This window comes from Robbsia andropogonis (assembly GCF_034047095.1).
Taxonomy (GTDB): Bacteria; Pseudomonadota; Gammaproteobacteria; order Burkholderiales; family Burkholderiaceae; genus Robbsia; species Robbsia andropogonis.
In genome coordinates this window covers 173,014-288,356 of the sequence record NZ_CP139166.1, presented here as the reverse complement: position 1 = coordinate 288,356, position 115,343 = coordinate 173,014, and the positions used below count along the sequence as shown (strand labels likewise).

Genomic DNA, 115,343 nt, shown 5'->3' with positions numbered 1-115,343 from the left:
CCGTCCCACCCGCCGCCCAGTGCTTTCTGCAAGCCGATATAGGCGAGCGTCACTGCCACCCGACTGTCGGCCAGCCGAGTACGCGATGCAGCGTGGTCACGTTTGGCAATCAACGTCGCGTCCTGCAAATCCGCCCCTGCCTCGAAACGTGACGTGGCGAGACGCGCAGCCTCCGCATAACGGCCTTCCGCGGCCTCGGCGGCGTCCGCTTCGGCAATCGCGCCGGATAATCCGACCACGGCGTCCTCTACGTCCCGCAACGCCGTCAACACCGCCGACTCATAGGTCAGGAACGCCTGCTGACGCACACTCATCGCCATGTCCACCGCCGCGCGCAAACGCCCGCCGGTAAATAGCGGCAACGAAATCTGCGGGCCGATCCCCCAGCCAATGGACGAGCGACGGGCAAGATCACCGGGACGCAAACCGATGGAATAGAGCGAGCCGACCAGAGAGACCTTTGGCATCCGCTCCGCTTGCGCCACGCCGACTCTCGCCGTCGCCGCCGCGTACTGCCGTTCCGCCACCTGAAGGTCCGGACGCATCAACAGCACGGAAGACGGCACGGCAACCGCGATGGGAAAGGACGGCAATGGCAATGGAGGTGGCGGCAAGACACCTGCGTGCGCCGCCGTCTGTGTCGACATCGAGGCGTGGGACGAAACGTCCGCCAGATCATCCGGTCCCTGTAATGCGGGCAACCAGGTGCCAGGCGCTTCGCCGGTGAGCATCGATAACGCGTGCTCGGCCTGTCGGTATTGCACGGCCCGCGCGATGATGCGGGCCTGCGTGGTTCGCAGGTCCGCATCGAAGCGCAGGCTTTCCAGACGCGACGCCGTGCCCGCCTCGCAACGCGCACGCGTCAGCTTCAGGAGATGCGTGAGCGTGCGGGCGTTATCGCGCTCGATCGCATGTTGCTGCTGGGCAAGGCGCGCTTGCGTGTAGTAACGGACCACATCCCCCACCAATGCCAGCATTGCCGCCCGGTGCTGCCAATGCGCGGCGTCCAGACCATAGCGTGCGGCTTCCGCGGCACGTCGATTGCCGCCAAAGAGATCTACCTCCCAACTCGCTGACAATCCGGCCTGGAGAAACGATATCGGTCCACCCGAGAGCGACGACTGCCCGCCGGAGCCAGCGCCGCTCCCCGCACCGGGGCCCGCGAACGCCATTACCATCGACGGTTGATCCTGGCGTGTGCCACTCGCCGTCGCGGACAACGAGGGCCAGGGTTGCGCCGACGCCTGTCCGTACGCCGCGCGCGCCTCACGTACTTTTTCCAGTGCGATGGCGAGATCGCGGTTACGCGCCAGTGCCGCGCCAACCAGGTCATCGAGCACCGGATCGTTCAACCTCTGCCACCACGGTGCCAGGGACCACGCGTGCATGACATGTTCGTCGTCCACCGCCTGGCGCAGGGCGCGCTGTCCATCATCCAGCCCGGATCGGACGTCCGCCGCGCCCATGCTACGCCACTGCGCCGGCACCGCGACGTCCGGGCGGCGGTAATCCGGCCCAAGCGTGCAGGCACTCGAAGCGACCAAACCAGCAATGGCACTCAATCGGCAACCCACACCAATCGCCCGGCCGCCGCGCGACGGCGCCGTTGCCCGCAGCCGCGGTGCAACGCATTGCGCGGATGACACGACCACGCCCGCCTTTTTCTCATTCCCGCGTCCGCTCATGATGCCCTCCGCCGGCAACACGACCGAATGGCGACATAGCAGACCGGCACAAAGAAAATCCCCAGCGCCGTCACCGCGATCATCCCGCCCATGACCCCGATGCCCACGGCATTCTGCGCGCCGGACCCCGCCCCGCGCGAAATCGCCAAGGGCAGCACGCCAACGATAAACGCAATCGATGTCATCAGAATCGGACGTAGGCGCATCGTGGCGGCATCGATCGTCGCCCGCAGCAACGCATGTCCGGCCGCCTGGCGTTGCAACGCGAATTCGATGATGAGAATGGCATTTTTCGCTGATAGTCCGATGATCGTCAGGAGACCGACCTTGAAATACACATCATTACTCTGGCCAAATGCCATCGCCGCAAGAACGGACCCGGCAACGCCAAGCGGCACGCTGAGCAGCACGGCAAACGGTATTGAGCAGCTCTCGTACATTGCGGCAAGACATAGAAAAACCACCAGGATGGAAATCGCATAAAGGCCGATTGCCTGGTTCCCCGATAAGCGCTCCTCGAACGACAGCCCCGTCCATTCGTGCCCAAACCTTGCAGGCAACGTGGCAATCAGGTGGTCCATTGCAGCCATGGCTTGCCCGGAACTGTATCCCGGTTTCGCGCTACCCTCGATCTGCACCGCGCTATTGCCGTTGTAACGCGCAAGACCCGCGGGTCCGGTAGTCCAACGCCCCTTGGCAAACGACGAAAACGGCACCATCTGGCCCTGCACATTTCGGACATGCCACTGATCGAGTTGCTGCGGCTGCATGCGGAATGGCGCGTCGGCCTGGATAAACACACGCTTGACCCGCCCTCTGTCAATGAAGTCATTGATATAGCGACCACCCCACGCCGACGACAGCGTGTGATGAATCTGCTCGATCGGCACACCGAGCGCCTGCGCTTTTGCGTAATCGATATCCACGGTGAATTGCGGCGCATCGTCCATTCCCGTGAAACGCACATGGCTCAATACGTCCGATTGCGCCGCGGCAAGCAGCAACGTCTTGCGCGCCTCGTCGAGCGACGCGCCACCTTCACTATTCCGGTCCATCAGATACATGTCGAAGCCATTCGACGTCCCCATTCCCGGAATACCCGAAGGCGACAGCGCGAACACCTGTGCATCGCGCCATGTTGCAAATACGGCATTGGCGCGCGCTACCACCGCAGCGGCAGAGCGCGTGGCCGCGCCGCCGCGTTCACCGAAATCGCGTAGCTTGACCCAGACAGCCCCCATGTTCTGGCCACTCCCGGCGAAACTCCACCCCTCCACTGTCAGCACGCCTTCGACGTTTTCCGATTCATTCTCCCGATAATGATCGGTGATGCGCTCCAATACAGCGCGCGTGCGGTCCGTGACAGCGCCCGGCGGAAGTTGCACCACGGTAAAAAGCGAGCCTTGATCCTCCTCCGGTACAAAACCCGACGGCAAGCGAGCAAACAACCATCCCACGCAGACGACGATGACGACAAACACGACCAGCACGCGGCCAGTGTGTCGAATACCCCGCACCACGCCCTGGCGATAGGTTGTTGTCGCACGATCGAATGCCGCGTTAAACCATCGGAAAAAACGCCCCTTTTCGCTTGATTGATGCCCCGGCTTCAGCAACACCCCGCAGAGCGCCGGCGTCAACGTCAACGCCACCGCCAAGGACAACAACATTGCCGCAACGATCGTGACGGAAAACTGCCGATAAATCGCACCGGTCGAACCGGCCATGAATGCCATCGGCACGAAAACCACGCACACGATCGCCGTGATGCCCACCAAGGCGCCGCCGATCTGACGCATCGACCGCTCGGTGGCCTCCCGTGCCGGCAGCCCGGTCTCCGCCATCACCCGTTCGACATTTTCAACAACCACGATGGCGTCGTCCACCAGCAGGCCGATCGCCAGTACCAGCGCGAACATGGTCAACGTGTTGATCCCATAGCCGAATACCGACAACACGGCCATCGTGCCAAGCAGCACCACCGGAATAGCCAGCGTTGGGATCAACGTGGCGCGCAGGTTCTGCAAGAACAGCCACATCACGAGAAATACCAACACTGCCGCTTCGACAAGTGTCTGCACTACTTTCACGATGGACAGTTTGACGAAGGGTGTCGTGTCATATTGGTAGACAACCTCGACGCCTGGCGGCATGGCGTCTCGCAAACGATCGAGCGTCTCATACACGGCACTGGCCGTCGACACCGCATTCGCGCCGGTCGCAAGGCTGATACCTATCCCGGATGTCGGCTTGCCGTTATAACGCACACCGAATGCATAGGTTTCGGCACCGATTGCCACCCGGGCAACATCCTTCAACTGCACGATCGCACCGTCATCAGCCCGCTTTACGATCACGGCGCCGAATGCCTCCGGCGTACGCAACTGCCCCCGCGCGGTCACCGTTACATTCAATTGCTGACCCGGTACGGCAGGATGCGCACCCAGTTCACCAGCGGCAATTTGCACGTTTTGCGCCAACAAGGCCTGTTCGACATCGTCGGTATTCAACGCGTAGCGTGCCATGCGATGCGGATCCAACCAGATGCGCATCGCATAACTCCCACCGAATTGGCGGATATTGCCCACGCCCGGCACGCGGCGTATCACGTCGCTCATCGCGCTGCCGACGTAATCATCGAGATCCGTTGCATCGCGTTTTCCGTCGGTCGATACGAAAGCCACCACCATCAGGAAATCGGAGGACGCCTTGGTCACCTGCAAGCCGGTACGCTGCACGATCGCAGGCAACTGCGCCGTGACCAGTTGCAGCTTGTTCTGGACCTGCATCTGCGCCACGTCCGCGTTTGTGCCCTGCGCAAAGGTCAACGTAATGTCGCTTCCGCCCTGGCCACTGGAACGCGATGACATGTACATCAAGCCATCAAGCCCGTTCATCCCCTGTTCAATGACACGCGTCACCGCATTCTCGAGCGTCTGCGGATCGGCGCCGGGATACGACGCGGAGATCGCGATGGTCGCGGGGGCAATTTCAGGATATTGCGCAATGGGAAGCACGCGCATCGCCAACAGTCCCACCAGTGAAACGATCAACGCCAGTACGCACGCCAGCACCGGGCGGCGAATAAAAACACCCACCATCAGGATTGCCCCTCAATCCCTGCCGGCAACGCCAGGAGCCCGCTTCCGGGATCAATCCGCACTTCTTCCACGGCGACGGTCGCGCCTTCACGGACATGCATCTCCCCCTCGACGATCAATAGCGTGCCAGGGGTGATCCCGCCGTTCACCAGCCAATCGTTGCCATAGGGTTGTGCCTGTGGCAGCGTGCGTTGCTCGGCTTTGCCATGCACGACGACCCAGATCGACGGTTCGCCGCGCGCGTTTCGACTGACCGCCCGTTGCGGCAGGAGATAGCCATCTCGCAGTGTCCCCGCCGTCACATTTGCGCGAACATACATGCCAGGCAATAACGTGCGCTCCGGATTGTCGAACACGGCCCGCAGCGCGACGGTGTCCGTATCGAGCGCCACGCGCGATTCCGTCAAATCCAGACGCCCGGTCTGGGGATACGGCTCGCCGTCGGACAACGTCAACGTCACCTTCGACGCCTTGCCGGTCAGGGCACCGGACTGTTCAAGCGTGCGGCGCATGCTCCGCAACTGCTCAGACGATTGACGTAAATCGACGTAGACCCGGTCGATCCGATGAATGCGCGTCAGCGGCTCAACCTGTTCCGCCACCACCAGCGCGCCGGCACTGACGTTGGATCGATCGATATAACCGCCAATTGGCGCACGCACGACCGCGAAGTCGCGATCCAGTCGCGCTCGGCGTTGTGCCGCTTGCGCCGACGCCAGTGCAGCCTCTGCCTGTGCCAGCGTCGCCACCGCCTGATCGTGCACTTGTCGGCTTGTCGCACCGGATGCGAGCAAGCCACGCTCCCGTGCGAGTGTCGACCGCGCCAACGGTACCGCTGCGCGGGCACCGGCCAGGGCTGCCGTCGCCTGTTCATACGCCAGTTCGTAGCGTGCGGGTTCGATTTGGTAAAGTGGCTGTCCGGCCTTCACCAATGCCCCTTCCACGAAACAACGACGCTGAACGATACCACTCACCTGGGGACGTACATCGGACGTTTCATAGGCCAGTACGCGGCCAGGCAGGACCATGGAGATCGGCAGTACCCGCGGCTGCAAACGGAGCACGCTTACCGTTTTCCCAGCGCCATCATGCTTGCTGGGCGTCGCGCGTGCCGACACCGCTGGCGCTTTTGTCGAAGACGCTGGAGAAGACGATGAGGCCACCTCGGATATCGCGGCCTTGGCAGGATCGGAAGCCGATTCCAATGGTGTGGTAGTCGCGCGCTCCGATCGACATCCGGATAAGAATGAAAGGATAACCGCCGCGATGAATGCAGTCAGTTTTAATGCAACAGCGTGTTTCATGCCCTATCCAAAAAGACGTCGCGCCATCCATTGATTTATCGGAAGCAATGGATATGACAGGACAACGATGAGCTAACGATTTTTTCCTTCGTACCCGCCTGTCGCAGCAGACTGCGACAGGCGGGTAGTAGCGTATTGTTAGGCGCCACATCATCACGCATTACTGACTATGCATCTGATCGCAACTTCGTTTTGAAAACGTCATCTTCGCCTGTTTGCGACCGATGGCACAATCAGCCATATCCGAAACGGGGTGAAGCAAAACGAAAGCGACGTGGGACTGGACTGGATAGCAAGAGCGAGCGGCGAGTTCGACGCTTAAAGCGCGATGCGCGTGCATCTATAGAGACATCACGCTGGATTAGTATATTTGCACGCCCTTACATCCTCGAACAAGGGGATACGCGTGAATATCGATAAGGTCATCGTGATGGATTGGGATAACTGTATTTACGATGCATATGGGACGCATCACGCCCAGCTACATCACGCCATAAGCAAGGTAGCAAGAGATAAGTCAGAGGAAATCCCACCTCTTCTGAGCGCAAGTCTCGCGCTGGAACAGGGTTGCGTCTCTTATTCAACGCACGATGAACATGCCCCACTTCTCGCGATGAACCACGACGCATTCCGCCATTATTGCAGCACACATGCGAGCGCATCGAAAAAATCTGTTGTCGAGGACTTTCTCAGTTGCACGTTGCCCAAAACGACGTTGCATGAAAAAGCCAATCTGACAAAAGCAATTCTTAATCAGCGCGATGACGATGCGCGCGCATGGTTGAAGCAACCCTGCAATCAACTGCTTGAATCAACGCCTTCCACTACAGCACACGCGATGCTTTGCGGCGGCGCCCTCACTTTTCTCGAAAAACAGCGAACCCCTTGCAACCGTATTATTCTGATAAGCAATACGGAACAAGAACAGCTCGACGATGAAGTGCGTCAGATGGGCGTGACAGGATTTTTTGATGTCGTGTCCGAGTTGCAGTGCGCTCCCGGGAGACGCTCCGAGAGCGATGCGAAACCAGATCCCACGCGACTGCTCGACAGTCTAAGCCGCTTATCAATTTCAAGCGCTGTACCCATAACGGCGTATGGCGACAAAGAACATGACATCTTGCAATGCGCCGTGCTCGCAGAGCGCGGACGGCATGTCGAGGGAGTGCTTATCGCGCCAGCGGATCCTCGATTGGGGACGACGATCAGGCTGGCAGGCATCCCCACGCGAGTGGTGGCGGACATCGACGGCCAGTAGAAGGACGCCGGGGGGCATATCCATTCTTGGGTATGCCGGACGTCCTGCACCGGCTGACACCGCGACTCGGGTCAGCCTTCGACGTCAGCCAGGCTGAACACTTCGGTCTGGTCGTTATACGAGAAGATTTCCGCGTAGCGACTCCAGTCGATCACCGTGTCGAGCGTTTCTTCCGCGGCGCTGTCGGACAACACGTCCTCCAACTCCTGGGCGAAACGCAGACGCGGCGCACGATGGCCCGGCCGCTCGTCGAGCACACCCCGGATGCGGGTCGCCAGCGGCACATGACGCAGCAAGTGCTCCGCGAAAAGCTGCTTGCGTGCCTGCGTATCGCCATCGACAAACGCACGGCCCGATGCCGTCAGGATGATATCGCCTTCACGCACATCGGCAAACGCCAGAATCTGCAGCAGCTCCGCAACCGGGAACAGCTCATCGACTTCGAGCTGCAATGAGCGCGCAATTTCCGGCATATCGGCGCGACCGTTGTACGGCGCGGCCGCCAAGGTCTCGATCAACCCCGCCATCAAGTTTGTCGATACCGTGGGCAAACGGCTGCCCAACGTCAACTCCTTCTTGCCGCCCGCATCGCCGGCCCGGCTGGTCATGCGCGCGTAGATATCGTCGACCAGACGACGGAACACCGGGTCCAGGCGATTACGCGGATGCATGAACGGCACTTTGATTTCGGCGATCACGCGACCCGGATTCGATGACAGCACCAGAATGCGGTCGCACATGAACACCGCCTCCTCAATATTATGCGTCACGATCAGCACGGATTTGATCGGTAGCTTGCGCTGCGACCAGAGATCCAGCAAGTCCGTCCGCAGCGTCTCCGCGGTCAGCACATCCAGTGCCGAAAATGGTTCATCCATCAACAAGATCGTCGGGTCGATGACCAACGCGCGTGCGAACCCGACGCGTTGCCGCATACCGCCGGACAATTCGCGCGGATAGGCATTCTCGAAGCCATCGAGGCCGATCAAGTCGATCGCGGCCAACGCACGGCGCCGACGCTCACGGGCATCGACGCCTTTTGCCTCGAGCCCCGCCTCGACGTTTTGCAGCACGGTCAGCCAGGGAAACAGCGCGAAGGTCTGGAAGACCATCGCCACGCCCTCCGCGGGGCCCTTCAACGGCTTGCCCTTGTATGTCACGTCGCCGCTGGTGGGCGCGATCAGGCCCGAGATGATGCGCAACAACGTCGACTTGCCCGAGCCCGAACGACCCAGCAATCCAACGACCTCGCCTTCATGCAGTGCCAGGTTGACCCCGTCCAGCACCAGGCGGTCGCCTTGACCGGCCTTCACGTCGCCGAATCCACGCGTGACGTCCTTGACTTCGAGAACTGGCGGATCGAGCAACATCGACGCTGCGGCGGTACGGTTTTGATGTGGTGTATTCATTTTTCTATCTCCTTCAATCCAGCCGCAGGCGTGACGCCGCGTACACATAAAGCGGACGCCAAAGCACCCGGTTGAACACCACGACGAAGATCGACATCATCGCAATCCCGAGAATGATCTTCGGGAAATCGCCGGCGGCCGTGGTTTCCGCGATATACGCACCCAGACCATGGGCGGAGAGACGCGTGCTACCCCACTCGACATATTCCGATACGATGCTCGCGTTCCATGCACCACCCGAGGCCGTGATCGCGCCCGTGATGTAATACGGCAGGATGGCCGGAAGCATGGCCTGACGCCACCATTGCCAGCCGCGGATGCCCAGGTTGGCGGTGACCTCGCGAAAATCGTTCGGGTAGGCGGTCGCTCCGGCAATGACGTTGAACAGGATGTACCACTGCGTGCCGAGCACGATCAACGGCGATAACCAGACATCGACGTTCAAGTGGAAGCGCACGATCACGACGACGAAGATCGGGAACAGCACGTTCGCCGGAAACGCCGCCAGAAACTGGGCCAGCGGCTGGATCTTTTCCGCCCAGGCGGGCCGCAGTCCGATCCATACGCCCACCGGCACCCAGATCAGCGACGACAAGGCGATCAGGACAATCACCCGCACCATCGTGATCAGCGCCAACCCGAAGACATGAAACACCTCGTCAAGGGTGACGCCGGTCCGGACAAACAGCACCACCCGCGCCATGACATAGAGGGTCAGCACGACAAGCGCGCAGGCCCAGACAATATCGCCCGGCTTGCCGATCGCCCAACGGCGGAGCACATCGATGGTCTTCGACCCAGCGGCTTCCCGCGACGCGGCGCGCACCACGTCGCGCGCCGCGTCGAGGTGCGCATTGCCACGCACCGGACGCCAGGCCATCGGCCAACGGGCGATGGCGCCAAGCATCAAGGCCATCGGGAACAACGCTTGCCGGATCAGCCGTGTGCGGCGAATCAAGTCGAGCACCCAGGAACGGGGTGCCGTACCGGAACTGGTGTTCTCCATCCGGAACTTGTCGGCCCAGGCCACCAGCGGGCGAAACAGTAACTGATCGTAGGCCAGGATCACGACGATCATCGTGGCGACCACCCAGCCAACCGCGGCCAGGTTACGGTGTGCAATCGCCAAGGACAGGAACGAACCCACGCCGGGCAACGTAATCGTATGATCGCCCACCGTAATCGCTTCCGCCGCGACGATGAAAAACCACCCGCCGGACATCGACATCATCATGTTCCAGATCAGACCCGGCGTTGCATAAGGGGCCTCAAGCTTCCAGAAACGCTGCCAACCACTCATTTGCAGATTGCGGGTGACCTCGTCCAGATCGTTCGGCACCGAACGCAAGGACTGGTAGACGCTGAATGCCATGTTCCACGCCTGACTGGTCCAGATCGCAAAGATGGCCGCCAGCTCGGCCCCCATCACGCGCGTGGGAAACAGTCCGATGAAAAAGGTCACCGTCAACGATACGAAACCGAGAATGGGAACCGATTGCAGGATATCGAGCGCCGGCACCAGCAGTTTCTCGGCACGGCGGCTCTTGGCCGCCATCGCGCCGTAGACCAAGGCGAAGACGACCGACGCCACCATCGCCGCCAGCATTCGGAGCGTGGTGCGCAACGCGTATTCGGGCAGGTTCCACGGATCGAGCGAGACGGCCTGGGTCTGCAAATTAGACACCGGCGCCATGGTTTCGTGGAATCCGACGGCAAACATCGCAATCAGGCATAGCATCAGCGGAAAGGCGCAGGCATCCCACCGATTGGGCAGCAAGCCACGCAGCGTACCGCTCACGCGTGATACGTGCGGCACCGGGGGTATATGGAAACGGAACGACATCAACGAACTCCCACAGCGTCTTGGGCGGGATTGCCGGAAGCGCGAACGGCAATGCGGAGGCGCAGCTTGGTGTCGTCCAATGCACGGCGCGCGGGAGAGGCCGCGTGCGCGAGCGTGGCGGCACGTGCCGGAAAGTCGGCGGCGGCACCGGCCGGGGTGAGGGCCGATGCGTAAAACGAAGCAGACACGGAGGTATGTGAAACCAACAGGCCGAAGAACATCATGGTGCTCCTAGCGTCATGCAAGACGCCTATCGCCGGAAAGCCTGTAGTCCGGCGACGTCGCTGCAGACGTAGGTCCAGGAGACTCCCGGTACCAGACGGCATGTCGACGCGGACTAGCGGCTTTCCTCAATCATTGAGAAAAAGGGCAGAACGTTCGGTATGGGACTACTGTCACCGTCGGTCATGGCCGCTCCTGGTAGGTTGATGAAACTTCACAAAAACAAAAGGAAACGATGAACGCTGCGCATCGACGATCTTGCATGGCGAGGTCCGTGAAGACGACGATGCACGACGACCAGGGTGCACGACACAACGCTCGATTCATCTGGACGGTATCCAGGAAACGAGACAGGTATCGATAAAGCGCGAAGAGAGAATCCGGGAATCGGCAAGGACCCAGGTTTAGACCAGGAATGCCATCGGAACTACGGCGCGCACCGTCCACCAGATTTGGCGGGACAGTGGCGTAAGGAAAAAGCAAGGGAGCCAGGTGTCCTGCCAATCAGGCAGCACTACAGATCGAAGATCGACAACTGCAACTGTCCAAGGCATCCGCCCCTTTCGTGAAGATGGCGCGATTGTACTGATGGTTTGGGAGACTGGTCAACAGGCGAATGCAGAACATTTAACGCATGTGCGCCGTACACGACGCTGTCACGGCAATGATGTAATGGCGACGAAAAACGACGCCATGCGCTCGCCTCGCTACAGGGCCGCCTTCTCTCCACCGCCCAGGTACGCATCGCGGATGCGCTGGTCGTTCAACAGATCCCGTGCCTTGCCTTCGAGCGCAACCTTGCCGGTCTGCAGCACATAGCCGTAGTGCGCGATTTCCAACGCCAGGCTTGCGTTCTGTTCCACCATCAGGAACGTCACGCCCTGCCGGTTGATCGTATGGATCATCTCCAGCACCTTGTCGACGAACAGCGGCGACAACCCCATTGTCGGTTCGTCCATGCAGATCATCTTTGGCCGGCTCATCAGCGCGCGTGCCATCGCCAGCATCTGTTGCTCGCCGCCGGACAAGGTGCCCGCCTTCTGCGTCAACCGTTCTTTCACGCGCGGAAAGAGATCCAGCATCCGGGCATAGTCTTCGTCGATTTCGGCGCGGTCGCGACGCGTGAACGCGCCCATCAGCAGATTCTCACGCACCGTCATCTCACCGAACAAGCGACGTGACTCGGGCACCGACCCCATGCCCCGCCGGATGATTTGCGGCGTGGTCAGGTCATTGATTGACTGGCCATCGAACGTGATCGTGCCCTTGCGTGGCTTGTGCAGCCCGAGCGCGATCTTCATCGTCGTCGACTTGCCGCTGGCATTCCCACCCAGCAAGCTGACAATCTGGCCTTTGCGCACCTCCAGATTCACATCGAAGTGCACCTGCACCGGGCCATAGAAGGTATCGATATGTTCGAGTTTCAACATCACGTCGCTCATACGGCGTCCTCCCCGGTCCGTGCCTTTGTGAAACGCGCGTCATCGAATACGGCGTCGACGCCGGTGTCGCGCGACCCGCCTTGCCGATCGACCCCTGCCTGCCCCGCTTGCGCCCCCCCCACATGCCGATGCCCGAGGTAAGCCTCGATGACGCGTGGATCGTTTCGTACTTCATTCGGGCGTCCTTCGGCGATCTTGCGACCGTTGTCCAAAACGATTACCCGATCCGATAACTGCATGACCATATCGAGCTTGTGTTCGATCAACAGGATGGTGATGCCGCGCTCGCGAAGCTTTTGAATCAGCACAAGCACTTCTGCGGTTTCGCTTTCGTTCATCCCCGCGGTAGGCTCATCCAGCAGCAATACCTTCGGGTGCGATGCCAGGGCCCTTGCAATCTCCACACGCCGCCGGTTCGCATACGAGAGGCTATGCGCCGCCTGTTCGATCCGCGGTGTCAAGCGCTCGCCAAAAAAAGTAAGGATCTCCTTCACCTCCTCACGCAAGGCCGCTTCCTCTCGCCGTTGCGCCGCGGACGACACCAGCGCGCGAAGCAGTTCAGCAATCGCGCCAAGCAACGGCCAGCCCTTGCGCGCCGCCCGTAGACGGGAATGCGCGCCGATCAAGACATTGTCGAATACTGTCAGATTGCCGAACACCCGCCCATGCTGAAATGTCCGGGCCAATCCGAGCGACACCAACGCTTCCGGCTTCAACCGGCCGATGTCCTCCCCAACGAAATGCACACTGCCTTCGTCGAGCGAATCCAGATTGGTGATCAGATTGAATAGCGTCGACTTACCGGCGCCGTTCGGTCCGATCACGCTAACCAGTTCGCCTTCATGCAGCGTCAGACTGACGCCGTCAACCGCGGTCACCCCGCCGAAGCGGCGGCGCACGTCTTTTACCTCAAGCATTACCTTTGACATCGTGGCCATCCTTTCCCTCAGCGCGCGCCAAACAGGCCCTGCGGCCGGAACCGAACCAGCAACAACAGGACAAGGCCATAGATCAGCATCCGGTAGTCTGCTGCCCAGCGGAACGCTTCCGGCAACGCCACCAAAACCACTGCACCGAACACCGCGCCAAACACATTCCCCAAGCCACCCAGAATCACCATCGTCAATGCGAGGATGGACACCTGCGAATCGAACGTCTGGTAATTGATATAACTGTACAAGTGTGCGGAAATGCCGCCGCTGATACCGGCCAGCACGCCCCCGAAACCGAATGCGATCGCCTTATACCGATTCGGGCTGATGCCATAAGACCGCGCCGCCACTTCATCCTCGCGCACCGCGCGCAAGGTCCGGCCGAGATGAGAGCGGAGCAGATGAACCTGGATCAACCCGAGGACAACCAGCACGCCCAACGTGAACCAGTAGGTCGCGCGCGGACTGTCCAGCGCCACGCCGAAAACCGACAACGGTGCGATGCCCGTCACACCGAGTGGACCACGTGTCAGGCCATCCCAATTCAAGATGACCAGACCCACCACCTCTCCTACGCCGAGCGTTGCAATCGACACATAGTGACCGCGCAGGCGGAACGCCGGATAAACGAGCAACGTGCCCAATACCGCGGTGATCAAGCCCGCAAGCGGAATCGTCAGGCCCGGTGACCAGTTCAGGTTACTTGACAACAACGCCGATGCATACGCGCCGATCAACAGCAACGCCGCGTGCCCCAATGAAATCTGTCCCACAGTTCCAGCGATCAATGTCAGGCTCAGCGCAAGCACCGCATACAACCAGGCGTTGCTCAATGTTTGCAGGATGTAATCAATACTCCCGCCCACCGGCGCCCAGGGCACGAACGCCGCGATGAGCACCAGCATCAGCATTACGGGCCATCGTAACGTGACGGCTTTCCCTGCTGGGAAAAACGTTCCGGTCAGCGGTTCCGGCGGCAAACCGCGGCCCCGGCTGAACAAGCCATTCGGGCGCCAGATCAAGAAAACCAATAGCAAGCCAAACGCGAACAAATCACGATAGCTCGTGCCGAACAGCGCCACGCCATAACTTTCCACGAGGCCCAGGATCAAACTCCCCGCGATGGCGCCCGGCACGTTACCCAGGCCACCGATCAGCAGCGCAACGACCCCTTTCAACGTGGCCTGAAAGCCCATCGCCGGATCGATCGTGTTGTAGTACATGCCGACCAATAAACCACTGACACCGCCGAGCGCGCACGCGATGGCGAACACCGCCTGGTTCACGGCATTGACGTTGACACCCATCTGCTTGGCCGCGTCGCGATCCTGCGCGGCGGCCCGCACCGCCCAGCCGAGACGGGTAAAACGCAAGAACCAGAACAATACCGCGGCGGTCACCAGACCGATCGCCGCGATCAGGATGTCCAGCGAACCCAACGTCGCGCCAGCAATATGCAGATGCCAGTTCGGCAATGGACTGTCGACCGGGCGCGGGTCCGGCCCGAAAATCAACTGCCCGCACTGGTCAAGCACGAAGCTGATGCCGATGGTGGCAAGCAAAGGCGCAATGCGTGCCGCGCCCTGCAAGGGCCGCAACCCCACGCGCTCGATCAGCATGCCCAATAAACCGCAGGCGATGATGGTCCCGAGCAATGCGACCGGCAGCGGCAAGTGCAGCTTGACCAGGCAGAGCCAGCCGACGAAGGCGCCGACCATATAGACCGAGCCATGCGCGAAGTTGATCAGGTGCGACACGCCGAAGATCAGCGCAAGCCCCACCGCCAGCAGCGCGTAGATGTTACCCACGATCAAACCGTTGATCGTGTAGTCGAGCCATGCAGTCATTGTTTCCGTATCCGTCAGCTTTCAGATAATGCGGCATGAAGCGCGCGTGCCCGCGACGTCGCGGGCAGGTGACGATGCGCATGCGCCATTGGTGCTCAAGGCTGCGGATGCGCCGGCTGCTTGTCCCACAGCGCGAACTTGCCGTCCTTCACCTGTAACGAGATCGTGTTCGCACCCGCCACCCGACGGGTGGCCGGATCGAACGTAATCTGGTTGTAGATCACACTCGGGACATTCCGAATGACGGCCAGCTCGTCATGTACGCCTTGCCGTGTTGGCGCCTTTGCTTCGCGCAATGTGTAGGCCGCCACCATCACCGCGTCGTACGCCCGGGCAGCGAAAAAGCCCGGCTCCGTGTTGTACTTTGCCTTGTAACGCTTCACGAACTCCTGGACGTTCGGCCGCGGATCCTGCGGGAAGAAGTTCGACTGCGTATAAACACCATTGGCGGCTTCGCCCGCCAATTCGAGGAACTTCGGCGAATAAATCGACCCCACCGCCGCGATCGGTTGCTTCAACCCGGCACCGCGCGCCTGGCGTACGATCTGCGCGCCGTCGGCGTAATACGAGATCAATACGACCGCGTCCGGATTGGCGGCATTGATCCGCACCAGCGTCGCGCGGAAGTCCTTGTCCGTGGGCTGATAGCCCTCAGCCGCCACGACCTTCGCCCCATCGGCCTCGATCGTCTTCGTCAAGATCGCCTTGCTGGTCTGGCCCCAGTCCGTGTTCAGGTACAACACCGCAATGCGCTTGAAACCAAGATCCTTGACCGCGTAGTGCGCAAGCAGCGGCTGCTCTTCCGCCTGCGTCACCGCCGTGCTCCACATGTAGTCGCCGCCCTTGGTGAAATCAGGGTGCGAGTTGGTGAACCCGAACTGAACCAGCTTGCCGCGCTGGTAGATTGGCGAAGCCGCCATCGACGCCGCGCTGGAAAAATCACCCAGCTCCATCAGGATGTCCCGATTGCCGACGAACTTCTGCGCAATGGCAATCGACTGACGCGGGTCGCTGCGGCTGTCCTCGAAGTCATAAGCCAATGGACGCCCCTTGATGCCGCCGTTGCTGTTCACGTCTTCCAACGCCAGATCAAAACCGCGCTTCCATTGTTCGCCGTATTGGGCATCCTGGCCTGTCAACGGTCCGCTGACGCCCAACAAATAGGGCGTGCCGCTCACCTTCGCCGGCGTCTGCGCGAACGCGGCCGGCACCGCGACCAGCACGCTCGCGCCGACAACCGCCGCCAACAAAGTCCTCACCAGCCGGCGTTGCGTCCCGTGGGAATGGCCGCGGGACTCGGCACCGGTGCGTGACGCCAAGCGAATATTCTTCAGGATAGCCATCAATGTCTGGTCCTCGTTAGTCAGTGCTCGTCTGTCCGTCCGGTCGCGTCATTACGGCCTGGCGCCGCACACCGGTGGACATCGGTCAGGGGAAAATCTCTCGCTGGCGATGAAATCACAGCCCGTTTCTCGACAACAACGAAGCAATCGGCATATGCATATTGCTTTTTGGCATGACGCGTCATCGCGCGCCTCGAAAACTACTGCCACGGCGCGACACGGTTTGCCCGCCTTCACATGCGCCCGCTGCGGGCCGTATTTGCGCTCCCGTCTCAAAAAATATGCAAATCATTGAATTAAAAAACTATTCGACACGGTTACCCGTTGCTCGTCCACGCGTCATGACCATGTTGGTCCGGCATCAGGGCGCCAAATCGATGCCGCGCTCCCGCAACGGCAAGCGACGTTTTCTGCCGAAAGTGATCTAAGGATATCGCAAATAAATATATGTTTTTTGCATTCTTGCAGCGCTAGAATTCGTAAATCGCATGATGCACGCCGTCACGCCCATGCCGTATGCGCACGTCACGAACCGGTCTTTCGATAGACGGCACGTGTAGGGACGGGCGTCGAACATCGGCAAGCACGGCGACCCTCTTGTCACGCTTCACCCGTTTTGCTCACGATCTCTACTTCATGGAACTGCATCAACTGGAAGCGTTCTCCGCCGTGATGTCGGTCGGCAGCATTACCGGCGCCGGCAAGCTGCTCGCGCGGTCGCAACCAGCGGTGACACGACAAATCCAGGAACTGGAAGCGGATCTTGGCTATGCCCTGTTCGCCCGAAATGGTCCGCGCGTCACGCCGACGCATGAAGCATTCCTGTTGTACGAGGAAGTCGAGCGTTCCCTGGTCGGTCTGGAAGCGATCACGCAACGTGCGCGGGCGATCGGCAATGGCACCGAACGGCCAATCGCCTTGGCGGCGACGTCGGCATTGGGCACCTCGATCGTTCCTGAAGCATTGCGTCGGGTACTCGAAGACGAGGCCCGCGGCAGCGACGGCGGAGCGGCATGCGGACGCGTGACGCCTGCGAACGCGATTGCGATGCCTCGCTGGCAGGTCAGGACGCAATCGGCGGAGCATATTGTCCATGCCGTACTGACGGATCACGCCGATATCGGGTTGACGACATTACCGGTCGCCCATGACGGGCTTGACGTCCATTGGATAGCGGAAGCGCCATGCGTATTGGCGCTTCCGCCCGGTCACCCGCTGGCGGTTGTGGCAGATCCCGAGCGTGAAGAGAATGGGCTATGGGATCTGCCACCGGTGCCTTTACGCGCACTGCATGGTGTGGGGCTTGCGACCGTGGCCAACCGGCATCGTTTGCGTCACCGGATTGACGCTGCGTTCGCCCGTGCACACGTGACCCCAGCCATCTGGCTCGAATCGAACAGCGGCGCGAACGCACTGATGGCTGCCCGCACGGGCGCCATGGCCGCTGTTGTCGATCCTGCCACCGCAATCGGCCATCAGGGCAATGGCGTGCACATTCGGGCGCTGGCGGAAAGCATTCCCTTCCTATTTGCCGTGGTCACACGTGCCGGCCGGACCCAGTCGCCTAGCGTACAGCGCCTGCTGCAGGCACTGCACGACAGTGCGCGTGGACTGCTGCGGCACGTCACCTTTCACGCAGCGGATGCACATGACGCATTGCTGCAGCAGGATCGATCTGTATCGACGCGGGGCAAAGCGCCCATTCGCACAACCCTGCGCCGTGGCGCCGACACACGGCAACAGATCAGCAACGACGGCGTGTCGATCGCGCGCCGCGCGGCGAAATCGACTGGCAGGCAATGAAGGACTTATTAGCAGGACGCATGATGACATCATCCACACCCACCGCCCATGAAGCCCCCTCGACGCTGCCCCGGTCCGTCGTCGCCAACGCAGAGGCGTCTCTCGACGCGCCGCCTCCAGCCGGTCTTGAGGCGCTGGAGGCGCGCCTCGCGCAAGATTTGAAATGGCTCGCATTACCGGCGGCGTCCTGGATTCCGCCTCGCTTCGTAGATGGCGCGCGCGTGCGCGACGTCGTGATCATCGGCGGCGGCATGGCGGGCCTCGCGCTTTCCGCGGAGCTGCACTTTCTCGGCGTCGACAATCGCCAAGCCTATGACCGCGCGGCGAAGGGTCGCGAAGGCCCGTGGGTCGACTTCGCCCGCATGCGCACGCTCCGCTCGCCAAAGGTGCTGACCGGTCCGGCACTGCGCGTGCCGACGCTGACCTTCCGCGCCTGGTTCGAAGCACAGTTCGGTGTGGCCGCATGGGAAGCGTTGGACAAGATTCCGCGCGAACAATGGATGACATACTTGCGGTGGTATCGCGATGTGCTCCAATTGCCGATCGACAATGGCGTGGCGTTGCGCCGAATACAACCGCGTGGCGATGGCGTGGTCGCGCTAACATTTGAAAGAATCCTTCCAACAACGGAGACACACGACCGGACGCCGCCATCGGCGACAGACCCGCGTGGCGCCTGCACCGCCGACGACCCGGTGCCGCATGCGAACGCCGAAGACGCCACGGTTGGTCGTATGTGGACGGTCCTTGCCCGTCACGTCGTGTTGGCAACCGGGCGCGACGGCATAGGGGGGCCCGCCGTGCCGCCGCTCGCGAATACATTGCCACGCCATCGTTGGGCACACTCGGCCGATGCGATCGACTTCGGGGCACTCGTGGGCAAGCGGGTCGCGGTAATCGGCGCCGGGGCGTCCGCCTTCGACAACGCCGCGACGGCGCTCGAAGCCGGCGCCGCCAGCGTCGACATGGTGATCCGGCGCCCAGACATTCCGCGCGTCAACGCCCTCACGGGCATCAGTAGCCCCGGCTTGGCATACGGGTTCGAGGCACTGGAATCCGAGTGGAAGTGGCGCATCTTGCACTACGCAGGCAAGGTGCAAACACCTCCGCCACGAGACAGCGTACTGCGCGTCTCACGCTTTCGGAATGCACGATTCCATGTGGGAAGCGCGATTGCGTCGATGCAAGAAACGGATACCGGTGTGCGGATCGACACGGCCCGTGGTCCGATCGAAGTCGATTTCGTTATTTTCGGGACGGGCTTTCACTCACGCTTGTCGGCGCGCCCGGAACTCGCGGATATCGCACCGCATATCCGATTGTGGCAGGACCGTTTCACCCCCACGGAAGACGAGCAGGACCAGGAACTGGCGGAATCGCCGGATCTCGCGGAGGACTTTTCGTTCCAGGAAAAAGTGCCTGGCGCTTGTCCAGGCCTGTCCCGCATCCATTGCTTTAATTTTGCCGCCAGCCTGAGCGCCGGAAAGGTCTCGGGCGACATCCCGGCGATCAGCATTGGGGCGCAACGACTGGCACAACATGTGGTGTCGCGGCTGTTTCAGGACGATCAACAAGCGCACTACGCGGCGCTGCAAGCGTACGCGACGCCGGAATTGCAGGGCGACGAATGGCAACCGTATGTCGCGGACGACGGCCCGCGTTAAATCCGCGCAGAATAAAGTGACCGACCCTGCCTCGCTGGAGGCGCGATTTTTCAGCTATTGGAATTGGCCATGACCCCCTCGAATATTGCGCAAGACACAACCGCGAACAATCAGCAGGCCACGCTTGCGTCGGACAGTCTTTACGACCCGTCGCGGGACACCATCGATCTGGTGACGGCGCTGACGCCCGATGACGCCCGATACCAGATGCGTCACGCTCGTGAAAAAATCGCACGCCATACACAACTGAGCGAACTGGCGCTGTTCGACCCGGCGATCGACGATATCAGCGTCGGTGAGCGCCTCTTCGCCGCCTGGTATGCCGCTTCATTGAGCGGCGTGCCAGCGGTTGCCGGCCTTTACCGCCGTCGCATTGACGTCATGGACGGCAACGAACCGGCTCAGGCCGCAATGGCGACCCTCGATGCGCTGGCACCGGAAGAATCCGCACCGTCCAGCGCGTCGGTACGCGCCGACGGTGCCAACGACGTGGCCCGCATCGCGGGAAAACGCTTCGGCGCGATTGCCACCCATACCATTTTGCTTGCCGATGCGCCGGTACTTGCCGAGCCACACCATATCCAGCATCTGCAGCAGGCCGGGTTCACCACCCGGGCCATCGTCGTGCTGTCGCAGTTGATTGCCTTCGTGGCATACCAGACGCGCGTCGTCGCAATGGTCAATGCGATGGGCGACAATGCGAACGGCAGCTATCGCCCCACTCCCGCCCCATTGGACCTGATCGAAAGCCGCACCTATACGTTCGACACGCTGGGCTGGAAGGCATGGGCCGATACGGTCCCGCTGGACCGCGCCTCGCCAGACCAGATCAAGGTGCTGGAGGAAAGTCATCCGAAGGCCAAGACGTCCGACTATTACCTGCTTCTGGTCCATGCACCTGAAATCCTGCGCCAACGCTCGCTGGTGTTCAACGCCATCATGTACGGCAACGGCGGCCTGTCGCGCGCGGAACGCGAGCTGGGCGCCACCGTCGTGTCACGCATCAACGGCTGCGTCTATTGCGCCTCGGTGCATGCGCAGCGGTTCGGGCAGTTGGCCAAGCGTGTGGACAGCATCGAGCAGGTGTATGCCGATCCAGAAAGCGCAGGCACCTCGCCGCGTGAACAAGCCATCGTGCAATTCGCCATTGCACTGACCCGTGCGCCTGCCGCGCTCGACACACAGGCGATCACGACGCTGCGCGAGGCGGGGTTGCAGGCCGAGGAAATTCTCGATCTGACGCACTCGATCGCCATCTTCGCCTGGGCGAACCGTTTAATGCTGACCTTGGGAGAACCCACCCACCCGAACGGTCCCGCGGTCATCTAGGCCGCTACCACGGTGCCGTGGGGCATGCCGTCGCCAAACCTGCTCGGCCCTGTCCGAGGCGAGCCGGTCAGGGCAATGCCCGGTGCCCGAAGCACGCCGATATCAGTGGTGTCAACTGCCCTTCCAGCCTCGCTGGAAACGTTCGGAATAACTGAACCGGCTGGCCGGATGAATGCTGATGGCCAGTTCGACGACCTCGGCGCGTCGATTGAAGTATCGCCGCTGCACCCATAACGCCGGATCACGGGATTTCGCGTTGAGCTGCCGCGCGGTACCGGTGGGCAGCGCCACGGCCCGTATTTCCTGTTCCACCTCCACGATCTGTTCGTTGAATTGGCCTTCGATCATCGAAAAAATCGGGGTCTGAAGCGCCTCCTCCAATCCGATTAGCGTGCGATACGCCGGGTGGATGTATACCTCCGTATGACAGATCGGGTCCGGGTGCTGCGTCGAGCGCCGTAACCCGTCCAGCCTTAGCCATCTGTCACCCGGCGTGGCCTGTAATTGCTCGCACAGTATTGGATCGGTGATTTCGGCCATCCGTTTCTGCTTCAATTGCAATACGGTATCCGCACTGTAACGCTGCAGATCGCTCAACTGCTGCATGACCTGCTTGTATCTGCCCGCCGCGTCCACCGCCGTCACCGTGGTGCCCACGCCAGCCTGGCGCTTTACCATACCTAACTGCACCAGTTGCTTGACGGCCTCCCGCACGGTCGATCGACTCGCGCCGTACTGGTCGCAAAGCGCAAACTCTGTCGGTATTGTCGTTCCCACCGGGAAACGCCCGCTCTGTATCTCGTTGATCAACGTTTGCGCCAGTTGCATATAACGCGGTTGCTGCGTTGCCACGATGCCCATCCTTCCCACGTCCAAGAAATGTTGCGTTTCTTATTACACTACAGCCTGCGGGCGTAGCAGTTGCTATCGTCGCGTCGTTCCACTCGCAACCCCAGGCCCCTCCGATCAATGCGCGTGCGGCCCGCGGCGCTACTGCCAGCCTTCCAGGCGCAACGTCGCGCGCACGAGCCGTTGCTCATCCTCTTCGATTTCCTTCAAGCTGGCGCAGACACTGGCGATATGATCGGCCGCCGCCTGGCCGGCCTGTTCCGGTTGCTTGTCGATCACCGCACGATATAACGCCATATGTTGTGCGTCGATCGCTCGTTTGTACGGATCGCGGTGATAGAGATTATTAACGCAGGCAAAGACCGAGCACAGCATCAGGTCTGTCAGCGCGCTCAGCGTATGCACCAGCACGGGATTATGGGATGCCTCGCAAATCGCGAGATGAAAAGCGTGATCCCGCCGCGCATGTTCCGACGATGTGACATCACTGTCATGGGCGGCCAGCATCTCCTGATAACGCCGCGTTATCATCACATGGTCGGCCGGCGTGCCACGGAGCGCGGCCAATCGCGCCGCCTCGGTCTCGAGGAGGCTTCGCACCTCGAACAGGTCGTACAATGTACGCGGTTGTGCGCCGAGCAGATACATCAACGGCGATGCTTCCGCACGACCGCTCAGGTTCGCGACGAATGAGCCCTTGCCATGGTTGGTCTGGATAATGCCTCGTGCGCGCAGCACGCTCAGTCCTTCGCGCAACGCGGTGCGGGAGACGCGTAGTTTTTCGACAAGCCGTCTTTCTGACGGTAGCGGCTGCCCGGTCTTGAGCACACCATCGACGATCAGGCGCTCGATCCGCGTGGCCACCGAGGTGGCCACCTGGGTGGTCTCGTCGCCGTCTGCACCACGCAGGCTATCCTGTGCCGGGCGCGTCTTTGTGGCAGGTAGAATCATCATCGTTTGTCCATTCCCGGGCCGCGGTCAGTCGCGGGCGCGGCGTTACACTGGTAAGACCACCCTGCCCATGATAGCGCTTGATAGCCTGATCTACATCGAAAAAACTGGTCGGACCAGTACCACGTCCCATCGACAATCGCGGCGCACGCCGCCAGAATCATCGTCACCGCCGCGACACGCGAGCCTCACGCTCGTCACCCGTCCGCTCACCTGACCCGCCCGCATGGAGTACGCCATGGCCTCTTTTTCCCTTCGTGACGGCCTGCACGTCGCAGACGTCCTCGCCCAGTTCGTAGAAACCGAAGCCCTGCCCGGCAGCGGCATCGCCCCGGAGATTTTCTGGCGGGGCGTGACCGCGATCGTGCGCGACCTGCAACCGAAGAACCGCGCCTTGCTTGCAGAACGCGATCGCCTGCAAACGGCACTGGACGAATGGCATCGGGCGCATCCGGGCCCGATTGGCGCCGGCGCGTCGATGGCCGCGTATCACGCCTTCCTGGAGCAGATTGGCTACATCGTCCCGCCGCCGGCAAGTGTGCAAGCCGTCACAACCGATGTCGACACGGAAATCGCGGAACAGGCCGGCCCGCAGCTGGTCGTCCCGCTGTCTAATCCGCGCTATGCGTTGAACGCGGCAAACGCACGCTGGGGTAGTCTCTATGACGCGCTGTACGGCACCGATGCACTCCCGGAGACGCAAGGCGCCGAACGCGGCACCGCCTTCAATCCAGCGCGCGGCGCACAGGTTGTCGCCTACGGCCGGCGCTTTCTCGACGATACGGTGCCGCTCGCCAAGGGCTCGCATGCCGACGTGACACGTTACCGCATCGTCGACGGCGCCTTGATGGCGGATCTGGCGACAGGCGCGGCGCCACTGGCATCGCCGGCGCATTTCATTGGATATCAAGGTACGGCCGATACACCCTCGGCGATATTGCTGAAACAGCATGGCCTGCATATCGAAATCCAGATCGATGCAACGGATCGCATCGGAAGCACTGATCGGGCACAGGTAAAGGATATCGTCGTCGAAGCAGCGCTGACGACGATCATCGACTGCGAGGATTCGGTGGCGGCCGTCGATGCGGAAGACAAGACGCAACTCTATCGCAACTGGCTGGGTCTGATGCGCGGCACATTGCAGGAACAGGTACACAAAGGCGGCAAGACCTTTACTCGCGCACTCAATCCGGACCGCCATTACATCGGCGCCAATGGGACGCCGTTGACGCTGCACGGGCGATCCCTGCTGTTCGTGCGTAACGTCGGGCATCTGATGACGAACCCGGCAATACGCGATGCCGACGGCAACGAGATTCCGGAAGGCATCCTCGATGCCATCATGACGACACTGTGCGCGCTGCCCGATTATCGACGCGCGCGCGATGCGTCCCACAGCGCGTCACCACGCGACGCTGCCGATGTACCGCGCAATTCGCGGACCGGATCAATCTATATCGTCAAGCCGAAAATGCACGGGCCGGCGGAAGTCGCCTTCGCGCGCGAACTGTTCGAACGGGTGGAAGATCTTCTTTTGCTGCCGCGTAACACAATCAAGATGGGCATCATGGACGAGGAACGCCGCACCAGCGTCAACCTGGCTGCATGCATTGCCGAAGCTGCCACACGCGTGGCCTTCATCAACACAGGCTTCCTCGATCGTACCGGCGACGAAATGCACACGGCGATGGAAGCGGGACCGATGATGCGCAAGGGCGATATCAAGGGCAGCAAATGGATCGCGGCCTACGAGCGCAATAACGTTGCCGTCGGACTGGCGTGCGGCTTGCGGGGCCGTGCCCAGATCGGCAAGGGCATGTGGGCAATGCCTGACTTGATGCACGCGATGCTCGAACAAAAGATCGCGCAACCGAAAGCTGGCGCGAACACCGCATGGGTGCCCTCGCCCACGGCCGCGACATTGCACGCACTGCACTACCACATGGTCGACGTACAGGCGGTGCAGGCCGCACTCGAAGGCCAATCGCTGGCCGCCTCACGCGCGGCGCTGCTGGAGGACTTGCTGACGATTCCGGTGGTGGCGTCGGCGAATTGGCATGCCTCGGAAATCGACAGCGAACTCGAGAACAATGCGCAGGGCATTCTGGGATACGTCGTACGATGGGTCGACCAGGGCGTTGGCTGCTCGAAAGTACCGGACATTCATGATGTCGGCCTGATGGAAGATCGCGCCACATTGAGAATCTCCAGCCAGCATATCGCCAACTGGCTGCGACACGGGGTGGTGACGGCGGCCCAGGTGGATGCCGTGCTGGCGCGAATGGCCGCGGTGGTCGATCAGCAAAATGCCGGCGATCCGCATTATCAGCCGATGGCGCCGGATCTCGATGCGTCGCTCGCGTTTGCCGCAGCGCGTGCATTGGTTCACGAAGGGCGCGCGCAACCCAGCGGCTATACCGAGCCATTGCTCCATGCGTTCAGATTGCGGGTGAAGGCGCACTGATACCCGGAAATAGCATTGGCGTTCAGTTTCCCAACGAGCCCATGTCCTGCGACGCCAACAGGGTCGGCGGCGGCGAGCATTGGCATTGGCACAAGTCGTTTTCCAATGCCACTTGCTTGCCCATCATCGTCATCGTGTGCGGCGCGCCGTCGCTGATGATGACGCCCTGGGTCTTGCAGGCGGGACACGACACCGGTGCACCAATATAGGCAAGCGGTCGGCCTGCAAAAGACGACTCACCCACACCGTCCAGCACAACGCCATCGGCATTTGTCCTGTCGTCTTTCCGAATAAATTTACGCCCCATCGATCCTCTTCGCTACCGGTGATATCAGGCAGGAAGGGGCGAAGCGACGCCAGACGATCGATAGCACGTCCGCGCCACGGGCATCCACTGCGTCCCTTCCACTGAAACAGAAACCGATATTATCACCGCAAGACAGATCGGTCATGAGCAAATAGCAATGGTGGATCGTGGATTGGGGGATGTCGGACGAATCTCATGACCCTTGAATCCAGGCGCATGCCGCCGAAAACGGCTGTACCGATAATCGAAGAATGCGGGAGCATGCGCGCGCGAATCGTGCAATCTCGCGGCAGAACGACATGGCTGAATCCGGCATGCTGCAACCAGGACGTAGCAATGCGCGGGTGGATCCAGATGCGCCTTCCGCCTATCAGCTTCAGGCTGCCGTTGACAGGGGCGGTCACCGTAACAGGTGGGTGCCGTTACGTAGCACCCTTGTTCACATCACAGCGCCGGAGGCGGGCCGATGGGCGCCGCGAAACCTTGAAAGCCCCATCCAGCAAGGCTATGCCTGACTCCGAGCGACGCAGGCACGCTCTATGCGTTATCCGAACCATTCGACGCTCCGGATCAACGAACGTCCCGGTTGCACCGGGGACGGACGCGCCCAAGAACGGTTCAAGGATAAACGGATACCACGATGGCTACCGCCCTGGCAATTGCCGCCGCAGACCTGCATGCCCCCGTTTCCGCGCCGATCGTGGACGCCGACTATTGGCATCGTCATCCGCTACAGATCGCCATGTGTCTGCGCAATCTGATGTCCCATCACGATCGCATGACGGTGACATTCGACGGCGGCGGTCAATATACGCTGCGGGTACTGGACGTCGATTCGCGAGAAGGCCGGTTCACGTTTGATGCAAGCAACGTGGACGCTGATAATATCGCCTTGCTGGCGTCGGACGCGCTGTCATTCTCCAGCTTGCCGGGCACCATAGAAACGAGATTCACGACCAATGGCGCGATCAAGGTGCACTTCGATGAGCGGCCTGCGTTTGAGGTGTCGTTCCCATCAGCGCTGTTTTTCGCACAGCGACGAGAGCATTTCAGAGTACAGGTTCCCGCGACCGAGCCATTCAACGTGGTCGGCGTTGCGCCGGATGGCGTATGCTTCCAGCTCGAACTCTACGATATCTCACTAGGCGGTATCGCCTTGAAAACCCCGGAACGGCTCCATGGCAAATTCGTGCTGGGGAGCATGCTCCATGATGTGACACTGGAACTCGGGCATTTCGGTTCCGTGGCGGTGAACCTGGAAGTCATGTCGCCGCGCTGCATGACAACCGCCAAAGGCGAGGCGCTTTACATTGCAGGTTGCCGCTTTGTCGACAAACCTGGTTCAGCGGAACGGCTCCTGCAACGCGTTGTCATGCACCTGGAAACCCATCGTCAATCGATGGCACGACGGTTGTGAAGTGCCACGACCAAGTACCACGACCCCATATCATGGCCAAATCGATCGATACCATGACGGAAGGACGGCTTACGCACAGCACCGCACCGCACCGCATGGCGTCATAGCTTGAATGCAGCCCGATCCTTGCCGGCGATCCACCGGGGCGGCTTGCCGCGGCCGGACCACGTCGCGCCGGTGTCGGGATCGCGGTATTGCGGCGCGACGGGCGGACGGGTCGATGTCTTGGCTTCCGTGACTGATTTGAGATTGAAGCCGACCTCCACGGGCATCAACTCGTATTTCGCAATCAATTCCCTGGCCTCGGCCAATGCCGCCCGGCGCGTTTCGGTCCGAAGCCGTTCGATCTCTCGATCAAGCGCTTTGCGCTCGTCGATCAATTTTTCGAGTGAATCAGTCATCTATGTGATCTCTTAAAAATTTTGCGAATGCAGGACAACGTTTAGCCATCCGTACAGCACATCACCTTTTCCGTAAGCCGCTTGCGGGATATGCTGGGGATAGGGCGATCATCGTCACTTCGAAGAGGCGTGTTCATCGCCCGCACGCCGCAACACATCTCGATAATACGTCTGCTTGATCTTGTATCGGGCCGCATAAGCCACAAACAGCATTGCCCATATCGGTAACGCATTTGCAAGGAAATGCAGGTATGCCCGATTGCCGATCAAGGCCACCCAACCAATCAGCGCGAGCACGAAGAATGACGATGTCAGTGCCCACCCGCGTCGGAAGACCCACCAATAATACGGCAATCCCATTCGTTGCTAAACCTCTGCCGCTTTGGCGGCGATCTCACGGATCGCACGTTCAAACGCGTCAACCGGTTGGCCGCCGGTGACAAGATAGCGTTGATCGAAAATCAGCGACGGCACCGATGAAATTCCGAGCTGGGACGATTGCCGCTCCGCTGCGCGTACGTCATCGGCGTAGGCGCCGCTGTCGAGTACCGATCGGGCTTGCAGGGCGTCCAGCCCCACTGCCACCGCTGCGGCCACCAGCACTTCCGGGTCGTTCGTCGGTTTGCCGTCCGTATGGTACGCCTGCAGCAACGCGCGCTTCAACGGCAATTGCTTGTTCTCGATACCCGCCCAATGCAAAAGACGGTGTGCATCGAAGGTGTTATAGACGTATTCACGCGGCCCGAACGTGAAACCAACCTCCGCACCACGCGCCCGGATCATTGCATGCATTTCCGCGATCTGCGCGGGGGTCCTTCCATATTTCCGCCCGAGATAGTCCACGATCATTTCACCTTCCGCTTGCATGTCCGGATTGAGCTCGAACGGATGCAGCACGATCCGCGCATCCACCTCGGAACCGATACGTTCCGGCGCCAGCAATAGGGACGACAAGCCGATCGCGCACCACGGGCAGGCGATATCAGAGAAGAAATCGATTCTAAGCGGTCGGCTCATGACGCGGGATCCTCGCAACGTGGCGGCAAACGGGCAAAACCGCATTGTATCGAGGTTCCGTCACGCACGGGTCGGCCACGCGCGTGACGGCCCGGTTTTCATCGACGGCCCCTGGAAAAAGCACGACACCAGCGCTAGACACCGTCAAGCGGGACATCCTGGATCAAGGCGGCGTCGAGCGCCCGGATACGACGGTCGACGAAATACCCCCCGCCTTCCGTGTACCGCAGGAACACCGAGGCGCAGACCCGGCAGCGCCACACCCCCGAGCGGTTATACGGGAAATGGCGCGGCGCGATGGGCGCATCGTCGGCCCAATACGTCGTGCTGCCCGGCAAGTACTCTTCGTAGCTCGGCTCATCCACGCCGGGCGGCATCAATGTACCGATTTCCTCGAGTGTCGATTCATCGAAGGAAAGGGGTTGCGATTGCCAACCGGCCAGCGACGATTTCGCGCAGCCGCACGAAATGGAGACGGGGTGTGCAGATGAGAGCGGTACGGCGCGCGCAATCTCGAGCAAGGCAGGCGCATCCAGGAAGGGCATCATGAAAAGGCGAGTGCGGGGTTACGTTACGGTGCGCCGAGGAATTCCCGCACCGACTCGACGAACCGTTCCGGCTCGTCGTGGAACAGCATGTGACTGCTGTTTTCAAAGTATACCGTTCGTGCGCCCGGTATATGCTTCCCGACCCATGCCACACCCTCCGCCGGAAAAACGGGGTCCTTGCAGGCAGCCAGTACCAACGTGGGCAGCGATATCGTCGGGATGAAATCGCGCCAGTCATGCTGGCCATGATCGGTCATCAAGGCGACGCGCGCGTGTATCGGACACCGCGACGTTTGGGCGATCCAGGCCGCACGTTCATCCGCCGTGGCTGCGCGATGCACGCAATCCGCGATATTTTGCCTGTCGAATGCCGACACGTCAGCCTGCATCATCGTCATGGTGACCGCGAGGTTCACTGGATCGAAGCACTGCGCATGCGCCCATTTCCAATCCCGCGCGGCGAACTGCCGCGGCGTCTGCTGTGCCAACACGAGCTTGGCGATACGCTCGTCACCGAACAATTCAAGATAGCTCCAGATAACCGCACCCCCGACGGACCACCCCAGCAGCGTCGCCTCTCGCAGATCCAGCGTAGTGATCAACTCGCGCAGATCCGCCGCCAGGCGTGATACACGATAGCCGTGGTGCGGTTTATCCGATTCCCCATGTCCACGCAGATCCACCGATATCACGCGCGCATTCTCCGTCAGCGCGGGAATGACCGGATCGAATACGCTGCCGCTGAAGGACCAGCCATGAAGGAGTACGAGAGGCTTACCGGTTCCTCGGTCGGTGTAGTGCAAGCGGATACCGTCACGTGTCTTCAGCCAGGCCATCGTATTTTCCTCCCCCGTGGTGTAATCGATCGATTCACACGCCAACGCCTTCCAGAGCGTCGCCATACCGCTTGCAGCGGACACGCGCAATCGGCATGCCCGAAGAAAGCCGGCGGACGAAAAACCCCCGATGCTCCGGCGCTGCCAAATAGGATGCCCGGTGCATCGGGGGTTTTATCGCCCCGTCGCGTGGATCAGTTTTCGGGGTCGCGACGCGTGGTGCGAATGCCACCGCTCTCACGATCGATCTCGGTGACCTGCATGCCATCGCTCGCTTGTCGAATCGGACGCGGGGACGGTTCGTTCAGCACCGCCCAGAACATCCCGATATCGTTCACGGCATTCATGAACTCGTGAAACTGCACCGGCTTGACGACGTATGCGTTGACGCCAAGCTCATAGCTGTCGAGCAGGTCCTGCTCCTCGCGCGAAGAGGTCAACATGACGATCGGCGTATGACGCAGATTCTTGTCGCCGCGAATCGCCGCCATCACCTCATGCCCGTCCATGCGCGGCAGTTTCTTGTCGAGCAACACGACGGCCGGATCCTCATCGTCCCGTTCCGCCCAGGCACCTTCCCGGCGCAGGTATTCCAACGCCTCCACGCCGTCACGAACGGTGATCACGGGATTCGCCAAGCGGCTTTTCTCCAGCGCAATCAAGATCAATTCAAGATCGTTCGCACTGTCTTCGACGATCAGGATCGGCTTCAACATCTGGTCACCTCGCGATTCCCGGTTTAATTATTGGTTTGATGCATCTTTCTTGTCACTTTTGCGTACACCGCCGGTAGGGGATAATTCTCCCGTCGCCGCCAGTCGCGCAACCGCCGCCGCCGGCGTCTCCCGCACACCGCTCTGCGCACGATAGTGGTGCGGCAAGGAAAGGAAGAACGTGGCCCCCTTCCCCGGCGCCGCCTCCGCCCAGACGCTGCCGCCGTGCCGCTCCATGATGCGCCTTACATGTGCCAGCCCGATCCCGGTGCCGGCGAACTCGTCGTCCGTATGCAAGCGCTGGAAGACACCGAACAACTTCCCCGCATACTTCATGTCAAAACCCGCGCCGTTGTCCTTGACGTACACCACATGCTGTCCCGCGTGGTCGGGCGGCACGTCCGTCGGTGACAACGCCCCAATCTCGATCCGAGGCTGCGCCACCTTTTGCGAAAACTTCACCGCGTTGGAGACCAGGTTCTGCAATGCCAGGCGCAGGAAGGTGGCATCGCCTTCCACCGTCGGCAAATCCCCGACTTCCCAATGGATCTCTCGCGGCCGATCAGCGTTCCGCTGGCCTTCCGCCGCCAATCGCGCCTCGCCCGCCACCACGTCGTCAACGATCGCGCGTAACGGACACTCATGCACATCGAGCGACGCGCGGCCCATCTGCGCGAACGCCAGCAGATCATCCACCAACCGGCCACCGAATTCCGAAGACGTCAGGATGCGCTTGACGAAATTATGGCCGCGTTGACTCAGGTTGCCGCCGTCGACCTCGTTCAGCAGCGCCGCGAAACTGTGGATATGCCGCAGCGGCGCACGCAGATCGTGCGATACGGTGTATGAGAAATCCTCGAGCTCACGATTCGCCTGGCCCAGTTCCATGGCCAATTGCGCCAGTTCCTCGGCACGGGTCAACACGATCCCGAGCATCGCGGTACGAAATTCAAACGCCATCTCCCGCTCCGCGGGCAACCATGGCGTCGATTGATTGCGTACGATATCGGTCCACGTCTCGAAGCTTTCGCGGGGCGACAGCGTGTTCGATAACGCGGCCAGTTTCGTCCTTGGATCGCCGGCCCATTCCACGGTCTGGATCACCTCGGGGCGGAACCATATCACATAATTCCGGAACACTTTCGATAGCGACACCGCCAGCACACCGGCAATCGGGCTGTTTTGCATCCAGTCGCATGCCTGCCGCACGCAATCGGTATGCACGATGTCGTCCGGTTGCTCAACCAACCAGTCGACCAGTCTCTCTATATCCCGCTCTTCCGGCGTTTGTCCCAGGCGCGTGATTTTGCCTTCGAAAACAATTGCCGCGCCCGAGGCGGCGGTAAATGCGAGCAAATCGGCCGCATCCGCCACGAGCGCATCGACAAAACTATCGGTTTTGGCCATCTGAGCCAACAGCGCCGACAGGATTTTTCGCAACGCCAGGCGATGGGCCGCCTCGAACTGCAGCTCGCGCGCCTCGATCTGTAACGACAGAATCTGCGCGATGTGCGCGCACGCGGTACGCGCCTCGAAAGGCGGAATGCGCGGCGTATCGTGGTGGCAAGAAATCAGACCCCATAGGTTTCCACCCACGACGATGGACATCGACATCGACGCGGCGGTGCCCATGTTCCGCATATAGCGCAGGTGCACCGGCGAGACGCTACGTAGCGACGCGAGCGTCAAATCGGTATTCGCGCCGCTCTCCGGATGCCGCGCGGGAACCAGCGGCACCGGCACGTAATCGGCATCTGGAATCAGGCGGATACGATTGCGTTGATACAGCATGCGCGCCTGCGTCGGAATGTCGGACGCCGGAAACCGTTGGCCCAGATAGGACGGCAGATCGCCTGGAAGTGCTTCCGCGATAACGTGACCGTGGCCGTCATGGTCGAAACGATAGACCATCGTGCGGCCAAAACCGGTAATTTTCGATATTTGATCAACCGTCAATTCAGCGAGTTCACGAATTTCCGTGGCACGCTGCAAACCGGACAGAAAATCCTGTACCAGCGGATACATCGCGTTATACAGATCACCCTGGTGTTGGGCTTTCTCCAGCTCGACAATACGGACGCCATTGCACTGATGCAATACGACGAACCAGCCCCCCGCGGCGCCCGGCGAGCCTTGCGGCGCAAAGGCCCGCACGCCGGCATCGACATCGGCAAACGCGGGCGCGTCAACCACACCCAGTACCATCGTCGCCCCTTCGTCCAGGCGGGGCAAGGCATCGGTAATCATCGCCGCAGGGCGCTCGCCGAGCGCCTCGGCGAGCGCCCTGCCCGTCAATTCCGCCGCCGCCTTTCCCGACCACTGCCTAATATTGTCGCTAACTTGCGCCACGCAGCCTTTCGCGTCCAGCGTGACCAGATAGCCATGCGGCTGGATGGCACCCGGGACGTGAATGGGCTCTTTCGCGCACTCGACATCCATCGGGTGGCGTGACTGCGGCGCGGATAAGGACATGAGCGATAGGGTCGACGGTCAAAGATTTGATTGTCGCATGCGGCGCCCGCCCATATTGGTCAATGTCCCTTAAATCACCTTGGTGATAGACGGGACCTACCGTGCGGTTTTTTCAATAGCGCATGAATAAGGCGGTATGTCCGTTTTATCATGGAACGCGCAATGCGCTTCGCCTGGATTTCCTCGAAAACGATAAAGGGAGTGATTCATGCCTCGTCTGACCGCGAAAGACTTTCATCCTGCACTATTGGCGCTTTATGACCATTACGCGCACGGCCAGATTACTCGGCGGATGTTCCTGGACCGCGCCGCGAAATACACCGTGGGAGGCATGACCGCCGCCACGGTCCTGTCACTGATGACCCCTGACTACGCGCTCGCCAATCAGGTTTCAGCGGACGATCCGGATATCGTGGCGCAATACATCACCTATCCCTCGCCCAACGGCAACGGGACCGTGCGCGCCTATCTGGTGCGGCCGAAGTCCCAATCGGCGATGGGCACGGGGGCCGGGGCGATCCCTGGCGTCGTGGTCGTCCATGAAAACCGCGGCTTGAACCCGTATATCCAGGATGTGGCGCGGCGCGTGGCCAAGGCCGGCTATCTGGCCTTGGCGCCGGACGGCCTGTCTTCCCTGGGCGGCTGGCCAGGCAACGACGAACGGGGCGTGGCCATGCAAAGCCAGGTCGATCCAACCAAGTTGATGAACGATTTTTTCGCCGGCGTCGAATTCATGCTGCAGCCAAGCATGACGAACGGCAAAGTCGGGATCGTCGGATTCTGCTATGGCGGCGGCGTCGCAAACGCTGTTGCGGTCGCCTATCCCGAGCTGAAAGCCGCTGTGCCGTTCTACGGCATGCAGCCCAAGGCTGAGGATGTGCCGCGCATCAAGGCGCCGTTGCTGCTTCATTACGCAGGACTCGACCAGCGCATCGACGCCGGCTGGCCGGCTTACGAGGCAGCCCTGAAGGCAAACGACAAAGTGTACGAAGCGTACATCTATCCTGGTGTCAACCACGGTTTTCACAACGACACCACGCCACGATACGACGAAAAAGCGGCAACGCTGGCCTGGGACAGAACCATCGCATGGTTCCATAAGTACCTGGCATAGAAGCCAATTTTCTTTTTTGGCACTGATTGACCACGCATTGATAGCCGGCGTTGCGCAAGAAGCGACGGCGGCAACGTGATCCGCGTGTAAACTACCGGCTTTTCGTTTGTAGCCGGTACCGTGCACGTCCCTCCCCGCGCAGCACCGGGCGGCCCGCCGCTGGCCCGCTTATTGGCGGACCTGCAAGCTCGCCCGGTGCATGCCCCCCTTTCCGCATCCGCCCAGACGCTGTCGGACCAATTGAGCCAATGGCTCGATTGGACGGACGCGATCGGCCTGTCGTCGGCGCTTTCATCGCCGATGGGTGCACCCGCACGCGCGGATGCCGCCGCACGGCCGGGAGGTGCACATCCCGATATTGCCATGGCGGCCCAGGTACGCCGTGCACTGATCGACACCATCACCGGGGACAGCGCGTTTGCACCGCGCCGGACGGCCGCCGCGACGGCCTCCGACAGGCGCACGGCACCCGGTGGCGGCCATCAAATCGGCGCTGGAAACGCCATCCACGCGCGTGTTGGCGCGTCGCCCGGCGCAATGCCGCCGAGCTCATCCGCCTTCATTTCCGACGTCGCGCTGGAGGAAACGTTCTTCCGGCAACGCTGCCTGGCTTTACAGCAATCGATGGAAACGCGCATCACCCACTTGCGGGCACATCTGCGGCAAGCGCTTGCCGCGGGTTCCGTCGATGGCGCACGCCTGGCCGCGGTCGATGCCGTCCTCGAACATGCGCTGTCCCGGAAAGAACGCGCTTTGCTGGCCAGCGTCCCGGATATACTCGGCCGCTACTTTAGTCGACTGCATGCCAATGCCCATGACGGCGCGGACGGCATGCCCGACGACGCTACACCTGAACACCACAACCCACAGCGCGCGCCACGGACCTGGGTCGATGTTTTTCGCGACACGATGCGCGGCGTCATGCTCGCCGAACTCGCCTTGCGTTTCGAGCCGATCGACGGCCTCACTGCAGCGCTGCACGCACACACTTTTTTAGCTGAATAGGACGCCATGTCCCGATATCGTCTCCATTACGTCATTTTCCTCGTTGGCCTGGCCGTGTTGTGCTGGGTGGGTGTCGGCTATTTGCGCCAGGGAGGTGCAAGTCCCCTCGCCTTCCTGATGACCCTCGTGATCACCGCCTGCTATGCCGGCGGCGCGTTCGAGCTCGACCGTTATCGCCGCGACAGCGCCACGCTGGCACAGCGTGTCTCGGTGCTGCAGGCCGCCCCCGCTGGATTGGACGAGTGGCTGGCACCGTTGCCCGCGTCGCTGCGCCACGCGGTTCGACTGCGCGTGGAAGGGGAGCGCGGTTCATTGCCAGGGCCGGTGCTGACCCCTTATCTGGTCGGGCTCCTGGTATTGCTTGGCATGCTCGGCACGTTGCTGGGCATGGTGGTCACGTTGCGCGGTACAGGCGCGGCAATGGCGAATGCCACCGATATCGATGCGATCCGCGCCTCGCTCGGCGCACCGATCAGGGGCCTGGGTTTTGCGTTTGGCACATCGATCGCGGGGGTGGCCGCCTCCGCGATGCTCGGCTTGCTTGCCGCGCTATGCCGCCGCGAACGTCTGCAGATCATGCACGTGCTCGACGGCCGGATCGCCACAACATTGCGGGTTTTCTCGCAACGCCACCAACGCGACGCATCCCTGCAATTGCTACAACGCCAAGCCGATGTGATGCCCGCGCTCGTCGCGCGTCTTGAAGCGACAATGGCGGCGCTCGAACAGCAGCAGCTTGAAGCGCAGAAACGGCAGGCCGCGCAGCAGCAGACGTTTCACGCGCATACGGAGCGTGTGTATCTCGAATTGGCCCGCTCCGTTGGTGAGTCAATTCGCCGGAGCGTGGCCGACGGTGCGCAAGCGGCCAGCGCGGCGTTGCAACCGGTGGCGCAAGCCACGTTCGACAGCATCGGCAGCGAGATGCGCGCCTTGCAACGCACGGTGGGTGATGCAGTACAACACCAGCTCGCTGGTCTGACGGACGGTTTCACGCGCTCGACAACCGAGGTTGCCAAGCTGTGGCAAGACGCATTGCAGGCGCACACGCACGCCGGAGCGGAACAGGCGGCGCAACTGAAGGATGCCCTGATCCACTTCACGCACGACTTCGAGACCCGCACCCGCGAGATGCTCGATACGCTGTCCGCGCAATACGGTACGAGCGTGAGCGATGCGGCGCAAGCCTGGCGCGACACGGTAGCAGAACAAGCGCGGGTTGGCGAACAATTGGCCGCCCGGCATGCCCAATCGCTGACCGATGCAGGCGCGGCATTCACCGCCGGCGCGCAGTCGCTGCTCGATGGCCTGGATACGTCGCACACCACGTTGCGCAGGCAACTTGGTGATCAGGAAACCGCGCGCTTGGAAACGTGGCGCGCCGGATTGGAATCGGTCACGGATACACTGCGTGTGCAATGGGCACAGACCGCGGCCGAGACGGCACAGCGTCAGCAAGCGATCTGCGATGCCTTGTCGACAACAGCCAAGACGATCTCCGAGCAAAGTGCGGAGCAGGCACGCGGCGTCATCGCAGAAATGGCGAAACTGGCGGCTACCGCGTCGGAAGCGCCGAAAGCGGCCGCCGACGTGATCGGCGAGATGCGCGAGCAACTGTCCCAGAGCGTCGCGCGTGACACCGCCACCCTCGACGAACGCGCACGCTTGCTCGATACGCTACAAACGCTACTGAAAGGCGTCAATCTCGCGGCGACCGAACAACGCACGGCCATCGACACCCTGGTTGGGCGTTCGTCGGATCTGCTGTCACGCATTGCCACGGACTTTGCGCAACGCGTGGCGGACGAGACCGGCAAGCTCGACAGCATCGCCGCGAACATCAACAAGGGCGCGTCCGAAGTCGCCAGCCTGGGCGAAACAATGGAGCGTGCCGTCTCGCAATTCGACGCAGCAAACAGCACCCTGGTCACACATCTCGAGCGTGTGGAAGGCGCGTTGGAAAAATCGATGTCGCGAGGCGACGAGCAACTGCGTTACTACGTCGCGCAAGCACGCGAGGTTATCGACCTCAGCATGTTGTCTCAAAAGCAAATCATCGAGAACCTGCAACATCTCGCGGCCCAGCGCGGCCATGACGCACACGTGGCGGAAACCGGAGCGGCCGCGACATGAACGACGACATAGAAGAGGGACTCGGCGGAGGCACGCCTGTATGGGCCGCTTTTGGCGACCTGATGTCGGTGATGCTAGGTGCCTTCGTGTTGATCCTCGTCGGCGTGGTCGGCGTTCAAATGCAGTTGTCGGCCAAGCTGACGCAGGAAACGCAGCATCGGCAACAGGAAGCCGCACGTCGCAAGACCCTGGAGCAGGCGCTTGCCGTGCCGCTGGCGGCCGGGCGGGTCACGCTAATTAACGGACGGATCGGCATAAACGGCAGTGTCTTATTCGAAGTGAACTCAGACCAGTTGCAACCGGAAGGACGCGCGTTGCTGAAGTCACTGGTCCCGCCGCTATCCGCGTATCTGCAATCGCATGATGAGATTCTGATGATCAGTGGCTTCGCGGACGATCGCCAAGTTCGCCGCGCGGGCAATGCACGTTTCGTCGATAATTGGGAACTGTCCGCGCAACGGGCGCTGACGGTCACACGCGCATTTATTGATTCCGGTATCCCCGCGGCATCGGTCTTTGCGGCCGCATTCGGCTCGGAGCAACCCGTCAGCCCGAATGACGACAATGCAGGCCGTGCAAAAAATCGTCGCGTGGAAATTGCCGCCGTGCCTCGGCCGGCGTCCAACGCGAACGCGCCGGAGAACGCACGTGAGTGAGCACCGTGACGACGATGCGCCACAGACGGCAGCCTCGACAAACGTAGCGGCGCAACCCGCAGCGCTTGACGCGCTGCGGGCATTGACCCAGCACCTCGACAATCGGACCTCGCCGCTCGTGCTCGCGATGCAGGTGACGCGGGAAGCGACACACGATGCAGCGTCGCTACAATATCCGGAGATGCCGGTACTGCCCTATTTCCGGCAAGTGTGGGCAGTGCTGCGGTTGGACAGACAGGTTCGGCGGTCGTTGCGATATGTACCAGAAAACGCAGGGCCGCTGAACTCCCGCAGCCTCGTCCATCGGGCGTTGTCGCTGATGCAAGATACCGCACCAGGGTATCTACAGCACTTACTGGCCTATATGGATCAGTTGGCGGATCTGGGCGCGGTCACCGTTAGCACGCCGCTTACGTTGCCGACGGCCCACGTGCCGTCCGCCGGGCCGGCCCGGAAACTCCCGAAACGTCGGACCAGACCGTCGTCGAAATTGGTAAAGAAGGGGGTGGAGACGCCTCCACCGAGCAACGACGATTGACCGTATATCGACAACCACCCATTCGTTGTCTTGAACAATTTTCCTCATGCCTTGTCACGGGAGCAAGCGCCCTGCATTCGTTTCAGCCGATGCGTCGCTCGATGCGCGCTTCGGCGCATGATGACGCATATGAAGCGGTCGACACCGGCTTAAGCCATTAGGGCAAAGTCTGGCCGCCCGTTACACCCATCACTTCGCCAGTGATGAAGCTCGACTCTTGCGAGGCAAGCAGGACGTACATCGGCGCAATCTCGGCCGGCTGACCCGGGCGCTTGAACGGCACCTGACCGCCAAAATCCGGGATCGCCTCCGGCGGCTGACCGCCCGACGGCTCCAACGCGGTCCAGAACGGACCCGGTGCGACAGCGTTCACACGGATGCCTTTGCCGATGACTTGTTTCGACAGCGCCTTGGTAAAAGCGACAATAGCCGCTTTCATCGGCGCGTAATCGAGCAAGTTCGGCGACGGCTGATACGCCTGGATCGAAGCGGTGTTGATGATCGTCGCCCCTTCCGGCAGATGCGGCAGCGCGGCCTTGCTGATCCAGAAGGTTGCAAACACATTCGTGCGGAAGGTCGCTTCGAATTGCTCGGTTGTCAAATCGGCGATAGATGCTTTCGCGGTCTGACGGCCGGCATTGTTCACAACGATATCAAGTCCGCCAAGCGCTTCCACCGCGTGACGAACCACGTTTTTACACACCTCTTCCTTAGACAGATCGGCGCTGATGGCAAGCGCCTTGCGGCCAGCTTTTTCAACCAAGGCGACCACCTGCCTTGCTTCTTCAGCTTCTTCAGGTAAATGGGTGAAGACGATATCGGCGCCTTCACGAGCGTACGCGATGGCGGTCGCGCGGCCGATACCGGAATCCGCACCCGTGATCAGCGCCTTGCGGCCGGCCAGCCGGCCAAACCCTTGATAGCTGTTTTCACCGTGGTCCGGCTGGGGCTGCATCTTCGCGGCCAGGCCAGGTGGCTTTTGCACCTGATGATTAAAGGGTGGCTGCGGATATTGCGTCAGCGGGTTGCGCATCTCGAATTGATTACGGACGGTGTTGTCACTCATCTTTGGCCTCCAAAAAGCGCGTTTGAGAAAAACTCCCTTGCGCTGACGCAAACGCTGTTCCTACTAAACGGCCACGTATGCCGCGTCAGCCGTATACGCCCTGCTTCCGTGCATCTTGCGCTGCCTCATGCGACGCTTTTCAACACCGCTGAGGCTGATGAACGCGCACACGCGCAATACGAATTCACCCGGAGTGCGACAATCTGCCACTCCGACCCGCGACCACGCCGCCGTTATAGCGGTCGTCCCTGCGGCATCGCACATTTGCCATGCCGCCTTCCGACCCATTTAACGAGAGTGTCATGAGTCTTTCGATCAAGGCCCGCGTGGGCCTCACTTCCGGTCTGCTGGCCATCATGCTTGTCGCCATTGGCGGCCTGGGCATCTATGGTTTGAATCAGTCCAATGCCGCGCTGAAAAACACCTTCAAGAATCAGATGCCGGCGGTCCGTTATACCGGTGATTCCGTGCTGAATGCGACCCAGGAACGCACGACCGCACGCCGCGCGATGGCCAGCATGGGTAACCCGAAGATGGAAGAGTCCATCTCGGCAGGCCTGGCATTGCGCGCCGACTCCGACAAGGCTTGGAGCCAATTCATGGCAATCAAGAAATCGCCGGAATCGCTGGCTTTGGCCACCGCCATGCAGGAAAAACGAATTGCGCTACAGAAGGCATATGACGCTGTCTATGCTTCCTTGCGCAACAATGATGCGGCGCGCGCCTCCGATGAGATGGTCAACGTTGCCACCAACTATGCCGCATTATTGAAATCCCGGGAAGATTTGAATACGTTCCTTTCGACGAAAGCCGAGAATGGCTATAACGCCGCGACGTCGACGATGGATATGGTAATGAACTTCACCATTGCCGCAATGATCGTCGGGGTCCTGCTGGCAATCTGGTCCTGGTGGTCATTGGGTCGCGCAATCGGCGTGCCACTGCGCTCGGCGCTGGGACACTTCGATGCGATCTCCGAGGGCGACTTGCGTGCACGCATCGCCGCAGCCAGCAACGACGAGATGGGCCAATTGATGGGTGGTCTCTCAAAAATGCAGGAAAGCCTGGTTCAAACCGTGTCTTCGGTGCGTTCCGGCAGCGAAGCCATCGCTACCGCGAGCCAGCAAATTGCCGCCGGCAATAACGACCTGTCGTCGCGCACGGAACAACAGGCGGCGTCGTTGCAGGAGACCGCGGCGAGCATGGAACAACTGACCGCAACGGTACGGCACAATACCGAAAACGCCCGTCAGGCGAGTGGCTTGTCTTCAACTGCACGGGATGCGGTGCTGGAAGGCAGCGAGATTGTGGCCCAGGTCGTGGAAACAATGGCAGGCATCAACGAAAGTTCCGGCAAGATCGCCGATATCATCGGCATGATCGAAGGCATCTCATTCCAAACCAATATCCTTGCGCTGAACGCTGCGGTGGAAGCAGCGCGTGCCGGCGAGCAAGGTCGGGGGTTCGCTGTCGTGGCGGGTGAAGTACGCTCGCTGGCGCAACGCTCGTCAGCAGCCGCGAAGGAAATCAAGGAACTGATCGAAACATCCGGCGAACGGGTCCAGACCGGGACGAATCTGGTCAGCCGCGCGGGTGACTCGATGGATCGGATTGGCACTGCGATCCAGCGCGTGACGGATATCATGGGCGAGATTGCCGCGGCATCGGACGAACAAAGCCGCGGTATCGAGCAAGTGAATCAGGCTGTCTCGCAAATGGACGAGGTCACTCAGCAGAACGCCGCATTGGTCGAGCAAGCGGCCGCGGCGGCGGGCTCGCTGGAATCGCAGGCGGCCCAACTGCGTGAGTTGGTGTCCGTATTCAAGGTAGCGGCCTGATCACGCTCGATCAATAAAACGTACCCTAACCGCTTGCCTGGCATGAGTAACCGGCGGCGCGCGGCGAAGAACCGCGGCGCGTGATGCGATGCCAATAGAAGGGAATGATGCCTTCGGTATCATTCCCTTCCGCATGTGGACCTTACCTGGCGAATAATGGACCACGTCATCCGCCAAGATAAAATACATCAGTTGTCGTGAGCCACGACGATGTCTGCACATGGAAAAGGTGCGCTGATGAAACCCGTCCACTTCTCACTACGCGCTGCAACATTGGAAGATGAGCCCTTCCTGCTCGCGCTACGAACGCGGACAATGACACGCTATCTTCGAAAAGCCGGGCAAGCGATTGACGAAGCAGCACACCTGGCACGTATCCGATTCCATCTCGAAGACGCCCGGATTATCCAGCGCGACGGGGTCGACGTTGGCCTGCTAAAGGCTTACCGATCGGACGGGCAATGGGTTATATCGCAAATCCAGATATTGCCGCAGTATCAGCATCAAGGTATCGGCGCATCGGCGATCCGTAGCGTGCTCGCCCTGGCAGCGCGTGACAACATGCCGGTCTCGCTACAGGTTCTTAAAGTGAATCCCGCGCAACATCTATATGCAAAACTCGGGTTTTATATCGTATCCGAAACCACGAGTGCCTACCACATGCGTGCCGATACCTGACAAGGTCGACGACACGTGCAATGACCCTACTTCAATTGCCGCTTCTTTCTCATTGCGCCACGTGAGGCGCCCGATTTCTCGAGGCGGTTTTCCCATTCGTATCGCATCGCAGCGTCCATCCGAGAAGTGGATGGGAATGGTATAAAATTTCGATACACAACGAAGGAAGACGGCAATGACGATTCTGAATGAAAAACTCACATGGCGTTACGCAACGAAGAAATACGATCCCAGCAAGCACGTACCTGCGGATAAGCTGGAACGGATCATCGAAGCCGTACGTCTGGCACCCACGTCCAGCGGGTTGCAGCCATTCGAATTGCTCGTCGTAAGCAACGCCGAGATTCGCGCGAAAATCCGTACCGTGGCATGGGATCAGGCGCAAGTAACCGATTGTTCGCACCTGCTCGTGTTTGCGGCATGGGACGACATCACCCCAGAGCGGGTCCATATGATGTTCGACCTGACCAACGACGTACGAGGCTTCAAGAATGAAGGCTGGGAAAACTACCGCAAAATGCTGCTCGGTATTGTCGCCGATCGCGGCACGGAAGCAAATTTCCAGGCCGCGGCACGACAAGCCTACATCGGCCTGGGCGCCGCGGTGATCGCCGCCGCGTTCGAAGAGGTCGACTCCACACCAATGGAAGGTTTCGACCCGGCAGCGGTGGACGACATCCTCGATCTGAAGTCGAAGCATCTGCGCAGTGTCGTCATGCTACCGTTGGGCTATCGTGCGGCCGAAGGCGATTGGTTGGTAAACCTGAAGAAAGTACGCCGTAGCCGTGAAAATTTTGTCACCGAAGTAAAATAAACCGCTCTCTCCTGCGCCCCCCCGCCGTCGACAAACTGTTCCACTGCCAGCGATAGCGGTTTTGTGAGCGACGACAAGGAAAAGACGGCGCAGGCATCCCCGCTCCTCGTCTACTGCGGTCCCGCGACAACAAAACGGCCCGGTATCGCCTCGCATTAAATTGGCGTGGCGAGCCGCCATGCGACAATTACTCACGCGATATATATTGAGATGAAGTAAGGTTTTTGCAAGGTAACCTTATGTCCGATGGGTCCCGCAAATCAAACCAGGCCATGGATGGGTTTTCACTTTGCGTCGCCATGATTCGACGCAACGATAACGGCACGCTTGTTGTTACCGCCTGCAATGACGCATTTTTCCGGATGGTGGGTTGGACGGACGCAGCGAGGCCAGGTTTCCCGATTCCGTTCGATACGCTCATGCCCGCGTCCGCGCCGCGCGCGTTTCGTGAAACGCTCGTCCGGTATTTTATCGGCAAGGAAACCGACGGACGTGAGCAGACACACGATTTTCGAGAAGGCCCACATCGATGGCGCCTTTCGCTCAAGCCAATCACGCTAGCGCAGGACCGTCTTAACGTAACCGAGGTTCTTGTGACCGGCGTAGACGCCGCCGCAACGCGGGAGCCGGAATCCGCGCCGGAAGACAACACCTCACGCTATCAGGCCTTGGTGGATTTGGCCTACGATGCGATCGTGACCATGGATCAGCAGCACAACATTACGTTGTTCAATCGCGCAGCCGAAAATATGTTCGGCTATACGTCGGCCGAAGTACTGGGCCGTCCCATCGTCACGCTGTTACCCGAAAAGTTTCGCGCCGGACATCCCCGGAAAGTGCAGCAATTCGCGGACACCTATCAACCCAGGGTCCGACAAGCCACACCGCCCCGCATGGACGACACGAATAGCGTCTATGGACAGCATCGTGACGGGTCCATCATCCCGGTGGAAATCGCGGTATCCAAAATTGAGTTGAATGGTGCCACGGAATTCATGGCCGTCGTCCGCGACATCTCGGATCGTTTTCGTCTTATGCAACTGCTGAAAAAGCAGGCGACGACGGATGCCCTGACAGGCTTGCCGAACCGACGGGGGTTTTTGGCATTCGTCGAGCAAATATTAGCCACCGATGATGACCTTTCGGTGTTTATTCTCGACATCGATCGCTTCAAGGACATCAACGATCGTCACGGTCACGATGCCGGTGACGAGGTACTACGCGCGCTGGGGGAGACCGGCGCCGCAATGACGCCGGAACCTTATCTATTTGCGCGCTGGGGCGGTGAAGAATTTGTTGCCGCGCTGCCCGGCGCAAATGCTGACCTCGCACGCCGCATCGCGGATGACCTACGACAACGATACGAAAGACAGGATTTCAAGCAAACGTCGGGCCGCATGCCAACCCCTTTTACCGTGAGTATTGGCGTGGTCACGCGAGCGCGCGGTGAGCGCGACGTCGATGCACTGATGAAGCGCGCCGACAAAGCGCTGTACCGCGCAAAGGCATCCGGCCGGAATCGCACCGAGTCGGCATAATCCATCACGAAACGTGCCGATTACCGCCCGCCTTCAGCTAGCGGACAACGCCACTACGATAGACGATGCAACCATCGAAGCGAGTTTAAGCGGAGTTCCCTGAAGTCGAAGGCCCTATCTGCGTTTTGATGAAGATGTCAGGCGTGGTATCCCGATAAGTGTGTTGGTGCTTTTCGTGTTCTGGATGCCATAATGGCGTCACGCGCCTTGTCGGCGCTCTTTGCTTGTGCGACAGGAAAGAAACGAATTGGCCCAACATTCCTGAACATGCTTAACGATCTCAGCGCGTTTGATATTCTGATCGACGCGTATCTCGTCTTGGACGACCGCTATCACGTCATCGCCGCGAACGCGCGGTATTGCGTTCTGACGTGTCAAACACGCGCCGACATTATTGGCCGCAGTATTTACGAGATCAACCAGCATGGAACCCCGACGGAACGAGAGGGGCGAGACAACCTGCTGACGGGACTGTTTGCAAGACTACAGTTTATCGAGACCGCCGAGACCTCGCCGCTGGTATATCCCTTGCCAGGCGCATTGGCGGCAAGTGAGCCACGCTATTGGAAAATTTTTGCCAATAAAAGAAAGCTATCTCGACGATCAGGTATTCAGGAAACCTGCTATATCCTACGGCTGCAGGACGTGACGGTCAGTTATCTCCAAGAAATCGATCATCGAAAACAACAAGCGATTCTTCGGTCCAAGGCGCAACTACGCCAGCGTCTGGCGCTTGACGCCCAGCGCCAATCCGAGACCGACACCGAAGCCTTGAAAGAGGCATTGTCTTTTGCACGCGTGGGCGCGTGGACGCTGGACCTCAACACCGGGATCATTGATTGCACAGTGCAGTGCAAAGCCAATTACGGGATGCCATCCGATTATTTGATGACTAATGGCAACTTGCTCAACGAGTTGATTGATCCAGTGGATCGTGATCGCGTACGCTTGGTCCTGGAAGACGCCTTGGAACGTAGGGGATCGTTTGACGTCGAATATCGTACGACCTGGCCAAGCGGTGAAACGCGGTGGGTGATGGTTCGCGGTAAGTTTCCAGAGAGCGATGACGGAACGTCAAACCGCCTGAGCGGCTTTTCACTGGACATTACGGCGCGAAAAATCCTGGAATTGGAAAACGAGCAACGGATGAAAGCAGAAGTCGATGCGCGTCGCGCCAGCGAGGATCGCGTAAATTCGATAGACACCTTCGTGAGCGCGGTCAGTCATGAACTGCGATCACCATTGAACGCAATCGGCTCATGGGCGCAACTGCTCGACAGACCGGATCACATTGCCCTCTCTAAAGCGGCCGACGTTATAAAACGCAATGTGCGGCAACTCAGCTCGATGGTCGAAGATCTGCTCGACACCGGCGCAGTTATCAATGGCAAGCTCAACGTGTCATTGAAACCCATCGATCTCATGCCGGTGGCAAAGAGCGTGGTGGAGGATGTCCGTTTAAATGTCGAAGCCAAAGGGCTCGCGCTTGAGACCCATTTCGAGGCAAGCTGCATGATCCTGGGTGACGAAACACGCCTGCGGCAGGTGTTTTTCAATCTGCTGACCAACGCAATCAAGTTTACCGATCGCGGTGTGATTACCGTATCCCTGGCAATCACCGAGAAAACCGCACGTTTTTTGATACACGACACCGGAATCGGCATTGGCAAGGACACGCAAAGCAGGATCTTCGATCGTTTCAATCAAGCAGCGAGCATCGGGACGGAACGGGCCGGAGGCCTCGGACTCGGTCTGTGGATTGCCAACACGATAGTAGCGGCACATCACGGGACGTTGCTTGTCGAGAGTGATGGTGCGGGACACGGCTCGACATTTGTCGTCGAGCTTCCCAGGAAGCAAGTCTGAACGCCAGGACGTACATAGAGAAAGCTGATGCTAAAGCCAATTTTGCTTGTGGAAGACAGCCCGCATGATCGGGAACTGATCACGATGGCGCTGGAAAAATGTCGCCTCGTAAACCCCATCGTGACCGTCAACGACGGTGAAGAGGCACTGGACTATCTGTTCCGGCGCGCCGCCTGGAAAGACGTACGGGACGATCTACCAGCGTTCGTCCTCCTGGACAAGAAATTGCCCAAAGTCGACGGCCACGAAGTATTGGCGGCCATTCGAGCAGACAAACGCACGGCCTATTTGCCCGTGTTGATGCTGACCTCGTCAAAACACGAAGCGGACTTGCTCAAGAGTTATGAAATGGGCGTGAACGCCTACGTGGTCAAGCCTATACAATATCAAGAATTCATGGAGGCGGTAAAAGACATCGGCATGTTCTGGGCCGTGCTTAACGAGCAGCCGCCCCACACCGTTCGCGCCGAAGGCGAGCCCATGGTCGTGACATCGATCAACACCACCACGGGCAAAGTCGTGACCGACAGGCGCGGCGGATAAGGTGCGCACCGGATTGCTCCGCAAAGCGACGACCGAACGCAACATCACAAGGGCGACAGTTGGCGTTGCAGAAAAATCAGCGCACGCGTGATCGTATCGTCGAATGGTCCGGCATTGGCGTTATCGACATGACCATCAACGCCGTTATCGGCCAGCATCGGCGCGGCACCAGTTTGCATCGGCTCGCGCGTCTTTACCGGTAACGGCGTGTGACGACGATAGAATCCGTGATCCTCGCCTGGATACGCTTGCACATTGCAGATGGCATCCGCATCACGTGCCCGCCCGCAAAATGTCCTCACCGTCTCGATCGAAACGCGGCGGTCGTTCTCCCCGTGGAAGATCATGGTAGGAGGCAATGCCTTCACCGATAACGCGCTCGGGGAAATCTGCCGAGCCAGCGGCTTCAGATACCATCGCGCCGGCGTGACCAGATCCACAACCGGATTGAACAGAATCAACGCCGCAGGTTTCTTTTCGGGGCGCGCTTCCATCGCCGTCACCAACGCCAACTGTCCTCCTGCCGATCCGCCAGACAAAACGATGCGTGAGGGTGCGATACCCAATTCGCCAGCGTGTCTCCTGACCCATTTATAGGCGGCGCGCGCATCCGCCACCGCCGACAGCGGCGTGGTGCCATCGCGGCAACTGACCCGATAATCGGCAATGATCGAGACATACCCTCGTGCTGCGAAAGCGTGAGCTTGATCGACAAATGACGTGACGGAGCCGCTGCGCCAGCCACCGCCGAAGAAGAACAGGATGGCGCTCGACGGGACCGCGTTTGGTCTCGCCGGCTGAAACACGAACAGCCGTAATGGCCGATTCGACGCGGTGCGGTAGATGATGCTTTCCGCATCCGGCAGGGTCTCCGGCGCGGGCCCGACTTCCTTGCAGGCACTCTCGCCCGGTTCCAGGGTAAATCCAGGCAGGACGCTCCGCGAACGGGCCTGCTGCAAGGTCGTGGGCACGTCGCTATCGTTGCGCATGTCTCCCTTCGAGCATGCGCCCAATACCAGGACACTGCTCAAGAGGCAACAGACAAGACGCATCGCCGATGACCAAGCAGCTCCCGGCCCATATTCAATAGCACGTATAGCGGCGACATTCATCGGATGCCCTAGCGCGCTTTTCTGCTCGCCGACATCCCTGATCACGTCACGCTCGTCCACAATCTACTCGCTTTCGTTCTTGCGTCGGCACGAAGCCGATCTTTACGGCCGCTGGCCGCGCACGGTCCCTGCAAGGCGCGACAATAACGCCTGCTTGCGAAAATGCGCCAACATCTTCCTCACACCATCCCGGCCAGACCAACTGTATCCGACGATAGCGGAAAACAGGCAGAGACGCATCAGGGGCATGCCCTGCACACGCGCCGCGTCCCAAAAACAACAATGTACCCCTTCATCCGCGGCACGGTACGCGCACGCTGCTCTGCCAAAGCCCAGCGTAATCGCCCCTTTCTTGCGACGCTGCATGGACGTCATGACCGCGTTACGTGTTACGTAACGCGCAGGTAACGCGGCGCATGGCGTGCATATCGTGGGAAGGGCGCGGCGCCCGCCGCCTTCGCCGGGAGAGGAAACGGGACGCGGCGATGAGACCTATTCAGCGCCGCGTCAAGCGTGGTGTGTCAGGCGGAACGTCGAGACAGCGTCCGTGAGCTGACGTGTCTGCGTATGCAGGGAGGCAGCGGCAGCAGCGGCCTCTTCGACCAGCGCTGCATTCTGTTGTGTCATCTCGTCCATTTGTGTGACAGACTGGTTGATCTGATCGATTCCCTCGCTTTGCTCCTGCGACGCCGAACTGATTTCACGGATCACGTGGGAAACACGCGCGATGGCATCCGCGACTTCCTTCATCGTCGCACCAGCGCGTCCCGCACGCTCCGATCCGTCCCGTACCTGTTCCGCCGAAGAATCGATCAACGACCGGATCTCCTTCGCCGACTGCGCGCTACGCTGTGCCAGTGCGCGCACCTCGCCCGCCACGACCGCAAAACCGCGCCCCTGTTCGCCAGCACGCGCAGCTTCCACCGCCGCATTCAAGGCAAGGATGTTGGTTTGAAACGCAATGCCGTCAATCACGGCAATGATTTCCCCGATCCGCGCGGAGCTGGCGGCAATGTCGCGCATCCGCGCTACCACATCGTCCACTGCCCGCGCGCCGCCGGAGACCACATCCAGCGCGGTACTGGCCAACGCATTCGCCTGTGACGCATGCTCGGCGTTCTGCCGCACGGTCTGGGTGATCTGCACCATTTGACTGGCGGTCTCGCCTAGCGATGCGGCCTGGCTCTCGGTCCGCGCCGACAAGTCCGCGTTACCAGTGGCAATTTCGTCGGCGCCCAGATTAATACCATGGGCCGTGTCGCGCACCGTCTGCACCGTACCGGCAACGCTATGCTGCATCGCCCGCAACCCAGCGAACAGCCGGCCGATTTCATTGGTGCCGCGCTCGGGAACGAGTGTCACCAGATCGCCCTTCGCAATCCGCTGGAAATGCGCGCCCACTTCGTCGAGCGGTTGCACGACCTGGCGGCGCAGCATCGCGAACACGATCGCGATGACAGCCACCAGCGCCAACAGAATCGCGCCGCCAATCAGGCGAAACGCACGCAAACGCGCGTCCACCGCCTCGACATAACGTTGACTGGCCTCGTTGCCGAATGCCACGAACTTACCCTGCGTCGCAAGATACCGATCCTGAAACCCTTGCGTCGGCTGATCGAGGAAAGCCTGCAAGTTGTTGTTGTCGAGATAGCCGACAAGTTCGGAAAGCGCCTTGTGATAGGCGCGATAGTTTTCCGTCAATCCATCGGCGAGCTGCGTGTTCTGCATATCGATTTTCGGCGCCGTCGAGAATGCATCGAATGCCTGCCCTGCCGCCTCAAGCTGCTCTTTCGCGTGGCCGACAATATCGAGTGGCTCCGGCTTACCACCGATCATCCGCGTTCCTGCCCGGGAGAGATTGATCCGCGCATCCATCAGATGCTGGGTGGCGTTGTTGATTTCGTTGACTTGCCGGAGTGCAATGCTGGACAGATTTCCTACATCGTCATGCGCCCGTGTCAGCGCGACGAACCCGACATAAATCGTCACAACCTGGAGAATAAAAAAGAGGCAGAGCACGGTCAGTAGACCGCGCGACAAACTCAGTCGTTGAAGCATGGCGTGAAAGAGAGGAAAAACGATCTCGGGTGGGATACCCAGCATGCGCGATACCAGGGTTAACGGCAATTCACCCCGCTCCTTGAGCCCGTGCACGCATGAAGACCGTTACGAACGGATACTGCCATGAAAGGAAAGTTCGACCGAATCCGTATCTTAAAAAACAATTATTACCGTCATTACGTCCGATTTAACGATATGATTTTTATAGAAAATCCATAATATGTTACAAAATGAAACAGGCATCTGATTCGCCCTTCAGTGCCCGGGAATCACGTCGTATACCGTGCATGGAAGACACATTTCAGTGCGTGAACATCTGAAAAAAGACCGCGGCGAAAGAAAAGGTCGCGTGAATCCATTCGGTAATCGAAGTTATCGCACTCCCGACCAACATCCTTACTTCGAATGCGGTCACGAAAGTGACACGCTATTGCGAGCAAGATGGGTGCCGCAATATACCGTCCGGGTTGGGTGGACGATAAGCCCATATTGTATTGAACAAATCAAGCAGCCAATGGCGAAAATGGACAGCGTTACGCAGCAGGATGTCAGTCTGGGGGAGGACGCGTCGGCGGCAGCCCAATCGATGTCGAGCCGATTGCCGATATTAGCGGTAGGGAGAGAACGGATTCAGATCGCGGACCGCATGGAAAGCGATCAGCACACGGTGACGTCGGCACAGCTGATCACGCAGCGCGTACTGGATACCGTAAAAATAGCGATGTCGATGCAAGCCCCACCGCCACGCATTATGCGTACGGTGGAATAGAGAAACATCGCTGCCTTTCGATCAACGCACCATACAGGGGCGCTTGTTATCGAATTGCCAGTTCGGCACCAGATACTGCATGGCGACGCTGTCATCACGCGCACCCAGACCATGCTGCAAATACAGCGCGTGGGCTTTTTCCAATTCGTCGTAGTCGACTTCGACACCGAGTCCCGGCGTTTGCGGTACGACAACCTTGCCACCAACGATCTGGAACGGCGCACGCGTCAGGCGCTGCCCGTCCTGCCAGATCCAATGTGTATCGATTGCCGTGATCTTGCCTGGCGCGGCGGCAGCCACATGCGTGAACATCGCCAGCGAGATATCGAAGTGATTGTTCGAGTGCGAGCCCCAGGTCAGCCCCCAGTCCGCACACATTTGCGCAACCCGTACCGAGCCCTGCATCGTCCAGAAATGGGGATCCGCCAGCGGAATGTCGATGGACTGCAACTGCACCGCATGGCCCATTTGACGCCAGTCCGTCGCAATCATATTCGTCGCTGTCGGCAGACCTGTCGCACGCCGGAACTCAGCCATCACTTCACGTCCGGAATAACCGTCCTCGGCACCGCAGGGATCTTCCGCGTAGGCCAGCACGTGATGTTGGTCTCGACAGAGACGGATCGCCTCGGCCAATGACCAAGCACCATTCGGGTCCAGCGTGATCCGTGCATCAGGGAAGCGCTCGGCCAGCGCGGTTACCGCCTCGATCTCCGCGTCGCCACTGAAGGCGCCGCCCTTCAACTTGAAATCGTTAAATCCATACCGTGCATGCGCGGCCTCGGCCAGTTTGACCACGGCCTCGGGCGTCACGGCTTCCTCGGTGCGCAGGCGTTCCCATTCGTCGGCCGGATTCGCCGACGTTGCATAATCGAGCGGTGTCCTGCGCCGATCACCGATATAAAAGAGGTAGCCGAGCATCTCCACTGCGTCGCGTTGCTGCCCTTCACCCAATAACGCTGCCACCGGCACGCCCAGATGCTGTCCAAGCAAGTCCAACAGCGCCGATTCCAGTGCGGTAACAGCGTGAATCGTCGTACGTAAATCGAAAGTCTGTAAGCCGCGACCACCTACGTCGCGATCCGCAAACGCAATCCGCGCCTTGTTCAGCAGGCCACGCATGTCGCCAATCGACTGACCGATCAGCAACGCACGCGCATCGTCAATCGTCTGCCGGATCTTTTCGCCGCCCGGTACTTCCCCCACGCCGGTGTTCCCCGCGCTATCCTTCAGCAAAACGATGTTGCGGGTGAAAAAGGGACCGTGTGCCCCGCTCAGGTTGAGCAGCATGCTGTCGCGTCCTGCAACCGGGACGACCCGCAGTTCAGTAATGGTCGGTGCGCCCTTTGCGGCGATCGTGTTGGCGGTCATCTGGCAATCCTCGCGTGTTGTCTTGTGTCGAGCGCGAAAGGTCCGCAGCCTGTGGTAGCACATCGCAGGCGTACTCGAATGTGTGACATGACTTCTGTTGTCCGACAACGATTGTAGCGAATTTGACTTTTTCGGCCAACGACGCGTTAACCCTGAGCTTTAAGCCAATCGAACAGCTATAAATGCGCGATATGATGTCTTAAATACACCCACTTATTATACGATGTCGTATAACTATTTACTTTATTCTCGGCGTTGCTGGCGCGTGCTGCTGACCGAGAAACAAGGTCGCCTCGGTCTTCTTCGGAAGAAGTCATGACTTCACTGACCGATAAGGTGTTTGCCGCCTTGATGTCAGACATATCGGATGGCCGGTTACGACCAGGAATGCGGCTACCCACCGAAAACGGCTTGATGCAACGGTTCTCGGTAAGTCGGTCCGTGATACGAGAGGCAATCTCGCGGATGCAAGCCGAGCGGACCCTTGAGACGCGACATGGCGTGGGCAGTTTCGTTCTGGCGCCGCCAGCCCGGGCGGTCATGCTTGATTCTCCTCCCCAGACAACGCTCGTGGACGCATTTGCCATCCTTGAATTTCGCACGGAAATTGAATGTGCGGCGGCGGCTTTCGCCGCGCTACGGCACACCAATGCGCATCGGCGGCAGATGGCAGATGCGCTCGATCAGTTCGAGCAAGCACTATGCAACGGGAGCACCGACGTGGTGGCGCACGACATTGCGTTCCACTCCGCAATCGCGGCCGCCAGTGGCAATCGTTATTTCCTGGATGTCCTGCAACAAATGGGCCGTGGCGTGAGCCCGCGTTCGCAATTGGCGGCGAGGGAAATCGCCGCGCTGGATCGCGTCGCGCTTTTACGAGACGTTCTACGGGAACACCGGCTGATCGAGAAGGCTATCGTACGCCGCGATGCCGATGACGCCCGCGCAGCGATGCGCATGCACTTGGCGCACAGCCGTGAACGACTGAGGATCGCAGCAGGATTAGCGCAAGGCGTTTGAAGCCGTGCCGTCCTCAAACGCCTTGCGCCGCGCCACTGACCATCGCCAGGATCATGTCGTTCAGCCGCGTCAAAGCGAACGGCTTGTGCAGAACACGTGCATTCGAAATGCCGTCCAGCGCCGCTGTATCCGTGTAGCCGGTGATCACCAGCACCTGCAACTCCGGGTGCAACTTCTGCGCGGCGCGGGCCAGATCAGCGCCGTTCATGTTCGGCATCGAATAATCGACAAGCAGCACATCGGGCCGCGCCAGAGTCATCAATTCGAGGCCGCGGACGCCCGAGGATGCCTCCGTCACCGAGAAATTCTCACTCTCCAGACCCGCGACCAATGAATCACGGACATTGTCATCGTCATCGACGAGCAATACCTTGATTCCGCTACCTACTCCTTGCATTGCCTTCGCGGCGATAAGCGTGGCCGGATGCACAGCTTCCGTGGACTCCGGCGCGGCGGCCACTGGGAAGAACAGACAGAATGCCGTGCCCTCGCCCGGTGTGCTACGCACCTTCACGGCACCACCGCATTGATGCGTGATACCCCAGACTTGCGACAGGCCAAGACCCGTCCCCTTGCCCACCGGCTTTGTCGTGAAAAAGGGATCAAAAACCTGATTCACCAGCGTCGGTGCGATACCCACGCCCGTATCGCTGACGCACAGCTCGATATAGTCACCGGGCGTCAAGTCGGCAGGCAAGTCGTTGTCACGAGGCGCATACGTGCTGATCGTGATGCGTCCGCCTTTCGGCATGGCGTCGCGTCCGTTGCTGACCAGGTTCAAAATGGCCAGCTCAAGCTGATTCGGATCCGCCATCAGATACGCCCCGGGCGCGCCTGGCACGAACCGCATCTCCTGCGTTGCATCGAGCGAATGCCGCGCCAGCGTCGCCAATTCCTGAATCAGTTGATCGACACACACTGGCTGCAAGGTAAGTTTCTGCGTCCTGGAAAACGCCAGCAACTGACTCGCGAGACGCGTACCGCGCTGCGTCGCGCCCAAGGCATTGGCAACAAATCCATGGGCGGGGTGACCCGCATCCAATTGCCTGTTCGCTAATTCGAGATTGGCACTCAAGCTCATCAACAGATTATTGAAATCATGCGCGATGCCGCCAGTCAACCGCCCCACCGCCTCCATCTTCTGCGCCTGCGTCAATGCCTCTTCCGCGCGTTGTCGTTCACGTGCCTCATGCCGCAGTTCGTTGTTGGTCCGCTCGAGCTCCGCCGTACGCGCGGCCACGACGTGCTCCAACTCCTCGTGACTGCGCGCCAGCCGCGCCTCGGCCTGCCGCAGCCGGTCATTGGTCGCGGCAACCGCGACCAATTCGTCACGAATTTGAAATTGGCGCCGGCGCCCGGTCAACGCGGCTTCAATGGCGCTGACAAGAACCAGCGCGCTCATCGGGCGCTCGATGTACACCACATTCGTCATGCGCTTCGGCAAGCGTGCCGCAAGCCGTTGCTGGATCGAGGAATCAGCGCGGCTACGTCGCGCCAAAACGATAAAAGGAATGTCCGACCAAGGCGGCTGCGCATCAAGACGCTTTTCCAGTGCCGCCAGATCAATGCTGGCCAAGGCTTCGTCGGTCAACAGCACCGCACCGCTCGCTTCATGCAGTTGTTCCAGCAGCCACTGCGAGGTAGGGCACACCACCGGATCGATATCCAGCGTACCAAGAATATCGGTAAGGATCGCGGCATCGCGACCATACGGCGCCAGAACAATGACCTGTCGCGAAAAGGGAACCATTATCGACCACGTGCCTCGTCTTCTGGCTCTTGCAGCATGAGCGCACTCGGCGCGCCAGTATAAGTCGGCGTGCCGGTCAGGATGCCATTGAAAGACACCAACGGTGCACTGATGTCGATGCCGGCGGTGCTGACGACCAATTCACGAATCGTGTCCTCATGCTGGTTTCCACGATTCTTGATAACGGATAACGCCTTGCGCACACGTCCGTTGGCTTCGAAGAAGCGCAGCAGAATGACCGCGTCTGCAATATAGCTGATGTTGATCGTGCCCACGCTCATGCTGCCAACCAACCCCATTTGCGGGACGATCAGGAAAGTGGCAACGCCTTGCTGATTCAGAAACGACAGCAATTCGTGCAGTTGCAGCACCAGCTCTTTTTCCTGCGGCATGGCAGAGACATAGCCGTTCAGGCTGTCGATCAAAATCACCCGGGCATGGTTCTCCCGCACCTCGCAACGCACCATCGTCGTGAATTCCCCAGGAGAAATTTCCGAGGGATCGATCTGGCGGATATGCAGGATCCCCGAGTCGATATGCCGCTGGAGGTCGATGCCGACACAACGCGCTCGGACCAGCATCGTGCCGATCCGTTCATCAAATTCATACACGACGCTGCGCTCGCCGCGTTCGCATGCGGCGGCGATATATTGAAGCGATAACGTCGTCTTGCCGGCACCGGCCGGACCGGTAATCAACGTACTGGTGCCGCGTAGCGGACCACCACCCAGAAGCGCGTCGAGCTGCGCATGGCCGCTGGCCAGCGGGTTGTCGTCAAACATGACATGGTGCTCCGATGCAATCAGGCGCGGGAACACTTTCAGCCCTCCCTTCCGGATCGCATAATCGTGGAATCCTTCGCGAAACGCACTGCCGCGCAATTTCTGCACCTGCAAACGCCGACGCGCGATACCAAAATCAAGTGCCAGACGCTCCATCGTCAGCACGCCGTGCGCAAGACTATGTAAATCCAGGTTATGGCCGTTGGGTGCGGTCATATCGTCCATCAGCAGCACCGTCACGTTTTGAGAAGCGAAAAACTGCTTCAGCGAGAGGATCTGCCGACGAAAACGCTGCGGCTCCTGCGACAGCAAACGCAGTTCAGACAAACTGTCGAAAACAATGCGCGCCGGGGCCGTCGCCTCTACCTGCGCGGAGATCATTTTCACAACCTCGGTCAACTCCGCTTCCCACGAGTGCAGGATCGACTGATTGTCGTCGAACCGCATCGCGGCGCCAGACTCCCCCAACTCGAACAGCGTGATGCCATCGAGCGACCATCCATGCCCGCGCGCGACCTCGTCGAGCTCCTCCACGGTCTCCGACAACGTGATGTACAGGACCTTTTCACCCTTTTCCAGGCCGTCGCGCAGAAATTGCAAGCCAAATGTCGTCTTGCCTGTTCCTGGGGTACCCTCTACCAGATACATCCGACGCGGGGGCAAGCCGCCATGCAGGATATCGTCGAGTTCCGCCAGTCCGGTTGATACGCGGGTATTCGTGCTATTCATGTGCATCTGTAAACAAGGCAGGTTTTGAGGCCCGGATCGTCGCACTGTCGGCGTTTCCAGTGACAGCTGGGCGCTTGGAGCAAGACCCATGCATGTTATATGAAGGCACGAAGCAAGAAGGCGGCCATGATCAGAACGCCCGGCGACGCGAAAACGCGGCCCCGTGTTCGGCAATCTGATCAAAATCGACGGAACGGCGCTCGAAACTGCGAGTCTACACGCGGCGGTAAACTTCACCGCAATTTATTGCGTGTGGCAAAAAAACGATGCCAATGCGCACATCCGCGGCGTTTCCGGCAGGATTTCGCGCAACGGTTCGTTGCGTCGCGATCATCACGGCATTCAACATGGCGGCAAGCACGGTGACTGCTTGGTCAATCACCCCCCCTTGACCAAGCGCGTGGTTATTGTCCATGGGAACCGCAGGCACGCGACGAGTGCCTTGAACTGTTACTTCGCATCCGGCAATGCATATGCGATCACGTAATCGCCGAGCTTTGTACCGAACGATCCATGTCCACCCGCAGCGATAACGACGAACTGTTTACCGCCCGCTTCATAGGTCATCGGCGTGGCCTGGCCACCGGCGGGGAGGCGGGCCTGCCATAACGCATCACCCGTATTCGTGCTGAATGCCCGGAGATAATTGTCCGCGGTCGCCCCGATGAAAAAGACATCGCCGGCAGTTGTCATCGGCCCACCCAACATTGGCATCCCCATCTTGAAAGGCAATGGTATCGGCGAGCTGTCGCGCACGGTTCCGATACGCTTTTTCCAGACGATCTGGTTGGTCTTCAGATCAACTGCCGAGATGTAACCCCAGGCCGGTTCCTTGCAGGGAAAACCGAGCGGCGACAGGAACGCGTTCAACTTCACGCCAAACGGCACGCCATATTGCGGTTGCACGCCGGACTCGCTTCCCGGACCGCCCTTGTCACCCGCTGGTGGCGCGATCGGATTATTCGGTCCACGCGGCACCAATTGTGAGACGAACGGCAATGCAATAGGATTCGCGATGGCGATTTGACGATCGGTATCCACCGCCAGCCCGCCCCATTCGAACATGCCCAGGTTGCCCGGGAACACCAACGTACCCTGTTCCGAAGGCGGCGTGAATGTACCCTCATAACGGAGGCGATGGAACATCACGCGACACATCAACTGGTCAAACATTGTCGCACCCCACATGTCGGCGCCCGTCAATTTCTTGCTCGGACGGAAGGTGAGTTCGGAAAACGGCTGCGTTGGCGATACATGGTCGCCGGCGGCCGCGCCCTGCGGTACAGGCTTTTCCGGAGCAGGAACGACGAGTGCACCCGTACGACGGTCCAGCACGAAGATATTTCCTGTTTTTGCCGGGGCATACACCACGGGCACCACGTTGCCGGATTTGTCCGTGATATCGGCAAGGGTGGGCTGCGCCGGCAGATCCATATCCCACAAATCATGGTGTACGGTCTGGTAGAACCAGGCGAGCTTGCCGGTAGAGGCGTGTAACGCCAACAAGCTGCTGGCGTAGCGCTCCTGTTCCGGAGTGCGGTTGCCGCCCCAGATGTCCGGCGTGCTCACCCCCATCGGAAGATACACGAGATCCAGCTTGGCATCGTAGACAGCCGGCGCCCAGGAATTGGGCGAGTTCAACGAATAGTGCCCGCCTGGCGGCAGCAACCGGTTCGGGTCCTTGGAACCCGGATCAAATGCCCACACCAGCTTGCCGCTTTCGACGTCGAAACCGCGAATGACGCCGGATGGCTCACGCGTGGAATAATTATCCGTGACTGCACCGGCCACGATGATCACCTTGTCGGTCACCACTGGCGGCGACGTCGGCTCATATTGTCCGGCGGTGGTAACCGGTTGACCCGCCTGCAAGTTCAGGTCTCCCTTGTCGGCAAAGTCCGGGCATAACTGCCCCGTTTCCGCATCTAGCGCGTAAAGATGACCGTTGTTGACCGGTAGAAAGATACGGCGCTGGCAAATCGCGGCGCCTGACCCCGCTGCGTCGGCAATGGGAACCGTGGGCCCACTTGCGATGGGTGCCGCGACAGCAATTGCGCCTGAAGCAGGCGCATTCGTGACCGCACCACCCATCGCCGCTGCACCCGTCATCTCGTGATAGGAAACGCCGCGACAAGTTACGTGCTGGAAGCTGGGGTTCGTCTGCAAGTGCGGGTCGAATCGCCAGACTTCCTTGCCCGATGCGGCATTCAATGCAAACAGGATCTGGTGCGGAGAGCACAGGTACAGCAAATTGCCGACCTTGATCGGCGTCACTTCATCCGTGATCTCACCCGGGTCCGACGCGCGCTTCATATCGCCCGTACGGAACGTCCACGCCACCCTCAAATCCCTTACATTGTCGGCATTGATCATCCGCAAAGGCGAATAGCGCGTACCAGTCTGCGTACGTCCGTAGGCCGGCCAATCGCCCGAGGCCACGCCATCCTGCGAGGAGAGCGCCGCGGAAGCCGTTTGTTGCGGCAATATACCGTTGATTTCCTGCGGGTCATTGAGCACCGCATACGCCAATACCACCGCGCTTACCCCGATGCTGCCGATCAACGCAAACATCGGCCGTTTCCGACTGCTCGACAGCGTCCGATACACGAACGGCAATACCAGCCATACGCCGAAGATCACTAGCACATCAAGGCGCGGTGCCAGCGCCCAGAAATCGAAGCCTGCCTCCCAGACGGCCCAGACTGTCGTGCAAAGCAACAGCAGCGAGTACAAGACAAGTGCGGCCCCCTGCCGCTTCGCCAGCATCGCCGCTACTACAAGCATCACAATCCCCGTAATCGCGTAATACGGCGACCCTCCGATCATGCACAACCAGACGCCACCGGCCAGCAGATACAGCCCGGTAAGCACGGCAAAAATCACGCTGAGAAGACGCGGCACGCCGGAAGGCGCTTCCTTCTTCATGAGAACCTCGTTTTTCAATATTGGATAAACCGGACGATCTGCGGAACGCTGGACGCGCGCAGACGGGTAGGGGCGCCCCAATGGAGCAACGAACCGCCATTTTTCGAAATAATGATATTGTCTGAGTTTCTATGCACTTCTGATCATTATCCTACCGGGCTTCGGAAAAAAGCGTACGCCCATATCACAGGGCGCGGCAGTAGTGGCAAACACCCTTGCTGCACTAGACAGCAACGAGATGCAAGGTTAACGTAAGAAAAATACCAATAACGCTTATGCACGGTTCTATTTCATACAATACGCTAGTGCGATAAAGAACGTAGTAAATGCACTCGATTTTAGAAGTTGATTGCAAAATGACGTTTCGAATTTTCATAACCCGTTCGAATAACGATTGCGGGCTGTATGCCTAATGTGAAAATGCGGTTGCCAAGGTCAATTCGAGACCTCCTACAGCGCATGCGCAGCAGCAACATGCGGCTTCGGCACATGATTGCATGTACACGGCAAGGTTCAACTGCACAGTTTTTATTACCGCACTACGCCGGTTGTCTCGTGCATTGCGAACAAAGCGACTCCCCTCTCCTGCCCGCGAAATCCTGAAACATGAGAAGCGCCGTCAGGCATGAGAAATGCTTATTTGTATTCCCAGGTCGCCACACGCATTGTCCCAATGCGGTTGCCGTGCCCTTAGAACAATATTCAAATGAATACCGCGACTGAAGTATCGAGGAGAGCACCCGTGTTTGATCGTAGTACGCGCGCCAGACGCGCCCAATCCCTGTCGCTACCGCGCTCTCAGGCGCGCAATCAATCCGCCATGGACTTTCGACGCAGCAAGCATGTACTGAGCGAATCGGCACGGCCACCTTATTCACCGGCCGTGCTGGGAACGGCAGCATTTGCCGCGCTGGGGCTGAGCGGCTTGGCCGCTTACGGTGCATGGCGCGGCTGGCAGTCGGCACGCCCCAGTGGCAACCGGGCCGTGCCGCAACCCGTGAAGCCGGTCGATATAGCGCGTTACGCAGGGCGTTGGTACGAATGGGCGCGCTACGAGAATCGCTTTGAGCAAGGATGCGAACGGGTGACGGCGGAGTATCGGCCAACACGCGACGGTATGCTGCGCGTTGTCAACACGTGCGGCTGTCACCCCGATGCCCCATCCGCGCACCGCAACGAAGGTAAGGCAAAAATTGTTGCTGGCAGCCGTAACGCCAAACTGAAGGTCTCGTTCTTCGGCCCGTTCTACCTCGGCAATTATTGGATCCTAGATCATGACGACGACTATCAATGGTCCATCGTTGGCGAACCGAGTGGGCGCTATCTCTGGTTGTTGACGAGAGAGGCTGTGCCAGATGAGCACATCATCGCGGTCCTGATGAGTCGTGTCGTCGCCATGGGTTACGACACGACATTGTTACGCCTTACGATGCAGTAAAAATGGCAGAGCCACTGGCAGAAAGTGATCTTGCCAGTCCAGCACATCAGCTCAGAAGATTGTCCTTGATCATGGAGACGACATCCTTCGCCCGACCGCCCATGACGGCTTTTGCCGAATAGAGCGCGGTGCCGAATACTTGTGCTTTTTCGATAACCGGCGGCATGACCAACTCCATCCTATCGGTCGTGACGTCGAGGAGCGCCGGGCCGGGGTGCGCCAACCATTTGCGCACCGCGTCTTCCAGCGCCTCGGCGTTTTCGACACGGCGCCCATAGATTCCAATCGCTTCCGCGACCATCGCGAAATTGGGATTTTTCAGGTCCGTGTATGCGTCCAGCAAGCCTTCCACCTTCTGTTCGAGCTCCACGAAGCCGAGCGAGCCATTGTTAAACACCGCCAGCTTCACATCGATCTTTTCCTGTACCGCCGTGATCAGATCACCCAACAACATTGTCAATCCCCCATCCCCGCAGAGACCAATGACTTGTCGATCGGGAAACGCCTTTTTCGCGCCAAGTGCCTGCGGCATGGCATTCGCCATCGTGCCATGCGTCAGGCTGACAACAGTGCGGCGCTTACCGGTCGCACGGGTATGACGTAGCAGCCAGACCATCGGCGAACCGCAGTCAGCGGTGAATACGGCATCATCATCGGCAAGGCGATCGATCACCGAGGTCAGATACTGCGGGTGAATCGCACCTCCCCTACCCACTTTGGCGCGCGAATCCCACTGGGCCTTTGCCTTCTCATGACGCTTGACACTATGTTCGAGAAAGCGCGCGTCTTCGTGCGGCATCAACAGTGGCAGCAATGCGTCGAGTGTCGCGCCGATGTCCCCGACCGCGCCTATTTCGATTGGATGACGACGGCCCAAATGGGTGGCATCGATGTCGATTTGCACGATGCGGGCTTTTTCCGGATAAAACTGACGCCACGCGAAGTCGCAGCCGAGCAAGAGCAAAGTATCGCATTCAGAAACAGCTTCATAACCAGAAGCGATTCCGAAAATCCCTGTCATGCCAACGTTGTAGGGATTGTCATACTCCACGAAATCCTTGGCACGCGACGTGTGCGCAAACGGCGATTTCAGTCGATCGCACAACGCCATGATCTGCGCGTGCGCACCCTCGCAGCCGGAGCCGCCATAGACGGTGATCTTCTTTCCGGCGTTGAGTATGGCAGCAATGTTTTCCAGTTCGATATCATTCGGCCGCACAACGGGCGCGGCACGATGCACGGCGAATGGCGGCGCCTCGGGCGCCTCCGCGCTGGATACATCCACCGGTAGAATAATCACCGCAACGCCGCGCTTTGACAACGCCGCCTGTGCCGCCATGGCGGCCACGCGGCCTGCTTGTGCCGGGCTGCGCACCTCCTGGCAGAAAACGCTACACGTATCATAGATTGGCTTGAAATCCACTTCCTGTGGAAAGTCGAAGCCCAGTTCGTCGCGCGTGATCTGGCTTGCGATCAATACCACCGGGGCACGATTGCGATGCGACTCGAACAAACCATTGATGAAATGCAGGCTGCCCGGGCCGCAGGACCCCGCACATAATGTCAGACGGTCGGCAAGCATGGCCTCCGCGCCCGCGGCGAACCCGGCGACTTCTTCGTGTCGCGTGTGAACCCATTCAATCTCGCTACGACGGATCGCATCCGTGACGTAATTCAACGTATCGCCTGGAATGCCCCAGCAATGCCGTGCTCCGGCTGCCTGCAACGTTTCCACAATGACATCCGCAACACGCTTGCTCATCGCATTTCTCCATATGGGGGCGGGAGAAATTCATCCCTGGGTAACTAGACTGCACTTGTGTCTAACATACCGGGGATTGACGACACCTGCACGACGGCACGATGGAAAAGTACTGTCAGGCGATACGCTCACGCCGGTGACATTTGCGCTGTCATGCGGCGTGCATCGCGGCGCTTCTGATCAATATCCTGCCGCCGTGCCGGCCGGTCGACGCGGGTCGTTTGCACCATACAACCACCCTACACGCACCTTTCCCGACACACCCGCATCATTACCGGAACTCGCGCCTTCCGAAACGACGCTTGTGCCGGGCAAGCCAACGAGAATGACCTCGGCCGCACCCCATGGGGTCTGTTCGACCATCTTGTAGCCCATCTTCTTCATGATCGCCAACGTATCGGGCGATACACCCTGCGTCTCGTAATACACTTCATCCGGGAGCCATTGCTGATGGATTCGCGGCGCGTCGACGGCTGCCTGCGGTGCCATCCCAAAATCAATGACGTTTAGCGCCGTTTCCAGCGTGATCGTGATGATTCGCGAGCCGCCCGGCGAGCCCAGGACCATGAACACCTTGCCGTCTTTCGTCACGATCGTAGGGGCCATCGACGACAGCGGTCGTTTCCCTGGCGCAATGGCGTTTCGTTCGCCCTGCACCAAACCATACAGGTTCTGTGCGCCAACTTTTGTCGTGAAGTCATCCATCTCATCGTTCAGGAAGAAGCCCGTATTCGGCGCCATCACGACGGCACCAAATCGACCATTGATCGTATAAGTGGTGGACACGGCATTGCCCTGGGCATCGGCAATCGAATAATGGGTCGTCTCGGGTTTCTCATGCAGGCCGTCACCAGGCTTGACGGTCTGCGACGGCGTTGCGCTATCGGCTTCGATCCGTGAACGTATATCCGCCGCATAGCGTTTGCTCAGTAACTTGTCGAGCGGGTTGTTGACGAATGCGGGGTCGCCGAGCAAGGTGTTGCGATCCAGGTACGCATGGCGCATCGCTTCCGTCATCACATGCAACGCCGCGGCCGACCCGTAGCCCATCGCGCGCAAGTCATAGCCTTCCAGTACGTTCAGAATTTCGCACATCGTTACGCCACCGGAACTGGGCGGTGGTGAAGAGATGAACGTATAACCGCGATAGCTGCAACGCAACGGTTCCGTATCATCGGCTTTGTAAGCAGCAAAATCGGAAGCGCGCAACAAGCCGTTGCTCTTTTCCGATGCCGCCTCGATGGATTGCGGAATCGCGCCGTGATAAAAAGCATCAGGCCCCTCCAGCGAGATACGCTCAAGCGTACGGGCCAGGGTTTTTTGCACCAGACGATCACCAGGTTGCAGCGCACTGCCGTCCGGACGCAGGAAGATACGACGTGCTTCGGCATCATCCTTGAATTGGGCCACCGTCGTATCGAGAATATCGGTGTCAGCGCGAGTCAATACGAAACCATCGCGTGCAAGTGCAATCGCCGGTGCCATCACTTGGCGCCGCGTCAGCTTGCCGTAGGTGCGTTGCGCCAGATCAAGACCTGCAACTGTACCCGGCACACCCACCGCACGATAGCCATACAGGCTTTCTCCTTTGCGTAAGTTGCCGTTTTCATCGAGGTACATATTCGCCGTTGCGGCAGCCGGTGCCTTTTCCCGAAAATCAATGAAACGGTCGCGGCCATCCGCAAGGTGGATCGTCATGAACCCGCCGCCGCCGATATTGCCGCAACACGGATTGACCACCGCTTCGGCATAGCCGACAGCGGCAGCCGCATCTATCGCATTACCTCCCATTTTCAGTATATTGACGCCAATATTGGTCGCCAGGGATTGCGATGTCACCACCATGCCGTTTTTTGCCTCGACAGCAGGCATCGATGCCGCGCGCACGGTCACCGGCGCGCATACTCCGCTCAATAAGACGACTGTCGCAATGGGCACGATGCCGCGATGCACCCGCAATGTGTGCGTGCCTAAGACGGTAGGAATTGAGTGTATGACAGCGCATAGGCGAAGGATGGAAAGGCGCGCTGGCGCTACCGTACGAACACCGGCAACGCATGCCACTGCACGCGCGAAGGCAAAGCATTTCATCGACGAACTCCGACAGATAGTCAGGCCATTGTACTTATCCTGAAATAATCCGTTAATTCGCGATCGGCACGTCCAGGGTAATTTCCGACAAGCGGGCAGGAACGGCGGAGGCGCCTACCATGCCGTTCCTGCCCGCTGCTGTCAAATGACGACATCGCCCCCTGATCTGGCGACCCGGCTTGGCCTCAAACTACACAACCAGATCGGCTCGACCACGCAGAGCCGGCACCGGCAGGAACGTTGGCTGGAAACATCCACATCACACGGAAGCACAGCTCAACCTCTTTATTATTATAAAATATAAGCATATACTTTAGGGTAATATAGAACTGTCGTAGGAGTCATCATGCTGTTCCGACAAATCTTCGATCGCACATCAAGCACTTACACCTACCTGCTGGCATCACGCGTCGGCGGCGAAGCGCTGATCATCGATCCGGTCAAGGAGCATCTACGGCAATACCTTCAATTGATCACGGAACTGGATCTGAAACTGGTGCAAGCGATCGACACGCATACTCATGCCGATCACATCACTGCGCTAGGTGATCTCCGGGATGCCGTGCAATGCACCACCGTCATGGGCGAACGCACCCATGCCCAATGCGTCAGCCGACACGTGCATGAAGGCGAAATACTCGATGTCGACGGCGTGCGGCTTCAGGCGATCTATACACCCGGCCACACCGATGAGTCATTCAGCTTCGTGCTACGGCCCGAGCAGCCACGCGCCGTCTTTACCGGTGACGTATTGCTGATTCGAGGCAGCGGTCGAACTGATTTTCAAGGGGGAGATCCGCATCGGTCATGGGATTCCATTACCAACAAATTGTTCAAGCTGCCCGATGACACGCTCATTTACCCGGGTCACGACTACAGGGGCATGACCGCATCGTCGATCGGCGAGGAAAAGCGCTGGAATCCGCGCCTGGCGGGTAAGACAGAAGCCGAATACGTGGCGTTTATGACCGGACTGAACCTTCCGAATCCTGTCTTGATGGACGTCGCCGTGCCGGCGAATCTTGCCTGCGGTCAATCGACGGTTGCCGCAAGCAACACCGTCATCCAACAAGACTGATGCACGCAAGGCACGCATGTCTATCTTGATTCCGTCCTTGATGGTAACAGGTGGGGGCGCCGCTCAAGCGCTGGCCGCCGCCGTCTGCGGGGCGTTCGTCAGCTTTGCGCTGGGTCTGGTTGGCGGCGGTGGCTCCATCCTGGCCGTACCATTGATGTTGTATGTCGTGGGCTTGAATAATCCGCACATCGCCATCGGCACCGCGGCACTCGCCGTCGCCGTGAATGCTTATCTGAACTTGATCCCGCATGCACGCAGTGGCAGCGTGCGATGGGGCGCCGCATTCGCATTTGCGGCCAGTGGCGTGCTGGGTGCCTCAGTTGGCTCCAGCGTCGGCAAACAGATCGATGGACAGCGATTAATCGTTTATTTTGCGATGTTAATGCTGTTCGTCGCCGTTCTGATGTTGCGAGGTCAATCGCGTCCAACGTGCGCGGCGAATGCGGCACCTGTGCGCTATGGCCGCGTTTGCTGCACAGGCATCGGTGCTGGTAGCTTGTCTGGATTTTTTGGGATTGGCGGGGGGTTTCTCGTCGTCCCGGGCTTGATGCTGTCGGCCAGGTTGCCGATTATCGAGGCAATCGGTACATCCCTGTTCGCCGTTGGTTCATTCGGCCTCACCACCGCCGCCAACTATGCCATATCAGGACAGCTCGACTGGCAAATCGCCCTGGAATTCGTCGCGGGAGGCGTGGTCGGCGGATGGATCGGGGCGCGCGCCGCCACGCGGCTTGCACAACTACGCGGCGTCTTGAATATCGTATTCGCCGTGATGATCGTCATGGCCGCGAGTTACATCCTGTACCGTTCAGGTTGAGCGATAACGCCAGGCGACAATACACTTGAGCCTATGAAACAGGAGGCATCAGTGATGTGCTGCCGTTGCTGCGTTATTTGTCCGGGTGCGTGCTCTGGCCTTCACGATCCTGGACCGCGAGTGGCGCCATCCCGGACGCGACGTCGCTTTGCGCGGCCGCTTTACCTTCCCCCTGTTTCTGCAGCATGCTCTGCGCGCGCACAATCACGGCTTCCAATGAAAAGGGCTTTGGCAGCATCTCCATGCGCTCGCCAAGGAAGCCATTGGCCGTTGCCACCTCGGCATAGCCCGTCACGAACAGTACGGGCAACTGCGGCCGCAACTCGCGGGCAATATCGATCATCTGACGCCCATTCATACCGGGCAAGCCGACATCGGTCACCACCAAATCGACCGTCTCGTCAGACGAGAGTATGGCGAGTCCCGACGAACCATCGTGTGCAGATAAGGTCCGGTACCCGGATTGCTCGAACAGAACGCCGAGCAATTCGCGAATGGTTGCGTTGTCGTCGACAATAAGCACTGTTTCGCCGGACCCCAGGTGATGATGCGCGCGCTCTTCCACAGCGGAATCGCCTCGCCCGTCGTCGGTCGACACTTCAGGGAGAAGCAGTTCGACGATCGTGCCACTGCCGACCTGGCTATTAATACGCATGAAGCCGCCCGATTGCCCCACAAAACCATGTACCATCGACAGCCCCAATCCCGTCCCACGACCCGACGGCTTCGTTGTGAAGAACGGCTCGAACGCCTGATCGACGACATGCTGCGGCATGCCAGTGCCCGTATCGGTTACGGCAATACAAACATAGCGGCCCGGGTGCGCATCCTGATGCAATTGGGCCATCGCTTCACTCACTTCTTCGATGCGCGATTCGACTGACAGCGTCCCGCCATCCGGCATGGCATCGCATGCGTTGATCGAAAGATTCAGCAGCGCACTTTCTAACTGATGCGGATCGCATCGCACACGGCAGGGCTGGCTGTCAGGCAACAGCCTGATCTCGATTTTCTCGGCGGCTGACTGTCGCAGCAGATCGGTCAGCGTCGGGATCAACTGCGCGACATCCACGGCCCGCGGTGCCAACGGTTGTCGACGAGCGAACGCCAGCAGACGATGCGTCAATGCCGCAGCCTTGCGTGCCGAACCCATTGCCATCCCGATAAATCTATCCAACTCGGACAGCCTGCCTAGCGCAAGAAGTTGGCGGATCAATTCGAGCGGGCCCAATACGCCTTGCAACATATTGTTGAAGTCGTGGGCGAGACCACCAGTCAAGTGTCCGACCGCCTCCATCTTCTGGCTCTGGCGCAGTTGCTGTTCCAGCAGTCGCTGCGACGTCATGTCAAGCCCGACGCCGGTGCGGCGCACGGGCATGCCATCGTCATTGAAATACGTGTGTCCACGCGACAGCACCCAGCGCGTCGAGCCATCAGGATGACAGATTCGATATTCAAGCTCGAGATCGCCGCGGCGAATCAGGCCGCCCGTCATTGTCTTGCGTAAAGCGATCAAATCATCGGGATGCACATTCGCGAGGAAACGGACGCGCTTGATGCCGCCAGCAGCTTCCGCGGGATCGATACCATATAGGGCGGCAATGGCCGCATCACAAAAGAAGCAGTCACTGCCGACTTCATATGTCCAAACGCCCACGCCATTGACCGCGGACAACGCCAGCCGCGCGAAATCCTTCGAATCATGCAGTGCGACTTCCCGCTCCCGCTGTTCCGTAATGTCACGGACGGCGCAGTACAGATAGTCACCTTTGCGCGTCGCCGACCATGCGGCGAGTCGGTAGGTGCCATCGGCGCACAGCAGTCGATTCTCGAATTCTTGCGTGGCGCCGTCGTCTTCGAGATCATCAAGTGCTAGCGACAACCTGTCGCGGTCATCCGCATGCGCGAGCGTGCATAACAACCGACCGATGACGTTTTCGGCTAGCCAGCCGAGAGTGCGCTCCCACGTCCGGTTCACATCGACGATCATACCGTCACGGTCTACGATCGCGCGCATCTCATGGCTGATCCGCGAAAAGGGATCATCCTCCCGTTCTCGCACGCGTAAAGCCTTCAGCACACCGCCGATGCTAGCCGTGGACTGCGCGATGATCGGTCCCGCGCCCTCGTTCGGAGGCGCGCGCTCACCGCCAGCAGGTGCTGGGCTGGAAACGGCGTTGTCGATGATCATGCCAATAAGAGGAGCAAAAAGGCCGTTGAAATTTTTACCAGACCGTGTAGGTCGAGCCGATGACGACTGGCGTTATCCCTACAATCGTCTCATTTCCGGGCACTTCCTGCTTGACAACCAAGCATCACACCATAATTTAACATAATCATGACCGCACTATCCGCCGTTGCGGGGCTGTCTTAAATTGTCCGGTCGTGCTTTTGTTATTGACGTCGTTTTGCCGTTCGCTTTCTCTAGCATCGGGTGGCAGGCGACGAAGCCGCCTGCTCCAACGCGCTTTTTGTACCAGATCGTGCTAGCTGCCTCCCATGCTCCTGCGCTGAAGTAAGTCAGCCGCTGTTTCTTCCGTGTTGCAAACGCCTTTCCCACCCAAATGTCTTCACCACGATGCCTGCAAGATGGCAAAGGTTGCCGCGGGCGATGAGGTGATGTGGACGCCCTTTCACCCTCTTCAACCTATGCTTGGACGCGGGAACCATTAGACCGCGATCATCTCCCGTACACCGTGATCCACCATTTCCGCACCAGTACCGCCGGCGACGATTTCTCCACGCCGCATCACCCAATATTGATCCGCGAGCGCTTGCGCGAACTCATAATATTGCTCCACCAGCAGAATCGTCATCCCGAACTCGTCGACCAATCGACGTAGCGTCCGTCCGATATCGCTGATGATCGAAGGCTGAATGCCTTCCGTCGGCTCGTCGAGAATCAATAGTTCCGGCTCGCCCATCAGCGCCCGGCCGATCGCCAGTTGTTGCTGTTGTCCGCCCGATAAATCCCCGCCACGTCGGTGCCGCATGTCGTGGAGTACCGGGAACAACGCGTGAATCCGCTCAGGTACCTGCTTGGGAATGGTATGAGAGGCAGCGCCGATCAGCAGATTCTCCTCCACTGTCAGTCGCGGAAAAATATCCCGTCCTTGTGGCACATAGCCGAGACCACGCGCGACACGCGCAGGCGTTCCCAACCGCTCCAATGCTTCTCCTTGCCATTGAATGCTGCCGGTCTTCACCGGGGTCACACCCATCAAGCAACGCAATAGCGTCGACTTGCCCACGCCATTTCGGCCCAGCAGCACCGTGAGCTTGCCGGTAGGCACATGCAACGTCACGTCGCGGAGGATGTGACTGCCGCCATAGTATTGATTCAATCCCGCTACTTCCAGCATTGCCGCTCCTCGATTGTCGCTATCGGCCCAGATAGGATTCAATGACGCGCTCGTCACGCTTCACCTGGTCCAGCGTGCCTTCCGCAAGCACCGAGCCTTCCGCCATCACTGTGACCTTGCCGTGCGTTCCCGCCAGTGCGGCGACAAAATCCATGTCGTGCTCCACAACCATCATCGAGCACTGCCCCCGCAGCGTTTCCAGCAACGCGGCCAGCACCATCGTTTCGTCGTCGGTGATGCCGGCCGCGGGTTCATCGAGGAGCAGCAATTGCGGCTCCTGCATCAATAACATGCCGATCTCCAATCGCTGTTTCTGGCCATGCGACAACAAGCCGGCCAGCGTGTATGCCTGCGCTTCCAATTGAATGGTCGACAACACGCGTTCGATGCGTGCCTGCGCGGTCTGATCGAGTTTCGAGCGCAACGCCGCCAGCCAGCGTTTATCGGATTTCATCGCCAGCTCCAGGTTTTCCCAAACCGGATGCTGTTCGAATACCGTTGGCTTCTGGAATTTGCGACCGATTCCGGCACGCGCGATTGTCGGTTCGTCCATGCGCCGCAAATCCAGCGTCTGCCCGAGGAACACCTTCCCGCTCTGCGGACGCGTCTTGCCCGTGATCACATCCATCATTGTCGTCTTGCCCGCGCCATTGGGGCCGATCACGCAACGCAGTTCCCCGGCATCGATCGACAACGTCAATTGCTTCAGTGCTTTGAAGCCATCAAAGCTGACACTGACATCCTCAAGGTAAAGGATGGGGCCATGCGACACATCGACCGTGCCAGGTTTTACGATATGCCCCAGACCAGAGGTCATATTGGCGGCCGCGCCGGACACCGGCTCCTTTGTGATATCCGTCATCACACCTTGCTCCTCTGCGTTGCCGAAGTGCCGTGGCCCGCTCGCGTCACGGTGTCGCCACCACCCTGAATGCGCTCGTCACCAGGCGATGTGCCTTCACCGCCGTAGCGGGCAGGCTTACGGAATACACCGGCCAAGCCGACGATGCCTTTGGGCAACAGAAGCGGTACGAGCACGAAGATTGCGCCAAGGAAGAACAGCCAATATTCCGGATACGCGTTGGTGAAAAACGTTTTGGCGAGATTCACCGCGATTGCACCGATAATCGGCCCGATCAAGGTACCGCGGCCACCCACCGCAACCCAGATCGCCATCTCGATCGAATTGCCCGGCGACATTTCGCTGGGATTGATGATGCCAACCTGTGGCACGTACAAAGCGCCAGCGATACCGCACAAGATCGCGGACAGTGTCCAGATGAACAGCTTGTAGGCAAGCGGACTGTAGCCCAGGAACATCAGTCGCGATTCACCGTCGCGAATAGCCGTCACAACGCGTCCCAGCCGCGAATTAACGATCCAGCGCAACGCGAGGAAAGCGATGATCAACACCGCGAACGTCAGCACGAACAACGCTACGCGCGTATGGTCATCAGTGATTGGAAAACCCGCTATGCGCTTGAAATCGGTGAAACCGTTGTTCCCGCCAAAACCGGTTTCATTGCGAAAAAAGAGCAGCATGGCCGCATATGTCAGCGCCTGCGTGATGATGGACAGATAGACGCCCTTGACCCGTGAGCGGAACGCAAAGAAACCGAAGATCCAGGCAATCAACGCCGGCGCCAACATGACGAGCAGCATGGCATAGAGCAAGTGCTGCGTGCCTTGCCAGTACCAGGGCAAAGCGTGCCAATCCAGAAACACCATGAAATCCGGAAGGTCGCTGCCGTACTTGCCCTCGTGGCCGATCGCACGCATCAGGTACATGCCGATCGCATAACCGCCCAAGGCGAAGAACAGACCATGGCCGAGACTGAGGATACCGCAATAGCCCCACACCAGGTCCAAGGCCATCGCCGCAATCGCATAGCACATCAGCTTGCCGCCAAGCGTGATCGCATACATCGACAAATGCCAGACACTGCCTTCAGGTGCCGATAATGCCGCAAATGGCGCGGCAACCCCCACGAGCAAGACGGCGATGAGCAAGCCAACCCAACCGGCACGTGACAGCAAACGTGCACGCTCGGGCAGACCCAGTGCAAACCCTTCCCCGGCCGATACCGAGGATGATGCAGCGGAAATGGGCACCATCGATCACACCTCCGCGCTGCGCCCTTTCAGGGCGAACAGGCCCTGGGGCCGTTTTTGAATGAATAGCACAACCAGCATCAGCACACAGATCTTTGCAAGCACCGCTCCCCAGAACGGCTCGATGGCCTTGCTGACAACGCCCAATCCGAATGCACCAATCACCGTGCCCGCCAATTGCCCTACGCCGCCGAGGACCACGGACATGAATGAATCGATGATGTAAGTCTGGCCAAGATCCGGACCGACGTTGCCAATTTGAGATAGTGCACAACCACCGAGTCCGGCAATGCCTGCGCCAAAAGCGAATGCGTAGCAGTCGACGCGCGCGGTGCGTACCCCGACGCAAGCGGCCATGCGGCGATTTTGCGTCACCGCGCGGATATACAGACCGAGTCTCGTCCGGTTCAACACCGCCCATGCCAGCACGATCACCGCCACGGAGAAAGCCAGTATAACAAGCCGGTTATAGGGCAAGATCAGTCCCGGCATTATCGCGATACCACCACTCATCCAGCTCGGGTTGGCCACTTGTACATTCTGCGCGCCGAACACCATCCGGGTTGCCTGCATCAGCAAGAGGCTGATGCCAAATGTGGTCAGCAACGTTTCCAGTGGTCTACCGTACAAGTGGCGGATGATCAGTCGCTCGATGACAACACCGGCCACCGCGGCCGCCAGGAACGACGCCGGCACCGCGAGTATCGGATACCATTCAATCGCATTGGGCAGGTATTTGACAAACACGTTTTGCACGACATACGTTGCATAAGCCCCGATCATCAGGAACTCGCCGTGCGCCATATTGATAACGCCAATCAAGCCATAAGTGATGGCCAAGCCCAGCGCCGCCAATAGTAAGACACTACCCAAACTCAGGCCAGCGAAGACGACACCTGCAATTTCAGCGCGTTTTTGCATCGACGCCAGTCGGTCGATACCGTCCTGCGCGGCCGCGCGGACACGGGCATCGCTTTCGGTATAGGCGCCTCCAGCCGTCTTCCGCGTCAGCGGACGCAACATCTCCAGACCGCCAATACGCCCGTTCTCCGCGATCAGTTGTACCGCCTTCAAACGTTTATCGGCGCTTGGATCGTGCAGCGCCGTCATGGCCCACAATGTTTCCAATTTGGCATGCAATACGGGATCGTGCTCCGATGCCAGCGCTGCATCAACTTGCGCCGCGGCACCCGGGTCGGGATTGCGCAACATCGCATCGATCGCCGCGCCGCGCACCGCCGGATCACTCGACGTCAGACGGCTTGCGGACGCGAAGCCATCGACGCGCGCCCGCAGCACATTGGGCAACGTGATCTGCTGCGCATTCCCCGCCTCATCAGCGCTGACTGCCTTATCGGTCAACGCATCACGGAAATTATCGCCATCGCCTAACAAGATGCGATTGCTGTCATTTACAAAGACATTATCCTTCGCAAGCGCCTGCAACAAGCGACTCGCCGTTGGATCGTGGCTGGCACGTGATGCCAATTGTGCGAGCGCCGCAGCCTTGGCGTCGAAGTCATCGCCAGCCAATGGTGCGAGATCACTCTCCATGAGCGCATGCGTGGTCGTGCCGGTTGCTGCAGACGCACCCCGCACCGCCACCACGGAAGCGGCAAGGCCCGTGGATGCCGTCGAAGCGGCGGGCAAGGCGTCGGTGGCAAAAGCGGTTCCGCTTCCCGTCGCCACGGCGAGCAATAGAATAACGTCGCGTGCTACACGCAAAACAGAACGGGAAAGAAAAGAAGGTGCCGCAGTAAACGGCAATATCACGGTCGCGTTTGATGCTACAACGCACCGTGACGAAATGTGGGATTCGAGCATGAGTCAGGCCAACGTCCACTGCTGAGATAACCGGCAGGCGTGCATAGGTTCACGCCTGCCTCGTGCCATCAAAATGCCTTTGTTGCTTTAGGTCGCAAATCAGCCCAACCGACGCATCAAATCGGCAATTGGCGTGGCTTGTGCAACGACGTCCGGCTTCTTGTCGTTACCTGGAATGAATGGACTCCACGGCTGCGCCCGGATCGTGCCCTTCGTATGCCACACCACGTTGAATTGGCCGTCGGCGCGAACTTCACCGATCATTACCGGCTTGTGCAGATGGTGATTACCATCCATTTCCAGCGTGTAACCCGATGGCGCGGCAAACTTCTGCCCGATCATTGCCGTACGAACCTTGTCCACATCGGTGCTCTTGGCCTTCTCCACCGCCTGGCGCCACATGTGCATGCCGACATAGGTGGCTTCCATCGGATCGTTCGTGACCCGCTTGCTTCCGCCAGGCAGGTTGTTCTTTGCCACCCAGTCCGCGAACTGTTTCTTGAATTTCGTATTGACCGGATTACGTAGTGACATGAAATAGTTCCATGCGGCTAGATTTCCCACCAACGGCTTGGTGTCGATACCGCGCAACTCCTCTTCACCCACCGAGAATGCCACCACCGGCACATCTGTCGCCTTGAGGCCCTGATTGCCGAGTTCCTTGTAGAACGGCACGTTCGAATCGCCGTTGATCGTGGAGATCACGCAGGTTTTGCCGCCTTGGGCAAACGTCTTGATATTCGCGACGATGGTCTGATAATCGCTATGGCCAAACGGGGTATAAACTTCCTGGATATCCGTATCTTGCACACCCTTCGAATGCAGGAAAGCACGCAGAATCTTGTTTGTCGTGCGTGGATAGACGTAGTCCGTGCCCAAGAGAAAGAAGCGCTTTGCCGCCCCACCTTCCGCACTCATCAAATATTCCGTCGCAGGGATTGCCTGCTGGTTCGGCGCCGCACCCGTGTAGAAGACGTTACGCGACATCTCTTCGCCTTCATACTGCACGGGATAGAACAACAGGCCGTTCAGCTCTTCGAACACCGGCAATACGGACTTTCGCGACACCGAGGTCCAGCAACCAAACACGACCGCACACTTATCCTGCGTGATCAGTTGACGCGCTTTTTCGGCAAACAACGGCCAGTTCGATGCCGGGTCTACGACAACGGGTTCGATCTTGCGTCCCATCACCCCACCACTGGCATTGATTTCGGCAATGGTCATCAATGCCACGTCTTTCAGCGATGTTTCGGAAATCGCCATCGTACCCGACAGCGAATGCAGAATGCCGACCTTGATCGGGCCACTGCCACTTTGCGCGAACGCGCCCGGAATCTGTGCGGCAACGCCTGTCATGCCTGCTGCGGAAGCCATCTTTAAAAACGCACGTTTGTCCATTGCTTTCCTTTCGGTCAGATGAGTGCACGACGACCGTCGTGAGGTAACTAAAATGGGAGAAAGTTTCAGAAGATCCGCCCCGCGCGGATTGATTCGCTTGCCTGTTCCCGTGACAGCAGAGCATAACCGTTAATCAGCATTTACCACAATTGCATTTTCATATTTTACGTAGCAATACTAATTTATTGTGAAATCTTACGTTTGATCTTTTCTGTTTTTTTTATTGCCACGTGCAACACGCCATGACAGCGAGCACGAAAGCACGTTATTGACCGGTGTGGGCGCCAAGAGAACCAATGCCTGTCTCCATATTGTGCATGTCCGGCATAGCATCGCCGCGTTATCGCACCTACGAATACAAGATATGTGCCAGCAAATTCGCACCAGATTGGCGCATTGAGGCAGATCCGGACACCCCGAAAATCACGGATTTGGCATTTTCTCTTCGAGACACTATTTATTTGCACAAAAATGCACCAAAGCAGGGCGACATGGGCGAACCCGTGCCGTGGTCTCGCAAGCGCAACATGCGCAATCGTCCACGACGAAACCCCTGGCGCACATACTTGGCCCCGGCCAGGGCGCAGGAGTCCGTCACGCCGTTACGTCAGCAACGACATTCTCTCTCAGAAATCAATTCGCGCCGGATCATATAAGGGCTCGTCACTAAACACGACGTAGTCTTGCCATGTCTGGTTGACCAGTTGACCTTTGGCGATGAGATCTCCTACTTTCTGATTGTCCAGCGCGCCGCCCACCAGCGTTGGATTCACAGTGCTGTGATAATTGCCGCTTTCGAAGTCGTAAGCGGTGATGCCATCTTTTGTCATGAACTGCAAATCACGGTAGGTCGACGAACTGATGGACGCGCGGATAAACGTTGGGGTATCCAGTTTGGTGGAACGATACAACCAGAGTTCCGATTGGTAGGCACCGTCAAAGGGGCCGCGATTCAACCTGACATTCCGATACTCGAAAAACCCCCCGGAATCAAGATTAAAGAGGTGAAAACCCCACGCGTCCTGGATAACCAGCTGTCCGCCGGTCGCATTCCATTGCCGGACATTGATCTCGATCACGGGATTGGCCCCGTTCCCACGCCAGGCCAACGCCGTCAGCTCGTTCAGTGTCTTACCGTTATAAAAAGATGAAGGCGAATCGGGTGGCGCGCCCCATAGCGCTTTATCAGTCAGATACGTGCCGGTCTGCTGGTGTGGCATCATCACGTTATAGCAGTGAATACCGTCTGCATTAAGGATAACCAAGCTCTTATAGCCGGTGGTATTCGTTTGAAAAATAAAAAACTTAAAACGTCGACCGGAAGCGTCCTGATTGGTAACAAGCCGGCTCGCGTCGTAGCCGTCGAACTCACCGCCCGACAACGGCTTGTTCACGAATGCCGACGGATCGCCAGGCTTATCGCCCCCGGCATTCCACCGGGTACTCCAGCTATACGGCGTGTAATAGTAAAAGGCCATATCTCGCTCCGTTTTCCTTTCGTTGATTGGAAAACAAAGCGTAGCAACGCAACCGTTGTTAAAGCGTTGATGAGGCCAATCGATATAATGCTGAAATGCAACGCTGTTCAGTGATTGAAAGCAGCCGACGTGCTAACCGTTCGGCGGCTTGACATGCAAGTCTATATAGAGAGCACCTGCGCCCGCACCATCTGCTGCTTCGCATAACGCATCGGTGGCAAGCCCACGAAGCGAGCGAACGCAACATTGAAAGTACTCGCGGAAGCGTACGCCTCATTAGCGCAAGCAGTCTTTGCCGATTGGGCGCAAGCGACCCAAGTCACCCACGCTATCGACGAACGTCGCGGAAGCGGTCTGGCGAGCCGTGACCGATCCGTCCCCACCCATGCGGATTCCGACCGACGAGGACGCCGTGACATGGTTCAACGCGTTACGTGGCACGACCGCGAATGGGAATCGCAGCGTGCACGGGCGGCGATTGTTTTCTGGAACGTTAGCCGTTATAGCTCGTAGCCTGGCTTGCGAACCAGCGTGTCCATCACCGCCTTGATACGCGGATCATAGACTTTCTCCTTCCACTCTTCGCGCGGAATCATCTCAATGGCCACCGAAATCGCGCTGTCGGAAGACCCCAGATGCTTTTTCAATACATCAGCAAGCGCTTCGCCAATGTCGTGCTTCTCTTTCGCGCTCAATTCGCGAGGATAAAGTTCAAGTGTGATGTGCGGCATTGTTCTCTACAGACGACGTCAAGGAAAGGGCTGGGAAGGGCAGGAACGGGTGCCTTCCCCTTTGTCGCGGGATCCCCCGCGCCGACATTCTGGCATGACTGGTGTCACTGCGCTCGCGTTCACCCTATTGCGCCCTTGCCGAGGTTACGCTTTTTCGGCACATGCTCAACCATCCGTCGATCGCGAGACGGCCTCCCATGCATCGATTTCCGCGGCAAGCGTCGAAAGCTTGCCCCTGACAAGCGCCAGCGCATCGCTTCCGAGCAACAGATGCGCCGGCGGCTTTTCACTTTCAATCGCCGCCAGCATGGCATGTGCCGCTTTTACGGGGTCTCCTTGCTGCTTCCCATTTTTCTCCTCGCGCGCTTTGCGGATCGGATCAAACAGCGCGTCGTAGTCCGGGATGGTGCGCGCGGTTCGTTGCATCGAGCGCCCCGCCCAATCGGTACGAAACGATCCCGGCGCCACCGCCGTCACGTGGATGCCGAACGGCAGCACTTCCTTCGCAACTACTTCGGATATGCCCTCCAATGCGAATTTGCTGCCACAGTAATAAGCAATACCCGGCATCGTGATGAACCCACCCATCGACGTAATATTCAGGATGTGACCACGGCGTCGTTGTCGCATATAAGGAATCACCGCTTTCATCATTGCGACCGCGCCGAACACATTCACGTCGAATTGCCGGCGCATGTCTTCCAACGATGATTCCTCCATCACCCCTTCATGACCATAGCCTGCGTTGTTGACAAGGACGTCCACCGCGCCCACCGACGTTTCGATGCCCGACACCGCGGCATCGATCGATGCAAATTCTGTGACGTCCAGCGTGATAGCGATGGCTTTGTGATCGCGTGCTTGGAAGTCGGTTCTTGCCGCCTCAGTCCGCACGGTGCCCACGACCCGGTAGCCTGCGGCCAGCGCCTCTTCGGCCAACGCGCGGCCGAACCCGCTGCTGACGCCCGTGATCAAAATCGTTTTACCCGATCCCATGCATTGCCTCTCGCGTTGATGAAATAAATTGCATGGTATTCTCATCATAGGCGCGCATTCAGACCAGATTCTACAGAATTATTGCCTATTCCTATGATATCGCACCTCGCATCTTCCTCGACAGATCCCGTCGCGTCAGGCACCGCCATCGATGAACAATGCCGGATGGTCCATCTACTCAAGGCGCTAGCACCCACGGAAGGGTACAACCTGACCGCACTACCAGATGTGCGTCTTCTACGATCCGACCGTCCATTGACCCGCACACCGGTCCTTTACGATCCTGGGATCGTGATTGTTTGCCAGGGCACGAAGCGTGGATTTTTTGGTGATCGAATCTATCAATACGACGCACAGCACTACTTGTCCGTGGCCGTACCCGTGCCGTTCTCGATGGAAACGGACGCCACACAGGCGCATCCGCTACTGGCAATCTATATGCATCTGAATTTCCAACTCGCCGCCGAGTTGATTTTGCAAATCGATGCACACAACATGCCGTCAGGTCAGGATTCGCCGCAACCGATGATGTCCAGTCCGATGGACGCATCGCTGCGTGCATCAGTGCTACGATTTCTGGAAGCAATGGCGCACCCCAGAGACGCGGCAATACTCGGCCCGATGCTGGTCCGGGAAATCTACTATCGCGTCTTTACCGGCAGCCAGGGCAATGCCATGCGAGGCGCATTGGCAATGCGAGGCCAATTCGGGAAAATAGGGCGCGCGCTGGAGCGCATTCACGCGGGCTACGCCGAGCCGCTCAATCTGACGATGCTGTGCGATGAAGCAGGCATGAGCATGCCCACGTTCCATAGCCATTTCAAGGCGATTACCCATACCTCGCCAATGCAGTACGTGAAATCGATTCGACTCCATCAGGCGAGGTTACTGATGGTGCGCCAGGACATGACGGCCGAAGCAGCGAGTCACGCGGTAGGCTATGCCAGCCCATCGCAATTCAACCGCGAGTTCAAGCGCCTTTTCGGGTCGACGCCGGCATCCGAAACCAGGCGCATGCGCACGACCTTCGCGCTGCCGCCGGCGTTTGCCGACGCCAAGTTCGTCTCGTCACACTGATAGGTGCTCGCGTCACGCTAATCGAGATGCAGGGAACCTGCCATTTTCGTGATGATGGGCCCCCAGAGCGCCTGTTCCGCTACAGGGTACGTGAATGATACGACAGCCAGCGTCTCGTCGCGGATAATCATCTTCTCGTAGACAATTTCGTTGTCTTCCGTCTTGCACGAAAACGCGACAAGATCGCGCTTGCTGACTTCGTAGCTGGCAGGTTGACCATTGCAAGCCCCCTCTTCCTCTCCTTGGAGCAATGCAACAGGCGTGTCATCGGTCGCATTGTATCGGCCCCACACCGCGACGCGTGCACCGCCTGTCTTGGCCGAAAATGCGAGACCGTCGCCGTCGTCCGCTTCCTTTCCGGGCGTAAGTAAATCGTCAGGATACGCAATTGAATATCCGTATCGAGCGTTTGCGTACGTGGCAAAGCCCCTTTGCTCAGACGCGCTCGATGCGCCGGGCACTTCCTCTACGTCTCCCGCTGCAGCCAAAGGCAATGTCGTTGCACCGGATGCGGACACTGTTGAAGCAGGCTCGATTGCAATGCAGAAAATGCCATGCAATCCGAGACAAATCGGCAAAAGGCAACGAGTCAACACGGTCCGGATCGACATGGATATCAAGGCAGCGGGTGGGGCGGCAACGGCGTCGACAATCATCGCACTTTCAATAGAAAGCGTCCACCGACTCGTATCTGTGCACCTTGGCGGCGAAGTACCAGAACGCCAGGCCGAATCGTGCATCAAAGCATATCCATCCTGTTGACTTTATACTCGGAGAGAGATCTGAAACCCAGAACAAGTGAGTGGCGGCATGCGTTTAATATCTTACGTCGTAGGATTGGCGATTGCCATCTATCTAGCCTCGGGGCTCGGCCTGTTCCTGATGCAGGACCGCATGCTGTTGCCCTCGACGCCTTATGCACCGGATTTGCGATCGGTGCCACATCCCGCTGAAAGCATCGATGTGTGGCGTGCGCATGATCAATACGCCGGCTACATCGTAACGCCAATCGGACGCTCGCTTCGCGGCACCGTCATTGTCTATCACGGCAATGAGGAATCGGCGGAAAACAAGTTGCCGCTCGCCGATGTATTTTCTCATATTGGTTATCGCGTCATCATTGCCGAATATCCTGGACACGGCCGCCGACAAGGGCCGCGCCTGATGAGCGCGGCATTGACCGCATCGCGCGAAACGCTGGCCACTGCGCTTGCGAAATGGGGCGGTCCGGTCTATCTGGTCGGGGAGTCCCTCGGCGCCGGCATGGCGTCGCAGGTGGTGCAAGGCAATGAAGCTGCTATTGCGGGGGTCGTACTCTTCACACCGTGGGATTCGCTCGCTAATGTCGCCGCTGAAAAATATCCCATCTTTCCGGTACGCTGGTTGTTGCACAATGACTTCGATTCGATCGCCGCGGTATCGCATTACCGCGGACCGCTGGTAATCGTGGGCGCGCAGGAAGACACGCTCATTCCCGTGGATCACGCTCGCCATTTTGCCAACGCGCATACAGCCAGCAAGTTGCTGCTGTTGCCGTCGGCGAATCACGATAATTGGTTCGATGCAATGACGCGGAATAACTGGCAGGATTTACTGCGAACGTTGCGGGCCGTTTGACAAGTGTTCAAAGAATGGCGGGTTCAGCAAGTTTGCCCCCCGCTCCTGAACGTTCGATCCGCATCAAACGCAGCCCCGTCAAGTCGCGACCATCTCGCCGATGATCCAATCGATCACCGACGTCCTGCGTGGCTGCCAGCCCAACTGCGACCGAGTGTACTTACTTCGCACGCGGCTGTTGGAGCCCAGTGCATAGGACGCCATCTCGTACCCCCACTCCTCCTTTGCAGCATCGAGCGGCCAATCCTGCGCAACGCCGAGGTGCAACGCGGTGGCAATTGCTGCCGTCATGTCCCGGAACGAGGCTTCACCGCTTTCCACGAAGAAAAAACTCGCGCCGGGCGCGCGGTCTGCCTTCTCCAGCGCCAATGCATACAGTTCGGCAACATCATCGATGTGTACATTGGACCACCGATTCACACCAGGACCCACATGTCGAACGACTCCGCTCTTCTTCGCTTGTCCGACGAGGCGCGGCAACTGCACACTACGTGTGCCTGGCACCACGCCATGGCCGTAGATCAGCGTATTGCACAACACCACGGAACGGACACCTCGATGCACGGCGTCGCGCACCTTCGTATCGATGGCAACGCGCGCAACCTTGTCCGGCGTGGGCATCGGCAACGTGTCCTCATCGTAGATCGCATCCGACGGCAAGCCACCGGACGCGTCACCCACAATGCTTGAACCACTCGTGTGCAGGAAGGCCTTTCCGCTGCCAGCCAAAGCCGCGAGTACCGCATCAATGGCACCTTGATGGTCACTGTCCGCAGCATTGATTACGGCATCCGCAGCCGCAGCCTGCATGGTCAGCAAACCGGTATCCTCCAAGCTACCTAGGATCGGCGTGATGCCAAGTGCTTCCAAAGCCGCTTTTGCTCCGCACGACGAATCAGTCCACTGACCTGATTGCCCCGCATAGCCAAATGCGCAGCGATACCGCCGCCGATGAATCCTCCAGCGCCTGTTACGAAAACCCGCATGATCAACTCCTTCAAGATAGTACGACGTGTCCGATGAGACCGAACCTGGCATCGATATCCCATCAAGCGGGGCACTTTCGCATATACGCGGATATTTTCAAATCATATTTGATTCGTAGTCGATAATATAGACTGCTCGATTAGTCTGATGTGACAGCACGCATCAGTTGTAGGCGGTGAGGCATATTTACCGTTTTGCGAAACAGCATATTCAACGACCCTCATTTTTACATTCATACGTAACACCATTGCGCTGAGCAGCCACGTGCTCGGAAGATCATGCCGGTCACGTAGCTGCGGCGAACAGAGGTCACGTGAGTAACGGTGAAACGGTTGCCCGACAGTTGGAACTATCGCAATGCTTTGGCCACTTAATCGGCTCAAAACTAGTCTATATGAGGTTACCCAATGAGCATGATTGATAGCAAAGGCCCCGAAGTTGTCTGGGCCCCGAGTACAACAGAAAATGCGCCTCCTGCCTCCACCAAAGCGGCGCCTTTGAGCAATGCCGATGTCCGGAACAGCTACAACGATGGCGTCACTTCGGCTTACGAAGACAGTTTCAAGACAAAGTTCAAGGAATTTCACGACAAGGAACAGTGCTTTGGCGATAACCTGGCACGTGAGGCGTTTGACGCACGCTCGAAGATCAAAGCAGATCACCAGGCGCAAACATCCACTTTGGGGCGCTTTGCGATTTGGGTACGAAATCTATTTACGTATGGCGGCGCCAACGCAAGCTACAGCGGTTTGAGCAAAAGCAAGAACCCGGAGGAGATTGCGTATTCGGCTTTCAAGACCGACGGCAGCGACCTGGGTTTGAAAGGCAACGGCTTCGGCGAGAAGCTGGAAGTCTGGAAAGCAATCAGGGACGTAACCACGCTGTATCCCGAAGACGTTACCCCTGCCATGATTGCGGTCTTCAAGGCGCAGCCCCGAGGGAAAGTGGACGTTGATGCCATCCTCGCCGCACGTACGGACATTTCCGCCAACCCGGCCCTGAATCTGTTTGATGTGAAGTCGGACAATAGACGACATTACATTTAAACGCGATGTCACCAAAAAGCGAAGTGGCTAAAGGCACGCGTTTAAATAAACTTAATAGCACCATGGCGCGGTGACCACGTTGGTTAATCCGACGTTATCCGCGGCGCGGCGCTTGTCCATCTCTTTTCATTCGATTTAAAAAAGCAGCGCCAACACCAATAGATCGTCGATGTGCTGCGGATACGCCACGGCCCGCTATTGTAATAGCGTCCTATTGATCAAAATAAAAGTGAAGAGGAGGAAAACCGAGCGCATCATGGGGTGCCGCCAGCGGGTCTACGTCAATCAAGTTATCGTCGTCTGCGCCCTCCTTCATCCTGAAATCGAGATATTCAAGGCGTTCTCCACCTGGATTTGCAATAGCTACCGGGGCTGTCGGAACGGTGACTAAAAATACGGATAACTTTTCGTCCAGCGTCGGAGGAAGTGCACCGTAGGTTGAAACGATGGCATTTCGTTTAACCCCCGCGAGTAATAAATCACGAAGAATTTCTTGCCAGATCAGATCATCGAGCAACGCTCGCATTTGCTCGTCGTCATCGCACAATCGGTACGCATCAGGGATTGCCAATTCGCCTTTTGCAATACGGCGAACATGATAGTGCAAGATTGCCCATTCGAGATTATTGCGATATATATCACGCAAATCAAATCGATCGCAGAACGTAACCAGTCCCGCTTTTCCCGCGACAATACAATCCGGAAGAATTTCCCAGATCTTTGCAACCTGCTCGACAATGACCGCCGAAAACGTATCGCTTGGCGCCACGGCTGACGAGGCCGGATCGCGAAGGAAAAAGTTCACTCGCATACGAAGGGCGGTGTCGTCGAAAAGAAGATGAAGCTGCAACCGGTGTTCTGGATCATTGGTGTCCGCCACGTCCGTGTAAAATTCCCGAGGAAGGGAGGTCAGCGTGTCCAATACGTCCCCCCAGTACCGTATCGGTATGGCACTAAAAACATGGGCGGCTATTTTTCCGATACGCTGCTTGACCGTCCATCGAACCCCACTGTCTTCTCTCAAGACCAGGTTTGCCCACATCTGGATGAGCGCGGCGTCGGCACGTGCGGCCAGCTTTACTTGATTCGCGGCCCGACACTGGGCCACGACCTCGTCACGCCAGACGGCGAACTCTCCAATGAGTCGTTCGTAAGCGCCTCTTGTGACGACGCGATCGAACATCGCATTGCCGGCGACCGTGTCGTGCAGGCCCACCGTATTCGCAAGACGATGCATCAATACCGGGTGCGTCTGCCATGGTGCTTGCGTTCGTACCGCAGCACAGATTCCTCGCCAGTCTCCACCGATTTGGTCGACGTCGGTTTGATGATAGAAACGCCAAAAGACCCACTGTTTATCTAGATCGGAACCCAACGCGTTTAATGTGTCGGCTTCGAGCCTGGAAAACAGGGGTTGCAGTCTCGGCCACGCCTCCAAGGCCCAACGTAGCGTATTGTCGCGTGGCCTCTCATCGTCAATGTCGAGGTTTTTTCGTACAAATGGCGCGATCTCGACAACATGACGCTTGAGTACCCGATTCAAAAACGCTTCGTCATCGGATCGCCATCTGTCGCACAGGCACGTTGCCGCTTGCCAGTTCCGCAATGTTGGATACCGCGCGATCACACTGACCAGGATGTCGTCCAACGCAACGCCCTGCTCCTGCGTCGCGCCAAAGTCGCAATGCATCCGCTCGGCGATGTTGCATTGATCCGCTATTTGAAGCAATCTGCGGCTCATTAACGCCATTAAGCCCGTTGACCAACGAGGTGAATTTTCTCCCATTCCACCACAGAAATTATCCAGAAGCGCGCCACGAGCGAACGGTTTCGGCAATTCCGCCATGTCCCCGATTAGCACGGTTTCCGCCAGCATCTCCTCCAAGGCAGACGGGCGACAGGAAGTTGGCAACCTGCATAGAAAAGTCAGAGCGATATTCACTCCTCGGCTCCTCTGCCATCCTCCTGGGTCCTGGACGCCATACCAGGCGCTGATCAGCAAGTCCCGCGTACGCGCCGCACGTGCGTCGTCGCTCAGTCGGGATGTATCTGCCTGGTGCACCACGGTGATCGCGCGTTCCCATTGTGCATTCAAGGCGTCCCGGTCGCGTACTTCGATCTTTCGTACTTTCCGTGAAAGCACCCTGAGCAATGCAGGTTGCCAGCTGTCATATTCCGTCAAGATCGCCTGCAAGGCGGCGCAGATTCCCAGGCCGTCCCTGGCACCCCTGATTGCTTCCCACGTCTTCGTATCGGATCGAATAATGGATGGGGCGACAACGCTGACCTGGGCCAGCCGGAAAAAATCGTACACCGATAAAAAACCGGTAATGCTAAAAATAACGTCCCGCGGCAAATCAAACAAGTCGAAACCAGCGAGAAACCACGGTAGTCTTTCTGTTGTTGGTCTCTGCCGAAGAAGAAGGGCCGCCTCCGCCATATGGCGACTGCGTTCTTCGTCGCCCCGCAAAAAATCATCGGGCGTTTCCCTATCTTCTTGTCTTGCGCGCGTGCTGTCGTCCACAAGCGGCACAACCGGGGTACCTGCCCCATTCATACCGATGTTCGAAGCGCGAACGCCATCCATGATTTTTCCCTTTGAATGGAAATGATTTGGAGATTAGCAGCGCGCTGCCTGCTTTTCATGCACTATTACCTGCCACGAACGAACAATTCGTTATGCGCGCGATTTTTGCGGCGTGCGGCGGACGGGTATCCGCACGAACTTACGATGACAAGCGCCGCCACACATCAGACCCATCGTCCTAAACCTTGGTGTTTGCCCGATAATGACAACACTATTCCAGGTTTCCGTTACAGAGGGAGCATGCCGATGCACTTCGACCTTATCATTCGTAACGCCACACTTCCAGACGGCCGTACTGGCATCGACATCGCGGTCGACAATGAGAAGATCGTTAAAATCGCGCCATCGATCGCCGCAGAGGCCGGCGAGGACATCGACGCGACAGGTCGACTGGTTTCTCCGCCGTTTGTCGACCCGCACTTTCACATGGATGCGACGTTGTCGATGGGAACACCACGAATGAACGTGTCAGGGACGCTGTTGGAGGGCATCACGCTCTGGGGCGAGCTTCGGTCCACATTGACGCGTGATGCTGTGGTCGAGCGGGCACTGAAATACTGCGACATCGCCATTTCGCAAGGCCTGCTGCATATCCGCAGTCACGTCGACATAAGCGATCCACGGCTTATTACAGTCGAAGGCCTGCTCGAAGTACGACAAAAGATCGCACCCTATATCGACCTCCAACTTGTCGCGTTCCCGCAAGACGGGTACTACCGGTCGCCAGGTGCGGTCGACGCGTTGAACCGGGCCCTTGACATGGGCGTGGACGTGGTCGGTGGCATCCCGCATTTCGAGCGAACCATGGCGCAAGGCGCTGCATCGGTGGAGGCGTTGTGCCGCATCGCAGCTGACCGGGGCTTGCCGGTGGACATGCACTGCGATGAAACCGACGATCCGATGTCGCGCCACATTGAAACACTGTCAAGTGAAACGATACGCTTCGGCCTCCAAGGACGCGTGGCGGGTTCGCATCTCACCTCAATGCATTCGATGGACAACTATTATGTCTCCAAGCTTATCCCATTAATGGCAGAGGCGGACATCCAGGTCATTTCCAATCCGTTGATCAATATCATGCTGCAAGGGCGCCATGATACCTATCCAAAACGTCGCGGTATGACACGGGTTCGAGAGCTGATGGACGCCGGACTGAATGTCGCATTCGGACATGATTGCGTGATGGACCCATGGTACTCGATGGGTGCCGCCGATATGCTGGAAGTGGGTCATATGGCTATCCACGTGGCGCAAATGGCCGGCGTAGAGGACCGGAAACGCATATTTGACGCGTTGACCGTCAACGGCGCGAAAGCAATCGGTCTGGACGGCTATGGCATTGCGGAAGGGTGCAACGCAGATCTCGTCGTACTGCAAGCCAGAGACCCCTTGGAGGCGCTTCGCCTGAAGGCAAACCGTCTCTTCGTCATCCGACGCGGCAAAATCATCGCGCGGGGTACACCGCGCGTAAGCGAATTACTGGTGCAAGGGCAGTCAAGACGAATCGACCTCGCGGCATGATTCCGGTGATATGCTCTATTGATCCGCTATTGTTCGGAGGTCTATATTTTGACAACTAGGCGCTAATGGCTCGCCTGAACGACGAAAAAACCGCCGCGCGCGGTTGGCTGCATTCGACACGGACCATTTGCGAAAACGTGGACCAAAAATCGCTGCCCCAAACCCTATACGTTACGAAATCGCGTTATGCTTCGGTCCTTCCCCCACAACAGCGATGCGACGAACCTAGCTTCTTAGCGTTAGGGCACCGGAAACGTGTATGCATGATGTCGCATGGATCGTGATTTTTGTTGCGGCGGCGGTAACGGTACTATCGCGCAATCGATGGCTGAGTTTTTCCCTGCTCGTCATTGGCTACGGCATGGCACTGGCGGATGGCTTGCTCGGTTTGGCGGCATTCATACCCCTCGCGTTATTGATGCTTGCCGCCTATATCGTACACTCGCCTCGCCTGACCCACGTTCGATATGCCGGCCATGTGTTATTTATCGTTGTCGCCATCGCACTCAGCGTGCATTGGTTGCCCGGGTTTCACAATTCACGGGTCATTGGACCGGAACGATTCACAGCGGATGCTGTGCCGTTCACGATGTACTTGAACCTCGACAAACCGTTGATTGGTTTTTGGTTGGTGCTCGTGTTGCCATGGATTCAATTACAGCGCCCTTGGCGCGCCGCGATATTATCTGGCATGGTCGTGCTGGTCATCACGGCAGCGGCCTGCCTTTCCCTTGCAACGTGGCTCGAACTGGTTGCGTGGGCGCCTAAATCTCCCGCTGACAGCCTGCTTTTTCTTGTGAATAACCTGCTCCTCGTTTCGTTTGCCGAGGAAGCACTGTTTCGCGGCTATTTGCAGGCCGGTCTCGCGCGTCTCTTCAAAGACCACCGCTACGCAAGTGCGCTTGCCATAAGCACAGCCGCCTTTTTATTTGGATTGGCCCATCTGTTCGAGGGATGGCAGTGGGCGGCCGTAGGTGGTGTGGCCGGCGTTGGATATGGGCTAGCCTATCATTTCGGCGGTCTTCGAACCGCCATAATGGTTCATTTCGGCGTAAATGCGCTGCATTTCTTTTTATTCACCTATCCCATGCTTCAATCCACGGTGCAAGGTTAAATGCCATTATTTGCGATCGCGGATTGAAACGCTTTACGTATCGACCCGCTCATCGGCAGGCATTCGACAGACGCGGCGCTCAGTCCCCTAGATATTCCGGTTCGATCTGAATATTCTTTTCGCCGGCGGCTTTCTTTTCCCAATAGCGCTTTACCCAATTCTCGAAAGTCTTTCCTGCGGCCGTATCTTTGCCTGTGAAGGCTATTGCGCGTACGTCCATATAGGAAATGATTTCTTTTTCCTGCTTCCCAAGTGGAATGATGCGAACAAAGCATTCCCTGAACGCCTCTTTGTACTGACGGTCATACAGATAACCCGCGACGGCAGAACCGTCTTTACGGGTAATCGTGACATCGCCACGATAATCGAAGGCTTTCTCGATCGCGTCACGCACTTCGGCTTCCGTCGTCAGTTCCGGCGTCCAACCCTCCAGACGTTCGTGCACTGTGCCCGCAGCGTGTTCTTGCTCGTCTGGGCGAACGTGCGCAACAGCTTGCTCGGTGGCGTCAACCGCGAGGATACCTTCCTTATTTTTTGCCGCGGCACGCTGCGCTGTGGGCACGAACACCATGGGAACTTCGTGGGACTTGGTTTGCCACGTCGCAAGCAGATCGTTTGCTCCTTTGTCCTCGTACTTGTCGAAGAGCATCGCCTTGACCGTCTGGAACAGGCCTTTGAACGAGCCGAACGTATAATTCACGCCGCTGGCTTCATAACCCGAGTGGACCATGCAGTTCGCACATTTCGGATTACCGCTTTCGGTACCGTACTGTGACCACTTCACACTTTCCATCAGTTCATCGAAGCTGTCGGCGTAGCCATCCTGCAGCAAATAGCATGGCTTTTGCCATCCAAAGATGCTGTATGTCGGCATTCCCCAAGGCGTGCACGTCAGATCTTTTTTGCCCATGAGAAATTCCATGAACATCGGAGAAGCATTGAAACGCCAGCTTTTCTTTCGATTCGAAAGGATGGCGCGGAAAAGCTTCTTCGAACGTGCGCGGCCCAGGAAGTGCGCCTGATCGGGTGCCTTGTCGTAGGTATAACCCGGCGAGACCATCATGCTTTCCACGCCCGCCGTCATCATCTCGTCGAAGTGCGAGCGCACGCTGTTTGGATCAGCACCATCGAACAAGGTCGTGTTCGTCGTCACCCGGAAACCGGCGGCTACCGCTGCACGCACACCTTCCATGGCAATGTCATAGCCGCCTTCGCGGCACACGGAAAAATCGTGATGTTCGCGCTGACCATCGACATGGACCGAGAAAGACAAGTATTTACTCGGCTTGAACAAATGCAACTGCTTGGCCAACAGCAGTGCGTTCGTACACATATACACATACTTCTTGCGCGCCACGAGGCCAGCGACAATCTCAGGCATTTGCGGGTGTAGCAACGGCTCACCACCTGGAATAGCCACCATCGGCGTGCCGCATTCCTCCACTGCTTTAAAACATTCTTCTGGCGTGAGTTGCGACTTCAGGATGTGCGCGGGATATTGAATCTTGCCGCAGCCTGCACACGCGAGATTGCAGCGCATCAGGGGCTCAAGCATCAGGACGAGCGGGTAACGGGCACGACGCATGAGCTTTTGCTTCAGAACGTACGTTGCCACCGTCCAAGCTTGTGAAATGGGCACTCCCATGCTGCTGATTCTCCTAGATAAACCTGTAACTCGACAAGGCCTTGTCACATATAAGCCACGGGGGCGCCTACAGTTTTTCGGACCGGTTCGGCACCGAGTGACGCCGAGCCCTGTCAAGCAAATCACTATATCGACTATTCAATGGACGTGCGCACGGAACGGGTAGTAACCCTCGCGTCAACCGGATTATAGCGCTTGCTTGATAGAACCTGGATCGACGGCAAGACAACACCGGTGATATCGGGCACTTAAGAGACAGTGGACGGTTACAACCGACACCCGGTCTTTTTCGGACCACGGTAAGAATTGCAACTTGCCATTGCGTGGACCGCGAGGAGGTCTGCTGAAAATAGATTTCAAAACCCGCGAAGAATAAAATTAATTCATTGATTTTTAAAGAGAATATCATGCAGCTGCGGCGAGCGCCTCTGTCAAGCGAGATGGTGCGCACGCGGCGTCCGGTCCATGATGGGGCTCGACCGCCCCCCCCAAGCGATATCAGGCGGGCGCCATGTGGAAGGAATACGTTATCTGTCGGATTCTCGCTTATCGCCAACGCTAACTGCTTACCGGCGATTTATCCAGCCGGACTTCGACGTCTAGTCTGTCGCCAACCGCGAGAAGAGAGCGAAATCGCCTGGCGTCCCGCGTACCATGCGATACGCCCTGAGTCGGCCTTCGTAGGCGTATCCACATGACTTCAAGACCTTTTGAGAACGCCTATTCGTCTCTAACACCGTACCCTGCACCCTCACCCAGCCGAGGTGCTCAAATGCCCAGGATGTGACGGTGGCGCACACGGCACGTGCAATACCTTTTCCCCACATTGTCGGCGTGAGATCGTACGCAATTTCCGCGGTCTTATTGATGTCCGATACGGTGTGGAAACCCACCGTCCCGATTAGCTCCAATGATCCACTGTCGACAATCGCAAGCCTTCGATCGGACTGCGGCGCAGACGATTCGATATTATCGAAAAGCGGCAACAGATCGCATTCAGAACTGAGATTCCAACTTGTATGTTCGAATACCACTTGGAGTCGAAGATACGCATACCAGGCTGCCGCGTCGGATCGTTCGAGCTGCCGCAAGGTTACGCCCGGATGCCTGCATATCGGAGGATGTAGGATTTTCATCGCTAGCGCCCAGGACGTTGGCAAGACATTATGATACGAATCTGGCGGTGTAGTGCATCCGCACGCGCTTGAGCGCTTTGCCAACACCAACTCTCATTCACATCCAATGCGAAATTGGATCTTATTTCCGGAAACGACATTCATCCGATGTATTTCAATACGCCGTCGTTATCGCCCTTGCAGCTCAGGGGTGCGGAAGTCGCGCTGGCACTGGAGCAAGCGGAAGCGCGCCATCTGCAGGAACAAGTAGAAACTTATCGGAATCTCGCAGGCCGCGACCGGGCTCGCGTAGTCGCATTAGCGGGTGGCATAGCAGCATTCACCGAAAACATCTTTGGACGCAAACTCAATCATGTGACAGGACTTGGCATGGGGGCTTCCGTATCCGAGGCAGGCATCGCACAACTGGAAAGAGCATACGCAATCAATCAGCTTGATGTGGAAATCGACCTTTGTCCGCACGCCGACGCCAGCGCACGCCGAATATTGGAAGCGCGTGGTTATACGACAGGGGCGCTCAGCAACACATACGTGTGCCAACCTACGCGCCATGATGCAGTGGCATATCTAAATGATGCCATTGAAGTGATCGACGACAGGAACGAAATCGAAAAAACGTTCATCAAAGATTCAATGGCCGGGTTTGCGGAACAGCTTGTCCCGCGCCCAGCCATTTTACTGGAAACACTTGCGCGAATAGCCGTGGCAAGAACCGACACCCTGCTATACGCGGCACGCTTGAAAGGGGTTACCATCGCGACCGCTGGAATGAGCATCTTGGAAGTCGGCGCTGATCGGATCGCCCATTTTTATATCGCCAGCACCCTTCCGACCTATCGCGGGCAGGGAGCGCAACTGGGACTGCTACACGCGAGGTTGCTGACGGCAAAGCGAATGGGATGTCGTCTGGCATTCGTTACCGCAAGGCCGGCGAACGTCAGCGCACGGAATGCTGAACGCGCCGGATTCACCCTTGCCTATACCAAAACCACGTTTATAAAACCCTGCGTGGACATCGCATGATACACAGACGAACGATGCTCCCGAGCAATCGAGGAAAGCCGATACGCTGAAATATCGTTATCACTGCGTGGGCCAGGGCGGACGAAGCCGATGCCGTCCCGTCATCAATGAAAGGTGCGACCGTATGGATGTACGACTGCTCTGACGAATCAGATCTCTTTGCTGTAAAAAGTCGTTCCACAGAACGCCCCATTTGGCATCAACGCATAATTCGGCACCGTTCCCACGCGCTGCCAGCCCGCGCGCCGGTATAGCCGTTCGGCGTCGCCTCCCGTCTCGGTATCGAGGACAAGCACTCGCTTATTCTCGTCCCGTGCGACGTGCTCAATCTCTGCCATCAGTCGCCGCGCGATACCATTTTTGCGCGCACTTCGATGCACCAGCATTTTTGCGATATCGGCGCGATGCGGCTGGTTCTCCGGTTGTGCCGTAATCATTTGCACGGTTCCCACGATCCGGCCGTCGCCGTCTTCGGCGACCAATAACACACATTCGTTGCGTGCGACGCTCTCGGCAACTTGCTGCCAGAAGCGCAAGGCTTTTCCCCTGGAAAATGGCAGCATGAAACTTATCGATGCGCCTCCCTCCACGCAGTCGATAAGCACATCGGAAAGGGCTTCAACGCATGCCGCGGCTTCGTTCGCCCCGACACGCTTTATGACAATATTCTCGATCATCCGTTTCTCCGTTCATTGGGATACAGGGTGGTCAGCGCAACAAGATAACGGGCAGCCTTGCGGGCGGAATTCTTAAACACCGTAGGGCAGTCAAGCCGCACTGCGAGACAGTCACCAGGCTCCAATCGCCAGACCGTCTCACCTACCGTGATATGCATTTCGCCTTCCAGGATCCAGACTTGTTGTTGAATATCCACCTCGCGCGGGCCGGAGTCGTAGCTAACGCATCGGCCAGCGGGAAAGTTCACTTCCACTAACTGGATTGGCGAGGGGCAGAGAGGTGACAGGCGGCGTCGAATGTAGCCGGAGGCGGGGTCGGTCCAAACTGATTGTTCAGCAGCGCGCGAAACAGGGGAAGGCGCAGCGGTTGGTACGGCACTTGGCTCGAACAGCGAGGCAAGCGGCACGCTGAGGGCCGTCGCGAGTTTGTCGAGAACCACTGCCGTCGGACTACTCTGCCCGCGCTCAATGAGCGATATATTGGACCGGCTCACTTTGCTTCGATCAGCAAGTACATCAAGAGACCAGCCTCGTTCGTCACGAAGGCCTCGCAGTCGCCGTCCAATAACCAGGTTGACGTCCATCTTATGCCATTTTCCTGGATGCCATTTCCAATAAAATAGAATCTCAAAAAGGGGTTGTCAACGCGTATGTCGATTCTCTTGCCTGCCAAACATGCACGGATAGATTGGCATTGAAACCACTTTTCGTCAGACGCATCGTCACGAGTCACGCCCCTCCGAACTGCACTGCCCCACGCCCGCACATTGCCGGTGATTTTGCCTCGCGATGGCACGGATGGCCGAGACCCGGTGCCGTACCGTTCCAAGCACCCACCATGGAACTGGATTATCGGCAACGTACACTACGATTAGCGGGCCGATCAGGATCCCGCCATTCGCACCATCGTCGATCAGTTGGTCTTCAAAGCGTGTAGCAGTGATCGGCTCATGGGACAGTAATTTTGCAAATGGCAAAAAGCGTATCGCGCAGCCAGCGATGAGCGGGATCAGCATGAAGGCGGGGATGCCAAATGGCCGACACCGCGATCTCGGGTGTTCGTACGGGGAGTTCGAAGCACTGAACGCCCGCACTATCGGCATGACCGCTCAGCAAGGCACTGCCAAGGCATGAATGCGGGACGAGCCCAAGAAGATCAGAGCCGCGTACGATCTGCAACGCGTTGGCATAGGTGAGTGCAACCATGGCAATGGTCCTGCGCAGACCCTGCTTGCCCAACGCATCGTCCACCGGGCCGAAAGGTAGCCGTTTTCGTGACACGACCACATGCTGATAACTGGCGTAGCGTTTTGCGGTCACTTTTGTCAAAAGCGGATGACCTACTCGACAGATACCCACGAACCGATCTCGAAACAGCAACCGCGTCTTAAGTTCCGGGGCGGCGGTTCCAAGTACGCCGACCTCCAGGTCAATCACACCGTCGCGAAGTGGTCGTGCATCCTTGTCAGGCTTCGATACGAACCGGATACGGACGTTGGGTGCGGTTTCGGTAATGGCCGCCATGAGCGATGCGCCTGCCAGGTCGACGAAGCCATCATTCGCGCGAATCGTGAACGTCCGCTCGAGCGTGGCGACGTCCAATGCGCTGCCAGCGGGCTGAAGGACGGCTCTCGCGTTTCGGGCAAGTTCATGGACGTACTCACCCAATTGCTCGGCATACGGCGTTGGAACGAGCGTCCTCCCGGCTAGCACCAGCAGTTGATCCCCGGTCGCGGCCCGCAGTCTCGAAAGCGTCCTGCTCATGGCCGATGGACTCAAGCCGAGTCGGTTCGCTGCCTTGGTCACGCTGCACTCGGCGAGTAAGACATCCAGCGCGGTAAGAAGATTCAAGTCCACGTCTTGCATGTCGCGTCGTTCTCCGCGGTAATTATTCGTTGATTCCGATGCAATCTATTATTGCATCTCACGCGTCTGGTGCAATGCGTCTTCCCGCACGAAAATCAAGGCAATCCAATCTAAAAGAACCTTGATGAAATACGGAAACGGCCATAACGCCCAAGCGATCCTGCTCATCGGTGCATCGTCTGAACTCGGGCACGGCATGGCCGCTGAACGCGTGAAAAAGGCGTGGCACGTCGCGGGCACCACGCGTCCGGTCGGCGACCGGACAACACCGCATGATGACCTGGCCGAACAGAACCCAGGCCGCGTCGATGTCGAGACCGTCGACCTCTTTGAACACGAACAGATCACGGCACTCCATGCCCGTTTATCGGGAAAACCGGGGCTCGTGTACCGCGATCCCATAATTCACACCTTGCCCTGGTAATCAGAGACTCAGCCATGAAACTGATCGGAATTGAAGAACATTTTCTGACGTCGGAAATTCGCGACGCTTGGCACGCCCTCGCCTTGGATACGACGGATCCGAGCGTGGCGTTTCATTCCGGCTCGATCGAAGGGCGCCTGCTTGATCTCGCGGGAGATCGACTCGCGCTGATGGACGAAACCGGACTGGACATTCAGGTCTTGTCATTGACGACGCCAGCGCTTCACGACCTTGGACGGGAAAGCATCGATATCGCCCAGCGAACCAACGACGCGCTTGCCGAAGTGGTTGCGCACCATCCTACACGCTTTCAGGCCATGGCCACATTGCCCGTGTCCATGCCGGACGAGGCGGCTTTCGAACTGGAGCGCTGCGTCAAGACATTGGGCTTCAAGGGGACGGTGTTGTGCGGGAAAGTCGGCGCGCGCCATCTCGACGACCCGAGCCTGTCACCTATATTCCACATGGCGCAATCACTAGGCATGCCAATACTGATCCATCCCCGCGTGCCTGATGCCGCAGTGAGAGCCGCTTACTACTCGGGCTTCACCCCGGAGCTTGACGCGGCTTTCGCCACCTATGGCCTCGGCTGGCACTATGACGCGGGCGTTCAATTCCTTCGTCTCGTGCTCGCCGGCACGTTCGATCGCATGCCGGAACTTCAGGTCATTCTCGGTCATTGGGGGGAGGTGGTGCTTTTCTACGCTGAACGTCTGGCAGCAATGGACAGGGTATCCGAACTGGCCCAACCGATCGCGAGCTACTTGCGGAAAAATCTTTACGTCACGGCGAGCGGGATGTTTCTGCCGCATTACCTGGAGCGTGCCGCTGCGGTTGTCGGCGTTGATCGGCTGCTGTTCTCAACCGACTTTCCTTACCAATATCGTTCCGGCCATGAAGCCCGACGGTTTTTGGCGCATTGCGGGCTCGCGGAACACGAAAAAGCCGCATTTGCACATGGTAATTGGATGCAACTGACTGACAAAAAGTAAAAAGCATTCGCGATTTACGACTGCTACGAAACCTCACCCGCTTTGGCGGACACGGATTGACCCGTCCGTGGCGGGAGCCCGATCTTGTGAAGGACGCATGACCTGCTTAAGACGCGACCGTGTGTTTCTTAAAGAAATCGATATGGGATCGATCACGCAAAAGATGCTTGCCCAAACACTGAAAAGACTGAAGCGTGACGGGCTGGTGGAGCGCACCGTTTTCCAGGCCAAGCCGATCACGGTCGAGTACACACTGACGCATTTGGGTGGCACCCTGATTGAGAGTGTCACTGTTTTGGCACATTGGGCGGAATCGAACATGGATACCGTTTCCGCTGCCCAGACGGCGTATGACAACGCAACCGTCGGCGGCGCTAGATAAGAACCGCGGACGATATGAGAATCGGCGCGCTTCCGGCACGGCAACCCTAAACGGCCGGGAACAACTCATCGCGCACGGTAATGACCAGACGGTAAAGAGAGGGTCTGGATCACGCTTTCAATCGCCATGTCGACTGTTGTTTTTGCTGTGTCAATCACCAGATGATCTACATCCCAGACGTCACACGGGCGGTCAATCACGCTCTGCCACGTAGGCAAAGCGTGATTGGAAATATTGGCGACTCGCTGCTCGACCCTTTCACGATGCAGCGCTTTATCGGAACATACCAGTTCGACTTCAATATGCCGGACACCTGTTTCGTGCGCCACTGCCCTCCAGGCACGTCGTGTAACATCCAGTAGATTTGCAGCATCCGCGACAACGTCGATCCCTAAGTGTAAATTATCACGGGCTATTGCATATCCTGCCATATACCCAGCCGGTCCGATGTCGGGAGAACCGTTACCGGATGCGATAAAGGCCTGCTCAAGCGTGTCGATCCGCACATAGGCGGCTGCGATTTTCCTGGCAAGACCCCGCGCAAGTGTCGTCTTTCCAGTCGCGGGCAGCCCACTTAATGTAACGAGCATCAGACATCTCTACAATCTTTACGTTCGTCCAATTTGAACTAATTTTCAATAATGGGACCAAGTCTGTCCAATAAGCCGGTCTGTTTGAGTAACAAACATTTGCAAGGCATTCGCTTAACGACTTGTTCGCTTGACATGCCCTTATGCGCGTTGGCAATGCATGCTAATCAGGCGTGGATAAACCCGTAATCGCTCTCCGCATTCACTCCCTCCGTGCGGTGTCTACACCAGAACCTCCCGCCAACCTGGTCCGACGAAAATCGGCCAACCTTGCCACTACTCGTTTTTCAAACCCAAACAACCAGGGACGCAGATGGCTCGCGTGTTTTTCGATTGCATGCCAGGAGAAATATGCCAACACCGCGGAGATGCATATCGCAAGCGGGAAAACGACATACCAATGCATTCCGCCCTTGCCTAGCGTTGCAATGATAGCTTGCTCAATCGGAAACCCATACAAGTACATCCCGTAAGAATAATCACCTGAGGAGATGATTTTCAAACGCTGAGGTTCAAGCAAACCCAAGTACACGGTTACGTAAGCAAACAACCCCGGTGTCACCGAGTCTCCCCAGAATGCCAACGGCATCGAGCTACCGACAAGGATCGCGACAGCAATCGCCACGAACAAATACTTATTCCAAATTACTTTTGAACGGTAGACATAGAACAAGATTCCATAAAGGAACGAAAATACCAACCGCTCGCCACTCACTGAACCATCCGCGATTGAATGGTCCGCGAGGTTGTGACTGAAAAAATAATGGTGGATTATCAGGATGAAATTCGCAGACAGAACAATGGCGAGGAACACACCTTTTTTACGTGTTGCCCCAATAAGTGAGAGAAGAGCAATCGAGATATAACATTTAAGCTCCCAGGGAATGGTCCACAACTGCCCGTTCACGACATGCGGGAAAGGGTTGCTAGAAAAGACGCCTGGAAGAAAGAAGTGAATATCCCCTATGATATTGAGAAAGTAGCGCGCGAATTCAGGATTGGAAAAATAGTGTGACAAGGATAGATCAGTGAATATTGATCCGATGATGAAAGCACAAAGGACGGTCTCGACAAGTAAAGCAGGAACCAAGCGAATAACACGCAGACCAAGAAACGAAATCAGCGTCTTGCTTCGTTCCAGGCTCCCTGCCACGAGAAAACCGCTTAACGAGAAAAACATCGGGAGTACCGCGGCGTCAAGCGGCCGAAAGATACCATGCGCATCGTGAAACATCACGTTGTACCCTGCGCACAAATCGAAGCTGTGAAAAAAGATAACGAAAACAGCCAAGCTGATCCGCAGATAATCAAATCCCGCAGGGCGTCCACCCGTGGCTATCAATCGATCTTCGAATGTCGTGCGCAGCATGCTTCCCGTCATTTTTATATTCCTATTTTCTGGAACAGATGAATTCTTGTCGCCTTATCTCTCAAAAAAACCAAGCAAAATAATTACAATATCGATGCTAATTGCACCTTGATCGTTCTCGCGACTGACAACATTCTTTTCGATGGTACAGTAAAAATATCATCGAAGATATGAGTGCGCTCGACGTCGATTTGCTGTTGCCTGACGGACGGGAAGGCACGGTAACGGTCCTGGCCCGCTTGTAACGCAATAATCTTTGACCTAGCTGTCTATCCCATTTCATAATGAAAAGCATGTCAAAGCATTGATAAGTGCTTTTTCATGGAAGAAACAGTGCCATCAGGCAGAAACGGTCGTATCACCCAACGGCGTTTTCTCGAACCTAATACGCACCTTCTTTGGTACCGCATTCGATCGGACCCTCCTTGCGGAAGTCGACCTGCGTGGCGAAGTCAATGCGATTTCATGGCATGTAAACAATGCGAGCTGCGGGCAAGAATGCCTATCCGACCACGCATTGCCTATCACCGCATGGCGCGCCCTTTACCCAGGGCCGGTTTCTTCGACTGGTACTCGAGTTGCTTGATGCCCTCTGTCAAGCATGTCTTAATGCAGCGATTTCTTTCCCGAAAAAATGGATTTCATTCGCTACAACGCGTTTCGTATCGGCACAATCTCTGCTGCTTCATTGCTAGCTCTCTTCTGTACAAATGCGATCGCGCAATCGGAAGATGCCAATGAATCCCAGTCAACCAATGGGCAGGCGTTTAGTAATCAGTGGTCTTTTGCTCTTGGTGCTGGTGTAATGACCTCGCCAACTTATCCTGGTGCAAGTGACAAGAAGACGAGAGTCGCCCCGGTGTTCAACGCCAGCTACAATCGCTTCTTTATCGGCGCCTACGACGGCGCCCCGACGGTTCCCTTCGGCATTGGCGCCTATTTTTACCGAGATGCCCACTGGCAAGCAGGGATAGCGATTTCGTATGACTTCTTCAGTCCCCGGAAAGTATCGGATGATTCGGAGAAGCTTCACGGTCTCGGTGATATTGATCGAACCGCCCATGCAACCCTGTTTGGTCGATACACCAAGGATTGGTGGGCCGTCACAGCATCGGTGACAACCGATATCGGCGGCAAGGACCAAGGAACACAGGTTCACTTGGGTGCGGAGGGAAAGTATCCCGTGACGTCGAAATTCTCACTCCATGCCGGTCCGAGCATTACCTGGGCGAGCGCACAGTCGAACAAGACCTTTTATGGTATCAGCGCGACACAAAGCGCCAATTCCGGGTACGCGCAGTACTCACCGGGTGCGGGCATCGCGGATGTCAGTTTTGGCGTGGGCGGGGACTATCAATTATCGAAACACTGGAATGTGGGAGCACGCGCAAGCGTCTCTTATCTGCCAAACAAGATTAGTGACAGCCCGATTGTCGGGACCCGTACACCGGTGAGCCTTGGTGCGTATCTCGGCTATCGTTTTTGAATCGACGGCTGGGGTCGGGTGCGCACGCACTTGCAATCACTGACGCTTTACAAAAAACCAAACCGGCCAGGCTCCCGCATGGCGCAAGAACTTGGCCAAAAAAGACTGCGTTCTGAGATGTTGCGCGCACGACAGAACCTGCCACGGCGGGTTCCAGTGCAAATAAGTAAAATCGTTGAAATGTTTCTTATAAGTCGGACATTTTATCGATCAAAGAAGATCACATTCCATACATCAGTCTCGACGGCATTTCTGAGGCCGAGCTTCGCGAGATCGAACTGAACTTTACGAATGCGATCCATCATTTCGATGTCTGACATCGTGGCCATGGCATTTCTGAAGCGTTGGAAGCCGGGCATCACATTCTTTCGCGACTTGACATTTCGATGGTCCTGCTCAATCTAATTATTCAGGTACTTCGAAGACCGGATCTTCGTCTCTTCCCGCGGTAGACCATCGGCCTACTCTCCCGCACCGCGCGGTGCAAGGCAGCATGACCATCGAACCAGAGCCGTCCGGATACCTGGCTGCAATCGAGACCTCTGAACCACTGCAACATGAAGCTTGGCAAACCAAGGACGTCCATGCATGACCATGCCCTCGTGTGACGTCGCCCCACTCGATAAACGCGCATTTTGCTAAATCGCCGACAAGCACATTCGGTGCAAGCGCCAACGCAACGGTAGTCGCCGCGCTCGCAACGATCGCTTCTCTATAGACCGATGACTCCGCTCGCACCTAGCCTAGGGTAGAAATAACTCGGGCGGTAACCAGCGTGCCGCATGATGTATCCGGTAACCGTATTTGAAAACATGTCTTACATGAACTATAAGACATGGGCGCAGACGCGGCGCTCGAAAGACAGTGAGATCAGTGTCGCGGCGAAAAGCCACTTGCCGTACAGATGCCGATCAAATGCCTGCCAGCCGATATCGAACGCTTCTCCACAAAACGCGACGGATACGGTTGATGCGGACTCCGTTGCCCCGGAGAACGCCGGGGCGGTTCATCAAATCCATAGGATAGCTATGCCAGTCGATGCCATGCAGCACAGAACGAACGCGGGCCGCCACGAGTACAGGCCGGCGCACGCGATATGTGAGAGCCATCAGCGCATCCGACAGGGACTGCCCGACGATATTCGCCTGTTCGCCGCGGAACTTTCACATATCAATCAGACAACGGAAACCGTCACTCGATCCCCGGTCGCCTTGAACAACGCCCGCCCGGATGCCATGACGACGGCCGTGCGCCTGATGCTGCTGCTCAGTCAGGTGCGGCAGTCGCCAGACGCTGACTGTGGCCCCCAGGACGTCCCAACATGCATGCATAGCGAGGCCTCACTGTCCTCGCCCGCTCGTGTGATACCTCCCGTGTCGGCCGCCGCTCATATCCTGACGCCATCCGTCGATGCGGAAACACGCTATCTCGATTCGTGGCTTCTCCCAGGTGCTAGCGCAATGCCAGCGCCATCCGCGCATTCTGACGGCACACAGGAAACCGCCACGATCATCAACAATATGCGCATTATTCGCGACGAACGGGAGAAAGGCGATCTCATTCGCTCTCTGAAACAAGCACTCGTGCAGAATGGCTGGTTGGACATACGCGATGCGGAAGACTTCGAATTTTCCCTGAAGACCTTATCGAGTGGCGTGCCGTTGCTGATCGTACCAATGGAAACACCGCCCGATGGGCCTCCACGCGTGAAGCGCCTTGCGCAAAGCAAGATCGATGAGGACATCGTCCGGCATATCGCAGCACATTGCGCCATTGAAGAAGAAGTGCTAAACGCCAACGGCGAGAAAGAGGGGAAAGTCCTGCTATACGAGGCGCAGCGCACCGAGAACTACTTCCGCCGCCTCTATGACGGGCACGACGGCGGCCCATCTCCAGAGATACGCGGGGCGGCAAACGGCCTGAACATCGCCACTGACCTGCTGAGCTTTGGCATCAAGCCACTCATAACGAGCATCATCGCCAATGCAAAGCGGAGCGAGTACTACCAGTCTCGAGGAGACGTAATCTGTGCCGAACGCTACAAGCACCTGAGCATTGCGAGTTTGTCGACTTCGCTCGACATCGACGGGCTCACGCTGGCACGCAAAGCCATGCCACGAAAAGCCAAGCCTGCGGAGCTGCGGCATACGCTGCCTGCGGACAGAAACGCGGCCTACTTTACGCGCGATCCGGCTACCGGCATACGTCGCGAGATCCTGCTGCGCGTCGCACCCGGGCGCGACGCGATAGGCGACGGTTCCGGCAACGAGGTATTTCTCAAGCCATCCGGCCGCAAGAACGAATATTTGACTTATCACCCGCATGCTCAGAGGCCGGAACTGCTGGAACGGCGCGTCGTAGTGGACGAGAAAACCATGCGTTGGCGTTACTCGGACGACTTCGATACCCGCGAACTGAACGTCGATATCCGCGAGGGTAAGCGCCAGATATCGCTACACGGAGAGCACTACGACTTGCTACGCAATGCCGACAACCAATACGAGATCGTTGTACGCCGGGCATCGGGCGAAGTGAGCTTGCTCCCGGTGTATATGGAGCCGCTATCGGGCACGTGGCATATTGCGGTTGAGAACGCACAACCCGTTTTTACGCGCGAGCAGAAAGCCTTGCTTGAACGGGTGTGCCGCGCGCGCGACGATGACGTCTACTACATTCCATCACCCAACAACAACGCGGGCTATTACGGCAGCGGGGCGATTTATCGTGCGGAAAAGAGAGACGATACTTCGCATTACAGCTATGGCACTTTCGTTGAGATGGATGGCAAGTTAGTGCCTGTCACACAACGCACAACACCCGGGCATGGTCTGCATTACGAAGTCGTCGACCCCTCGGGCGCAGGTGAAGTCGGTCTGCCCGTCGCGTTCGATGGCGCACGCTGGCGCTTTGAAGCCGATAGCGCGCCACAAGTCTCGAAAGAGGTCAAACAGCTGGTTACCCCCGCTATGCTTGCCAGCGACATTCAGTCCGCGCGGCTTTCCGCTCCCGACGCACATGGTCTTAACTGGGACATGCAAAACAACGCGTATCTTAAGGTGGACGGAAGCTACATAAAGGTCACGCACTTTAATGAAAATCGCTTTGCCATCCGCCAAAGCGATGGGAGCAACATCATCCTGCGCTTCAGAGATGGGAAATTCTTCAGGGAGCGTATCAGCGAACGGCTGCAGAACATTCGCACGGTCGGCTTGAACGGCCATAAAGAAGAAAATTCAGCTTTTATTATCAGTAGACTTCGGAATAAACAAAAATTATTCGAAGACGGAGTCGAACGATTTCCAACTTGTGACGTCAAGGTACAGGAATTACTTAAATTAATCAGAAAAGACAATGAAATATGGAAAGACGTCCAGGATAAATTGGAAGTGAGAGCTATTAAACAAAAAGAGGGCGGGAAAGAAATCGTTCTACATCCTGAAGATGAATCAGAGGAAAGATGGTCTGGCGCATATCACGTATATCTCACCGTTCAGCACGAAGGTAAAAGACTGATTATAGACCCCTACATTGGAGGCAAAGACTCATGCGCTCGCGTTGATGAGCGAGATTTTATCAAGTCACACTGGAAGGGGGAAGAAGGAAAGGAATATGTCTTGGAAACAATCGCACCTATTAGCGAAAGTGATAAGGATGGCGATTACATCCCCCCGTACTCCGTTGAAGATTACATGAATTATTTATTCGATCCTGAAACTTATGAATCACATAAATTTTATTACGAAGCCTAGTGTTCCGGGTCGAAATGGACAAGGTCTTGCCTTGGTCGCAACGGGCATTGTCATGCATGGGCGCCCCTGGTTTGCCAAGCTTCATGTTGCGGTGGTTCAAAGGTCTTGATTGCAGCCAGGCATCCGGACGGCTCTGGTTCGATGGTCATGCATGCTGCCTTGCACCGCGCGCGGTGCGGGAGATGAAGGCTGATGGCCTACCGCGTGAAGAGACGAAGATCCGGTCCCGGCCGACTGCACACGGTTGACCGGATGCGCGTGTTCATCATGTCCCTCCCCCGCGCAAACTACGCCAGCAGCTTCAACACCACCGGATAAAGCGTTACCACCAGGGCCAGCGCCATGACGATATTGAACGTCCTTACCCAGCTCGGACGCGACAGTACACGCCGCATCGCGGTACCGAATGCAGCCCACAAGAAGATGCATGGAAAGCCAATAAGACAAAACACGAGCGCCATGTATCGTGCATTGATATCGACGTCGTTGCTCAGATGCAAGGTCGTGGCGGCCGTCAGGACCATCATCCACGCTTTCGGGTTGATCAATTGGAAGGCCATGCCTTCGTAGCAACGCATGGGACGTGACGTGCCCTTTCGCGTTTCTATCTGCCCGGACGTTCCAATCTTCCAGGCCAGGTACAGCAGATAGACGACACTGCCTGCTTCGAGCAGGGGATAAAGAATAGGAAAGCGCGTGAACATCTTCCCCAGCCCGAAGCCGACACCCAGCATCATGACTGACACGCCCAGACTAATCCCTACCATATGCGGCATCGTGCGCCGAAGACCAAAGTTGATGCCTGAAGCCAACAACATCATATTGTTCGGTCCCGGCGTAATCGACGTTACCAGCACGAATAACATCGCGGCGGGGAGAGCACTCATCAAGGTGTCTTGAAGCATAAAGGCATCACGCTGTGGCAGTTTCGATCAACAGTCGGCCATGAGCACATGGCTGCAATTGGAACTCTGATTGTAGCGACTCCTTCAAGTACAGTACCGGTACAATTCAGCCAATAATTGACAGCACACTCTGCCCTGCTTTCATCAGAACGGTCGATCGCGAATGCCGCGGTGTCGTGCGTTTGTGTAATGCGGATTTAGTAAAGCAATCTTTTAGATTCAGGTGTCACGTACCTTCGTCATGGATCCAACGCGCGAGTGATCACAATCCGTCAGGTCGTATACCATCCGCTATTGACGTATTGCAAGGGGAGGTTGAAACGACCGTTCATGCAACACGGGTTGTTGCGGCAAGCCTCGCTCTCTACCGTCCGGTGACAACACATGGCGCAGAATATTTACGACGACCCCACGTTCTTCTCTGGCTACAGCCAGCTTCCCCGGCAGGTGCATGGGCTGGATGCCGCCCCCGAATGGCGGGCGATCCAGACCTTGCTGCCCGATCTGAAAGGCAAGCGCGTCGTCGATCTGGGGTGTGGCTTTGGCTGGGCATCGCGATGGATGCGGGCTCAGGGCGCGGCTTCCGTCCTCGGACTAGATCTATCTGCGAATATGATCGCGCACGCCATTGCGAATACGGCAGACGCGGCCATCACGTATCGTATTGCCGATCTCGATGCGCTCTTCCCGAAAAAGCGTTCGATCTCGCATACAGCGCGCTGACTCTGCACTACATCCAGGATTTTGATCGCCTCGTACACGTGATTCATCGCGCACTTGTTCCCGGTGCGCGGTTCGTTTTTACCATCGAACATCCAATCTTCATGGCGTCGACCCATGCACGCTGGATCAACGACGACGCAGGTCGCAAGACCTGGCCAGTCAATGACTATTCGATCGAGGGCGAACGCCGGACAAACTGGTTTGCCGACGGCGTTCTGAAGTATCACAGAACACTCGGTACGACATTGAATGCGCTGATCAACGCGGGCTTTAACATTCGCCGGGTCGAGGAGTTTGCGCCAACACCCGAACAGATTAAAGAGATGCCCCAGTTGATCGAGGAACGGGAGCGCCCCATGATGTTGATCGTGTCCGCCGCTACCTGATCGGCCTTTGCGTTCAGATCAAACCGTATCGGATTGGCGCAAATGGAACAACGCCACGATGCCGGACAATCCATGCGCCTGCTCGTTCAACGTCGCCGAAGCAGCGGTTGACTGCTCGACAAGCGCGGCGTTTTGCTGTGTCGCTTGATCCATCTCGGCGACACTGCGGTCGATCTGACCAATGCCCGCGCTCTGCTCGCGCATTGCACCGTCGATTTCTCCAATGACGCGATTGACCCGATCGATCCCCGCGACAATCTCTTGCATCGCCACGCCGGCTGCCTGAACGCGCTGCGCACCCGTATTGACACTGGTCTCGGAGGCCTTGATCAGGTCTTTGATCTCGCGGGCGGCGGTGGCGCACCGCTGCGCCAGCGTACGCACTTCTCCCGCCACCACGGCGAAACCACGGCCGTTCTCCCCAGCCCGTGCCGCTTCGACTGCCGCGTTCAGCGCGAGAATGTTGGTCTGAAACGCGATACTGTCGATCACGCCAATAATCTCAGTAATACGCGCCGACGACCGGGCAATGTCTTCCATCGTGGCAACCGCGCTCGTCACGACTTCCCCTCCGCGCGCCGCCGCGTGGCTCGCCGAGGTGGCCAGCCGCGTGGCCTCCACCGCGGAATCAGCCGACAGCCTGACGCTGGCGGTCAACTGCGTGAGGGCCGCCGACGTATTCTGCAGATTGGAGGCCGACGTCTCCGTACGTTGCGACAGATCGCGATTGCCCGCTTCGATTTCATTGGTCGCGGTTTTCATGTTCTCGACGCCGGCGCGCACGTCCAGAAGCACGGCGCCGATCTTGTCGACGAACGCATTGAACGACGCGGAAATCTGTGACACCTCGTCACGGCCGACCACCGGTAAGCGATGCGTAAGATCGCCACTGCCGGAGCCAATGGTATCCATGGCATCGCGCACTTGAGAGAGGCTGCGAAACGAGTGCGCGGTAAAGAACGCGGCAATGCCTACCGCCACCAACGTCAGCAATACCATCGACACCCCGAGCGCTTTGAGGACATTGGTAAGACCTGTCGTTGCCTCCGCCTTGTCTAGCGCGATCACCAGATACCAGTCGGTACCCTGCACCGGCTGCGCCTTGAGGAGTTTCGCGGCACCGCCCAGATCGACTTCCATCGGCGCGCCCCCCTGCGCGAGCGAAGCGAGTGCATCCGGCGTAAGCGCAGGCGAGATAGTGGAGGCCTGCTTCAGAATCAAGCTTGCATCCGGATGCGCGATGATTTGTCCATCGCGCGCCACGACGAATGCAAGGCTTGAGGGAGTCGGATGCACTGCAGTCACCACTTCGCGCACACCTTCGAGCGGCACGGCACCGCTCAATGCACCGGTCGCTTCACCATTACGCATCAGCGGCGCGGAAAAAGATACGTAGGGCACCCCCGTCGACGAGTCGCCGTACGGCTTCGTGACCATCACCGTACCAGCCGCGATGGCAGCTTTGTACCAAGGACGCGCAGTTGGGTCGTAGTCTTTGGGTGTGGTGCTGCTCGTCGAGAAAAACGTCTTGTCGCTCCACCCAACAGTGGTTATCGGAAAACCATCGGCGGCACTCATATGCTTGACCAGACCTCGCGGATCGCCGTGCTCGACCTCCTCTGCCGTGACTTTCACGGCCTGGGTCTTGGCAGCCACCCATTTGTCGATAGCGAGCGCATTGGCGCCGGCCAGGGCCGTCAAGCTATGCGCGATCGTCTCCATTATGTTGGCGCGTACCGTGAGGTAGGCCGTTGCGCCCGAGAGCGAGAGCGCTCCGATGACGATGGCAGAGGAAATGATCAGGATGCGGGTTCTGAGTGAGGAAATCATGTTTCCGTGAAAAATTAAAAGGCGTTGCGCGATTTGGGGCTTCTGCCGCGACATTACGGCACGACCCAAACCCTGGCTTCAGATTCACCGCCACGGATTACGGCAGAAAAAAGGAGAAATTAAGGGTGATCGGCAGAGACGACTCTTCGCGTTGATGCGATCCGCATTTTGTCGAGCACTGTGCCGTTGTTCGGGTAGCTGAAAAATAAGGGGTTTTACTTATCTCAAAAATCTGGGACACCGTGCTTTTCGCGGAAGAACGAGCCATGCCGATTCCCAATATGCTTCACCCGCCAATCTGAAAACCGGCCGTTCCCTTGGCGAAATCAGTTGGCCGCTCTCGGGAAAATTGATTCTTGAAATGAAACCGGTATCGGCGTGTTGTCTTGCTAACCGGCACGGCAAGCAAGGGTAATCCCTGCATTGCTGTTTTTTTTTGATGTTGCCATCGTAAACGTATGTTGTCGACGACGTACATTTATACGAAAACGGCGACTTTAATCTGGTCGTCGCACCGGCTGGCGCAGCCGCCAAACGCGGCGTCGGAGACAGGAAAACCCCGTCGCCCTGAGAGTCGAGGCGACGGTTGCTTCGCGCAGGAACTACCCGAAGGAGAACATCGCATGGCAAAGGAAATTTTGGTCGCATTCGGTATCGACGTGGATGCGGTGGCCGGCTGGCTAGGTTCATATGGCGGCGAGGATTCCCCCGACGACATCTCACGCGGCCTGTTCGCTGGGGAGGTTGGGTCGATGCGATTGCTGAAGCTCTTCGAGCGCGAAAAGATCCGCACCACCTGGTTCATTCCTGGTCATTCAATCGAGACCTTCCCCGTGCAGATGAAGGCGGTCGCGGCAGCGGGACATGAGATCGGCATCCATGGCTACAGCCACGAAAACCCGATCGCGATGACGCCGGAGCAGGAAGAAACCGTGCTCGATCGCAGCATCGAGCTGGTCACACAACTGGCGGGCCGGCCGCCGACGGGTTACGTCGCGCCGTGGTGGGAATTCAGCAATGTCACGAACGCACTGTTGGTGAAGAAGGGGATCAAGTACGACCACAGCTTGATGCACAACGACTACCACCCGTACTACGTTCGCGTTGGGGATTCGTGGACCAAGATCGACTACAGCAAGCATCCCGACACTTGGATGAAGCCGCTCGTGCGCGGACAGGAAACCGATCTCGTGGAAATCCCCGCGAACTGGTATCTCGATGATCTGCCGCCGATGATGTTCATCAAGAAAGCCCCCAACAGTCACGGCTTCGTGAACCCCCGCGATATCGAGCAGATGTGGCGCGACCAGTTCGACTGGGTGTATCGCGAGCACGACTATGCGGTGTTCCCGATCACGATTCACCCGGACGTATCCGGTCGCGCACAGGTTCTGCTGATGCTCGAACGCCTGATCGCGCATTTCCGCCAGCACGAAGGCGTGCGCTTTTGCACCTGCGATGAAATCGCCGACGACTTTCTGCGTCGTCATCCTCGCAAGCCCTGACCTCAACCGCATGATCTGATAGAGACCTGCCCCGACCATGTCACCCTCCGAACTCCAAGAAAGTGCCAAGATAAAAGAGAGTCCGCTTTCCACATCCGACTTCCGGCTGGAGGCGATTCTGCCATCCGACGTGAAGCGTGCGACGGTCGTCGCATTCTTCGCCTGGGTCTTTGCCGTGTACGACTTCATCCTGTTCGGCACGCTGTTGCCCGAAATCGGCAAACACTACCAATGGGACGCGGCGGCGCAAGCGGAAATTGCCACATTGGTCGCGATCGGCACTGCGGTGATCGCGTTTGCAATCGGGCCGTTACTCGACAGGCTCGGACGCAAGGCAGGATTGTTATGGACGGTTGCAGGCGCGGCGGTGTGCTCGGGGCTAACAGTGGTGGGTGGCGCGATGGGCCAGGTACCACTCGTGCTGATCCGTTCACTGTCCGGCCTTGGCTATGCAGAGGAAACCGTCAATGCGACTTATCTCAACGAGCTGTATTCAGCCGCCAATGACCCGAAGCTCAATCGCAACAAGGGCTTCATCTACAGTCTCGTACAGGGCGGCTGGCCGATCGGCGCACTGATGGCTTCGGGCCTGACGGCGTTGCTGCTGCCGCGCATTGGCTGGCAAGGCTGCTTCGTATTCGCGACGTTTCCCGCGGTCATCATCTTCTTCATGACACGGCGTCTTAAGGAAAGTCCGCAGTTCCTGCTGAATAAGCGCATCAAGCAACTGCGCGAAGCGGGCGCGGGCGAGGAAGCACGCAGCCTGGCCCACACACATGGGGTCGACTATGAAGCGCACAGCCGCGCGGGCCTGGCCGAAGCGTTTCGCGGCAGCGCGCTACGCGCTACGCTCGTACTGGGCGGCGGCATTCTGCTCAACTGGTCCGCGATCCAGGTCTTCAGCGTGCTCGGCACGACGGTTCTGACGCGCGTGCATAACGTGTCGTTCGAGAACTCATTGCTGATTCTCGTCCTGTCCAATGTGATCGGCTATTGCGGTTATCTGAGCCACGGCTTCATCGGCGACAAGATCGGACGACGCAATACGCTTGCGATAGGCTGGATGCTCGGCGGCCTTTCTTTCGCCGCCATGCTGTTCGGACCGAGCAGCTCGGCGGTGGTCGTCGCGCTCTACAGCCTCGGGCTGTTCTTCCTGATCGGCCCGTATTCGGCGGCGCTGTTCTTCATTGGCGAAAGCTACCCGACCACGATCCGCGGCACGGGCAGTTCCATCGTTCACGCGATGGGTCCGGTGGGAGCGATCCTGGCGGGCGTCGGCGTTACGTCAATGCTCAATCACGGCGGCGACTGGCTACATGCGGCGCTGTGGTTCGGCGCGCTGCCATGCTTCCTGTCAGGGGTATTGATCCTGTTCGCACGGCACGTGAATCCCGCCGCATCCCATTAACCTGTCCGGAGAGCGTTTCGTGAAAGCAGCATTGGTAACAGGAGCGGCAAGCGGCATCGGTCAGGCGCTGGCAGTGGCTTATGCGGAGATTGGCGTCGCAGTGGTGGGCGGCTATTTCCCCGGCGACCCGCACGATCCGGAGGCCACTGCGCATGCGGTCCGACAGGCGGGCGGCCAGTGCCTGATGCACGCGGTGGACGTGACGTCCGCGGAACAGGTCGAAACTTTCGCCATGGCGGCGCTTGAACGATTTGGGTGCCTCGACTACGCGGTCGCCAATGCAGGACTGCTGCGGGCATCGCCGCTCACCGACATGAGCGATGCGCAGTGGCACCAGATGCTCGACGTCGATCTGTCCGGGGTGATGCGTACCTTCCGTGCAGCGGCACGGCACATGCGCGACGGCGGCGCGATGGTCGCGGTGTCGTCGATCGCGGGCGGCGTGTACGGCTGGGAGAACCACACGCATTACTCGGCGGCGAAGTCGGGCGTGCCCGGCCTGTGCCGTGCGGTGGCGATGGAACTCGCTCCGCGCGGCATCCGCTGTAATGCGGTCATTCCCGGCCTGATCGAAACGCCGCAGTCGCTCGACGCGGTGAACTCGCTCGGCCCCGACGGCCTGCGCGAAGCGGCGAAGGGTATTCCGCTAGGACGTATCGGCCGCCCGCGGGAGATCGCCGCACTGATCCGCTATCTGACGAGCGACGACGCCTCGTACATCACGGGGCAGTCAATAATCGCGGATGGCGGGTTGACCGTACGGTGGCCAGGCTGACCAATCTGATTCGCCCGATTCATCGGACAAGGACATAACCATGGCTGCAACATTCTCACTCGATGGCCGCAGTGCGGTGGTAACGGGCGCCGCGAGCGGTATCGGCGCGGCGATCGCGCTCGCCTATGCCGAAGCGGGCGCGCAGCTCGTGCTCGCCGATCTCAACGAAGCACGCCTCTCCGCGCAAGCCGATGTATGCCGCGCATACGGCGCGCACGTGCACACGGTGATCGCCGACGTCGGTGAAGAGGCGGGCGCAAATCGCATCGTCGACAGCTGCATCGAGATGTATGGCAGCATCGACATTCTCGTGAACAACGCGGGGATACTGACCCAGGCGCGTTGCACCGACCTGAGTACGAAGATGTGGGACGACATGGTACGCATCGACCTGCGTAGCGTGTTTCTGTGCTCGCGTCGCGCGCTGCCTGCAATGACCGCACAACGCTGGGGACGCATCATCAACATCGCCTCCCAACTCGGCATCAAGGGAGGTGCCGAGCTCACGCATTATTCGGCGGCCAAGGCCGGCGTGATCGGATTCACGAAGTCGCTGGCCATCGAGGCCGCGCCGGACAACGTGCTCGTGAACGCGATTGCGCCCGGCCCCATCGAGACACCCCTTGTCGACGGCATCAGTGCATCGTGGAAGGAAATGAAATCGAAGGAGCTACCGTTGCGGCGCTTTGGCCGTCCCGAGGAAGTCGCACCCACGGCCCTTCTGCTCGCATCCGATCCTGGTGGCAATCTGTTCGTCGGGCAGACCCTGGGGCCAAATTCCGGCGACGTGATGCCCTGACGACAGCGGGAGAGTGCGATGTGCGGCATGTGTGGACTGTTTGGCGGCGGCGGCCACTGGTCAAACACGGTGGCGGCGGGGGAAGGCGCGAACGCGCGGCAGCAACGCTATGTGCAGATCGCGCATGCGAACCGCCTGCTCGAAGGCTTCCGGCTGACACTGTCCGATTTCCATGGTCAGTCGTTCGTGTTGTCGTCTCCGACCGGTGCGCAGGTTATCGTCGACGATTTCATGCAGATATGGAAAGCTGCGGAAGCGATGCTCGGCCGTTCACTTGATCCGCTGACGTTGTTCGCGGACGAGGTGTCGTCATGAGCCTTGCGTACGACGTGATTCCGGTGACCATCGTCACGGGCTTTCTCGGCAGCGGCAAATCCACGTTGCTGGCCGACGTGCTCAAGGGCGACGCCGCCCGGGATACGGCGCTGCTCGTCAACGAGTTTGGCGAGGTCGGCCTGGACCATCTGCTGATCGGCGAAGTGGAGACGGAAACCGTGCTGCTCGACAACGGGTGTGTCTGTTGTGCGATTCGCGGTGAGCTAAAGGATGCGCTGGCGTCGCTGTTCTCCCGGCGCGTGCGTGGCGAGGTGCCGCCATTCTCGCGCCTCGTGCTCGAGACCACCGGACTTGCAACGCCCGCACCGATCGTCGCGACCCTGCTGGGAGACCGCGTGGTGTCCAGTCATTATTCGATCAGTGCGATTGTCACGGTTGTGGATTCCGTCCACGCCGTGCGGCAACGCGCGCAGTATCCGGAGTGGCTCGCGCAGGTCACGGCGGCTGACCGGATCATCATTAGCAAGACGGACCTTGTTGATGAAAATGCGCTCGATACGCTACACGAATCGCTCGCGCGCTTGAATCCGGCCGCGCACATCGCACACCGCACGCGTGCGGATGGTGCGGCGGTTGTGCTGGCCCCGGCGACAAACGCGCACGACTTCGCGGATTTCGTCCGACGCACCGGCATGCATGACGCCAGGACGGCGAAGGATGACGCGGCAGCGCTGGCGAACCCACTCGCGCGGCTGGATGCAACGGCAACGCATCACGATGGCTTTGCATCGCTTGACGCGTTCTGCATGGAATTTGAAGAACCAGTGGACTGGGCCGTTTTCACACTATGGTTTACATTGCTGCTGTCGCGCCACGGTGATAGCATTCCCCGGGTCAAGGGTCTCCTTGCGCTTGCCGGCGCGACGCGACCAGTCGTGCTCCATGCGGTGCATCATCTCGTACATCCTGTGCTGCATCTGGATGCATGGCCTGGCAGCATCCATGACGATCCCGCAGACATGCACAAATCGCGTCTCGTGTTCATCGTGCAAGGCCTGTCGCGAGATGCGGTAGTCGATTCGTACCGGCGTTTTCGTCGGCATCTTCACACAGCAGAAACGATCCGTTGAATCCAGTGCGCCAGCGTCCTTCCGCCCCCGCGGTGCATGCACCCAAAGTCGAGTTGCGCGTGCTGGGCACGACGGTGACGCTGCAGGAACACATCCGCAAGCGTGCGGAACAGGATCTGGGCATCCGGCTTCGCTTCATCGTCGAGGATGGCGGCAGCGTGCAACGCGAAGGCGTCATGCATCCCGACAGGTACGATCTGTACGATCAATGGTTTCACAGCATCGACTGCCTGTGGCCCACCCACGCACTGCAGCCTATCGACGTGGCGCGCATTCCTCGTTGGAACGACATCAATACGCCACCGCTCACGGCGCGAATGGGCCGCGTGAACACGCGGACGACGGCGAATGCGCGCGGCAGCGCGGGCTGCGTCCCCGCCGATCGTCTGTATGTGCAAGCCGACGGCTCGCTCTCGCACACGCCGACCGGGCGCGTCAGCATGCTGCCCCTTACGCACAACGTGGACAGCTTTGTGTATCTGCAGGACGCGATGCCGAGCTTGCTCACGGACCGCGAGGAAAGCTGGGCATGGCTGCTGGCGCCGGAACTCGCCGGGCGCGTTGCGCTGCAGGCGGATGCCGCGATCGGCGCGATCGATGCGGCACTTGCCGTCCAGGCGAGTGGCCTGATGCGCTTCGACGACATCGGCAATCTGAGCATCGAGGAAATCGACGGGCTGATTGCAACGCTGATCGACTTCAAGCGGCGCGGGCATTTCGCGGGTTTTTGGTCGACTTTCGCTGAAGCCGCGCAACTGATGATCACGAACAAGGTAGCGATTCAGAGCATTTGGTCGCCGGCCACGGTGGAACTGGCGCGTGCCGGCCTGAAGTTTCGCCTGGCCCAGCCTCGGGAGGGATATCGCGCGTGGTTTGGCGGCATCGGCATATCGCGGTTCGCGCAAGGGCGGGTGCTGGACGCCGCTTACGCGTATCTGAACTGGTGGCTGGACGGCTGGGCCGGCGCGACGGTCGCGCGCCAGGGTTTCTATATCTCCCACCCGGAGCGCTCGCGCGCGTATATGAGCGATGCGGAATGGGCGTACTGGTACGATGGTGCCCAGGCGCCGACGGATCTCCCGGGACCCACATCCGCGCATCTGGTTCCGATGGGTCAAAGGCGGGATGGCGGCAGCTACGCCGCACGCATGAGCCGGATTGCGGTATGGGATTCGGTGATGGATGAGCATAACTACCTCGTGCGCCGTTGGACCGAGTTCATGCGGTGCTGACGGCGACCGTTCGTTGAAGATGACAAGACACGCCAGGGCTTCCCGATCCTCAGGTTCGCCCACCCCGCACACCGATATTCGTCGGCCGACCCCGCCGCGCAAGGCCACCGGTGCCTTCCCGACAGCTTCTCCGGACGTGCCGCTCGAGGCCGATACCCGCTTACGCTATCGCGTGATCCATGAGCAGTTGAAATCGGCCATTGCGCTTGGCAACATCGCGCCGGGCCTGGTGTTGCTGGAGGGCCCCGTCGCGCGCATCTTCGGCACGAGTCGCGTGCCGGTCAGAAAGGCGTTCGAAATGCTGCACGGGGACGGTCTCCTCCATACCTTCGAAGGACGCGGCTATCTTGTCGCCCATGCGGATGGTAGCGTGCCGGAGCCGCTACGCGCGCCTATCTCGGAAAGCACGCTCGGTTTCGACCGTCCGCTCGAACCGCTCGACATTCCTTCGAACAGCGAACGCATCTACGATTCGCTCGAAGCCGCCATTTCACTGGGTATTGTGTTCGGGCATTTCCGCATTGATGAAAG

91 protein-coding genes and 4 pseudogenes (2 of these 95 only partly in view) are annotated in these 115,343 nt (G+C 58.5%); 43 read left to right on the top strand and 52 right to left on the bottom strand.

All coding sequences use genetic code 11. From position 1 onward, the window contains the following. The 3 genes in view from SJQ66_RS06435 to SJQ66_RS06425 are tightly spaced (each overlapping or abutting the next) and all read right to left on the bottom strand, a layout consistent with a single transcriptional unit that may run on beyond the window. Positions 1–1,685 carry the 5' portion of an efflux transporter outer membrane subunit gene (locus SJQ66_RS06435; protein WP_320534102.1) on the bottom strand. 49 nt of this gene lie to the left of the window's left edge, so the window shows 1,685 of its 1,734 coding nt (coding positions 1–1,685); its start codon is at positions 1,683–1,685; its stop codon lies off the left edge, out of view. Then, entirely contained in the window at positions 1,682–4,786 is a 3,105-nt protein-coding gene (locus SJQ66_RS06430; RefSeq protein WP_036011792.1) for an efflux RND transporter permease subunit, read from the bottom strand. Before SJQ66_RS06430 ends, SJQ66_RS06435 begins: the two co-directional genes overlap by 4 nt. After that, positions 4,786–6,090, bottom strand: coding sequence for an efflux RND transporter periplasmic adaptor subunit (locus SJQ66_RS06425; RefSeq protein WP_081765085.1), 1,305 nt, complete (start codon positions 6,088–6,090; stop codon positions 4,786–4,788). Before SJQ66_RS06425 ends, SJQ66_RS06430 begins: the two co-directional genes overlap by 1 nt. A gap of 406 nt (positions 6,091–6,496) precedes the next feature. Between SJQ66_RS06425 and SJQ66_RS06420 the strand changes: the two genes are divergently transcribed. Then, complete coding sequence (locus SJQ66_RS06420; protein WP_024904848.1) at positions 6,497–7,348, top strand: HAD family hydrolase; 852 nt, start codon at positions 6,497–6,499, stop codon at positions 7,346–7,348. Positions 7,349–7,419: 71 nt separating this feature from the next. Here SJQ66_RS06420 and SJQ66_RS06415 read toward each other — a convergent pair whose 3' ends face one another. The 7 genes from SJQ66_RS06415 to SJQ66_RS06385 form a co-directional block, all read right to left on the bottom strand. Beyond that, entirely contained in the window at positions 7,420–8,757 is a 1,338-nt protein-coding gene (locus SJQ66_RS06415) for an ABC transporter ATP-binding protein (protein WP_024904849.1), read from the bottom strand. Positions 8,758–8,770: 13 nt separating this feature from the next. Continuing rightward, a complete protein-coding gene (locus SJQ66_RS06410) occupies positions 8,771–10,600 on the bottom strand; it encodes an ABC transporter permease (protein ID WP_024904850.1) in 1,830 nt (609 codons plus the stop codon). Beyond that, positions 10,600–10,824, bottom strand: coding sequence for a hypothetical protein (locus tag SJQ66_RS06405; protein ID WP_320534101.1), 225 nt, complete (start codon positions 10,822–10,824; stop codon positions 10,600–10,602). The genes SJQ66_RS06410 and SJQ66_RS06405 overlap by 1 nt, the downstream gene beginning before the upstream one ends. Before the next feature lie 705 nt (positions 10,825–11,529). Continuing rightward, complete coding sequence (locus tag SJQ66_RS06400) at positions 11,530–12,264, bottom strand: ABC transporter ATP-binding protein (protein WP_024904852.1); 735 nt, start codon at positions 12,262–12,264, stop codon at positions 11,530–11,532. Continuing rightward, entirely contained in the window at positions 12,261–13,193 is a 933-nt protein-coding gene (locus tag SJQ66_RS06395; protein ID WP_320534100.1) for an ABC transporter ATP-binding protein, read from the bottom strand. The genes SJQ66_RS06400 and SJQ66_RS06395 overlap by 4 nt, the downstream gene beginning before the upstream one ends. Before the next feature lie 17 nt (positions 13,194–13,210). Beyond that, complete coding sequence (locus tag SJQ66_RS06390) at positions 13,211–15,043, bottom strand: ABC transporter permease (protein ID WP_024904854.1); 1,833 nt, start codon at positions 15,041–15,043, stop codon at positions 13,211–13,213. 95 nt (positions 15,044–15,138) lie between these two features. Next, the gene (locus SJQ66_RS06385) at positions 15,139–16,386 is read right to left on the bottom strand and encodes an ABC transporter substrate-binding protein (protein WP_253464318.1); all 1,248 of its coding nucleotides are present in this window, start codon (positions 16,384–16,386) and stop codon (positions 15,139–15,141) included. 636 nt (positions 16,387–17,022) lie between these two features. On the opposite strand from SJQ66_RS06385, the gene SJQ66_RS06380 reads away from it, so the two are divergent. From SJQ66_RS06380 to SJQ66_RS06370, 3 genes are all read left to right on the top strand, one after another. Continuing rightward, a complete protein-coding gene (locus SJQ66_RS06380) occupies positions 17,023–18,189 on the top strand; it encodes a LysR family transcriptional regulator (protein WP_024904856.1) in 1,167 nt (388 codons plus the stop codon). Between the two features lie 20 nt (positions 18,190–18,209). Then, on the top strand, positions 18,210–19,853 hold the full coding sequence (locus SJQ66_RS06375) for a SidA/IucD/PvdA family monooxygenase (RefSeq protein ID WP_320534099.1): 1,644 nt from the start codon (positions 18,210–18,212) through the stop codon (positions 19,851–19,853). Positions 19,854–19,922: 69 nt separating this feature from the next. Then, a complete protein-coding gene (locus SJQ66_RS06370) occupies positions 19,923–21,182 on the top strand; it encodes a CMD domain-containing protein (protein WP_253464323.1) in 1,260 nt (419 codons plus the stop codon). 111 nt (positions 21,183–21,293) lie between these two features. Here SJQ66_RS06370 and SJQ66_RS06365 read toward each other — a convergent pair whose 3' ends face one another. Together SJQ66_RS06365 and glcC are read right to left on the bottom strand one after the other, a co-directional pair. Further along, on the bottom strand, positions 21,294–22,043 hold the full coding sequence (locus SJQ66_RS06365) for a GntR family transcriptional regulator (protein ID WP_024904860.1): 750 nt from the start codon (positions 22,041–22,043) through the stop codon (positions 21,294–21,296). A gap of 129 nt (positions 22,044–22,172) precedes the next feature. Next, positions 22,173–22,982 carry a transcriptional regulator GlcC gene (gene glcC, locus SJQ66_RS06360; RefSeq protein ID WP_201779116.1) on the bottom strand — a complete coding sequence of 270 codons (810 nt, stop codon included), beginning with the start codon at positions 22,980–22,982 and terminating at the stop codon, positions 22,173–22,175. A gap of 238 nt (positions 22,983–23,220) precedes the next feature. Here glcC and SJQ66_RS06355 point away from each other — a divergent pair, with 238 nt between their 5' ends. Then, complete coding sequence (locus tag SJQ66_RS06355) at positions 23,221–25,449, top strand: malate synthase G (protein ID WP_046152068.1); 2,229 nt, start codon at positions 23,221–23,223, stop codon at positions 25,447–25,449. A gap of 22 nt (positions 25,450–25,471) precedes the next feature. On the opposite strand, the gene SJQ66_RS06350 is transcribed toward SJQ66_RS06355, so the two are convergent. Continuing rightward, the gene (locus SJQ66_RS06350) at positions 25,472–25,756 is read right to left on the bottom strand and encodes a PAAR domain-containing protein (RefSeq protein WP_024904863.1); all 285 of its coding nucleotides are present in this window, start codon (positions 25,754–25,756) and stop codon (positions 25,472–25,474) included. A 640-nt stretch (positions 25,757–26,396) separates the two neighbouring features. Here SJQ66_RS06350 and SJQ66_RS06345 point away from each other — a divergent pair. Further along, positions 26,397–27,173 (top strand): flagellar brake protein, encoded by a 777-nt coding sequence (locus SJQ66_RS06345; RefSeq protein ID WP_320534098.1) that lies wholly within the window; start codon positions 26,397–26,399, stop codon positions 27,171–27,173. A 101-nt stretch (positions 27,174–27,274) separates the two neighbouring features. On the opposite strand, the gene SJQ66_RS06340 is transcribed toward SJQ66_RS06345, so the two are convergent. From SJQ66_RS06340 to SJQ66_RS06310, 7 genes and pseudogenes are all read right to left on the bottom strand, one after another. Beyond that, positions 27,275–27,574 carry an H-NS histone family protein gene (locus SJQ66_RS06340; RefSeq protein WP_024904866.1) on the bottom strand — a complete coding sequence of 100 codons (300 nt, stop codon included), beginning with the start codon at positions 27,572–27,574 and terminating at the stop codon, positions 27,275–27,277. Positions 27,575–27,688: 114 nt separating this feature from the next. Then, positions 27,689–27,934: a hypothetical protein gene (locus SJQ66_RS06335; RefSeq protein ID WP_024904867.1), complete on the bottom strand. Its 246-nt coding sequence runs from the start codon at positions 27,932–27,934 to the stop codon at positions 27,689–27,691. A gap of 6 nt (positions 27,935–27,940) precedes the next feature. Then, the gene (locus tag SJQ66_RS06330; RefSeq protein ID WP_320534097.1) at positions 27,941–28,591 is read right to left on the bottom strand and encodes a DsbA family oxidoreductase; all 651 of its coding nucleotides are present in this window, start codon (positions 28,589–28,591) and stop codon (positions 27,941–27,943) included. 134 nt (positions 28,592–28,725) lie between these two features. Then, positions 28,726–29,139 (bottom strand): hypothetical protein, encoded by a 414-nt coding sequence (locus SJQ66_RS06325; RefSeq protein ID WP_024904869.1) that lies wholly within the window; start codon positions 29,137–29,139, stop codon positions 28,726–28,728. Between the two features lie 23 nt (positions 29,140–29,162). Continuing rightward, the gene (locus SJQ66_RS06320) at positions 29,163–30,059 is read right to left on the bottom strand and encodes an alpha/beta fold hydrolase (protein ID WP_201779113.1); all 897 of its coding nucleotides are present in this window, start codon (positions 30,057–30,059) and stop codon (positions 29,163–29,165) included. 206 nt (positions 30,060–30,265) lie between these two features. After that, a pseudogene (locus SJQ66_RS06315) lies at positions 30,266–30,691 on the bottom strand (response regulator); the annotation flags it as partial. Positions 30,692–30,718: 27 nt separating this feature from the next. Then, complete coding sequence (locus tag SJQ66_RS06310) at positions 30,719–33,160, bottom strand: ATP-binding protein (protein ID WP_024904872.1); 2,442 nt, start codon at positions 33,158–33,160, stop codon at positions 30,719–30,721. A gap of 208 nt (positions 33,161–33,368) precedes the next feature. On the opposite strand from SJQ66_RS06310, the gene yghX reads away from it, so the two are divergent. The 5 genes from yghX (at position 33,369) to SJQ66_RS06285 (ending at position 38,603) form a co-directional block, all read left to right on the top strand. Continuing rightward, positions 33,369–34,274: a YghX family hydrolase gene (gene yghX, locus SJQ66_RS06305; protein ID WP_046152071.1), complete on the top strand. Its 906-nt coding sequence runs from the start codon at positions 33,369–33,371 to the stop codon at positions 34,272–34,274. Between the two features lie 120 nt (positions 34,275–34,394). Continuing rightward, positions 34,395–35,279, top strand: coding sequence for a DUF3348 family protein (locus SJQ66_RS06300; protein ID WP_024904874.1), 885 nt, complete (start codon positions 34,395–34,397; stop codon positions 35,277–35,279). A 6-nt stretch (positions 35,280–35,285) separates the two neighbouring features. Beyond that, positions 35,286–37,409, top strand: a complete 2,124-nt coding sequence (locus SJQ66_RS06295) for a DUF802 domain-containing protein (RefSeq protein ID WP_320534096.1) — start codon at positions 35,286–35,288, stop codon at positions 37,407–37,409. Continuing rightward, positions 37,406–38,065 carry an OmpA family protein gene (locus SJQ66_RS06290; RefSeq protein WP_024904876.1) on the top strand — a complete coding sequence of 220 codons (660 nt, stop codon included), beginning with the start codon at positions 37,406–37,408 and terminating at the stop codon, positions 38,063–38,065. The genes SJQ66_RS06295 and SJQ66_RS06290 overlap by 4 nt, the downstream gene beginning before the upstream one ends. Further along, positions 38,058–38,603 carry a DUF2894 domain-containing protein gene (locus SJQ66_RS06285; RefSeq protein WP_320534095.1) on the top strand — a complete coding sequence of 182 codons (546 nt, stop codon included), beginning with the start codon at positions 38,058–38,060 and terminating at the stop codon, positions 38,601–38,603. Before SJQ66_RS06290 ends, SJQ66_RS06285 begins: the two co-directional genes overlap by 8 nt. Before the next feature lie 157 nt (positions 38,604–38,760). Here SJQ66_RS06285 and SJQ66_RS06280 read toward each other — a convergent pair whose 3' ends face one another. Beyond that, the gene (locus SJQ66_RS06280) at positions 38,761–39,669 is read right to left on the bottom strand and encodes an SDR family oxidoreductase (protein WP_320534174.1); all 909 of its coding nucleotides are present in this window, start codon (positions 39,667–39,669) and stop codon (positions 38,761–38,763) included. Positions 39,670–39,971: 302 nt separating this feature from the next. Here SJQ66_RS06280 and SJQ66_RS06275 point away from each other — a divergent pair, with 302 nt between their 5' ends. The 6 genes from SJQ66_RS06275 (at position 39,972) to SJQ66_RS06250 (ending at position 46,946) form a co-directional block, all read left to right on the top strand. Next, the gene (locus SJQ66_RS06275; RefSeq protein WP_024904880.1) at positions 39,972–41,507 is read left to right on the top strand and encodes a methyl-accepting chemotaxis protein; all 1,536 of its coding nucleotides are present in this window, start codon (positions 39,972–39,974) and stop codon (positions 41,505–41,507) included. Positions 41,508–41,744: 237 nt separating this feature from the next. Beyond that, on the top strand, positions 41,745–42,185 hold the full coding sequence (locus tag SJQ66_RS06270) for a GNAT family N-acetyltransferase (RefSeq protein WP_024904881.1): 441 nt from the start codon (positions 41,745–41,747) through the stop codon (positions 42,183–42,185). A gap of 175 nt (positions 42,186–42,360) precedes the next feature. Further along, a complete protein-coding gene (locus SJQ66_RS06265; RefSeq protein ID WP_024904882.1) occupies positions 42,361–42,999 on the top strand; it encodes an NAD(P)H-dependent oxidoreductase in 639 nt (212 codons plus the stop codon). A gap of 239 nt (positions 43,000–43,238) precedes the next feature. Next, positions 43,239–44,537 (top strand): sensor domain-containing diguanylate cyclase, encoded by a 1,299-nt coding sequence (locus tag SJQ66_RS06260; RefSeq protein WP_024904883.1) that lies wholly within the window; start codon positions 43,239–43,241, stop codon positions 44,535–44,537. Between the two features lie 192 nt (positions 44,538–44,729). Continuing rightward, a complete protein-coding gene (locus tag SJQ66_RS06255) occupies positions 44,730–46,403 on the top strand; it encodes a PAS domain-containing sensor histidine kinase (RefSeq protein WP_253464334.1) in 1,674 nt (557 codons plus the stop codon). Positions 46,404–46,430: 27 nt separating this feature from the next. Then, complete coding sequence (locus SJQ66_RS06250; RefSeq protein ID WP_024904885.1) at positions 46,431–46,946, top strand: response regulator; 516 nt, start codon at positions 46,431–46,433, stop codon at positions 46,944–46,946. A gap of 44 nt (positions 46,947–46,990) precedes the next feature. Here the strand turns inward: SJQ66_RS06250 and SJQ66_RS06245 are convergent, their stop codons facing one another. The 3 genes from SJQ66_RS06245 to SJQ66_RS06235 form a co-directional block, all read right to left on the bottom strand. Further along, positions 46,991–48,118: an alpha/beta hydrolase gene (locus tag SJQ66_RS06245; RefSeq protein WP_081765092.1), complete on the bottom strand. Its 1,128-nt coding sequence runs from the start codon at positions 48,116–48,118 to the stop codon at positions 46,991–46,993. Positions 48,119–48,160: 42 nt separating this feature from the next. Next, entirely contained in the window at positions 48,161–48,433 is a 273-nt protein-coding gene (locus tag SJQ66_RS06240; RefSeq protein WP_320534094.1) for a hypothetical protein, read from the bottom strand. A 132-nt stretch (positions 48,434–48,565) separates the two neighbouring features. Then, entirely contained in the window at positions 48,566–50,116 is a 1,551-nt protein-coding gene (locus SJQ66_RS06235) for a methyl-accepting chemotaxis protein (RefSeq protein WP_036011909.1), read from the bottom strand. Between the two features lie 517 nt (positions 50,117–50,633). Here SJQ66_RS06235 and SJQ66_RS06230 point away from each other — a divergent pair. Continuing rightward, a complete protein-coding gene (locus SJQ66_RS06230) occupies positions 50,634–50,888 on the top strand; it encodes a hypothetical protein (protein ID WP_024904888.1) in 255 nt (84 codons plus the stop codon). A gap of 21 nt (positions 50,889–50,909) precedes the next feature. On the opposite strand, the gene gudD is transcribed toward SJQ66_RS06230, so the two are convergent. Further along, complete coding sequence (gudD, locus tag SJQ66_RS06225; protein ID WP_024904889.1) at positions 50,910–52,259, bottom strand: glucarate dehydratase; 1,350 nt, start codon at positions 52,257–52,259, stop codon at positions 50,910–50,912. 315 nt (positions 52,260–52,574) lie between these two features. Between gudD and SJQ66_RS06220 the strand changes: the two genes are divergently transcribed. Next, positions 52,575–53,279 (top strand): FadR/GntR family transcriptional regulator, encoded by a 705-nt coding sequence (locus SJQ66_RS06220; protein ID WP_024904890.1) that lies wholly within the window; start codon positions 52,575–52,577, stop codon positions 53,277–53,279. Between the two features lie 13 nt (positions 53,280–53,292). Here SJQ66_RS06220 and SJQ66_RS06215 read toward each other — a convergent pair whose 3' ends face one another. Next, positions 53,293–55,029: an ATP-binding protein gene (locus tag SJQ66_RS06215; protein WP_024904891.1), complete on the bottom strand. Its 1,737-nt coding sequence runs from the start codon at positions 55,027–55,029 to the stop codon at positions 53,293–53,295. Next, the gene (locus SJQ66_RS06210) at positions 55,029–56,540 is read right to left on the bottom strand and encodes an ATPase domain-containing protein (RefSeq protein ID WP_320534093.1); all 1,512 of its coding nucleotides are present in this window, start codon (positions 56,538–56,540) and stop codon (positions 55,029–55,031) included. Before SJQ66_RS06210 ends, SJQ66_RS06215 begins: the two co-directional genes overlap by 1 nt. A 163-nt stretch (positions 56,541–56,703) precedes the next feature. Between SJQ66_RS06210 and SJQ66_RS06205 the strand changes: the two genes are divergently transcribed. Further along, entirely contained in the window at positions 56,704–57,027 is a 324-nt protein-coding gene (locus tag SJQ66_RS06205) for a hypothetical protein (RefSeq protein WP_320534092.1), read from the top strand. On the opposite strand, the gene SJQ66_RS06200 is transcribed toward SJQ66_RS06205, so the two are convergent. Then, complete coding sequence (locus SJQ66_RS06200; RefSeq protein WP_253464340.1) at positions 56,991–59,465, bottom strand: glucose/quinate/shikimate family membrane-bound PQQ-dependent dehydrogenase; 2,475 nt, start codon at positions 59,463–59,465, stop codon at positions 56,991–56,993. The two genes, SJQ66_RS06205 and SJQ66_RS06200, sit on opposite strands and share 37 nt — an antisense overlap. Positions 59,466–60,207: 742 nt before the next feature. Between SJQ66_RS06200 and SJQ66_RS06195 the strand changes: the two genes are divergently transcribed. Further along, entirely contained in the window at positions 60,208–60,903 is a 696-nt protein-coding gene (locus SJQ66_RS06195) for a lipocalin family protein (protein ID WP_320534091.1), read from the top strand. Between the two features lie 46 nt (positions 60,904–60,949). On the opposite strand, the gene SJQ66_RS06190 is transcribed toward SJQ66_RS06195, so the two are convergent. Beyond that, a complete protein-coding gene (locus tag SJQ66_RS06190) occupies positions 60,950–62,665 on the bottom strand; it encodes a thiamine pyrophosphate-dependent enzyme (RefSeq protein WP_024904896.1) in 1,716 nt (571 codons plus the stop codon). 180 nt (positions 62,666–62,845) lie between these two features. Then, a complete protein-coding gene (gene ggt / locus SJQ66_RS06185) occupies positions 62,846–64,537 on the bottom strand; it encodes a gamma-glutamyltransferase (protein WP_081765095.1) in 1,692 nt (563 codons plus the stop codon). A gap of 565 nt (positions 64,538–65,102) precedes the next feature. On the opposite strand from ggt, the gene SJQ66_RS06180 reads away from it, so the two are divergent. Further along, positions 65,103–65,834: an MBL fold metallo-hydrolase gene (locus SJQ66_RS06180; protein WP_024904898.1), complete on the top strand. Its 732-nt coding sequence runs from the start codon at positions 65,103–65,105 to the stop codon at positions 65,832–65,834. Between the two features lie 16 nt (positions 65,835–65,850). After that, entirely contained in the window at positions 65,851–66,651 is an 801-nt protein-coding gene (locus SJQ66_RS06175; RefSeq protein WP_236693354.1) for a sulfite exporter TauE/SafE family protein, read from the top strand. 73 nt (positions 66,652–66,724) lie between these two features. Here the strand turns inward: SJQ66_RS06175 and SJQ66_RS06170 are convergent, their stop codons facing one another. The 9 genes from SJQ66_RS06170 to SJQ66_RS06125 all read right to left on the bottom strand — a co-directional run bounded on the left by SJQ66_RS06170 (position 66,725) and on the right by SJQ66_RS06125 (position 78,555). After that, positions 66,725–68,842, bottom strand: coding sequence for a hybrid sensor histidine kinase/response regulator (locus SJQ66_RS06170; RefSeq protein ID WP_024904899.1), 2,118 nt, complete (start codon positions 68,840–68,842; stop codon positions 66,725–66,727). A gap of 478 nt (positions 68,843–69,320) precedes the next feature. Further along, entirely contained in the window at positions 69,321–70,013 is a 693-nt protein-coding gene (gene urtE / locus SJQ66_RS06165; RefSeq protein WP_046152078.1) for an urea ABC transporter ATP-binding subunit UrtE, read from the bottom strand. Between the two features lie 19 nt (positions 70,014–70,032). Continuing rightward, positions 70,033–70,875 carry an urea ABC transporter ATP-binding protein UrtD gene (gene urtD, locus SJQ66_RS06160; RefSeq protein WP_320534090.1) on the bottom strand — a complete coding sequence of 281 codons (843 nt, stop codon included), beginning with the start codon at positions 70,873–70,875 and terminating at the stop codon, positions 70,033–70,035. Continuing rightward, complete coding sequence (gene urtC / locus SJQ66_RS06155; protein ID WP_082102394.1) at positions 70,875–72,128, bottom strand: urea ABC transporter permease subunit UrtC; 1,254 nt, start codon at positions 72,126–72,128, stop codon at positions 70,875–70,877. Before urtC ends, urtD begins: the two co-directional genes overlap by 1 nt. Before the next feature lie 3 nt (positions 72,129–72,131). Next, positions 72,132–73,814 carry an urea ABC transporter permease subunit UrtB gene (gene urtB / locus SJQ66_RS06150; protein ID WP_407691481.1) on the bottom strand — a complete coding sequence of 561 codons (1,683 nt, stop codon included), beginning with the start codon at positions 73,812–73,814 and terminating at the stop codon, positions 72,132–72,134. Positions 73,815–74,048: 234 nt separating this feature from the next. Continuing rightward, the gene (urtA, locus tag SJQ66_RS06145; protein ID WP_024904903.1) at positions 74,049–75,350 is read right to left on the bottom strand and encodes an urea ABC transporter substrate-binding protein; all 1,302 of its coding nucleotides are present in this window, start codon (positions 75,348–75,350) and stop codon (positions 74,049–74,051) included. 626 nt (positions 75,351–75,976) lie between these two features. Then, on the bottom strand, positions 75,977–76,828 hold the full coding sequence (locus SJQ66_RS06140; protein ID WP_320534089.1) for a hypothetical protein: 852 nt from the start codon (positions 76,826–76,828) through the stop codon (positions 75,977–75,979). 500 nt (positions 76,829–77,328) lie between these two features. After that, positions 77,329–77,559 (bottom strand): tautomerase PptA, encoded by a 231-nt coding sequence (pptA, locus tag SJQ66_RS06130; protein ID WP_046152082.1) that lies wholly within the window; start codon positions 77,557–77,559, stop codon positions 77,329–77,331. A 165-nt stretch (positions 77,560–77,724) separates the two neighbouring features. After that, positions 77,725–78,555 carry an oxidoreductase gene (locus SJQ66_RS06125; protein WP_253464347.1) on the bottom strand — a complete coding sequence of 277 codons (831 nt, stop codon included), beginning with the start codon at positions 78,553–78,555 and terminating at the stop codon, positions 77,725–77,727. 165 nt (positions 78,556–78,720) lie between these two features. Between SJQ66_RS06125 and SJQ66_RS06120 the strand changes: the two genes are divergently transcribed. Further along, positions 78,721–79,632, top strand: coding sequence for an AraC family transcriptional regulator (locus tag SJQ66_RS06120; RefSeq protein WP_046152168.1), 912 nt, complete (start codon positions 78,721–78,723; stop codon positions 79,630–79,632). A gap of 17 nt (positions 79,633–79,649) precedes the next feature. On the opposite strand, the gene SJQ66_RS06115 is transcribed toward SJQ66_RS06120, so the two are convergent. Then, the gene (locus SJQ66_RS06115; RefSeq protein WP_052738138.1) at positions 79,650–80,288 is read right to left on the bottom strand and encodes a hypothetical protein; all 639 of its coding nucleotides are present in this window, start codon (positions 80,286–80,288) and stop codon (positions 79,650–79,652) included. Positions 80,289–80,442: 154 nt separating this feature from the next. Here SJQ66_RS06115 and SJQ66_RS06110 point away from each other — a divergent pair, with 154 nt between their 5' ends. Continuing rightward, positions 80,443–81,249, top strand: coding sequence for an alpha/beta hydrolase (locus SJQ66_RS06110; protein ID WP_046152084.1), 807 nt, complete (start codon positions 80,443–80,445; stop codon positions 81,247–81,249). A 78-nt stretch (positions 81,250–81,327) separates the two neighbouring features. Here SJQ66_RS06110 and SJQ66_RS06105 read toward each other — a convergent pair. Then, positions 81,328–82,235, bottom strand: a pseudogene (locus SJQ66_RS06105) (NAD-dependent epimerase/dehydratase family protein). Positions 82,236–82,643: 408 nt separating this feature from the next. Here SJQ66_RS06105 and SJQ66_RS06100 point away from each other — a divergent pair. Beyond that, positions 82,644–83,282, top strand: coding sequence for a hypothetical protein (locus SJQ66_RS06100; RefSeq protein WP_046152085.1), 639 nt, complete (start codon positions 82,644–82,646; stop codon positions 83,280–83,282). A gap of 211 nt (positions 83,283–83,493) precedes the next feature. Here the strand turns inward: SJQ66_RS06100 and SJQ66_RS06095 are convergent, their stop codons facing one another. Continuing rightward, positions 83,494–84,498 carry a hypothetical protein gene (locus SJQ66_RS06095; RefSeq protein ID WP_320534088.1) on the bottom strand — a complete coding sequence of 335 codons (1,005 nt, stop codon included), beginning with the start codon at positions 84,496–84,498 and terminating at the stop codon, positions 83,494–83,496. Between the two features lie 1,617 nt (positions 84,499–86,115). On the opposite strand from SJQ66_RS06095, the gene SJQ66_RS06090 reads away from it, so the two are divergent. Further along, positions 86,116–87,390: an amidohydrolase family protein gene (locus SJQ66_RS06090; protein WP_036012878.1), complete on the top strand. Its 1,275-nt coding sequence runs from the start codon at positions 86,116–86,118 to the stop codon at positions 87,388–87,390. Positions 87,391–87,649: 259 nt separating this feature from the next. Beyond that, a complete protein-coding gene (locus tag SJQ66_RS06085; protein WP_046152087.1) occupies positions 87,650–88,504 on the top strand; it encodes a CPBP family intramembrane glutamic endopeptidase in 855 nt (284 codons plus the stop codon). Between the two features lie 79 nt (positions 88,505–88,583). On the opposite strand, the gene hpnH is transcribed toward SJQ66_RS06085, so the two are convergent. Continuing rightward, the gene (hpnH, locus tag SJQ66_RS06080) at positions 88,584–90,266 is read right to left on the bottom strand and encodes an adenosyl-hopene transferase HpnH (protein ID WP_320534087.1); all 1,683 of its coding nucleotides are present in this window, start codon (positions 90,264–90,266) and stop codon (positions 88,584–88,586) included. A 482-nt stretch (positions 90,267–90,748) separates the two neighbouring features. Beyond that, positions 90,749–91,285 carry a GNAT family N-acetyltransferase gene (locus SJQ66_RS06075; RefSeq protein WP_024905583.1) on the bottom strand — a complete coding sequence of 179 codons (537 nt, stop codon included), beginning with the start codon at positions 91,283–91,285 and terminating at the stop codon, positions 90,749–90,751. Between the two features lie 114 nt (positions 91,286–91,399). Between SJQ66_RS06075 and SJQ66_RS06070 the strand changes: the two genes are divergently transcribed. Continuing rightward, positions 91,400–92,308 (top strand): GNAT family N-acetyltransferase, encoded by a 909-nt coding sequence (locus SJQ66_RS06070; protein ID WP_320534086.1) that lies wholly within the window; start codon positions 91,400–91,402, stop codon positions 92,306–92,308. 149 nt (positions 92,309–92,457) lie between these two features. On the opposite strand, the gene SJQ66_RS06065 is transcribed toward SJQ66_RS06070, so the two are convergent. From SJQ66_RS06065 to SJQ66_RS06055, 3 genes are all read right to left on the bottom strand, one after another. Then, positions 92,458–92,985, bottom strand: coding sequence for a GNAT family N-acetyltransferase (locus SJQ66_RS06065; RefSeq protein ID WP_024905585.1), 528 nt, complete (start codon positions 92,983–92,985; stop codon positions 92,458–92,460). Beyond that, on the bottom strand, positions 92,982–93,569 hold the full coding sequence (locus SJQ66_RS06060) for a helix-turn-helix domain-containing protein (protein WP_320534085.1): 588 nt from the start codon (positions 93,567–93,569) through the stop codon (positions 92,982–92,984). The genes SJQ66_RS06065 and SJQ66_RS06060 overlap by 4 nt, the downstream gene beginning before the upstream one ends. Before the next feature lie 364 nt (positions 93,570–93,933). Further along, positions 93,934–94,851 (bottom strand): LysR family transcriptional regulator, encoded by a 918-nt coding sequence (locus SJQ66_RS06055; RefSeq protein ID WP_320534084.1) that lies wholly within the window; start codon positions 94,849–94,851, stop codon positions 93,934–93,936. 124 nt (positions 94,852–94,975) lie between these two features. Here SJQ66_RS06055 and SJQ66_RS06050 point away from each other — a divergent pair, with 124 nt between their 5' ends. The 3 genes from SJQ66_RS06050 (at position 94,976) to SJQ66_RS06040 (ending at position 96,649) form a co-directional block, all read left to right on the top strand. Then, entirely contained in the window at positions 94,976–95,275 is a 300-nt protein-coding gene (locus tag SJQ66_RS06050; protein WP_253464357.1) for a Rossmann-fold NAD(P)-binding domain-containing protein, read from the top strand. Positions 95,276–95,289: 14 nt separating this feature from the next. Beyond that, positions 95,290–96,267 (top strand): amidohydrolase family protein, encoded by a 978-nt coding sequence (locus SJQ66_RS06045; protein ID WP_253464360.1) that lies wholly within the window; start codon positions 95,290–95,292, stop codon positions 96,265–96,267. A 142-nt stretch (positions 96,268–96,409) separates the two neighbouring features. Beyond that, on the top strand, positions 96,410–96,649 hold the full coding sequence (locus SJQ66_RS06040; RefSeq protein ID WP_052738140.1) for a winged helix-turn-helix transcriptional regulator: 240 nt from the start codon (positions 96,410–96,412) through the stop codon (positions 96,647–96,649). A gap of 65 nt (positions 96,650–96,714) precedes the next feature. Here the strand turns inward: SJQ66_RS06040 and SJQ66_RS06035 are convergent, their stop codons facing one another. Together SJQ66_RS06035 and SJQ66_RS06030 are read right to left on the bottom strand one after the other, a co-directional pair. Further along, complete coding sequence (locus SJQ66_RS06035; RefSeq protein WP_253464363.1) at positions 96,715–97,239, bottom strand: P-loop nucleotide/nucleoside kinase family protein; 525 nt, start codon at positions 97,237–97,239, stop codon at positions 96,715–96,717. Positions 97,240–97,441: 202 nt separating this feature from the next. Then, the gene (locus SJQ66_RS06030) at positions 97,442–98,620 is read right to left on the bottom strand and encodes an acyltransferase family protein (RefSeq protein ID WP_024905591.1); all 1,179 of its coding nucleotides are present in this window, start codon (positions 98,618–98,620) and stop codon (positions 97,442–97,444) included. Positions 98,621–99,242: 622 nt separating this feature from the next. Here SJQ66_RS06030 and SJQ66_RS06025 point away from each other — a divergent pair. Then, positions 99,243–100,094, top strand: a complete 852-nt coding sequence (locus SJQ66_RS06025) for a MipA/OmpV family protein (RefSeq protein WP_024905592.1) — start codon at positions 99,243–99,245, stop codon at positions 100,092–100,094. 203 nt (positions 100,095–100,297) lie between these two features. Here the strand turns inward: SJQ66_RS06025 and SJQ66_RS29860 are convergent. Then, positions 100,298–100,596, bottom strand: a pseudogene (locus SJQ66_RS29860) (DDE-type integrase/transposase/recombinase); the annotation flags it as partial. Positions 100,597–100,876: 280 nt separating this feature from the next. On the opposite strand from SJQ66_RS29860, the gene SJQ66_RS06020 reads away from it, so the two are divergent. Further along, positions 100,877–103,843: a hypothetical protein gene (locus SJQ66_RS06020; protein WP_157685685.1), complete on the top strand. Its 2,967-nt coding sequence runs from the start codon at positions 100,877–100,879 to the stop codon at positions 103,841–103,843. A 287-nt stretch (positions 103,844–104,130) separates the two neighbouring features. On the opposite strand, the gene SJQ66_RS06015 is transcribed toward SJQ66_RS06020, so the two are convergent. Further along, complete coding sequence (locus SJQ66_RS06015; RefSeq protein ID WP_236693356.1) at positions 104,131–104,730, bottom strand: LysE family translocator; 600 nt, start codon at positions 104,728–104,730, stop codon at positions 104,131–104,133. Between the two features lie 402 nt (positions 104,731–105,132). Here SJQ66_RS06015 and SJQ66_RS06010 point away from each other — a divergent pair. Further along, positions 105,133–105,857 (top strand): annotated as a pseudogene (locus SJQ66_RS06010) (class I SAM-dependent methyltransferase). Between the two features lie 18 nt (positions 105,858–105,875). Here SJQ66_RS06010 and SJQ66_RS06005 read toward each other — a convergent pair. After that, positions 105,876–107,687 carry a methyl-accepting chemotaxis protein gene (locus tag SJQ66_RS06005; RefSeq protein WP_036012889.1) on the bottom strand — a complete coding sequence of 604 codons (1,812 nt, stop codon included), beginning with the start codon at positions 107,685–107,687 and terminating at the stop codon, positions 105,876–105,878. Between the two features lie 623 nt (positions 107,688–108,310). Here SJQ66_RS06005 and SJQ66_RS06000 point away from each other — a divergent pair. The 8 genes in view from SJQ66_RS06000 to SJQ66_RS05965 are tightly spaced (at most 59 nt apart) and all read left to right on the top strand, a layout consistent with a single transcriptional unit that may run on beyond the window. After that, the gene (locus SJQ66_RS06000) at positions 108,311–109,192 is read left to right on the top strand and encodes a polysaccharide deacetylase family protein (RefSeq protein ID WP_024905599.1); all 882 of its coding nucleotides are present in this window, start codon (positions 108,311–108,313) and stop codon (positions 109,190–109,192) included. A 37-nt stretch (positions 109,193–109,229) separates the two neighbouring features. Then, positions 109,230–110,600 (top strand): MFS transporter, encoded by a 1,371-nt coding sequence (locus tag SJQ66_RS05995; RefSeq protein WP_046152092.1) that lies wholly within the window; start codon positions 109,230–109,232, stop codon positions 110,598–110,600. A gap of 19 nt (positions 110,601–110,619) precedes the next feature. Next, positions 110,620–111,375, top strand: a complete 756-nt coding sequence (locus tag SJQ66_RS05990) for an SDR family NAD(P)-dependent oxidoreductase (protein WP_024905601.1) — start codon at positions 110,620–110,622, stop codon at positions 111,373–111,375. A 40-nt stretch (positions 111,376–111,415) separates the two neighbouring features. Next, entirely contained in the window at positions 111,416–112,174 is a 759-nt protein-coding gene (locus SJQ66_RS05985; protein ID WP_320534083.1) for an SDR family NAD(P)-dependent oxidoreductase, read from the top strand. 27 nt (positions 112,175–112,201) lie between these two features. Then, on the top strand, positions 112,202–112,489 hold the full coding sequence (locus SJQ66_RS05980) for a hypothetical protein (RefSeq protein WP_320534082.1): 288 nt from the start codon (positions 112,202–112,204) through the stop codon (positions 112,487–112,489). Then, the gene (locus tag SJQ66_RS05975; protein WP_024905604.1) at positions 112,486–113,580 is read left to right on the top strand and encodes a CobW family GTP-binding protein; all 1,095 of its coding nucleotides are present in this window, start codon (positions 112,486–112,488) and stop codon (positions 113,578–113,580) included. The genes SJQ66_RS05980 and SJQ66_RS05975 overlap by 4 nt, the downstream gene beginning before the upstream one ends. Positions 113,581–113,639: 59 nt before the next feature. Next, a complete protein-coding gene (locus SJQ66_RS05970) occupies positions 113,640–114,812 on the top strand; it encodes an ABC transporter substrate-binding protein (RefSeq protein WP_081765180.1) in 1,173 nt (390 codons plus the stop codon). Positions 114,813–114,831: 19 nt separating this feature from the next. Next, on the top strand, positions 114,832–115,343 hold the start of the coding sequence (locus SJQ66_RS05965) for a GntR family transcriptional regulator (RefSeq protein ID WP_081765178.1). The gene runs 601 nt beyond the window's last position; 512 of the gene's 1,113 nt are visible here — the first part of the coding sequence; it begins with the start codon at positions 114,832–114,834; its stop codon lies beyond the right edge, outside the window.

What these genes read in the sequence shown, in the direction of transcription:
- SJQ66_RS06430 (WP_036011792.1), bottom strand. Translation starts at nt 4,786, where the DNA reads ATGGTGGGTGTTTTTATTCGCCGCCCGGTGCTGGCGTGCGTACTGGCG.
- SJQ66_RS06425 (WP_081765085.1), bottom strand. Translation starts at nt 6,090, where the DNA reads ATGAAACACGCTGTTGCATTAAAACTGACTGCATTCATCGCGGCGGTT.
- SJQ66_RS06415 (WP_024904849.1), bottom strand. Translation starts at nt 8,757, where the DNA reads ATGAATACACCACATCAAAACCGTACCGCCGCAGCGTCGATGTTGCTC.
- SJQ66_RS06410 (WP_024904850.1), bottom strand. Translation starts at nt 10,600, where the DNA reads ATGTCGTTCCGTTTCCATATACCCCCGGTGCCGCACGTATCACGCGTG.
- SJQ66_RS06405 (WP_320534101.1), bottom strand. Translation starts at nt 10,824, where the DNA reads ATGATGTTCTTCGGCCTGTTGGTTTCACATACCTCCGTGTCTGCTTCG.
- SJQ66_RS06400 (WP_024904852.1), bottom strand. Translation starts at nt 12,264, where the DNA reads ATGAGCGACGTGATGTTGAAACTCGAACATATCGATACCTTCTATGGC.
- SJQ66_RS06395 (WP_320534100.1), bottom strand. Translation starts at nt 13,193, where the DNA reads ATGTCAAAGGTAATGCTTGAGGTAAAAGACGTGCGCCGCCGCTTCGGC.
- SJQ66_RS06390 (WP_024904854.1), bottom strand. Translation starts at nt 15,043, where the DNA reads ATGACTGCATGGCTCGACTACACGATCAACGGTTTGATCGTGGGTAAC.
- SJQ66_RS06385 (WP_253464318.1), bottom strand. Translation starts at nt 16,386, where the DNA reads ATGGCTATCCTGAAGAATATTCGCTTGGCGTCACGCACCGGTGCCGAG.
- SJQ66_RS06380 (WP_024904856.1), top strand. Translation starts at nt 17,023, where the DNA reads ATGGAACTGCATCAACTGGAAGCGTTCTCCGCCGTGATGTCGGTCGGC.
- SJQ66_RS06375 (WP_320534099.1), top strand. Translation starts at nt 18,210, where the DNA reads ATGATGACATCATCCACACCCACCGCCCATGAAGCCCCCTCGACGCTG.
- SJQ66_RS06370 (WP_253464323.1), top strand. Translation starts at nt 19,923, where the DNA reads ATGACCCCCTCGAATATTGCGCAAGACACAACCGCGAACAATCAGCAG.
- SJQ66_RS06365 (WP_024904860.1), bottom strand. Translation starts at nt 22,043, where the DNA reads ATGGGCATCGTGGCAACGCAGCAACCGCGTTATATGCAACTGGCGCAA.
- glcC (WP_201779116.1), bottom strand. Translation starts at nt 22,982, where the DNA reads ATGATTCTACCTGCCACAAAGACGCGCCCGGCACAGGATAGCCTGCGT.
- SJQ66_RS06355 (WP_046152068.1), top strand. Translation starts at nt 23,221, where the DNA reads ATGGCCTCTTTTTCCCTTCGTGACGGCCTGCACGTCGCAGACGTCCTC.
- SJQ66_RS06350 (WP_024904863.1), bottom strand. Translation starts at nt 25,756, where the DNA reads ATGGGGCGTAAATTTATTCGGAAAGACGACAGGACAAATGCCGATGGC.
- SJQ66_RS06345 (WP_320534098.1), top strand. Translation starts at nt 26,397, where the DNA reads ATGGCTACCGCCCTGGCAATTGCCGCCGCAGACCTGCATGCCCCCGTT.
- SJQ66_RS06340 (WP_024904866.1), bottom strand. Translation starts at nt 27,574, where the DNA reads ATGACTGATTCACTCGAAAAATTGATCGACGAGCGCAAAGCGCTTGAT.
- SJQ66_RS06335 (WP_024904867.1), bottom strand. Translation starts at nt 27,934, where the DNA reads ATGGGATTGCCGTATTATTGGTGGGTCTTCCGACGCGGGTGGGCACTG.
- SJQ66_RS06330 (WP_320534097.1), bottom strand. Translation starts at nt 28,591, where the DNA reads ATGAGCCGACCGCTTAGAATCGATTTCTTCTCTGATATCGCCTGCCCG.
- SJQ66_RS06325 (WP_024904869.1), bottom strand. Translation starts at nt 29,139, where the DNA reads ATGATGCCCTTCCTGGATGCGCCTGCCTTGCTCGAGATTGCGCGCGCC.
- SJQ66_RS06310 (WP_024904872.1), bottom strand. Translation starts at nt 33,160, where the DNA reads ATGTCCTTATCCGCGCCGCAGTCACGCCACCCGATGGATGTCGAGTGC.
- yghX (WP_046152071.1), top strand. Translation starts at nt 33,369, where the DNA reads ATGCCTCGTCTGACCGCGAAAGACTTTCATCCTGCACTATTGGCGCTT.
- SJQ66_RS06295 (WP_320534096.1), top strand. Translation starts at nt 35,286, where the DNA reads ATGTCCCGATATCGTCTCCATTACGTCATTTTCCTCGTTGGCCTGGCC.
- SJQ66_RS06290 (WP_024904876.1), top strand. Translation starts at nt 37,406, where the DNA reads ATGAACGACGACATAGAAGAGGGACTCGGCGGAGGCACGCCTGTATGG.
- SJQ66_RS06280 (WP_320534174.1), bottom strand. Translation starts at nt 39,669, where the DNA reads ATGAGTGACAACACCGTCCGTAATCAATTCGAGATGCGCAACCCGCTG.
- SJQ66_RS06275 (WP_024904880.1), top strand. Translation starts at nt 39,972, where the DNA reads ATGAGTCTTTCGATCAAGGCCCGCGTGGGCCTCACTTCCGGTCTGCTG.
- SJQ66_RS06270 (WP_024904881.1), top strand. Translation starts at nt 41,745, where the DNA reads ATGAAACCCGTCCACTTCTCACTACGCGCTGCAACATTGGAAGATGAG.
- SJQ66_RS06265 (WP_024904882.1), top strand. Translation starts at nt 42,361, where the DNA reads ATGACGATTCTGAATGAAAAACTCACATGGCGTTACGCAACGAAGAAA.
- SJQ66_RS06260 (WP_024904883.1), top strand. Translation starts at nt 43,239, where the DNA reads ATGTCCGATGGGTCCCGCAAATCAAACCAGGCCATGGATGGGTTTTCA.
- SJQ66_RS06255 (WP_253464334.1), top strand. Translation starts at nt 44,730, where the DNA reads ATGGCGTCACGCGCCTTGTCGGCGCTCTTTGCTTGTGCGACAGGAAAG.
- SJQ66_RS06250 (WP_024904885.1), top strand. Translation starts at nt 46,431, where the DNA reads ATGCTAAAGCCAATTTTGCTTGTGGAAGACAGCCCGCATGATCGGGAA.
- SJQ66_RS06240 (WP_320534094.1), bottom strand. Translation starts at nt 48,433, where the DNA reads ATGACGTCCATGCAGCGTCGCAAGAAAGGGGCGATTACGCTGGGCTTT.
- SJQ66_RS06235 (WP_036011909.1), bottom strand. Translation starts at nt 50,116, where the DNA reads ATGCTTCAACGACTGAGTTTGTCGCGCGGTCTACTGACCGTGCTCTGC.
- SJQ66_RS06230 (WP_024904888.1), top strand. Translation starts at nt 50,634, where the DNA reads ATGGCGAAAATGGACAGCGTTACGCAGCAGGATGTCAGTCTGGGGGAG.
- gudD (WP_024904889.1), bottom strand. Translation starts at nt 52,259, where the DNA reads ATGACCGCCAACACGATCGCCGCAAAGGGCGCACCGACCATTACTGAA.
- SJQ66_RS06220 (WP_024904890.1), top strand. Translation starts at nt 52,575, where the DNA reads ATGACTTCACTGACCGATAAGGTGTTTGCCGCCTTGATGTCAGACATA.
- SJQ66_RS06215 (WP_024904891.1), bottom strand. Translation starts at nt 55,029, where the DNA reads ATGGTTCCCTTTTCGCGACAGGTCATTGTTCTGGCGCCGTATGGTCGC.
- SJQ66_RS06210 (WP_320534093.1), bottom strand. Translation starts at nt 56,540, where the DNA reads ATGAATAGCACGAATACCCGCGTATCAACCGGACTGGCGGAACTCGAC.
- SJQ66_RS06200 (WP_253464340.1), bottom strand. Translation starts at nt 59,465, where the DNA reads ATGAAGAAGGAAGCGCCTTCCGGCGTGCCGCGTCTTCTCAGCGTGATT.
- SJQ66_RS06190 (WP_024904896.1), bottom strand. Translation starts at nt 62,665, where the DNA reads ATGAGCAAGCGTGTTGCGGATGTCATTGTGGAAACGTTGCAGGCAGCC.
- ggt (WP_081765095.1), bottom strand. Translation starts at nt 64,537, where the DNA reads ATGCCTGCTGTCGAGGCAAAAAACGGCATGGTGGTGACATCGCAATCC.
- SJQ66_RS06180 (WP_024904898.1), top strand. Translation starts at nt 65,103, where the DNA reads ATGCTGTTCCGACAAATCTTCGATCGCACATCAAGCACTTACACCTAC.
- SJQ66_RS06175 (WP_236693354.1), top strand. Translation starts at nt 65,851, where the DNA reads ATGTCTATCTTGATTCCGTCCTTGATGGTAACAGGTGGGGGCGCCGCT.
- SJQ66_RS06170 (WP_024904899.1), bottom strand. Translation starts at nt 68,842, where the DNA reads ATGATCATCGACAACGCCGTTTCCAGCCCAGCACCTGCTGGCGGTGAG.
- urtE (WP_046152078.1), bottom strand. Translation starts at nt 70,013, where the DNA reads ATGCTGGAAGTAGCGGGATTGAATCAATACTATGGCGGCAGTCACATC.
- urtD (WP_320534090.1), bottom strand. Translation starts at nt 70,875, where the DNA reads ATGACGGATATCACAAAGGAGCCGGTGTCCGGCGCGGCCGCCAATATG.
- urtC (WP_082102394.1), bottom strand. Translation starts at nt 72,128, where the DNA reads ATGGTGCCCATTTCCGCTGCATCATCCTCGGTATCGGCCGGGGAAGGG.
- urtA (WP_024904903.1), bottom strand. Translation starts at nt 75,350, where the DNA reads ATGGACAAACGTGCGTTTTTAAAGATGGCTTCCGCAGCAGGCATGACA.
- SJQ66_RS06140 (WP_320534089.1), bottom strand. Translation starts at nt 76,828, where the DNA reads ATGGCCTTTTACTATTACACGCCGTATAGCTGGAGTACCCGGTGGAAT.
- pptA (WP_046152082.1), bottom strand. Translation starts at nt 77,559, where the DNA reads ATGCCGCACATCACACTTGAACTTTATCCTCGCGAATTGAGCGCGAAA.
- SJQ66_RS06125 (WP_253464347.1), bottom strand. Translation starts at nt 78,555, where the DNA reads ATGGGATCGGGTAAAACGATTTTGATCACGGGCGTCAGCAGCGGGTTC.
- SJQ66_RS06120 (WP_046152168.1), top strand. Translation starts at nt 78,721, where the DNA reads ATGGTCCATCTACTCAAGGCGCTAGCACCCACGGAAGGGTACAACCTG.
- SJQ66_RS06115 (WP_052738138.1), bottom strand. Translation starts at nt 80,288, where the DNA reads ATGATTGTCGACGCCGTTGCCGCCCCACCCGCTGCCTTGATATCCATG.
- SJQ66_RS06110 (WP_046152084.1), top strand. Translation starts at nt 80,443, where the DNA reads ATGCGTTTAATATCTTACGTCGTAGGATTGGCGATTGCCATCTATCTA.
- SJQ66_RS06100 (WP_046152085.1), top strand. Translation starts at nt 82,644, where the DNA reads ATGAGCATGATTGATAGCAAAGGCCCCGAAGTTGTCTGGGCCCCGAGT.
- SJQ66_RS06090 (WP_036012878.1), top strand. Translation starts at nt 86,116, where the DNA reads ATGCACTTCGACCTTATCATTCGTAACGCCACACTTCCAGACGGCCGT.
- SJQ66_RS06085 (WP_046152087.1), top strand. Translation starts at nt 87,650, where the DNA reads ATGCATGATGTCGCATGGATCGTGATTTTTGTTGCGGCGGCGGTAACG.
- SJQ66_RS06075 (WP_024905583.1), bottom strand. Translation starts at nt 91,285, where the DNA reads ATGAAAATCCTACATCCTCCGATATGCAGGCATCCGGGCGTAACCTTG.
- SJQ66_RS06065 (WP_024905585.1), bottom strand. Translation starts at nt 92,985, where the DNA reads ATGATCGAGAATATTGTCATAAAGCGTGTCGGGGCGAACGAAGCCGCG.
- SJQ66_RS06060 (WP_320534085.1), bottom strand. Translation starts at nt 93,569, where the DNA reads ATGGACGTCAACCTGGTTATTGGACGGCGACTGCGAGGCCTTCGTGAC.
- SJQ66_RS06055 (WP_320534084.1), bottom strand. Translation starts at nt 94,851, where the DNA reads ATGCAAGACGTGGACTTGAATCTTCTTACCGCGCTGGATGTCTTACTC.
- SJQ66_RS06050 (WP_253464357.1), top strand. Translation starts at nt 94,976, where the DNA reads ATGAAATACGGAAACGGCCATAACGCCCAAGCGATCCTGCTCATCGGT.
- SJQ66_RS06045 (WP_253464360.1), top strand. Translation starts at nt 95,290, where the DNA reads ATGAAACTGATCGGAATTGAAGAACATTTTCTGACGTCGGAAATTCGC.
- SJQ66_RS06040 (WP_052738140.1), top strand. Translation starts at nt 96,410, where the DNA reads ATGGGATCGATCACGCAAAAGATGCTTGCCCAAACACTGAAAAGACTG.
- SJQ66_RS06035 (WP_253464363.1), bottom strand. Translation starts at nt 97,239, where the DNA reads ATGCTCGTTACATTAAGTGGGCTGCCCGCGACTGGAAAGACGACACTT.
- SJQ66_RS06030 (WP_024905591.1), bottom strand. Translation starts at nt 98,620, where the DNA reads ATGACGGGAAGCATGCTGCGCACGACATTCGAAGATCGATTGATAGCC.
- SJQ66_RS06025 (WP_024905592.1), top strand. Translation starts at nt 99,243, where the DNA reads ATGGATTTCATTCGCTACAACGCGTTTCGTATCGGCACAATCTCTGCT.
- SJQ66_RS06020 (WP_157685685.1), top strand. Translation starts at nt 100,877, where the DNA reads ATGATGTATCCGGTAACCGTATTTGAAAACATGTCTTACATGAACTAT.
- SJQ66_RS06015 (WP_236693356.1), bottom strand. Translation starts at nt 104,730, where the DNA reads ATGAGTGCTCTCCCCGCCGCGATGTTATTCGTGCTGGTAACGTCGATT.
- SJQ66_RS06005 (WP_036012889.1), bottom strand. Translation starts at nt 107,687, where the DNA reads ATGATTTCCTCACTCAGAACCCGCATCCTGATCATTTCCTCTGCCATC.
- SJQ66_RS06000 (WP_024905599.1), top strand. Translation starts at nt 108,311, where the DNA reads ATGGCAAAGGAAATTTTGGTCGCATTCGGTATCGACGTGGATGCGGTG.
- SJQ66_RS05995 (WP_046152092.1), top strand. Translation starts at nt 109,230, where the DNA reads ATGTCACCCTCCGAACTCCAAGAAAGTGCCAAGATAAAAGAGAGTCCG.
- SJQ66_RS05985 (WP_320534083.1), top strand. Translation starts at nt 111,416, where the DNA reads ATGGCTGCAACATTCTCACTCGATGGCCGCAGTGCGGTGGTAACGGGC.
- SJQ66_RS05980 (WP_320534082.1), top strand. Translation starts at nt 112,202, where the DNA reads ATGTGTGGACTGTTTGGCGGCGGCGGCCACTGGTCAAACACGGTGGCG.
- SJQ66_RS05975 (WP_024905604.1), top strand. Translation starts at nt 112,486, where the DNA reads ATGAGCCTTGCGTACGACGTGATTCCGGTGACCATCGTCACGGGCTTT.